The sequence below is a fragment of the Vibrio sp. 1F255 genome (assembly GCF_041439145.1).
In the GTDB taxonomy this organism is placed as follows: domain Bacteria; phylum Pseudomonadota; class Gammaproteobacteria; order Enterobacterales; family Vibrionaceae; genus Vibrio; species Vibrio crassostreae_C.
Genome location: NZ_JBGONQ010000013.1, coordinates 1 through 95,470, shown reverse-complemented (window position 1 = coordinate 95,470; position 95,470 = coordinate 1). Strand labels below are relative to the sequence as shown.

General features: G+C 44.9%; 80 protein-coding genes and 4 pseudogenes. 38 read left to right on the top strand and 46 right to left on the bottom strand.

The annotated features are described in order from the left end of the window. Positions 1–214: 214 nt before the first annotated feature. The 5 genes from dsrO (at position 215) to ACED41_RS09835 (ending at position 7,560) form a co-directional block, all read left to right on the top strand. Complete coding sequence (gene dsrO / locus ACED41_RS09855; protein ID WP_017070609.1) at positions 215–1,051, top strand: sulfate reduction electron transfer complex DsrMKJOP subunit DsrO; 837 nt, start codon at positions 215–217, stop codon at positions 1,049–1,051. Continuing rightward, positions 1,048–2,196, top strand: coding sequence for an NrfD/PsrC family molybdoenzyme membrane anchor subunit (nrfD, locus tag ACED41_RS09850; RefSeq protein ID WP_371724893.1), 1,149 nt, complete (start codon positions 1,048–1,050; stop codon positions 2,194–2,196). Before dsrO ends, nrfD begins: the two co-directional genes overlap by 4 nt. 14 nt (positions 2,197–2,210) lie before the next feature. After that, positions 2,211–5,303 (top strand): tetrathionate reductase subunit A, encoded by a 3,093-nt coding sequence (locus ACED41_RS09845; RefSeq protein WP_371724892.1) that lies wholly within the window; start codon positions 2,211–2,213, stop codon positions 5,301–5,303. A gap of 544 nt (positions 5,304–5,847) precedes the next feature. Further along, on the top strand, positions 5,848–6,489 hold the full coding sequence (locus ACED41_RS09840) for a cytochrome c (RefSeq protein WP_371724891.1): 642 nt from the start codon (positions 5,848–5,850) through the stop codon (positions 6,487–6,489). A 9-nt stretch (positions 6,490–6,498) separates the two neighbouring features. Further along, positions 6,499–7,560: a c-type cytochrome gene (locus ACED41_RS09835; RefSeq protein WP_371724890.1), complete on the top strand. Its 1,062-nt coding sequence runs from the start codon at positions 6,499–6,501 to the stop codon at positions 7,558–7,560. Positions 7,561–7,701: 141 nt separating this feature from the next. Here the strand turns inward: ACED41_RS09835 and ACED41_RS09830 are convergent, their stop codons facing one another. Then, positions 7,702–8,631 (bottom strand): LysR family transcriptional regulator, encoded by a 930-nt coding sequence (locus ACED41_RS09830; protein WP_017070613.1) that lies wholly within the window; start codon positions 8,629–8,631, stop codon positions 7,702–7,704. A 26-nt stretch (positions 8,632–8,657) separates the two neighbouring features. After that, on the bottom strand, positions 8,658–9,098 hold the full coding sequence (locus ACED41_RS09825; RefSeq protein ID WP_009845852.1) for an Lrp/AsnC family transcriptional regulator: 441 nt from the start codon (positions 9,096–9,098) through the stop codon (positions 8,658–8,660). A 140-nt stretch (positions 9,099–9,238) separates the two neighbouring features. On the opposite strand from ACED41_RS09825, the gene ACED41_RS09820 reads away from it, so the two are divergent. Next, a complete protein-coding gene (locus tag ACED41_RS09820) occupies positions 9,239–9,823 on the top strand; it encodes a LysE family translocator (protein WP_371724889.1) in 585 nt (194 codons plus the stop codon). A gap of 55 nt (positions 9,824–9,878) precedes the next feature. On the opposite strand, the gene ACED41_RS09815 is transcribed toward ACED41_RS09820, so the two are convergent. Further along, complete coding sequence (locus ACED41_RS09815; protein ID WP_371724888.1) at positions 9,879–10,268, bottom strand: DUF1294 domain-containing protein; 390 nt, start codon at positions 10,266–10,268, stop codon at positions 9,879–9,881. Positions 10,269–10,424: 156 nt separating this feature from the next. On the opposite strand from ACED41_RS09815, the gene ACED41_RS09810 reads away from it, so the two are divergent. From ACED41_RS09810 to ACED41_RS09800, 3 genes are all read left to right on the top strand, one after another. Beyond that, a complete protein-coding gene (locus ACED41_RS09810) occupies positions 10,425–12,197 on the top strand; it encodes an alpha-amylase family glycosyl hydrolase (RefSeq protein WP_371724887.1) in 1,773 nt (590 codons plus the stop codon). A 353-nt stretch (positions 12,198–12,550) separates the two neighbouring features. Beyond that, entirely contained in the window at positions 12,551–16,249 is a 3,699-nt protein-coding gene (pulA, locus tag ACED41_RS09805) for a pullulanase-type alpha-1,6-glucosidase (protein WP_371724886.1), read from the top strand. 432 nt (positions 16,250–16,681) lie between these two features. After that, positions 16,682–17,011, top strand: coding sequence for a hypothetical protein (locus ACED41_RS09800; protein WP_017058851.1), 330 nt, complete (start codon positions 16,682–16,684; stop codon positions 17,009–17,011). Between the two features lie 102 nt (positions 17,012–17,113). On the opposite strand, the gene ACED41_RS09795 is transcribed toward ACED41_RS09800, so the two are convergent. Next, complete coding sequence (locus ACED41_RS09795) at positions 17,114–17,941, bottom strand: MalM family protein (RefSeq protein WP_017058852.1); 828 nt, start codon at positions 17,939–17,941, stop codon at positions 17,114–17,116. Between the two features lie 165 nt (positions 17,942–18,106). Then, positions 18,107–19,327: a maltoporin LamB gene (gene lamB / locus ACED41_RS09790; protein ID WP_170962457.1), complete on the bottom strand. Its 1,221-nt coding sequence runs from the start codon at positions 19,325–19,327 to the stop codon at positions 18,107–18,109. A 433-nt stretch (positions 19,328–19,760) separates the two neighbouring features. Between lamB and glgX the strand changes: the two genes are divergently transcribed. From glgX to ACED41_RS09775, 3 genes are all read left to right on the top strand, one after another. Continuing rightward, the gene (glgX, locus tag ACED41_RS09785) at positions 19,761–21,755 is read left to right on the top strand and encodes a glycogen debranching protein GlgX (protein ID WP_371724885.1); all 1,995 of its coding nucleotides are present in this window, start codon (positions 19,761–19,763) and stop codon (positions 21,753–21,755) included. Between the two features lie 231 nt (positions 21,756–21,986). Further along, positions 21,987–23,729 carry a diguanylate cyclase gene (locus tag ACED41_RS09780; RefSeq protein ID WP_371724884.1) on the top strand — a complete coding sequence of 581 codons (1,743 nt, stop codon included), beginning with the start codon at positions 21,987–21,989 and terminating at the stop codon, positions 23,727–23,729. 131 nt (positions 23,730–23,860) lie between these two features. Beyond that, the gene (locus ACED41_RS09775; protein WP_017069730.1) at positions 23,861–24,589 is read left to right on the top strand and encodes a tRNA (adenine(22)-N(1))-methyltransferase TrmK; all 729 of its coding nucleotides are present in this window, start codon (positions 23,861–23,863) and stop codon (positions 24,587–24,589) included. 105 nt (positions 24,590–24,694) lie between these two features. Here ACED41_RS09775 and ACED41_RS09770 read toward each other — a convergent pair whose 3' ends face one another. Next, the gene (locus ACED41_RS09770; protein WP_017063993.1) at positions 24,695–25,639 is read right to left on the bottom strand and encodes an acyltransferase; all 945 of its coding nucleotides are present in this window, start codon (positions 25,637–25,639) and stop codon (positions 24,695–24,697) included. A gap of 331 nt (positions 25,640–25,970) precedes the next feature. Here ACED41_RS09770 and ACED41_RS09765 point away from each other — a divergent pair. Then, a pseudogene (locus ACED41_RS09765) lies at positions 25,971–26,769 on the top strand (ferredoxin--NADP reductase). Between the two features lie 612 nt (positions 26,770–27,381). Next, the gene (locus ACED41_RS09760) at positions 27,382–28,374 is read left to right on the top strand and encodes a 2-hydroxyacid dehydrogenase (protein WP_017063995.1); all 993 of its coding nucleotides are present in this window, start codon (positions 27,382–27,384) and stop codon (positions 28,372–28,374) included. Positions 28,375–28,494: 120 nt separating this feature from the next. Here the strand turns inward: ACED41_RS09760 and ACED41_RS09755 are convergent, their stop codons facing one another. The 8 genes and pseudogenes from ACED41_RS09755 to ltnD all read right to left on the bottom strand — a co-directional run bounded on the left by ACED41_RS09755 (position 28,495) and on the right by ltnD (position 37,764). Continuing rightward, positions 28,495–29,367 carry a patatin family protein gene (locus ACED41_RS09755; RefSeq protein WP_065583767.1) on the bottom strand — a complete coding sequence of 291 codons (873 nt, stop codon included), beginning with the start codon at positions 29,365–29,367 and terminating at the stop codon, positions 28,495–28,497. Between the two features lie 217 nt (positions 29,368–29,584). After that, positions 29,585–31,036, bottom strand: coding sequence for a catalase (locus ACED41_RS09750; protein ID WP_371724883.1), 1,452 nt, complete (start codon positions 31,034–31,036; stop codon positions 29,585–29,587). 199 nt (positions 31,037–31,235) lie between these two features. Next, positions 31,236–32,409, bottom strand: a pseudogene (locus ACED41_RS09745) (glycerate kinase). 113 nt (positions 32,410–32,522) lie between these two features. After that, positions 32,523–33,977, bottom strand: coding sequence for a GntP family permease (locus ACED41_RS09740; protein ID WP_010431730.1), 1,455 nt, complete (start codon positions 33,975–33,977; stop codon positions 32,523–32,525). A 178-nt stretch (positions 33,978–34,155) separates the two neighbouring features. Then, complete coding sequence (gene otnI, locus ACED41_RS09735) at positions 34,156–34,932, bottom strand: 2-oxo-tetronate isomerase (protein WP_371724882.1); 777 nt, start codon at positions 34,930–34,932, stop codon at positions 34,156–34,158. After that, entirely contained in the window at positions 34,932–35,579 is a 648-nt protein-coding gene (locus ACED41_RS09730) for an aldolase (protein ID WP_171349682.1), read from the bottom strand. The genes otnI and ACED41_RS09730 overlap by 1 nt, the downstream gene beginning before the upstream one ends. Before the next feature lie 11 nt (positions 35,580–35,590). Next, positions 35,591–36,847: a 3-oxo-tetronate kinase gene (gene otnK, locus ACED41_RS09725; RefSeq protein WP_371724881.1), complete on the bottom strand. Its 1,257-nt coding sequence runs from the start codon at positions 36,845–36,847 to the stop codon at positions 35,591–35,593. A gap of 2 nt (positions 36,848–36,849) precedes the next feature. After that, entirely contained in the window at positions 36,850–37,764 is a 915-nt protein-coding gene (gene ltnD, locus ACED41_RS09720; RefSeq protein WP_371724880.1) for an L-threonate dehydrogenase, read from the bottom strand. Positions 37,765–38,044: 280 nt separating this feature from the next. Between ltnD and ACED41_RS09715 the strand changes: the two genes are divergently transcribed. Both ACED41_RS09715 and ACED41_RS09710 read left to right on the top strand, forming a co-directional pair. Continuing rightward, complete coding sequence (locus ACED41_RS09715; protein ID WP_017072299.1) at positions 38,045–38,803, top strand: DeoR/GlpR family DNA-binding transcription regulator; 759 nt, start codon at positions 38,045–38,047, stop codon at positions 38,801–38,803. Between the two features lie 180 nt (positions 38,804–38,983). Further along, positions 38,984–39,445: a hypothetical protein gene (locus ACED41_RS09710; RefSeq protein ID WP_017069722.1), complete on the top strand. Its 462-nt coding sequence runs from the start codon at positions 38,984–38,986 to the stop codon at positions 39,443–39,445. 43 nt (positions 39,446–39,488) lie between these two features. Here ACED41_RS09710 and ACED41_RS09705 read toward each other — a convergent pair whose 3' ends face one another. The 4 genes from ACED41_RS09705 to ACED41_RS09690 form a co-directional block, all read right to left on the bottom strand. Then, positions 39,489–41,720, bottom strand: a complete 2,232-nt coding sequence (locus ACED41_RS09705) for a hypothetical protein (protein WP_017064008.1) — start codon at positions 41,718–41,720, stop codon at positions 39,489–39,491. A gap of 431 nt (positions 41,721–42,151) precedes the next feature. Next, on the bottom strand, positions 42,152–42,490 hold the full coding sequence (locus tag ACED41_RS09700) for a hypothetical protein (protein ID WP_017060926.1): 339 nt from the start codon (positions 42,488–42,490) through the stop codon (positions 42,152–42,154). Between the two features lie 199 nt (positions 42,491–42,689). After that, positions 42,690–43,664, bottom strand: a complete 975-nt coding sequence (locus tag ACED41_RS09695; protein WP_371724879.1) for a Gfo/Idh/MocA family protein — start codon at positions 43,662–43,664, stop codon at positions 42,690–42,692. Positions 43,665–43,667: 3 nt separating this feature from the next. Continuing rightward, entirely contained in the window at positions 43,668–43,991 is a 324-nt protein-coding gene (locus ACED41_RS09690; RefSeq protein WP_017060928.1) for a putative quinol monooxygenase, read from the bottom strand. Between the two features lie 106 nt (positions 43,992–44,097). On the opposite strand from ACED41_RS09690, the pseudogene ACED41_RS09685 reads away from it, so the two are divergent. After that, positions 44,098–44,954 (top strand): annotated as a pseudogene (locus tag ACED41_RS09685) (LysR substrate-binding domain-containing protein). Between the two features lie 28 nt (positions 44,955–44,982). Here the strand turns inward: ACED41_RS09685 and ACED41_RS09680 are convergent. The 3 genes from ACED41_RS09680 to ACED41_RS09670 all read right to left on the bottom strand — a co-directional run bounded on the left by ACED41_RS09680 (position 44,983) and on the right by ACED41_RS09670 (position 47,851). Further along, entirely contained in the window at positions 44,983–46,191 is a 1,209-nt protein-coding gene (locus tag ACED41_RS09680) for a winged helix-turn-helix domain-containing protein (RefSeq protein WP_371724878.1), read from the bottom strand. Positions 46,192–46,225: 34 nt separating this feature from the next. Further along, positions 46,226–46,873, bottom strand: coding sequence for a DsbA family oxidoreductase (locus tag ACED41_RS09675; RefSeq protein WP_102428459.1), 648 nt, complete (start codon positions 46,871–46,873; stop codon positions 46,226–46,228). Positions 46,874–47,053: 180 nt separating this feature from the next. Then, on the bottom strand, positions 47,054–47,851 hold the full coding sequence (locus ACED41_RS09670; protein ID WP_371724877.1) for a Cof-type HAD-IIB family hydrolase: 798 nt from the start codon (positions 47,849–47,851) through the stop codon (positions 47,054–47,056). 262 nt (positions 47,852–48,113) lie between these two features. Here ACED41_RS09670 and ACED41_RS09665 point away from each other — a divergent pair, with 262 nt between their 5' ends. The 5 genes from ACED41_RS09665 to arsB all read left to right on the top strand — a co-directional run bounded on the left by ACED41_RS09665 (position 48,114) and on the right by arsB (position 52,074). After that, positions 48,114–49,277, top strand: a complete 1,164-nt coding sequence (locus ACED41_RS09665) for a glycosyltransferase family 2 protein (RefSeq protein WP_371724876.1) — start codon at positions 48,114–48,116, stop codon at positions 49,275–49,277. Further along, a complete protein-coding gene (locus ACED41_RS09660) occupies positions 49,274–49,936 on the top strand; it encodes an START domain-containing protein (protein ID WP_371724875.1) in 663 nt (220 codons plus the stop codon). Before ACED41_RS09665 ends, ACED41_RS09660 begins: the two co-directional genes overlap by 4 nt. A 31-nt stretch (positions 49,937–49,967) precedes the next feature. Then, complete coding sequence (locus ACED41_RS09655) at positions 49,968–50,375, top strand: glycine zipper family protein (RefSeq protein ID WP_029235181.1); 408 nt, start codon at positions 49,968–49,970, stop codon at positions 50,373–50,375. Positions 50,376–50,567: 192 nt separating this feature from the next. Continuing rightward, positions 50,568–50,909: a helix-turn-helix transcriptional regulator gene (locus tag ACED41_RS09650; RefSeq protein WP_017064015.1), complete on the top strand. Its 342-nt coding sequence runs from the start codon at positions 50,568–50,570 to the stop codon at positions 50,907–50,909. A gap of 109 nt (positions 50,910–51,018) precedes the next feature. Then, positions 51,019–52,074: an ACR3 family arsenite efflux transporter gene (arsB, locus tag ACED41_RS09645; protein WP_017065681.1), complete on the top strand. Its 1,056-nt coding sequence runs from the start codon at positions 51,019–51,021 to the stop codon at positions 52,072–52,074. 89 nt (positions 52,075–52,163) lie between these two features. Here the strand turns inward: arsB and ACED41_RS09640 are convergent, their stop codons facing one another. Further along, a complete protein-coding gene (locus tag ACED41_RS09640) occupies positions 52,164–53,054 on the bottom strand; it encodes a LysR family transcriptional regulator (RefSeq protein WP_371724874.1) in 891 nt (296 codons plus the stop codon). Positions 53,055–53,183: 129 nt separating this feature from the next. Between ACED41_RS09640 and ACED41_RS09635 the strand changes: the two genes are divergently transcribed. The 5 genes from ACED41_RS09635 to glpD all read left to right on the top strand — a co-directional run bounded on the left by ACED41_RS09635 (position 53,184) and on the right by glpD (position 59,406). Further along, a complete protein-coding gene (locus ACED41_RS09635) occupies positions 53,184–53,615 on the top strand; it encodes a PACE efflux transporter (protein ID WP_048610473.1) in 432 nt (143 codons plus the stop codon). Positions 53,616–54,063: 448 nt separating this feature from the next. Next, positions 54,064–54,918, top strand: a complete 855-nt coding sequence (locus ACED41_RS09630) for an MIP/aquaporin family protein (protein ID WP_019827050.1) — start codon at positions 54,064–54,066, stop codon at positions 54,916–54,918. Between the two features lie 59 nt (positions 54,919–54,977). Then, positions 54,978–56,498, top strand: coding sequence for a glycerol kinase GlpK (gene glpK / locus ACED41_RS09625; RefSeq protein WP_371724873.1), 1,521 nt, complete (start codon positions 54,978–54,980; stop codon positions 56,496–56,498). Positions 56,499–56,790: 292 nt separating this feature from the next. Continuing rightward, entirely contained in the window at positions 56,791–57,576 is a 786-nt protein-coding gene (locus ACED41_RS09620; RefSeq protein WP_017064020.1) for a DeoR/GlpR family transcriptional regulator, read from the top strand. 270 nt (positions 57,577–57,846) lie between these two features. After that, positions 57,847–59,406 (top strand): glycerol-3-phosphate dehydrogenase, encoded by a 1,560-nt coding sequence (glpD, locus tag ACED41_RS09615; RefSeq protein WP_017064021.1) that lies wholly within the window; start codon positions 57,847–57,849, stop codon positions 59,404–59,406. A 253-nt stretch (positions 59,407–59,659) separates the two neighbouring features. Here glpD and ACED41_RS09610 read toward each other — a convergent pair whose 3' ends face one another. The 5 genes from ACED41_RS09610 to ACED41_RS09590 form a co-directional block, all read right to left on the bottom strand. Further along, positions 59,660–60,556 carry a LysR family transcriptional regulator gene (locus ACED41_RS09610; protein WP_017064022.1) on the bottom strand — a complete coding sequence of 299 codons (897 nt, stop codon included), beginning with the start codon at positions 60,554–60,556 and terminating at the stop codon, positions 59,660–59,662. A 192-nt stretch (positions 60,557–60,748) separates the two neighbouring features. Further along, on the bottom strand, positions 60,749–60,985 hold the full coding sequence (locus ACED41_RS09605; protein WP_065606862.1) for a YdcH family protein: 237 nt from the start codon (positions 60,983–60,985) through the stop codon (positions 60,749–60,751). A 609-nt stretch (positions 60,986–61,594) separates the two neighbouring features. Beyond that, the gene (locus ACED41_RS09600; protein ID WP_065583757.1) at positions 61,595–62,290 is read right to left on the bottom strand and encodes an aspartate/glutamate racemase family protein; all 696 of its coding nucleotides are present in this window, start codon (positions 62,288–62,290) and stop codon (positions 61,595–61,597) included. A 208-nt stretch (positions 62,291–62,498) separates the two neighbouring features. Next, on the bottom strand, positions 62,499–63,482 hold the full coding sequence (locus ACED41_RS09595) for an HAD family phosphatase (protein ID WP_108202399.1): 984 nt from the start codon (positions 63,480–63,482) through the stop codon (positions 62,499–62,501). Between the two features lie 236 nt (positions 63,483–63,718). After that, entirely contained in the window at positions 63,719–64,963 is a 1,245-nt protein-coding gene (locus tag ACED41_RS09590; RefSeq protein ID WP_371724872.1) for an NADH:flavin oxidoreductase/NADH oxidase family protein, read from the bottom strand. A 279-nt stretch (positions 64,964–65,242) separates the two neighbouring features. Here ACED41_RS09590 and nfsA point away from each other — a divergent pair, with 279 nt between their 5' ends. Further along, positions 65,243–65,965 carry an oxygen-insensitive NADPH nitroreductase gene (gene nfsA / locus ACED41_RS09585; protein ID WP_017066969.1) on the top strand — a complete coding sequence of 241 codons (723 nt, stop codon included), beginning with the start codon at positions 65,243–65,245 and terminating at the stop codon, positions 65,963–65,965. Positions 65,966–66,080: 115 nt separating this feature from the next. Here the strand turns inward: nfsA and ACED41_RS09580 are convergent, their stop codons facing one another. Next, entirely contained in the window at positions 66,081–67,613 is a 1,533-nt protein-coding gene (locus ACED41_RS09580; RefSeq protein ID WP_371724871.1) for a phospholipase D family protein, read from the bottom strand. A 444-nt stretch (positions 67,614–68,057) separates the two neighbouring features. Then, the gene (locus ACED41_RS09575) at positions 68,058–68,939 is read right to left on the bottom strand and encodes a LysR family transcriptional regulator (RefSeq protein WP_017064026.1); all 882 of its coding nucleotides are present in this window, start codon (positions 68,937–68,939) and stop codon (positions 68,058–68,060) included. A 281-nt stretch (positions 68,940–69,220) separates the two neighbouring features. Between ACED41_RS09575 and ACED41_RS09570 the strand changes: the two genes are divergently transcribed. Continuing rightward, positions 69,221–70,408, top strand: coding sequence for an MFS transporter (locus ACED41_RS09570; protein ID WP_017062388.1), 1,188 nt, complete (start codon positions 69,221–69,223; stop codon positions 70,406–70,408). Positions 70,409–70,482: 74 nt separating this feature from the next. Here ACED41_RS09570 and ACED41_RS09565 read toward each other — a convergent pair whose 3' ends face one another. From ACED41_RS09565 to ACED41_RS09545, 5 genes are all read right to left on the bottom strand, one after another. After that, complete coding sequence (locus ACED41_RS09565; RefSeq protein WP_017064028.1) at positions 70,483–71,043, bottom strand: sugar O-acetyltransferase; 561 nt, start codon at positions 71,041–71,043, stop codon at positions 70,483–70,485. A gap of 202 nt (positions 71,044–71,245) precedes the next feature. Further along, entirely contained in the window at positions 71,246–72,244 is a 999-nt protein-coding gene (locus tag ACED41_RS09560) for a LacI family DNA-binding transcriptional regulator (protein WP_371724870.1), read from the bottom strand. A gap of 99 nt (positions 72,245–72,343) precedes the next feature. After that, the gene (locus tag ACED41_RS09555; protein WP_371724869.1) at positions 72,344–73,783 is read right to left on the bottom strand and encodes a 6-phospho-beta-glucosidase; all 1,440 of its coding nucleotides are present in this window, start codon (positions 73,781–73,783) and stop codon (positions 72,344–72,346) included. Positions 73,784–73,952: 169 nt separating this feature from the next. After that, positions 73,953–74,477: a hypothetical protein gene (locus tag ACED41_RS09550; RefSeq protein ID WP_029236398.1), complete on the bottom strand. Its 525-nt coding sequence runs from the start codon at positions 74,475–74,477 to the stop codon at positions 73,953–73,955. A gap of 51 nt (positions 74,478–74,528) precedes the next feature. Next, on the bottom strand, positions 74,529–74,918 hold the full coding sequence (locus ACED41_RS09545; protein WP_017064032.1) for a VOC family protein: 390 nt from the start codon (positions 74,916–74,918) through the stop codon (positions 74,529–74,531). Positions 74,919–75,115: 197 nt separating this feature from the next. On the opposite strand from ACED41_RS09545, the gene ACED41_RS09540 reads away from it, so the two are divergent. Beyond that, on the top strand, positions 75,116–76,015 hold the full coding sequence (locus tag ACED41_RS09540; protein WP_017059463.1) for a DMT family transporter: 900 nt from the start codon (positions 75,116–75,118) through the stop codon (positions 76,013–76,015). On the opposite strand, the gene ACED41_RS09535 is transcribed toward ACED41_RS09540, so the two are convergent. Beyond that, a complete protein-coding gene (locus tag ACED41_RS09535; protein ID WP_017059462.1) occupies positions 76,012–76,914 on the bottom strand; it encodes a LysR family transcriptional regulator in 903 nt (300 codons plus the stop codon). The two genes, ACED41_RS09540 and ACED41_RS09535, sit on opposite strands and share 4 nt — an antisense overlap. Before the next feature lie 188 nt (positions 76,915–77,102). On the opposite strand from ACED41_RS09535, the gene ACED41_RS09530 reads away from it, so the two are divergent. Beyond that, entirely contained in the window at positions 77,103–79,175 is a 2,073-nt protein-coding gene (locus tag ACED41_RS09530; RefSeq protein WP_371724868.1) for an alkyl/aryl-sulfatase, read from the top strand. A gap of 149 nt (positions 79,176–79,324) precedes the next feature. Here the strand turns inward: ACED41_RS09530 and ACED41_RS09525 are convergent, their stop codons facing one another. Both ACED41_RS09525 and ACED41_RS09520 read right to left on the bottom strand, forming a co-directional pair. Beyond that, positions 79,325–79,735 (bottom strand): LysR family transcriptional regulator, encoded by a 411-nt coding sequence (locus ACED41_RS09525; RefSeq protein WP_371724867.1) that lies wholly within the window; start codon positions 79,733–79,735, stop codon positions 79,325–79,327. A 9-nt stretch (positions 79,736–79,744) separates the two neighbouring features. Further along, positions 79,745–81,118: an MATE family efflux transporter gene (locus tag ACED41_RS09520; protein ID WP_017064035.1), complete on the bottom strand. Its 1,374-nt coding sequence runs from the start codon at positions 81,116–81,118 to the stop codon at positions 79,745–79,747. 446 nt (positions 81,119–81,564) lie between these two features. Here ACED41_RS09520 and ACED41_RS09515 point away from each other — a divergent pair. The 3 genes and pseudogenes from ACED41_RS09515 to ACED41_RS09505 form a co-directional block, all read left to right on the top strand. Beyond that, positions 81,565–81,723, top strand: a pseudogene (locus tag ACED41_RS09515) (enoyl-CoA hydratase/isomerase family protein); the annotation flags it as partial. A 213-nt stretch (positions 81,724–81,936) separates the two neighbouring features. Next, entirely contained in the window at positions 81,937–82,758 is an 822-nt protein-coding gene (locus ACED41_RS09510) for an SDR family NAD(P)-dependent oxidoreductase (protein ID WP_102320416.1), read from the top strand. A gap of 216 nt (positions 82,759–82,974) precedes the next feature. Beyond that, the gene (locus ACED41_RS09505) at positions 82,975–83,850 is read left to right on the top strand and encodes a radical SAM protein (RefSeq protein WP_371724866.1); all 876 of its coding nucleotides are present in this window, start codon (positions 82,975–82,977) and stop codon (positions 83,848–83,850) included. A 90-nt stretch (positions 83,851–83,940) separates the two neighbouring features. Here ACED41_RS09505 and ACED41_RS09500 read toward each other — a convergent pair whose 3' ends face one another. The 3 genes from ACED41_RS09500 to ascF form a co-directional block, all read right to left on the bottom strand. After that, positions 83,941–84,558 carry a bifunctional 4-hydroxy-2-oxoglutarate aldolase/2-dehydro-3-deoxy-phosphogluconate aldolase gene (locus ACED41_RS09500; protein WP_065583747.1) on the bottom strand — a complete coding sequence of 206 codons (618 nt, stop codon included), beginning with the start codon at positions 84,556–84,558 and terminating at the stop codon, positions 83,941–83,943. A gap of 31 nt (positions 84,559–84,589) precedes the next feature. Beyond that, complete coding sequence (locus ACED41_RS09495; RefSeq protein WP_017067568.1) at positions 84,590–86,020, bottom strand: 6-phospho-beta-glucosidase; 1,431 nt, start codon at positions 86,018–86,020, stop codon at positions 84,590–84,592. Between the two features lie 71 nt (positions 86,021–86,091). Then, the gene (ascF, locus tag ACED41_RS09490) at positions 86,092–87,570 is read right to left on the bottom strand and encodes a PTS cellobiose/arbutin/salicin transporter subunit IIBC (RefSeq protein ID WP_017064040.1); all 1,479 of its coding nucleotides are present in this window, start codon (positions 87,568–87,570) and stop codon (positions 86,092–86,094) included. A 252-nt stretch (positions 87,571–87,822) separates the two neighbouring features. Here ascF and ACED41_RS09485 point away from each other — a divergent pair, with 252 nt between their 5' ends. Then, positions 87,823–88,347, top strand: a complete 525-nt coding sequence (locus ACED41_RS09485; protein WP_017059452.1) for a gluconokinase — start codon at positions 87,823–87,825, stop codon at positions 88,345–88,347. Further along, positions 88,344–90,140: a phosphogluconate dehydratase gene (gene edd / locus ACED41_RS09480; RefSeq protein WP_371724865.1), complete on the top strand. Its 1,797-nt coding sequence runs from the start codon at positions 88,344–88,346 to the stop codon at positions 90,138–90,140. Before ACED41_RS09485 ends, edd begins: the two co-directional genes overlap by 4 nt. Before the next feature lie 73 nt (positions 90,141–90,213). On the opposite strand, the gene ACED41_RS09475 is transcribed toward edd, so the two are convergent. Then, the gene (locus tag ACED41_RS09475) at positions 90,214–91,221 is read right to left on the bottom strand and encodes a LacI family DNA-binding transcriptional regulator (protein ID WP_017059450.1); all 1,008 of its coding nucleotides are present in this window, start codon (positions 91,219–91,221) and stop codon (positions 90,214–90,216) included. Between the two features lie 105 nt (positions 91,222–91,326). Continuing rightward, positions 91,327–92,028 (bottom strand): lipoate--protein ligase A, encoded by a 702-nt coding sequence (locus ACED41_RS09470; RefSeq protein ID WP_017059449.1) that lies wholly within the window; start codon positions 92,026–92,028, stop codon positions 91,327–91,329. Positions 92,029–92,213: 185 nt separating this feature from the next. On the opposite strand from ACED41_RS09470, the gene ACED41_RS09465 reads away from it, so the two are divergent. Both ACED41_RS09465 and ACED41_RS09460 read left to right on the top strand, forming a co-directional pair. Continuing rightward, complete coding sequence (locus ACED41_RS09465) at positions 92,214–92,498, top strand: hypothetical protein (protein ID WP_017059448.1); 285 nt, start codon at positions 92,214–92,216, stop codon at positions 92,496–92,498. After that, a complete protein-coding gene (locus tag ACED41_RS09460; protein ID WP_017064043.1) occupies positions 92,495–92,773 on the top strand; it encodes a type II toxin-antitoxin system mRNA interferase toxin, RelE/StbE family in 279 nt (92 codons plus the stop codon). Before ACED41_RS09465 ends, ACED41_RS09460 begins: the two co-directional genes overlap by 4 nt. 150 nt (positions 92,774–92,923) lie before the next feature. On the opposite strand, the gene ACED41_RS09455 is transcribed toward ACED41_RS09460, so the two are convergent. From ACED41_RS09455 to ACED41_RS09440, 4 genes are all read right to left on the bottom strand, one after another. After that, the gene (locus ACED41_RS09455; protein ID WP_017064044.1) at positions 92,924–93,211 is read right to left on the bottom strand and encodes a type II toxin-antitoxin system RelE/ParE family toxin; all 288 of its coding nucleotides are present in this window, start codon (positions 93,209–93,211) and stop codon (positions 92,924–92,926) included. After that, positions 93,208–93,489 carry a type II toxin-antitoxin system Phd/YefM family antitoxin gene (locus tag ACED41_RS09450; RefSeq protein WP_011080399.1) on the bottom strand — a complete coding sequence of 94 codons (282 nt, stop codon included), beginning with the start codon at positions 93,487–93,489 and terminating at the stop codon, positions 93,208–93,210. The genes ACED41_RS09455 and ACED41_RS09450 overlap by 4 nt, the downstream gene beginning before the upstream one ends. 199 nt (positions 93,490–93,688) lie before the next feature. Next, positions 93,689–94,318: a hypothetical protein gene (locus ACED41_RS09445; protein WP_371724864.1), complete on the bottom strand. Its 630-nt coding sequence runs from the start codon at positions 94,316–94,318 to the stop codon at positions 93,689–93,691. A gap of 134 nt (positions 94,319–94,452) precedes the next feature. Then, positions 94,453–95,400, bottom strand: a complete 948-nt coding sequence (locus ACED41_RS09440; RefSeq protein ID WP_141707911.1) for a hypothetical protein — start codon at positions 95,398–95,400, stop codon at positions 94,453–94,455. Positions 95,401–95,470: the final 70 nt, after the last annotated feature.

Here is a 95,470-nt window from a genome sequence, read left to right as displayed (position 1 = left end):
ACTACTTCTTCTTGAAGATAAAAGCGGCTTTCCCCGGAAAGCCGCGATGAACCTTAAATAAGCCTCTAAAACAAAGCATAACAGCTAGATTGGTAAAACCACATTTGTTCTAGATCAACTTTGATCTGGGTATGTGGAAATCCACAATACCCCGCGTACGCCCAAAATCTGACAATGAGCCTAACAGATCGAATACCCATTTATAGGTACCTCTATGGACTCATTGAAAAGACGGTTTCTCAGCCAATTCGGCAAGGTTTCCGCTGGTGCTGCGCTCATTCCCATTGCCGGAATCAACACCGCAGTCGCAAGCACAGCCATTCGCAATAACAACCAACCTGACCGCAAAGGCAAAATAGGCAAACGCTACGCCATGGCGATTGATTTACGTAAGTGCGTTGGCTGTCAGGCGTGCACTGTTGGCTGTAGCGTTGAAAACCAAGCGCCAATTGGCCAGTTCAGAACCACCGTAAAACAGTATGAAGTCTCCCTTGATGATGGTTCGACGGCTCAACAAGACGTGAAATCATTCATGTTACCTCGCCTATGTAATCACTGTGACAACGCCCCCTGCATCAAGGTTTGTCCTGTTCAAGCGACCTTCCAGCGTGAAGATGGGATAGTGATGGTCGACAACGAACGCTGCGTAGCCTGTGCTTACTGTGTTCAAGCTTGTCCTTACGATGCTCGTTTCATTAATAACGACACCCTTACCGCAGACAAATGTACCTTCTGTGCACACCGCCTTGAAGACGGCTTACTGCCCGCTTGTGTAGAAACTTGTGTTGGTGGCGCGCGTGTCATTGGTGACCTCAAAGATCCAAACAGTGAGATAAACCGCCTACTCAATGAAAATCGAGACGACATCAAGGTGCTTAAGCCAGAGCAGAATACCAACCCCCATGTTTTCTATATCGGCATGAACGAGCGATTCGTTAGCCACATTGAAGGCCAACCTGCGATTTATGATCCAGCCGCCATCGATAACTCATCCTCTAGCAAACAAGAATTGGCAATCGCGACACAAGGCAAACAAGGAGAGACAGCATGAATATCACTGAGGTGTTAGTCCCCGCTCAAGAGATCGCTTGGCTACCGTGGGCGGTTCAATATTTCTTCTACATAGGTTCGGCTTACGCGGCTGCGATTCTGTTTTTGATTGCCCTGATATTTAAAAATTCAACCAGTCATCAATTTCGTGCAGCCCTTGTGCTTGTGATGGCAATCGGCGCGATTGTTGGGCCATTAGCCCTCACTGGAGACTTACACCAACCGGGACGTGCGTGGCACTTCTATGCTCACATCACACCTTGGTCATGGATGTCATTGGGCTCTCTGTTTCTACCTCTGTTCTCTGGTCTGGCTGTCGCGACGGCTTGGGTTTACCTGCGTGATGACATCGCACAGCTCAAAGAGAGTGAAAACCCACTTCTAAAACGTTTGGCTTGGCTGACGCTAGGTCAATGGCAAATATCGTCAAAGCTGATGATTGCGCTCGCTGCTGTGACGGCTATTTCGGGCCTAAGCATCGCGCTTTACACAGGCGCAGAAATTGCGATTTTGGCGAGCCGACCGCTTTGGCATCAACCGGCTTCTCCGCTGCTTTGGTTTACGACAGCGTTCTTTGCTGCAACGGGTTTAACCCTATTGATTTGGGCTCTACTGCCATCCACCAAGCCAAGCTTAAAACCAACAGACCTCGCTCTGGTACAAAGAACGATTACCCTAACCGGTGGCCTTGCCATCATTCTTACGTCGATTTGGGCATCTAATCATGGTCACTTCAGCCTGTATGAGAACGATGCTTGGGGCATCAATTTAGGCATCATGACCACCAGCATTTTGCTGTGCATGATCTTAGTGCTGCCACTACAACGCCTATCGCAAAGCAAGTTAGGAATTATCTGTGTTGCGCTTGCGACCATAGTTTCAGCATGGGCGGTACGTTGGGTCACCATGATGGAAGTTCAAACCATTCCTCGTTTTGATGTGGGTCCATTCCCTTATGAATTACCAATGGGTAGTGCTGGGTTACTTGGCATCGTTGGCATGTGCGGCCTGTGGCTAGCACTTGCGTTGTTCGCCTCTGAAATCGTGTCTGCTGGATCGTCAAGATCAACTGGCTCTGCGACAAAGACAGCATCTAAGCCAAACCAAAACACATCATCACCACTTAACCGCTCACATAGCTTGTAGTCTGAGGAATCATCATGGATAACAAACGTCGTCAATTTTTGAAAACAGGCCTTGCTGCCGGTGGTGTTGGAGCTTTTGCTGCAGGTTATGCGACAACCACAAAGCACATGGTTCACGGTGCTATCGATGGCACCGCAGGTAAGAAAACCAATCACATCCATCACGGTAATTCGTTAGAGACGGAATACAGTGTCGATGAGCAAGGTAAGATTTCGCCGAATCCAAACCAACGCGTTGCACCCTCAATGTGTTTTGGCTGCTGGACACTGTGTGGCTTGCGTGTACGTATCGATAATCGCAATGATGAGATTTTACGTATCTCAGGTAACCCATATCACCCGCTTTCAAGTGATCAGCAGATCCCGTTCAAAACACCGGTAAAAGACGCCTACATTGGCTTGTCTGGTGAGTCAGGCATCAATAACCGCTCGACAGCCTGTGCCCGTGGTAACGGCATGTTGGAGATTCAAAACAGCCCATACCGAATCACTCAACCGCTCAAACGCGTTGGTAAGCGTGGTGGAGGCAAGTGGGAACCAATCAGCTACGAACAACTTATCTCTGAGATCACCGAGGGTGGTGACTTATTCGGTGAAGGTGAAGTTGAGGGCTTACGATCGATTCGTGACATCGAAACACCACTCGATCCAAACAACCCTGAATACGGACCAAAAGCCAACCAACTGCTTGTGACCAATGCCGGTAATGAAGGCCGTGACGACATCTTGAAGCGCTTTGCATTTAACAGCTACGGCACTCGTAACTTTGGTCATCACGGCTCTTACTGTGGCTACGCATTCCGTGCAGGTTCTGGCGCGATCATGAATGACTTAGATAAGTTCTCGCACTTAAAGCCCGACTTCAACAACGCAGAATTCATTCTTTTCATCGGTATGTCTCCGGCTCAAGCGGGTAACCCGTTTAAGCGCCAAGCAAGACAATTGGCTGAAGCTCGTACCAATGGAAAACTGAGCTACACCATAGTGACACCAAGCCTACCTGCCGGGTCTTCAAGCCTTGCGGCGGGCGATCGCAATAACTGGCTGCCGATCAAACCGGGCACCGATTCAGCATTAGTTCTGGGTATGATCCAGTGGATCATCGAAAACCAGCGCTACAATCACGACTTCTTGTCTCGCCCAAGTGCGCAAGCGATGCAAAAAGCCGGCACCACACACTGGTGTAATGCATCTCACCTTGTGATCAGCGACGAGTCGCACCCACAAAATGGGCGTATGCTTCGTGCATCGGATATAAGGTTGCTAGAAACAGGCGAACCGATGTCTGACGATGACGGATTTATCGCACTAGATGTGACAACGTCACTATTGTCATCACATATTCAGGTGAATGAAGCGGCTCTGTTCGTCGATCAAGACGTAGAAGTTGATGGTCAGACTGTTCGTGTTAAGTCTTCTCTGCAAAGATTGAAGGAAGAAGCTTTCAAATATGACCTTGCATACTACAGTGAGCAGTGTGAAATCCCACAAGACCAGATTATTGCGTTGGCAAAACGCTTCACCAGCTATGGTACAAAAGCAGTCGTGGATACTCACGGTGGCAACATGCACACCAACGGCTTCTACAACTCGTTCTCTATTCTGATGCTGAACGCGCTGATCGGTAACATCAACGCGAAAGGTGGCGCGATGGCGAAAGCGGGCGGCTACCCAACTTCGGTTGCAGGTCCACGTTACGACTTTACCAAGTTCAAGGGTAAGACTAAGCCTCAAGGTGTATTCTTGTCCCGCAGCAAGTTCCCGTATCAAAAAACCAGCGAATACAAACGTCGCGTTGCCGCAGGTGAGTCACCTTACCCGACACGCGCTCCGTGGTACCCAATCTCAGCACCGCTTTTAACTGAGCACTTATCAGCTGCGATTGATGGCTACCCTTACCGAGCAAAGGCATGGATCAACCACATGGCGAACCCACTTTATGGTGTTCCGGGTTTAGACAACTTGCTGGGTGAAAAGCTTAAGGATCCAAAACAGCTTGGTTTGATCGTGTCTATCGATGCCTTCATCAATGAGACCACAGCCTTATCGGATTACCTAGTGCCAGACACAGTGACCTACGAAAGCTGGGGCATGGCAACACCTTGGCATGGCGTCGCGACTAAAGCGATAACCGCTCGTTGGCCGATTGTTGAGCCTAAAACTTCCCGCACTCAAGACGGACGTGCCATCAACCTAGAGAACTTCTTTATTGATGTGGCAAAAACACTGGGCTTAGGTGGCTTCGGCGACAACGTAATCAAAGACAATCAAGGCAACTGGCACGGTATTCATAGCGCTGAAGATTTCTACCTGCGCTCGGCTGCTAACTTGGCGTTCGTAAAAGGTGGCGTGCCGAATGTGGATGCGGAAGATATTGTTTGGTCTGGTCTTGAGCGCCTAGTGCCTGTGATGAACAAAACGCTCAAGCCTGAAGAGATGCTCAAAGTAGCGTACATTTTTGCGCGTGGCGGTCGTTTTGAAGACGCAACCAATGCCTACACCAATGAAACCATGAAGTACAAATGGACCAAACCTTTGGCTATCTGGAATGAGAAGCTGGGGACCTCTCGCAACACCATCAGTGGCGAACAGTACATGGGTTGCCCGACATGGTATCCACAGAAGCTGGCAGACGGCACACCTTTAGCAGAGCAGTTCCCGACCAAAGATTGGCCATTTACTCTGACCAACTTTAAATCCAACATTCACAGTGCGGTGTCTAACTTATCACCACGCTTAGAGTCGATCAAAGGAGTGAACCCAGTTTACATTCACCCGCAAGACGCCTCTTTTGCGGGTATCAAAACCGGTGACGTGTTTGCCATTGAAACACCGAGCTCAACCACACATGCTTTGGCGATGGTGATTGATGGCATCAAACCGGGAACATTAGGCTTTGAACACGGCTTTGGTCATAAAGAACTCGGCGAGCGTGCACACTGGATCGGTGACACACAACAACCGGTGAAAATGAAGTCAAACGATGGCGTTAACATCAATGATATTGGCTTGATTGATCCGACGAGAGAAGGAAAAGGCGTGATGTTGGATTGGGTTGTGGGCGCAGCAGCAAGACAAGCGCTTCCGGCTAAGATCTACAAGGTCTAACTTAAACTCAGCAAGCTATAACTTAGGCACAGAGTCAAAACACTTCCTTATCTGATCTGCAGATGAGAACACAACAGGGCAACTTCGTCATTCGAGGTTACCCTGTTTTTTCGTCCCCTTGATCTAGAAAAGCACCCTATTTGGATAAACGTCCAATCTACATAAAGTACCCAATCTACATAAAGTACCCAATCTAGATAAAGCATCCGCTCTAGATAGAGTAATCAACCCAAAGCCATTAGGTAATCTTCATTTCACCACAACTTTTTTAGCCCGCCTCCATAAAGCAGCTATGCTTATACAATCGGTGCCATAAAAGAGCCTTAACAAGCAGTTATACCGAGGCGAACATGGCAGTTCCCTTGCATTTCATAAACGGCAGTTGGATCAACCTATAGAAGTTCACATCAATACCATTATGGTAACTGAGGTTATTAATGTGAGACTCACCTCAAGTTCCAAGTGAATTAATGTGGAAATCCACAATAGCGCGAACATCCAATTATGTCGAAAATGCGTGCATTACAACCAATAGCGACGCCTCATGATTAAGCTGAACATAAAAACTCAAACTCTAACGCTTTGCATCGCTGCTCTGGGAAGCCTTTCTTTATCCGGTTTTGCACAAGCAGCGTCTAATCCAATGCCAGAAGCCGCAGAAACCTGTAGCGGTTGCCACCAAGCCGATGGTAAAGGCATGCCCAACATTGCCCCTATGCTTGCAGGGCTCAATGCTGACTATCTAGAACATCAACTGGTTCTGTTCTCAAGTGGTGAGCGTCAAAGCGCGATCATGAAGGGAATGGCTGACGGTGTATCTGATCCCGCAGTTCGTCGTGAGGTCGCAGAATACTTTGCATCACTACCTTCATACGAATTTACCGATTTAGAGCAGCGCGGCTCACAGGCTGATATCGATAACCCCTATCGTAAACTTGTATTCCAAGGCGATTGGGATAGAAACATTCCAGCCTGTGCAACCTGTCATGGGCCAAGCGGTATGGGCGTAGACAAATTCCCGCGCCTAGCAAGCCAGCATGCCGACTACATTCAGACTCAGCTCAATGCTTGGAAAAACGGCACTCGTAAGGGTGATGATTTAAACATGATGGGCAATATCGCCGGCAAGTTGACCGACGATGAGATCAAAAACCTCTCTTACTATTTCGCATCTTTCCGATACTAAAGGGCTCGCATGAAAACATTATTTCTAATTACCGCAACCCTTGCCTCTGGAATCGCTTATGCCGAAGCTGAGTTGCCCGATCGCCAAACCGAACTGCCAGCCGTTGAGAAGCCTCAAGATAACAAATATCTGGTGCCACGAGACTTGGTTGATATCCCTGCTGGGGAATTTGGCGACAAAGTAAAATTGGGTTATTCGCTGTTTGTCGATTCACAACAGATGCGTGGTACGTTCGTAGGCAATGAACAAAACTGTGTAAACTGTCACATGCAAGCGGGCATGAAGCCTAACGCAGCACCTCTTTGGGGTGCGTACATGGCCTACCCTGCGTATCGTTCCAAGAACGACAAAGTAAACAGCTACGCAGAGCGTATCCAAGGTTGCTTCACCTACTCAATGAATGGTTTGCCACCGGCTGAGGGTTCAAAAGAGATGGTCGCACTAACGGCTTATTCATACTGGCTGGCGATGGGCGGCATCTTAGACAAGAACGGCATGCAAGATACACCCGTTCCTGAGATCAGCGATGCTGACTTACAAGTCGGTGGTAAAGCGGAAAGCTTCCCTCTCCCTGAAGAGCTGTTAAGCAAATACCCAATCGATGACCGCAGTAAGTTGGCAGGGCGTAGCTATCCTAAGATTGATAATCCTGAACAAGAGCCATCGATAGCGCGTGGTGAAAAGGTTTACCAAACCAACTGCCAAACCTGTCATGGTCAAAATGGTGAAGGTATTAAAGGGGCTGACGGACGTTCATACTTTCCACCATTGTGGGGCGAAAACGCGTATAACTGGGGCGCGGGTATGCACCGGGTGAACACCGCTGCCTATTTCATCTATGAAAACATGCCGCTTGGAAAGAGCCAGCAACTTTCGATTCAAGATGCATGGGATGTGGCTGCATTTGTGAATAGTCATGAACGCCCACAAGATCCTCGATACAAGGGTGATGTTGCTAGCAATGCTAAGCGCTACCACAATCACCAAGGTTACTATGGCAAAGAAGTTGATGGTCATGTACTAGGTACCAAAGCTTATCCGAGTGGTAAAGAAGTGATTCATGAGCATTAATAGGTATTAGTGAATATGAGCCGTTCACGCCAGCTATAGCTAAGCTTTACATTGTAAATCAGTGATAGCCGGAACAATTAAAAAGGAGCCAGATCGTGTGACGATCTGGCTCCTTTTTAGTTTGAACTATTAGAAACACAACTAACCTTGCTGCATCTTCTCCCAAATCGTCGGAGAGCCAATATAGTCTTGAACCGTAGTGATGAATTCTTTGACTAGTTTGGTTTGCTTACGGTGCGGATAGACAGCGTAGATTGCGGTATCAATCGTAGAGATCGGATAATCCGGCAGTAAAGTGACCAAGCCAAGTTCTTTCATTGAGGCATACAGGTTTGATTGATCAAGGAAGCCATAACCTAGACCATCTTTCACACAAGACACCATAGTACGAACATCACTCACCTTATAGTTGCCACGAATCGTTAGGCTCTGGAAGGTATTACCTCCCGGCTCTTCACTAATGCGCAGATGGTCGACCGTCATATCACCATTGGTATAAATCACCGCAGGTAGAGCGAGTAGATCTTGTGGCGTTTTCGGTTCACCGTGCTGCTTCACAAAATCGTTTGACGCGACCAACATGAAATTACTGTCGGCAATCTTCTTCGCAATCAAATTCGATTCAACAAGCTTACTGAAGCGAAACGCGATATCAAACTGCCCTGCAATGATATTGGCGATCTTATCGTCTAGTGAAAGTACGATCTGAACATCTGGGTACTTTCTCATGAACTGAGTGATGATAGGTTGCAAATATTGCTGCCCAAAATAGATCGGTGAAGTAATTCGTAGCACACCTTTGGGTTCAGACTGGTATGAATCTGCAATTCCTTGGATCTGATTGATAGTGTCTTTCAGCACATAGGTTTGTGCGAGAATATCTTCCCCGGCCGACGTCAACGAAAACGAGCGTGTAGAGCGGTTAAGCAGCTGAACACCTAAATCTTGCTCGAGCTTTTTGATCTGTTTAGAGAGTGATGAGTTGTCCATATCGTGCAAGGTTGCCGCTTTGGTAAACGACCCTTGTTGAACCACATCTAAGAACAATAACAACTGATTGGTATTTGGCACTGCGCCTCTCCTGAAATAAAACTCGACTAGCGTTCGTCTTTAGGGGTATCCATCACAACCATAGTCGTAATAGATTGCACCTGAGCACATTCCCCAAGCACATCGGCATGAAACTTCTTATAGCCCGGTAGATCTTTGGTTTCTACCCTTAGCAAGTACTCGTTAGCACCGGTAATGTTGTGGCACTCCACTACCTCTTTTTCCATACTGACGTGTTGTTCAAACTCCAGCTGAGCCGCTTTGCTGTGGCTTGATAAACCAATCGAAACATAAGCAATAAAACCGACCCCCATCAGCCCATTATCCAGAACCGCACGGTAACCTTGAATTATTCCTTTACGCTCAAGATCCTGGACGCGTCTTAAGGTCGCAGAAGCCGACAAACCAATTCGTTCTGACAGCTCAATGTTGGAGATTCTGCCGTCCAATTTAAGCTCTTGCAATATCCTTTCGTCAAATCTATCCATAACTACTTATTATTGTGCATTTAGTGATAATAGAGGAAATAAAAGCACATAATTGCCTCACTTTCCACCTACTATGTTTCTCAACACGTGAAAGTCATGACCGGTCAGTCACTTCGTTCATTTTTTGCTGGAGAACCATAATGCCTTTAGAGCAACTTAGCGCACTAGCCTTGTTTGCGTTCGTCTCGACCTTCACACCAGGTCCAAATAACATCATGCTCATGACATCAGGAGCAAATTTTGGCTTTGCCCGTACTATTCCGCACATGCTTGGCATTGCTCTAGGGTTTGCAGCCATGTTGCTGCTAGTTGGCTTCGGTTTAATGGGCATTTTCAACGCTTATCCGGTTACTCACCAAATCTTGAAATACCTAAGCCTTGCTTACCTCGTGTACCTTGCAATTAAGATAGCATTGAGCGGCAAAGCCAAAAGCACCGAGGCTTATAAGCCAATGACCTTCATCGGCGCGGCAAGTTTTCAGTGGGTGAACCCGAAAGGTTGGTCGATGGCGCTGACGGCAATTTCAGTCTATAGCAGCGGCAGTTCATGGTGGGAGCTTGCGATCATCGCAGGTATCTTCACGCTCGCCAACTTACCATCCGTGACATTCTGGACAGCGGCAGGTAAACAACTGCAACACTGGTTAACCACACCCGTCCGTATCAAAAGCTTCAACTACGGTATGGCAGGCTTGCTTCTAGCATCGACCATTCCGATGCTCTAGTCGAATAACTTCTGTATTTTAACGGTTGGTACTCCTGTGCTAACCGTTATTCTCTTTATAAATAACCCACAAGTTCACTAAGCCAACGACCAAACATCGCCTGCCCGCTCGGGGTTAGTGTCCACACAAACGCCGCAACATTCACTGCCACTGTCACCCAATATATGGCTCTGAACGGCTGCTTCTGCGTTTTATGACGCAGCTTATCTTGAGCAATCAACGCCCCTAGCCAGCCACCAGCAACAGAAAAAATATGCAGAGTTTTCTCTGGCACACGCCAATTGCCATTGATCGCTGCTCGCTTGTCCTTCGCGTACACAAAAAACGTCACGAAACCGATAACCAAATACCACACCAACAGCGCTTTAGAACTTTCCGCAAACAACACAGACACCGCCACCAGAACCAAATAAGTGATAACGATTTGAATAGATGAAGACAACATGACTCCTTTTGAGCAACAGCTCACATACTGTAGCAATTACGCCCTGTAGATTTTGATAAGGATGAGCAAGGCATATTGTAATTCGGTTAGCCTGCAAAGAATAAACAAGCCCTTTCATCCCTACATAACATGATGGAAGTTAAAGGAATTATAAATATGTACAACCAAAAGTACGCCATCTACCAAGTTTTTACGCGTTTATTTGGCAATAAAAACACCCAACATGTTCCATGGGGCACAATCGAGCAAAATGGCGTCGGTAAGTTCAGTGATTTTACCGACAAAGCGCTGTCTGAAATCCGCAAACTCGGTATGACTCATATTTGGTATACCGGAGTGCCACATCACGCCATCATCAATGATTACAAACACATCGGGATTTCAGACGATCACCCGAGCGTGGTAAAAGGCCGTGCAGGATCACCTTATGCGGTAAAAGATTACTACTCAGTCAATCCAGACCTCGCTGAGAATCCTGATCGCCGTTTGGAAGAGTTCGAGGCACTCATCAAAAGAAGTCACGACAATGGTTTAAAAGTGATTATCGATATCGTACCGAATCACGTTGCGCGTCATTATAAAGGCTTAAACAACCCAGAAGGTGTCAGTGACTTCGGCGCTCAAGATGACACAACGCTGGAATACCACAAAGACAATAACTTCTACTACATTCCCAACAGCACCTTTGAATTGCCAGACATAGAGCCCGCCTTTACGCCGCTAGGTGGTGAACAGCATCCCAACCTAAACTCCCCGTTTATAGAGACGCCCGCCAAATGGACAGGTAACGGCTCACGTTTAGCCAAGCCTAGTTTCGATGATTGGTATGAAACGGTGAAAATCAATTATGGCATGCGACCAGACGGTTCAAAAGACTTCCCTGAACTACCGAGTGACTATGCTCAACGCAATTACATGGATCATTTCCGTTTCTGGGAATCTGTTTATGTGCCTAACTCTTGGGCTAAATTCCGAGATATCGCCTTGTTTTGGTTGAATAAAGGTGTTGATGGGTTTCGCTACGATATGGCTGAGATGGTTCCAGTCGAATTTTGGAGCTACCTCAACTCATCAATAAAGATGAAAAACCAAGATGCCTTTTTAATGGCTGAGGTGTACCAACGTCATTTGTACCGCGACTATATTCACCTAGGAAAAATGGACTACCTGTACGATAAGGTTGATCTTTATGACGGTCTAAAAGACATCATGCAAGGCAAGGCTTCAACGGCTATCATCCCCGAAATCCAACATCAGATGATGGATATTGAACATCACATGCTGCACTTCTTGGATAATCACGATGAGCAACGCATCGCTTCTCCAGAGTTTGTTGGCAATCCACATATCGCAAAGCCTGCGATGCTCGTCAGCACGTTATTGAGTAGTTCTCCAACCATGATCTACTTTGGGCAAGAAGTCGGCGAACCCGGTGAGGAGAATGCAGGCTTTGGACAGCCCTCACGAACTTCCATATTTGACTACATTGGCGTCCCACAACACCAAAAGTGGATGAATAATGGTGCGTTCGATGGTGAGTTACTAAACAATAACGAAAAGCAACTGCGTCACTTCTATCAAAAGGTAATGAACTTTTCGCTAGAGCACTCGTCGATGACAGGTGATTACCAAGACTTACACCAGTGCTGTAACTTAAGTGATTCAGTCTACGCATTTCTGCGCTCTGACCACCAAGAGCTAACCATTGTTGCAGCTAATTTCAGCCAACATACCACTGAAAATATTCACTTAAAGATTCCAAGTGATGTAATCCAAAAACTCAAATTAGTTGATGGTCGTTACATACTCAATGAATATATTGAAGGCATAGCGCAACAAGTGCTCGACATTGAGAACAGTGTTGGCAGTTTTAATATTGAATTGAAACCGCTGGCGTCTTTGGCTTGGGTGTTATCCTTAAATGGATGATATACCTATCAATATAAATTACCGAACAGCTCGCTTTTAGCTAATTGATAAATAACTTAATTTCCACATTAAATTAACACTCTCTCAATTCGATATATTACTCACAATAATAAGGATGAGCTCTCATCCTTATTAACTACGCCTAGCCTCTACGCCTTACATTATTGATATTATGCAAATGAGTCATTGATCCAATTAATTTAACAATAACCAAATACAAAGCGTGATATTGACACTAGGTTTCCTATATTTACGAATTTAAAATAACTTTATACATTGCCATCACAAATAGTTGACCTTGGTTAAAGCTAGGATATTCATCTTCATAAAAAGTGAAATATGGATATCAAAACGTGAACAACATAAATATTAATAAAATTATCTCTCTACGAAATACCTTCAACAATACCAAAAAGAAGAGCTTCAAACGCTCTACATTGGCCAAAGCAATGTTACCGCTCTTCACCGCTACTTTGATCGCGGGTTGTGGTAGTGATAATGATAGCGACAACGGTACAGCCCCTGGCAACAGTGGTTTATACCCTGCAGCTGAAAACGAAGTCGTTATTTACTACAAACGCGATGTTGCCGCTGCCAGCTCATCTGGCTCAACTTACGACGGTTGGGGGCTTCACCTTTGGAATGGTGAAGGCTGTACCAGCACAGACTTAGTCGGCATGGGGTTGAGTGAAACCGGAACCGATTGGAACAGCCCTTACGAATACGATGGTATCAGCGATACTTACGGTGCCTATTATGTGTTGAAAGTTGACCCAGATGCCTCTGACCCACACAAATGCATGAACTTCATCTTGCACAATGGTGATGAGAAAGCATTTGGCAGTGCGAACTCAAAAGTCGAGTTAACTAAGCTTGGCGATTCACAAGGCGTATTTGGTTTCCATGGCAGCAGCGAGTTGTACTACGACCCTATTTCAGAGCGACCAGTCAATATTGATGGTCAAAAAGCACACTGGCTAGATGCAACCACAATTGGTTGGGAAGCGGCTAGCAATGCAGACTCTGTGAAGCTTTTCTATGCACTAGACAACAGCATCACAATGAACGATGACAAAGAGATTGTCGGTGGAACTGCAATTGAACTAAGCAAAGACGGAGAACTATCTTCTGAATTGAAAGAGCGTTTCCGACACCTTGCAAGCTTACCTGCCCTAGCTATCGATGTTGACGACAGCACACTTCGCACTATTTTAAAATCTCAGATAATTTTTGTTGCCTACAATGCCAATGGCGATGTTATCTCTTCAACTGAGGTTCAAAAACCTGGTGTGCTTGATGCGGTATTTGCTAGCGAAGATGCTGGTAATGCAATGGCTGAAGAACTAGGCGCAATTGTTGAAGGCAGTGTGGCGACCTTCAAGCTTTGGGCACCAACCGCGCAAGATGTAGAACTCGTTCTATACAGTGAAGATCTGCTAAGTTCACAAGTAATCCCGATGACGGAAAACACTGAGACAGGCATTTGGGCGACTGATGCCGTGTCTAATGCAGTGAACAGTTATTACCGTTACCAAGTGAAGGTTTATCACCCAACCACAGGCAATATCGAAACTCGCCTTGTGACAGACCCATACTCTCTCAGTTTGTCAAAGAACTCAGCATACTCTCAAGTGATTGACCTGAATGATTCAACCTTGAAACCAGCGAACTGGGACAACTACCAACGACCAACCGTAGAGAAAGACGAAGACCACGTACTTTACGAATCACACCTACGTGACTTTAGTTTCAGCGATAAGCTCGGCACAGCTAGCCTAAATGGCAAGTACCTCGCTCTTACAGAAGCCGATCGTGAGTCGGTCAAACACCTACAAGCTCTCCAAGAAGCAGGTTTAACTACGCTGCATATCTTACCAGCATTTGATATCGCTACCGTCGATGAAGATGCCGCGAGCCGTGTTGATATCACCGACACCGTAGGAAAACTGTGTGATGTAAAACCGACAGCTACCTTATGTGGAAGCGAAGACGAAAACAAAGTCATCGAAGACGTACTCGATGGTTATGACCCTTCAACGGGTGACGCACAAGCATTAATGAATGACCTTCGTATGCTTGATAGCTTCAACTGGGGCTACGACCCATTCCATTACACAGTTCCTGAGGGAAGTTACGCGACCGATCCTAATGGTTCTCAGCGTATTCTCGAATTCCGTCAGATGGTCAAAGCTACGCACGACATGGATCTTAAGCTGATCATGGACGTGGTATACAACCACACCAATGCGTCTGGTGTGAACGATAAGTCGGTACTGGATAAGATTGTCCCTGGGTACTACCACCGTCTTAACGTCAACACTGGTGGCGTAGAAAACTCGACTTGTTGTGACAACACTGCGACCGAAAACCTGATGATGGGTAAATTGATGGTCGACTCACTTAAGGTGTGGGCTGACGACTACAAAGTGGATGGTTTCCGTTTTGACTTGATGGGCCACCAGCCAAAAGATGTAATGGTCGAAGCATTGGAAGAAGTGCGCAAAATCGACCCGAATACTCTGTTCTACGGGGAAGGCTGGGACTTTGGTGAAGTCGCCAACAACGCCCGCTTCGATCAAGCAAACCAAATCAACATGGCAGGTACAGAAATCGGTACCTTCTCAGACCGTTTGCGTGACGCCGTTCGTGGTGGTAGCCCATTCGATGGTGGTGTCGACTCAGAAGGGAACCACCCACTTCGCTTTAACCAAGGCTTTGGTAACGCAGCGATTGCCAACGAAGAAACCAAAGTTGATCAAGATTCGATCAATGGTCGTTTACATAACCAAGACCTTGTTCGTTTGGGGATGGCAGGTAACCTCGCAGAATACGTACTGATTGATTACAAAGGCGATACCAAACTGGGTAAAAACGTTGATTACAACGGCGCGCCAGCTGGTTACACCAAGATGCCTTCCGAGAACATCTCTTACGTTTCCAAACACGATAACCAAACACTTTGGGATAACAACGCTTACAAGATCGCCACTGGTACTAGCTCTGCAGAGCGTGCGCGTATGCAGTCTGTATCGCTTTCTACCGTGATGCTAGGCCAAGGCATACCATTCATCCATATGGGTTCTGAACTGCTACGATCTAAGTCTATGCAGCGCGATTCTTACGATTCTGGTGACTGGTACAACCGCGTCATGTTTGATGGGACGGACAACAACTGGAATGTTGGCTTACCTCGTGAAGATAAAGATGGTGCAAACTGGGATCTGATCAAAACAATCATTGCTGACAGCGCGGCTAAACCAGACTCAGACGACATTGAGCTGACTAAGCAGCAATTCCTAGAGCTATTAAAGATCCGTAGCTCAAGCGAACTGTTCCGCTTAGATACAGCTGACGAAGTTATGAAGCGTGTCGACTTCCGTAACGTTGGCGAAGATCAAGTCGAAGGCCTGATTGTCATGTCGATCGATGATGGCGTGTCTGCGGGCGACGATCTTGACCCTGCAAATGATGCGATTGTGGCAGTTGTAAACTCAACTAATAAATCTCAATCATTCAAAATCACAGGAGCAACCGGCTTTACACTTCATGACGTTCAACAAAACTCGGCTGACGACACAGTGAAAGGCGCAAGCTTTGCCGCTGAAACCTTCACAGTCCCTGCGCTAACTACCGCTGTATTTGTACAAGCTCAAGGTGATGCACAAGGTGCTGGCCTGCCAGTTGATAACTCTGGCAAGGATGTATCGAGCATTCCGCCATACGGCCAAACAACCGTGTATGTTCGTGGGGATATGAATGGTTGGAACCCTGTTGATGATTGGGCGATGAGCTTTGTTGCTAATGGGGTTTATTCTGTAACAGGCAATTTGGAAGCAGGTAACTATGGCTTCAAGTTTGCAGATGCTGATTGGAAAACACCTAACTTTGGTTGCGATTCTGTAGAGCTTGCAAGCGGGTCAATCGATATTGGCACAGGTGGCAATTGCCAATTGAGCGTAACGGAAGCGGGCAGCTACACCTTCACCTTGAATGCCATTCACGAGCTTGACGACAATGTAGACAAAGCTGTGATATCTGTCACTAAGAATTAAGCTCCAAGCTTAGGTTCAAGTAACAGATAATAAAACAAGCGAAAGCTAGCCTTTGGGAGACGTCAGTCTCCCTTTTTTACAACTATTGAACCCAGCAGATTTAAGCAAATAATAAACAACTGCATCGCCCATTAAAATTCGGGGCATTTCCAACCATACTTTATAGCCCCTACATTCGATTACATGGCTGAAAACTTAGAACTAAAGGGAAAGGATATTCCTTAGAACCGTTAAAACCAAATCTTAACGATATATCATAGTAGGAATGCCGCTCTCCCTTAAGTGAACAGAATTAATCCTGGCAGCCTTTTTTGAAGGGTTACGCCCTACAATTACGATTAAAATACATTCAATTCTCGATGTAATATTCTATCAACAGAAAAACACCGCAGTTGTTTGCGGTGTCGTTAAATTTTGATTAGGAAAACTTCCATGAACCGTAAACATATCATCAAAACCATCCAAATGGGCATCGTGACTACAGCATTGATGGGCGGGATGGCTTTGGCTAATACCACTGATCTTGTAGAATCTACCGACGCTGCTCGCGCCCTGGCACATACTCCTAGCACTGCAACAACGCAACAAATACAAGCTGAAAATGCCGCGCACAAACAGGCACTGCAAACACTTGAAAGCAACGGTAATGTTGATCAATATATGGAAACGGATAAAGCAGGGGAAACGACTACTGGTCACGTATCAAAATGCGAAAATACAGAAGTCCCTTTAGGCGAGAAAGTTGCTGAACATTGCAAATAAAAAGCATATACATTAAAGCGGTATTCGATAGGGTTCCTTAGAAGATGCTAACCGATGCTTAACTTACAAGCATTGCACTTTTAAAGGAACCCTTTATCTATATTACTTGGCGTTGACGGCTCGCACAAAGGCTTCTTGTGCACCTTCAATACCAAGGGCTTTTGCTTCATCTAATAAGCTAAGTGCTTTGGGAATATTGTCTGCGTCTACTGCTGCTTGAATGGCATTATGGTAGTAAGTTTGTGTTTCTGGTTGAATAGTCTCAACCTTAGCTGCTGCCGCTGGTTTAGCGTTAGATTCACTGCTAGAGCCAAATGAGAAGAAGCCCACTCTATCAATAGTCACTTCAATCTTACCGACATTCGCGTTTGGAACGGGGATGTCTTCTACTTCTGGCAGGTAGTTACCGCGGCCTTCCGCATCTAAACGTGCAGGGTGAATGACATCAGTAAAACCACCAAGATCTTCTTGCTCTGTATAGATAACTAAGTAAACAGATTCAGCAGTTGTCGGTGGGTAAAAATCATTTTCTGCAACAAGACGGTTGCCCAAATGCAACCTAGGCTTCGCGTATTCGAAGCTCTCTTTGCCATAACGCTCTAACTCGCGACCGTTTTTATCGTAAATCACGGCATTCGGCACAAATGCTGTATCACCGATCATGCTGGTGATCTTAATAGAGTATTCACCGCGATCCGCTGGTAGCTCGATCGCTACTACAGGGCTGTTTATACCCTGATAGTTTAAAATTTGACTGTCTGGTGTTACATCGAAAATTGCCGAGCTTGGAAGCTTCATCGGGGCAAATTGAAGACCAGCAATAGAGTTAACTTGTTCAGCCTGTGCCACTTGCACTTGCTCGACTACTTGTGCAGATTGACAACCGGCCAACGCAACACAACCACTCAACATTAGAGCTTTAAAATACATAACCCTTCCTTCTTGTTATTTTTTTAAGAAATTTACTAACTTTAATTACCACAAAGAGAACTATTCACCTAGGGAACGATCAACTTAATCGTACATTCCTTAAAAAAATAGCCGACGCGAGCCGGCTATGAATTAGGACAGTTTAGGATTTGTTAAGCTAAGTGTTTACCACCAAGCTTCAGCTTGAATACCGAACACGTACTCAGTATCGTCGCCGTTGAATGCATCTTTGTTTTCAGTATCTAGGATGTAAGAACCGTAAACACGAATTTCAGGACGAGCCCAGAAGCTGTCACCCATAGCCCAAGCTTGAGCTACTGTGAACTTAGCGTTACCGAAATCTTCTTTAGCTAAACCGCTGTCTGAAATTTTCTCACCAGCATTGTAACCTGCTTCGAAGATAGTACGCATAGTGTCGTTCCACTTGAACATTGGACGAGCAACTACAGAGTACTGGTCGATATCAAAGTTTTTGTTTGTGTAAACGCCTCCAGCTTGACCACCGATGTCGCTACCAGATAGGTATGCTAGTTGGTGACCCATTTCCCAAGATTCGCCTAGGTTCATTACACCCCAGTTGATCAAACGGAAACCAGATGCATCGTTGAATGCTTCAGTACCACGAGCGTAGTATGTACCTGAACCCCAGAAGTTAGCCGCCTGAACACCGTAACCGTTAGTACCGTATTGAAGGATAGTTTGGTGGAAACCGTTATCCATACCTTGGTGAATGATCGCAGAAGCTAGTAGGCCATCATCCGCTTCTTCACTCTTATCATCAGAGTCAGTTGCAAAGTTGTACGCTAATGCTAGCTCTAGAGATGCATCTTGCCATAGGCCAATGTTCGCTAGACGAGCATCAAAAATGTAACCTGTAGACTCGTCGTGGTCACCGTCTTGAATCAGCGCAACAGAAAGCTTCTGGTCACCAATAGATAAGTTTTCAATACCACCACCGGTACCTGACGTGTTTAGGAAGTAAAAGTCAGTGATGTGGATATCTTTACGTTGGTAGTATGTTTTACCAGCCCAAAGCGTTGCTTCTTTGTCTGAAGCGATCACGCCTTTAGCTTTAACAGCAAATTGTGCAACGTTGAAATCACCGTCTTCCCAACCATTAGAACCGTTGTTGCCTTGAGCAATCATAGATTCTACGCGCCACGTTTGCTCGCCAGTTTTTAGTTCTTCAGCTAGACCAAACTCGTAGTAGTTGTCATTTTCGTTACCTAGACGACCAATACCGTTTTTATTTACTGATACGTCGCCGTTACCGTTACCGCTAATACCAGTACCAGCACGCATGTAGCCATTAAAATCTACAGCGAACGCAGAGCCAGCAGCTAATGTAGTTGCCACTGCAACAGCAATCAAACTTACTTTTTTCATTCTTAACTCCATTAAGGACGATTTATTTTAGGTTTTTATATTTTTGCTCTCTTGCGGCAACCAAAGGCAGTAATGGTAGTCGTAAGATAGAGAGGTTTAGGGTTTCCCCTGATTCGTTTCAACGGGGTCAATATTAAGAGGGGATGACAAGTTTGACTTCCTCCGCCCCTAAGTTAATTAAGGGGGACTAGAGGGGAGTAGAAAATATACAGAATGGTGTTTTAAAGAGGTAGATCACTTAATATAGGAGGAGTAGACAGCACACAGATCTAATTATTCAACATAAGTGAGATCTAGCTCAAATATATAATTTGAACTTCATCGATGAATTATTTTTTTACCGTAATTAATCTGTGAAGTTGCTTGACCTTACTGTGACAAAGCCTTTTACTAATAGTTCACTGATGTTGATAAACGAACAAGAAATCAAGCAATGACTAGAACGCTCGCTCGCCCTTATCCGCTAGGCGCAACGCCAGGTAACACTGGCTGCAACTTCTCTATTTATTCTCCTGACTGTAAATCTCTTTCACTCGCTCTTTTTGACGAGAACGACGAATTCACCACTTATAAATTGGAAAATGAATACGCTGATATCAGATATGTCTTTATTGATGGTATTAAAGCGGGGCAAAAATACGGCTTCATTGCCGAAACGGACAATGGCCCTATCCTGCTTTCAGACCCGTATGCCAAAGCAATAAGCGAACCGCTCGATTACGTCACGCCATATACCAATGAAAAAAGCTTTGCTATGGCGAAATGTGTCGTTGTTGATGACACCTTCGATTGGCAAGATGTAGAAAAGCCACGCATTAGCCGCGAAGATACCGTTCTTTTTGAAACGCATGTAAAAGGTCTATCTCAACTGCACCCAGAAGTGGCTGCCAATACTAAAGGACGCTACTTAGGGTTAGTGAGCCCTGAAATGCTTGCGTTCTACAAACAGCAAAATATCAACTCTCTACAGCTTTTGCCCATTGCCGCATGCATGCATGAACCACACCTATTAGACATGGGTAAAGTGAACTATTGGGGTTACAACCCATACTTGTTTATGGTGCCTGACCCTCGCTACGCAGAGAAAGATGCCGTAAACGAGTTAAAGACTGCGATTCGCGAACTGCACCGCAATGGCATCGAAGTCATTCTAGATGTCGTGTACAACCACACAGCAGAAGGTGGGGAAGGCGGAACCACCTTCAACCTAAAAGCACTCGATAGCCGCTACTACATTAAACATGGCTGCCATTATGCGAATTTCACGGGTTGTGGAAACACAGTAGATCTCACCCACCAGCCCGCACTCAACTTAGTGATGGATACGCTTCGTTACTGGGTGAGTGAATTCAAAGTCGACGGCTTCCGTTTTGATTTGGCCGCGACGCTGGGACGTGAAGGCGATAATTACAACCCTGAAGCTGCTTTTTTCAAAGCCGTTGCTCAAGATCCTGTGCTCAAAGAGACCAAGTTGATTGCAGAACCGTGGGATATTGGCCCTAACGGTTATCAAGTAGGTAACTTTCCACTAGGCTGGAATGAATGTAACGACAAACTGCGTGATATCACACGTAGCTTCTGGCGCGGTGATCAAGGCTATCTAAAAGAGTTTGCGACGCGCTTAATGGGATCTCGCGATATCTACAGCGCAGCACACTGGCCATACAGACTAACCGTAAACTACATCACGTATCACGACGGCTTCACAATGCAAGATCTTGTCTCTTACAAACACAAGCACAATGAAGATAACGGCGAGAACAACCGAGATGGACACGGTGATAACCGCTCTGATAACTACGGTGTTGAAGGGGAAACCGAAAACCTATTGGTTGTTGCCACACGCGAAAAACAGAAACGTAACTTCATGGCGAGTCTGTTGTTTGCCTTTGGCATTCCACATATTCTGACAGCTGATGTGTTATCTCACACTCAAAAAGGCAACAACAACGCTTACTGTCAAGATAGTGTAACTAGCTGGATTAACTGGGAAGATTCTGAGCGAAAAACTTATTTCAAGACTTGGTTAGCTGAAATGATCTCTGCACGTCAACAATATATGGTGCCTTTTATTAAGGCGTTCAGCGGAGAAAAACGCAACTCGAACCGCATCTTCTGGAGCCGTGTCGATGGCACACTCATGGAGCATGATGATTGGAATCGTTTAAGCTCTGTTGCGCTGCACTTAGGTATTGGCAAAGACGGTGACGAATTGATTTATTTGATAAACCAAACCAACGCACCCGCTCGATTCTCGTTACCGACTGATCGCGACCAAAACTGGGTCACCATTTGTGATACCAACTTACGAAATGTAAAACCAGGTCATGCAGAAGGTGAAATGCTGCTATCGCCGACTTCGATGGCAATTTTGCACTACTCGCCAGATAACACTGATTTGATTGAAGTAAAAGCTAAGCTAGCTTAATAAAACGCCAAAAAACCATAAAAGCCAGTTATATTTATAGCTGGTTTTTTTATTAGCTGAATATCACATAAATCATTCTTTTATATGGAATCATTTGCATTGATGTGATGGATGAAACTGTTTAGTATTGCCGTACTATAAAAATGAATCTATAACGTCTTGGATATCATGGCTTTACCTAAAACACTTATTCGGCTTTTCAAACCATACATACTCTTACTAACCGGAGGAATGCTTTATTTAGCTATCGCTCAACTAGAGAAAGTTGAAACTACAGCAACTAACCAATCATCATCAAATATTCGTATCGCTAGTTCCACTATTCGCTCAAATATCGAAGCCGTTTTCGGCAAGCTTTACTTTCTTGAGACCAGTTTAGGCTTACCTAAGGCATCCAGCTTTGATGACAAAAAATTTCGCGAAATCAGTGATAATATCCTAAAAAGAACACCCAATTTCTCAGATATCGTTCGATACAAACCGCAATCTCAAAATTATATTTCCACTCGAGGTCTTCCACTTTCGAGCGAACAAATCGCCGTAATACAATGGCATTCAATAGACAACGTCGTTGAGGATTTCTACATTTCTTCCGTTTATCAAAAGCCTGATGGGCGTTGGGTATTTGCGGTAAAACACACGGTAGAAAGATTGAACGAGGAAATATGGATTGAATTTGACTTGTTTCACACCACGCAGGGTTTAAGAGATTTAAAAACGCTTAATAATGGCTATGTATTTGTTGTAGACAGAGCAACAGAGCGACTGGTATTCCACCCGGATCCACAGCGTATCGGTTCTAAATCCATCAGCTTCCATGCAGGGATCAGCCACCAACTCTCACAAGGTGAAACCGTTGGTAAGCACGAATATTACTATCAAGATAACTTCAAAATATCGGTATTTGACGCAGACAACAGCTTAAATTGGGTGTTCATTGCGGGCACTGACCGCCATGACATCTTAACCAGCTCACATCAATTTACGTTGACGGGCTTAGTACTGGGCTCACTCCTGCTATTGTGGATTGGTGCCAACTATCTGGCTTATCGTTTGAACGTGTCCTTGTCGCAACTGAATAAAGTCGATGACCTTGTAAGCTTTAAGCGAGAGTTAAAATCCATACTGGATAGTTTCACCTACCAAAAAGGCATTCAATTCTGTCTCTATCAGCTTGAGAACCACGCATTCAGTACCATCGACTATCACGGAAACAAATCCACGGTACATTGTGACAAAGCCCTTGCAGAGCGATTTACACCGGACACTATGGCTTACCGAAGTGGTAAGTACGCCGATCCACTGGCGTGTAAACTCAAAATACACCAACGTCATTACTGTATTCCTTTGCACTCTCGTCAGCAGTTGATCGCAGTGTTGTACGTAAACGTAAACTTACCGATCAGCCAGAGTATTCTACGAATGATCCGTGATTACACTGAAGTCTCTTTGTCTAACTTACTGCTTCAACATCAATTGAGCAGCAAAGATCTGATGACGCAGTTAGACAATATGAGCAGTTTCAGCATCGCCATCGAAAACTACGTGAGCGAGCCCGATACCTATGTCGCTCTGCTTGATATCGATAACTTCGACCACGTAAACCGAGCCTACGGTGAAGCGGTGGGCGACAAGATGATCAAGCTGACTGCAGAATCGATACGCAGTTACTTCCCCAAGCCAAAGGGACTTTGCTTGGCTCGTGTTGGAGGAAAGGAGTTCGCAGTATTATTCAAAGCCAATGATGTGAAAGATGCCAAATTCCAGCTAGACCAGTGCAGAGTCGCAATCGCGGAGAAAACCATCGTCACTCCAGATATCACCTTATCGCTAGGGGTTAGCGTGGGATACTCGCAAATAGAGGGTGAAACAGACTCAGCTTTAGCGCTGGCGGAACAAGCGAAACTTATCGCGCAACAACTTGGTAAGAACCGAGTGGAAGGCCATATCAGAGCCGTTGCCAAAGCATCGTAAACCTATACTTACATTTCTGTAGCCACTACAAAGCACCTAGGATTCACACCCTAGGTGCTTTTGTTTTTCTAGAAAGTCATTACAATGCGCCTTCGATAAGACAACATCCCTTTTCTAACGACACGAGCCTTATGAAGCTAAGTAACCGACTGCAAACTCTCCATTCCCTTGTCAGCAATGACTACCAACATATTTGGGACTGTTGTTGTGATCACGGCTTCTTGGGTGTTCAACTGTTGTCGGATAACAAAGCACCTCAGCTTCACTTTGTCGATATTGTCCCGTCTCTTATGAGCGATTTGGAAAGCAAACTTACGCGTTACTTTCCGCAAGGTGCAATAGCAGAACAGAAAGTGACTAGCCAATGGCAAGTCTACTGTATGGATGTCGCCGCTATCCCGCTTGAGAAACATACTGGCAAACACCTGGTGATTATTGCGGGCGTCGGTGGCGATCTTACTCAAAAGCTCGTCGATGATATTCATCGTCAACACCCAGACAAAGCGATCGATTTCTTGCTTTGTCCGGTGCATCAGCAATTCGAGTTGAGAAGCCATTTAAAGGCGATCCATTTTGGTCTTATTGATGAAGTGTTGATTGAAGAGAACCGTCGTTACTACGAGATTTTATTGGTGAGTAATAGTCGCGGTGATTCAGAAAAGAGCCAAACCGTTAGCGAGATATCAAACGTCGGTGACAAGATCTGGACACCAAGTTGTGATGAACAAGTGAAGGTATCACAGCAATACAAAGCCAAAACATTGCAGCACTACTTACGTATCCATCAAGGACAAGAGAAGCAAGGCAAACCTAGCCAAGTAAAGCATATTATTGATGCTTACCAGGCGGTTAAGCCATAGTAAGTACTAACTTAATGGTTTGAATATTAAGAAAGTCAAATTAATAAAAAAGCCGATAGTTCAATGAGCTATCGGCTTTATTAATGCTATCGATTCAGTTTTAGCTTACTGTTCTTGTTTCTTATAAGCCACATCAGGCTCGTCAACTGTCTCTACCTCAGAAGGCTTATCAACCCCATAAACCGTATCAAGGTAGACGTCTTTCTCTTTCCACGTGCTGTTCAACCAATTGTGGAAGCGACGTTTAAAAGCCTTATCTTCAAAGTAATTACCGTTCACGTTCTCATCCATTGGATGCAATTTAATACGCACAACGACCTTAGTCATTTTGCCCTTCAGCATATCTTCAAACGGAGAGGTTTGGTTTTCAGGGTAAGCTAAGGTCACATCCACGATGCCATCCAAAATTGGGCCCATTGCAGATAAAGCAAATGCCACGCCCCCAGTTTTCGGCTTCAATAAGTGGCGATAAGGGGTCTTTGCTGACGCCAGTTTCTCGTGGTTTGCACGAGTCCCTTCAACAAAATTAACCAATGTTGTCGGTGCTAATTTGAACTTAGTACACGCTTTATTGATTGCATTAAAATCATCATTACGGCGTTCTGGGTTGCGTAATAGGAACTCACGAGAGTGGCGTCTCATGAATGGCATATCTAAGCCCCAGCAGGCCAAGCCAACAAATGGTACGTACAACAATTCATGTTTCAAGAAGTACTTCGTCATCGGCATTTTGTCTTTTAGGATTGAAGACAAAATCACAATATCTGCCCAGCTTAGGTGGTTAGACATCATCAAATACCACTGCTTGGTCGAAATATCTTCCCCCCCTTCCACTTGCCATTCGATATCGTTATTGGCGTTCAACATCCATAAATTAAGAGAAGCCCAACACCAGAATGTGAAGTTAGCTAAGCGAGTGCATGATTTTTGAACGACAGAAATTGGCAAAATAAGTTTGATTAGGGCAAACAGGCTCACAGCCAATGCGGTGAATGCAGTATTAATGGTCACGAACAATACGTTCAAGGCCATACGAAGATTATCAAGCATAAAACACAGTTATATTGAGAACGAAAGCCGCCATTATACGCATCTATAAATTATTCTCTTCAGTAATTGATTGAATATCCTAGGGGTCAAACCACTCAACCTATGTTTACGATGTTCAACCAGCTAAAGTCTATTAAAACGAAACCAAAACACATGCACGAGTCATTTGGACTCAAATAGTATATTGTCTTTTTGACAACATTCGACCCAATAATTAACCTTTAATCAGTATTGATAAGCATTCTCATTATTGGCGTGGTACATGCAACTCTAAAGTGTAAATAGTTGAGTATCCTTAATGAGATAACTTCTCTTCTTAAAGGTGGATGATATGACAGATATTCCTCATGGTTTAGTTACAGGCAAAGTCCTAAACAAAACAGAATGGACAGATCAATTGTTCTCACTCCAGGTTAGTGCACCTGTCTCTTCTTATCAGGCAGGTCAGTTCACGAAACTTGGCTTACTTAACAGTGAGGATGAGTTCGTAAGACGCGCCTATTCGATGGTGAACGCGCCAGAGCACGAACAAGGTCATCAACATGGAATTTTTGATTATTAAGGATCAGAACGGTCAGCTTTCACCTCAACTTAATGAGTTGAAGATGGGCGATGACATCTTTGTCGGCAAAGACCCAAGTGGCTTTATGACCTTAGATGAGATCCCAGAGATCGCCGACGATCTATGGATGCTTTCAACCGGAACCGCGGTAGGCCCATTTATCTCAATACTTGAGAGCATGCAGATACAGCAAAATGAGTTGACTTCAGACAAAGCCTCTTCATTCAAGAATCTGGTTCTAGTGCATGCTGTAAGAACAGAGCAAGACCTGACTTATCGAGATCGTATCACTCAACTCGTTAATCACTTTCAAGGGAGACTTAAATATGTGCCAATTATTTCTAGAGAATCAGTTACCGGAACTTTGCGCGGACGAATCCCAAATTTGTTACTTGGAGGCGACCTCGAGCAAGCCGCGTCTGTCGCTTTCAATCAAACCCGCAGTTTTTTCTACCTTTGCGGCAATCCGCAAATGGTTCGTGACACAAGCGAAGCGCTAACTAGCTTAGGTTTCGAAAAGCGCTTACGCAGAAAACCCGGTCAATTCAGCAGTGAGAACTACTGGTAAATAACAACCGCCACTCGTTAGACAGAAGCACAACTTTCAAAGAACAGTTAGAGAAGAGGTTTTATATGAGTCATTTACGTATTCCGTCACACTGGAAAATTCAACGTTCCACACCCGAAAGTAAGATTCATTCAATATTGATGAACTTATAAGCAAGCAACCTCGTAATTTGATTTTTAATGTTCAATAAGTGAAGACAAAAGATCAAATAACCATAGCAATTACAATGACTAATGGTGATAGACAAGAGAAAAAAACTCTAGCACACTGAACAGAGTTGTAGGGCATGTTGACCTATCGAGCTGATTTTTGCAGCCGTTTGTGGGTTATTTATACAAGGCAGAGAATTCGACGTGTAGCTCGCCTACATGAGAATTCGATAACGCTGTAGAAAGGAACCACAAACACTGCCCGAAGGGTTCGGCTAAAATCGTTTTACTCTTTGTTGAGAGGGTTTTGCTTAGAATGACTAGGCGGCAAACCTCTCGTCGCGATTAAAACGATTTTATCTCGAACAAAACTTAACCGCGAAAGGTCAACATGCCCTTGTTTTAATCCCGTTTCAGAGAATGAATCAGTGGGTTATTTATATTTTAGGTAAGAGAGGAAGCCATGCTCAACATTGCTTTTTTTAGCTCAAAATCATACGACGAAAAATCATTCGAACTGGCAAAAGGCGAACTCAACGCTGAGTTTCATTTTCACGATTTTCGACTCACCACAACAACAGCAAAAATGGCGCACGACAACGAAGTGGTTTGTGCGTTTGTAAACGATGACCTATCACGAGACGTGTTAGAGATTCTTGCTCAAGGCGGCACCAAGTTAATCGCGATGCGCTGTGCGGGCTTTGACAAGGTCGACCTAGACGCAGCCAAAGAGTTTGGTCTGCAAGTGGTTCGCGTTCCTGCTTATTCACCAGAGTCAGTAGCAGAACATACGGTCGGCATGATGATGTGTTTAAACCGCAAGCTGCACAAAGCGTATCAGCGTACTCGTGATGCAAACTTCTCTCTTGAGGGCTTGGTAGGCTTCAACTTCCACGGTAAAACTGTAGGTGTGATAGGCTCTGGAAAAATTGGCCTAGCGACCATGCGTATTCTGAAAGGTTTAGGCATGAACATCCTATGCTACGACCCATATCCGAATCCGTTGGCTGTCGAACTTGGGGCTAAATATGTTGAACTCGACGAACTTTACCAAGAGTCTGATGTGATTTCTCTACACTGCCCAATGAGTAAAGAGAACTACCACCTATTAGATGCGACTGCGTTTGAGAAGATGAAAGACGGCGTGATGATTGTCAACACCAGCCGTGGTGAACTACTGGATTCCACAGCTGCTATCGAAGCGCTTAAACAGAGTAAGATTGGCGCACTTGGTCTTGATGTGTATGACAACGAGAAAGAGCTGTTCTTCCAAGACAAATCAAATGACGTGATTGTCGATGATGTGTTCCGCCGTCTATCTGCTTGTCACAACGTGCTGTTCACAGGTCACCAAGCTTTCTTAACCAAAGATGCTCTGTTCAATATCGCGAACACAACACTCACCAGTGTTGATGCTTTCTTTGCTGGCAACACCAGCGGCAACGAACTCGTTTAATAACAGATTGAGTTAACAGCAGGCTGAGTTAAAAACAAACTAGGTCTACAGATACAAAGCCACGCTATTCTGAAGTGAACAGCGTGGCTTCGTCGTTTATTCAGTATTCTAAAACCGTTCCTAGACGCAGAAATGACAATCTTCAGTGTCTAAACCATAAACGCCTTTTCTAATAGCAAGGTGCTCTTCACCGGCTTTGACGCCCATCTCGTAACCTGTATTAAGAGTACTTTGATCCATAGTTAAACGCTTAACCGCGAAGGCTTCAGGTGGCGCTATCACTTTAATAGTCGCATCTTTGGGTGGGTTACGAATGAACTCCAGAGACTGGTTGTAGTTTTCAGCACGTACCGCCATCGACTCAGCAATATTCGGGAATTTCTTTAATAGTTTCTTCAGCATCCATTGGTGCTTTTGAGGCTTCATTCGGTAGCTCAATGGGTGAGACAGAATCACGGTAATATCGCGTGCGCCACGGCGATATGCTTCACGAACCGGAATCGAATCGGCTACACCGCCATCGGTATAACAGCCACCAGAGAAACACGGAGTTTCACGGTAAGCGATAGGTAAAGCCGTTGTTGCTTCAACAACATTAGAAAGGTTTTCTGGCTTAATATGGTAGTAGTCTGCACTGCCCGTATCGACATTTGTGACAGCAGCAATGAGTGGGATACTTGAAAACAACTCACCACAATCGAGCGGATAACGTTGATTGGATTCGTTCCATAACCATTTAACATCTACCAAGTTACCGCCTTTGGCAAAGCGAGCAGGATTAAAGAAAGTTTTATCCGTCGCCATCGTGGTGATCACATCATAACTGCGTTTTGGTGCATGAGATAAGTAGCCAACCAGATTCGACACACCTGCAGATACGCCGATGGCAAAATCATAAGGACGGAAATCGTCTTGCATGAAGGCGTCTAAAACTCCAGCAGCAAAAATACCTCTCATTGCTCCACCTTCAACGATTAATGCGCTCTTATTCATCTCAAACTCTTCTACTTTATAAACTGATAGTCGTAGAATAATCCCATCACTCTTACAAAGATAATGGGATAGATTTATCAATTCGATAGGTAAAAACTATCAATGTGGATTATTAAATTTTTCAATGATTTAGGGTTGCTTAATAAACAGCGAGATCAAAAAAGGCCGTTGAGTGATTCACTCAACGGCCTTTCAATTAACGAATCAAGATGATTGATTACGACTTAAATTCGCTCACGTCGATTTCAAGCAGTTTACCAATGCCTTCACCGTATGCAGGGTCAGCTTTGTAACAGTGTCTTAGGTGACGCAATTGAATCTCTTTTGGCACGCCGCCTAGGTTGCGAGCAGTGTTATCAAAAAGAATCGCTTGCTTCTCTGGTGTCATTAGGCGGAACAAGTCACCCGGTTGCGAGAAGTAATCTTCATCTTCGCGGTGATCCCAGTGTGCTGCTGCGCCATCTAGGTTCAGTGCTGGTTCAGCGAAATCTGGTTGCTCAGCCCATTGACCTTCGTTGTTTGGCTCATAACCTAATGTGCCACCGAAGTTACCATCGACACGCATCGCGCCATCACGGTGGTAGCTGTGTACTGGGCAACGAGGCGCATTCACTGGAATGTGCTGATGGTTTACACCCAAACGGTAACGTTGTGCATCACCGTAAGCAAACAGACGACCTTGCAGCATCTTGTCTGGCGAGAAGCTGATACCTGGAACTACGTTCGCTGGGTTGAATGCTGACTGCTCTACTTCTGCGAAGAAGTTTTGCGGGTTACGATTTAGCTCAAATTCGCCCACTTCGATCAACGGGTAATCTGCATGAGGCCAGATCTTAGTCAAATCGAACGGGTTGTATGGAACCTTCGCTGCATCCGCTTCTGGCATCACTTGTACTTTCAACGTCCATTTCGGGAAATCTTGGTTATCGATGCTGTCTAGCAAATCACGTTGGTGGCTTTCGCGATCATCACCGATCACTTGTGCCGCTTCTGCATCAGAAAGGTTCTTAATACCTTGCTGAGATTTGAAGTGGAATTTCACCCAGAAACGTTCGTTATCAGCGTTGATGAAGCTGAACGTGTGGCTACCAAAGCCGTGCATGTGACGGTAAGTCGCAGGGATACCACGGTCACTCATTACGATAGTAATTTGGTGCAGAGCTTCCGGCAAAGAAGTCCAGAAATCCCAGTTGTTTTTCGCGCTACGCATGTTGGTGCGTGGGTCACGTTTCACCGCGTGGTTTAAGTCAGGGAACTTAAGAGGATCACGAAGGAAGAATACTGGCGTGTTGTTGCCCACCATATCCCAGTTGCCTTCTTCAGTATAAAACTTCAATGCAAAGCCACGAATATCACGTTCAGCATCGGCAGCACCGCGCTCACCCGCAACTGTTGTGAAACGTGCAAACAAGTCGGTTTTTTTACCTATTTTAGAGAACAATTTTGCCTTGGTGTATTTTGTGATGTCGTGTGTAACGGTAAATGTGCCGTAAGCACCTGAGCCTTTCGCGTGCATACGACGCTCTGGAATCACTTCACGATCAAAATGGGCCAATTTCTCCAAAAACCAAACGTCTTGAAGAAGTTGTGGACCACGTTTGCCCGCCGTTTGAACATTCTGGTTATGAGCGACAGGACAACCCGCAGCTGTGGTCAGTTTTTTACTCATGGTCTATTCCTTAAGGTTAAAGATATCGCATCGTTGCCACATCTTAGATTTAAGTGGATTCAATACTTTAAAAACCACTAAAACAATATGGATAAAGAATAGACCTGAGTTGGCAGAAAATATAATCGTTTATATTTATCGTTGTTATCTATGAAACCTATTGAACTTCACTGCGAATAAGCCTATGTATAACTTCGGTTTATTTAAAAATGGCATGGCCTAACCTCAGAGTTGAGGCAATGTTCCTCGCCGTTCTGGTTAGGTTCAATTCAGCTTCTCGCAGTACTTGCTCGAGTGACTGAGGAGAGCGCACTGTACCAAACAAGCTGTTCATTTCACCATATAAGGCTTCGACTTCTGTACCTAAAGAACCTGCAATCCCTATGGTCGGAATGCCTTGTAAGCTCGCACGTTTGGCAATGCCATAAGGCGTCTTTCCTTGCAGAGTTTGATTGTCCATTTGCCCTTCACCGGTAATCACAAGATCTGCGCCTTTCAATACTTCATCGGCTTGCAAAACATCAAGCACCATCTCAATACCCGGTTTAATCTGCATGTTAAACAACAAACCAAGCCCCATTGGATCACCACCAGCCGCGCCATAACCAGTACGCTTGTGAACGGGATCATCCCCACGAACACAACCTTGCGATTCAACTACTTGATTGAGCAAAATTCTCAAGCGCCTTATCAAGCATCACAACTTGTTCTGGGCTTGCGCCTTTTTGTGGGCCGAATATATGGCTAGCACCGTTATCACCACACAACGGATTATCGACATCGCACGCCACAATTAACTCGATATCAGCATAGCGTGAATCTAAACCAGTAAGATCAATCGATGATAAATCAGCTAGTGCAACGCCACCTCGGTTAAGCTCTTGCCCTGCATTATCTAACAGTGTCCCACCTAATGCTTGAACAATACCTGCACCGCCATCATTAGTTGCACTGCCACCCAATCCAAGAATAATCGTTTGAGCGCCCTGCTCTATCGCCTCCAAAATCAATTGCCCCGTTCCGAATGAAGAAGCAATCAATGGATCACGCTGCTCTGGTTTCAACAAGTCCAAACCCGATGCAGCAGCAATTTCAACCAGTGCCGTTTTGTTCGGGTTGCTATTGGATGACTCAAGCATCGCCCATTCAGCATTAACTTGTTGCCCTAACGGCCCTTCGACTTGCCTATGTCGCTTTTCACCAACAAGCCCTTGGAGCAATACATCCACAGTCCCTTCACCACCATCAGCCAAAGGCAATGTTACGTATTCAGCGTCTGGGAAGATTTCACGAAAGCCCTTTTCAATACACGCCGCCACAGATACAGCCGATAGAGATTCTTTAAACGAGTCTGGTGCAATAACAATTTTCATACTGAGAGATCCAAAAGATTAGTAATTTTGATGAGTGCCCGATCCAAAAATGCCCCTATTGAAGATCAGCAAGCTAATCACTTAATAGGGGCAGTATATAAAGCTATGCAATATTAGTTAGTAACGGCTGTCTTTACTTGTGATTTCTCTTTACTTTTTAGCCACACAAACAGAGCACCTAACACAGCAATTGGTATCAGTGGATCAATCCACGTACCGCCTTTACCAAATACCAGGTTGAGAACCATGATGATGCTTGCACCAATCGCCCATGCGATAGTTGAAGACACAGACCAGATCTTGATTTGGTCTGCAAGTTCAGTAATACCTAACGTACGGTTAATGATATGAAAGTATGAATCGTTCAAGTGAGAGAAGCCTACAGGACCTACTGCACAAGCAAGGGCCACGAACACAGGATCCAAACCTAACGTTTCAACAAGAGGTAATGTCATTGTCGCCGCAACCATCATGGACGCCGTTGCTGAACCTTGGATTAAGCGAAGCATAGATGCAATTGCTAATGGTACTAATAATGGTGGAATGCCACTGCTCGCGATCGCTTCTGCAACTTGAGGCCCAGCACCTGATGCTTTAAGTACAGCCCCCATTGCACCACCACAACCAGTCACTACTAATATTAGACCTGTAGTCGATAGCGCATCATCCATAGAGCTAACCATGTCTTTACGTTCGATGTGGCGAGTAAGACCGTATAGCGCCATAAGAACACCGATACCTACAGCAACCACTGGGTTACCAATCAACGAAATAACGTTGTGCATTGCAGTATCACCTTGACCAACAAGCGTATTGATTAGAATGAATGCGATTGGCAACAAAATTGGACCGAATGATAAAAAGTTACTTGGTAGCTCTCTGTCATCTGTTTCTTTTACTTTTTCAAGGTTTGCCCAATCAGCTTGGTTCGTAATCCATGTTTCACCGTTTGGTACGCGGTAGTACTCGTTACCTACTCGGCGAATATAAATCATAGAAAGAAGCATCATAGGGATAGAAACCATCAAACCCCACAACATGTACTCACCTAGATCTACACCTAGAATTCCAGCCACAGCAACTGGGCCCGGTGTTGGTGGCACAAGTGCGTGAGTGATAAGCAAGCCAAGTGCTAGAGTCACACCTAAGCCAACCGCTGATTTACCTGTGTCACGTGAAATTGCGCGAACAAGAGAGTGTAAAATAATGTACGCAGAGTCACAGAAAACTGGGATAGCGACAAGTACACCTGTAAAACCTAGTGCTAAGTCTTCACGACCTTTACCACACAGCTTTACAAACGTTTTTGCCATTCTAACAGCCGCACCAGAACGCTCGAAACACGCGCCCATGATAACGCCGAACGCGATAATCAAACCAATACCACCAAGCACGCCACCAAAGCCGGCTTTAATTGCGTTGATCAGCTCTGTTGGTGCCATACCAGCGAATAGCCCCATGATGATACTTGCAATAATCATCGCAAGCGCCACTGGGATTCTTGTTTTAATGATCATGCCCATCATGGCTAAAATGCCAATTACGATGCCTATCAGTGCTCCATCCATTTTTATATTCCTTTTGTCTCTTTCTTCATTTTTAGAAAATTTGTAGGGTGGTGCATATGGGTGATACCGGGTCACCCATTGCACTTTATCGTTATGTGTTGGCTTACCTGTAAGCCGTGTTATCTAAATCAGTTTTTACTTTTATGATTCGTTACATATAAACGCCATTCACACCGCGCTATAAATAACTTTTTACCCAGCTAAGCCCCTCTTCTGTCGTGCTTCTTGGGTTATATTCACAGCCAATCCAACCTTGGTAACCTGAATCATCCAAAACACTAAATAAATGTGGGTAGTTCAGTTCGCCTTCCGATGGTTCATGCCTCTCTGGTACAGAAGCAATTTGGATATGACCGGTATAAGCAGCAACTTCACGAATCAAAGTACTTAAATCACCATCCATGATTTGCGCGTGATAAAGGTCGAGTTGAAGTTTCACATTTGGTCTATCGACCAACTTAATCAGTTCGACAGCTTCACGTTGATGCGCCACAAAATAGTTCGGAACATCACGGCTATTAAGAGGTTCAATCATCAATTCGATGCCTTGCTCAGCAAACTTATCAGCCGCAAAACGAATGTTTGAGATGAAGGTTTCAACGTGTTGTTGCTTAGTAAAGTTCTCATTCAATATGCCTGACATTGCATGGACTTTTTTACAGCCCAGAGCTGTCGCGTACATAAGCGCCGTATCAACACTAGCTTTAAATTCCTCTTCACGATCTGGAATAGCGGCAAAACCACGCTCACCCGCATCCCAATTACCTGGAGGCATGTTAAAAAGCGCCTGCTCAAAACCAAATCTCTGCATTTTTGCTGCAAGCTCTTCGGCCTCAAATGCATAAGGGAATAGGTATTCAACAGCTTTGAAACCGGCTTGGTGTGCTTTTTCAAAACGCTCTAGAAATGGTACTTCTGTGAATAACATCGTTAAGTTTGCTGCGAACTTAGCCATTATTTGCCTCTCCCTTTTAAATCCATCACTTCTTCGTCCGTTAGGTAACGGATATCATTCCCTTTCAATAAGAATGCTAATTTGGCGGTCTCTTCTAGCTCTTCAGCGTTATCAACGGCATCAACAAAGTCAGTGCCTGTTACTACTGGGCCGTGGTTTGCTAACAAAAATGCTCGATAATCACCTGCTCGTTTTGCCAACTCTTCAGCGATTTGTGGGTCACCCGGACGTAGGTAAGGAATCACTGGTAACTCACCAATTCGCATCACGAAATACGGTGTGAAAGCCTTAATCGCGTTATTACGATCCAACCCTTCAAGGCAAGACAACGCGGTAAGGTAAGTAGAATGCAAATGAACAATCGCATTGCATTCTGCATTATTTCTATAAATCGCTAAGTGGAATGCCGCTTCTTTAGAAGGCTTCTTACCTGAGATGTGGTTGCCATCGATATCAACAACCGACAATTCCTCAGCGACAAGGCGACCAAATGAAGAGCCTGTTGGTGTTGCTAGAAAATGCCCATTAGGTAATTTGATAGACAGGTTACCTGCACCACCAGTGGCGTAACCTCGTTCGAACATTGAACGAGCGAGCGTGACCATTTGCTCTCTTAACTGCTGCTCGTTCATCAAAACTTTACTCATTTGAATCTCGCTTATGAAAAGAATGATTGAGCTTTAGCGAAGAAGTTTTTATCACCAAAATTGCCCGATTTTAGCGCTAGTGATAGCTCACCTTCGACCGATTTAACCCAAGGCACACCTGGTGCGATTTGAGGGCCAATATGAAAACCTTTCACGGCTAGACTTTGCGTCACTACGCCTGATGTTTCACCACCAGCAACAATGAAGTTTTTCACACCATGTTGGTGCAGTTTGATAGCGAGTTGACTAAAAAACTGTTCAACGACGTGGCTTGAAGCTTGTGCGCCGTATTCTTCTTGAATGGCTTTCAGTGCGGCGGCATCTGCGGTTGCATAAACCAAAGGAGCAAACTCGCCTTGGTTATTGGTCATCACCCAATCGAACACATCATTGGCGTATTGATCATTGGTTAAGCAAGCCTTCACATCGATAGCAAAGTGAGGAGCAAGCTGCTTGTATACCGCAACTTGTTGGTTAGTCATCACTGAACAAGAACCAGAGAACACAACGGTTGGTGCTTTGACTGGGCTGCCGGCATGTTTTGCATCACTTTGGTCAGCAAGATGTCCTGTCCAATTTTTAGCGATACCAGCAGCTAGGCCTGAGCCACCTGTGATTAGTTTCATAGATTTAGCCGCTTGACCTAACGTCACCAAGTGCTCTGCATTAAATGCGTCTACCACGGCGTAGCGACTACCTTGAGCTTTGAGTTCGTTAAAACGAGCGGTAACCGCATCAGCGCCCTGTTCAATCGTTTGAAAGTTAACTAAACCGGAAACACCTTCTGATTGTGCGTCCATCATTCGAACCACACTTGAATCCGTCATTGGTGTAACAGGGTGATTACGCATACCTGAATCACTGAGCAACTCACCAAAAACAAACAAGTGACCGTTGTAAACCGTGCGACCATTTACTGGCAATGCAGGGCAAACCATAGTGAAAGATTCTCCAAGTTCCGCCAAAAGTGCATCTGTTACGGGACCAATATTGCCCTCAGCGGTACTGTCGAACGTTGAGCAGTATTTAAAGTAAAACTGTTGGCAACCTTGAGATTGAAGCCATTTAAGCGCAGTAACCGAATCCGTCACCGCTTGGTCAACTGGGCAAGAGCGAGATTTAAGGCTGATCACCACAGCATCTGCTGATGTGTCAAACTCTCCCGTTGGAATCCCATTCAGTTGAACAGTGCGCATACCGTTTTCAACCAAGAAACCAGCAATGTCTGTTGCACCTGTAAAGTCGTCTGCAATAACACCTAATAACATGATTATTTCTCCGCCTTTGACGTGTTTACACCTGGCAGGTCAATACCTTGGAAGACTTTTATCACTGCACTGTCGTCTTCTTGACCAAATCCAGCATTACTCGCGCTAACGAACATGTTCAGTGCAGCACTTGATAATGGGAGTGGGAATTTCAGGTTTTGAGCGGTATCTGATACCAAGTTCAAATCCTTCACAAAGATATCAACCATAGATTTTGGAGAGTAATCACCATCGACTACGTGCTTCATGCGGTTCTCGAACATCCAAGAGTTGCCCGCTGCATTCGTAACAACGTCGTACATCAAATCAAGCGGAATGTTTGCGCGTGCGGCTAGTGCCATCGCTTCAGCGCCCGCAGCAATATGAACACCTGCTAGTAACTGGTGGATAATCTTAACGGTCGCACCAAGGCCAATGGTCTCGCCGATGTTGTAGACTTTAGCTGCAGTTGCATCAAGTACCGGAGCCAGTGCTTCAAATGTGGTCACCGCACCTGAAGCCATAATCGTCATTTCACCCGCTTCTGCTTTTACTGCACCGCCGGACACTGGCGCATCCAGCATCACAAGATCATGTTCAGCAAGCTGAGCTTCGATTTGTTTCGCGTCTTCTGCTGAGATCGTTGCCGAGACCATAACTGGCGTGTTAGGTCTCAGTGCCGCCGCAAGACCAGTCTTAAACAGTACCGTGTTAACTTGAGCTGCATTCACAACCAATACCAAAACTGAATCAAGTTTGTCGGCAAACTCAACCGCGCTTGTAGAGACCGCTTTTGCGCCATATTCACCCAAGTTTTCAATCGCTTGCGGATTCAAATCGAAACCATATACATCAAGGCCTGCACGCACGCATGACTTCGCTGCGCCCATGCCCATAGAACCTAAACCGATAACACCAACAGATTGAACTTCTTTCATAGCAAGATGCCTTTCACGTAATTATTGAATTCTAGATTTGTTAATTCTTGTTTATGTTTGTGATTATATGTGAAGCAATCGAATGCGACTTAGTGACAAGTCACACATTTAACAAAAATTAACATTAATGAGTAATTTAACCCTTTAGAGGCATTAGATAAGGGTAATTTCGGCAGCAATCACAGTTCTAATTGCTATTTCACAACAGATATTCACAGATATTCACAAAACAACCAAAGATTGATAGGATGATGAAAAATAAGAACATAGAAGAAGAATCATGATTCCAGCGGAACGTCAGAGAACCATTTTGTCACTATTATCACACCAAGAAGTGATCAGTATTTCTGAGCTTGTTGAGCACTTAGAGGTGTCTCATATGACTATTCGTCGAGATATCGTAAAGCTAGAGACATCAGGGAAAGTGATTTCAGTTTCGGGTGGCGTTCAGCTGACTAAAGCACTTCACAGCGAATTGTCACACGACATCAAGGTAGAGCAGCAAGCAAGCGAAAAAGCTCAAATAGGTCAACTAGCTGCTCAATTGGTTCCTGAGTATTCGACTATCTACTTAGACGCTGGAACAACCTCTTTGGAGATCGCTCACCAACTTGCAGGGCGAGATGATCTGCTTATCATCACCAATGACTTCGCGATTGCCGCATACCTAATGAACAGCACACAATCTGAGATTTACCATACTGGTGGCAAGATTGACCGTGAAAATCAATCGAGTATTGGGGGAAAAGTAGCTGAGTTCTTGGCAGGGATGAATATTGATATTGCGTTTATCTCTTCTTCATCTTGGAATCTAAAAGGGCTCTCGACACCTTGTGAAAATAAGGTATTAGTCAAACAAGCCATTGTTCAAGCAGCTCATTCAAACTATCTGATTTCAGACTCAACCAAATACGGACGTATCGCTACTTTCCACGCCTTAGATTTAAGTGCGCTTGATGGCGTGATCACCGACATTGATCTTTCGAGTAGTGTGATTGATGAGCTTCAAGACAAAGGCATCAAGGTCATTAATTCGTAACGGAGCCCTCATCAAATTTCAGGCTCACCAACCAAACATTCAGAGCCTGAATACCACAACTCCAAAATCATCTATTTATCCACTCGATAAAAATAATTCTTACAATTAAGCGTTTATATTCATTAATAATATTGGCGGCGGGCGGCATAATAGCCGCGAATCCTTCTAACGAGTTTGGTTATGTTCTACAAGCGTCTTTTGGTATTGGCTTTACCGCTTACTTTTGTGTTTTCCACCCATGCTGAAACGTTTGGTGAACGAATGGCGCGCATCGAACAAGAGAATGTACTGGCGAAAACCATGAGTGAAGAACAAGTTGAATTGATACAAAAAGTCGTACAGACCAACCACTGCGCTAAAGTGGCGTTAACCCATCACCAACGCATTTTGGGCCAATATAAGGTTGAGACATCTTCTTCTGAGTTATTCGTAAAATGGCGTCAACTCGGTAAGCAGTTAGACGCTCAATACGAGATGGATTACCCCGGCTACCCTAAGCACGCTTTTCAAGAATATCCTGCGGCTTCAGGCAAAGTCGATGGCTACCTTTTTGCTCTAATCGACAATGGTTTAAACGAGCAATCGTGGATCGCCAAAGAATTTAAGCAGTGTAAAAAGAATAAACTCATATCCCGAACCTAAGCTCAAGTCTGCTCTGGTTCGAGAGTACTCACTCACATTGGTTCTAATAAAGTAAGAACAGCCCTTCATAACCGCCAATTTCGATTTCACTCACATAGTCACCAACGTTACCGTTGGCATCAACAGGTTTCATTGGAACATCCAGCGCGATGGTGAGTTTTGCCGCGTCATAAAAGCTCGGATTCTTACCGTGGAAATCCGTGCGATACAACACACGACCATTGCTGAACTCTCTCGCTAACACCATGTCCTCAGGGCCACCAGCAACCACCTGATTTTCAGATTGATACATAAAGTACGTGAACGTCGGTAGAACGTGAGTGATACCATTGGGCAGATCAGCATGCACCATTTCGTTCATCGAGGAATCGCCAACGATGGTGTAGTCAGCAGGCTGAGGTGTCGTTGTCGAAAGCATCAAAGGAATCGGCGCAAAGCCATGTGGGATTTGATGACTCGGCTCTCCCAAGTCAACGGCCAATAACGAACTGGGTTGGTAGGCGATGTTTTTAGGGACACCACTTTGCCAGAAAGTGTCAGCCGTCGTATTGCCACTTCCATAGACGTAACCATTGTTCCACTGATTAAAGTAGCTATGTTGAGCGTGTCGATTGAGGTGGTAGATCGCTAGGGTCGAGTATTGGTCTTGCTTCCAATTATCTTCACTATTTCCAAGATACTGAACTCGCCCATAACGCGTTGTCGCCTGAAAAATAACACTTTGCCCATTGTAGGCGAGCGCAGAATTATCCCAGAATTTTGAGATCCCCGAGTAACCACTAAACCCAGTAGACGGAAAAATGTAGTGCTCGCGTAAATACAGAGAGCCCGCCTCGCTAAGATGAGACTGTCCATTTCGACCCAGTAAGTTCGCGGTTCCGATATTCAACCCAATCGACGCATCACTTTCTAAAGCAGAAAGATTTTTGAGAAACGCTGAAAATTGTTGCTTGTAGAGATCATCCGCTTGATTCGAACCCGCAACAGCTCCTAATTCTTGAACATGCCCGCCAGAGTGAACATAGAACTGGTTCGAGCCAATGAGTTTATTTGTGTCGTCGTTGTACGCACCATTCAAACCTTGTCTTGCCCAGCTTTGCTTGTAGTAGCGATGAATAGCAGATAGATAATCCGCGTTTGCGACGTTCGTTAGCGACCAAGATGAGTTAGCGCTCCACATTCGACCAAATGGCACCACTCTTGATTCCCAACGAAAACGTGCTGTCGCGTTCTTATTGGTTCGATTTCGATACTCGCTTGGCGACAAGTAGTTATCACCATCTAGATCTGCAGACACATCAAAACCACGGATTTTTCGCCATTGGCTGATAGCATTGCCGTCCGGGGTTGAAGTCGGAGCATCGGTTAACTTGACGGTTGGAAAACTGTTTTTGAGTTTTACTTCTTTTAAACGCGGCCTGTCGTCGGCATTCTCACTTTGCCAACGAACTCTCACAACGTATAAGCGCCCACCATCTCTCAAAAAGGTTGAACCAAAATACTGGCCGCCGCCATAACTCGCACCGCTCCCATCATGAGTTGTGGCTCTTAACCAGTTATCCGGAAGGTTCCAGATCACCGATTGGTTTTTGGTCATATTGAGCGTTTTGTCTTTCTTTACATCAAGCCTTTCCCATTGTGAAACCCTACCCTGAGAATCAATAGCAGTTGGGTATTCAATCCAAAATTCACCGCTGCCAGCAAACTGTGAGAACTTAAAGGTCAGCCGTTCGAACTGTTCAGCATGATAGACATACAAAGCCCCACCCTGTTCGAAATTCTCAAACACATCGGCATCCCACGGAGGCTCTTGATACAACCAAAAACCAGCATGGTCTTCACTGGCTGTATAACCCAAGATCATAGGTTTTCGGTTTAAAAGGGTCTTTTCGCCATGAGTTTTATCAACTTCGGCAATGACAGTATCTTCAGAAAAGTGCAGGAAATAGTCTTCGAAATTGAGGCCTTCTAACTCAGCTTGGTTACGGAGATCGTTCTCCAACCAACCCGAGTTCATCGCCATGACTTGGTTGTACATATAACCAATTGTCGTGGCCCGCTCATTGTCGGCTTTGTCGGCATAAGCTCCGAACACAATATCACTGTTGGAAATTTCCCAATCAATGACGGCATTCGTAGATAGTGGGGAGCCCAAAAGATCAACACCAACTTCATGTTGCCCTGGCAGCACAACCGCTGTACCAACAGCAAAAGCGTAACCAGCGATTAAACATGACGGTATGAGTGCGAGCAGCCCAGAAATGTAGGTTTTCATGATTCAAATTTCCTAATCGATACTGTCATGCCTTAAATCACAAAACGAAAAGTCAGCCAACTTACGTGTCAATTTAGGAATCAAAATACGAAAAAAGTATCGACTACATGGCTCTATTGTTCAAGTGCTCGTCTGTCTTGTTTCATCGGTGGCAAGTAAAACGAGCAAATGCCGATTCAAAATCAATGCATTAAGGAAAATATAAGTTTTTGTGATTTTAATTTTATTTGGAAACCAAGTATCTCCGGCTAACGAGAAATCAGCTCAGATTTTCTCAAAATGAGAATAATACGGTTTGGAAGATGAGAAGTTATCAGAGCCTAGAACTCAGAATAGGACTTGGATTTGCTGTATCGAATCTCAGTTTGAGCGCCACACTATTGAAACTCAATTTGGATAGGCTGTCTAAACAAGAACGATGACAACGCTCCTTAAAGCCTCTTGTTCCACTTCCCTTGATGGTCGCGATCGCAATTTTCTTGCGTATCGTAGCTAACATGCTTATCGATATTCTTCAGTTGAATTCCAACTTGATTGAACGCTTGTTGAATAGCCCCTGAGACACTCTGTTGACCTTCGCCACTTAAGAAGTTCGTTCTATCCTGATTGGTATCGAATACACAGACAATTTTCAAACTTTGCGGAAAAGATGAGAAGTTGACCGAGTGAGTCACCCATAAAAAACCATCGAAGCCTTTCAGCGTGTCTTCACAAACGTCAGTTAACACGTCTCTGATTTGATTCTCGATTTTCTTATCTGATTTACGCATGCGGCAAAGGTCCTATTTAACACCTTAAAAAATAAGGTTTTTCGGTCAGTTTCGTACTACCTGATATTGGACACTGTGGCGGTTTCAAATGCAAAGTATTTATTGGGGAGAGTCGACTGGAAGATATAGAGGAAACGCCTCATGTTTGATAGCTTACGAGGCGATCAAACATGAGACGAGTATAGAATTTACTAAAACATTAGCTCGCCGCTTGTTCCCAATCAGTTAATAACTTCATGATTACGCGAGAGTCTTGGTGGGTTGCCATTGGCGCAGCAAGTTGTGTATCACCTTGCTCAACCGCTTGGCGGATATTGCGCACTTGATAATGGAAACCATCACCTTGCGCTTCGACTTTCACTTCACGTGTCGACGTTTCATAGATCTCTACCGTAAACGTGTTTTCTGCCGTCGGTAGCCATGGATTAGTATCTAGCGTGATACAGCCTTTGCTGCCTAGGATCGTAAAACCATGCTTTAAACCGTGGTCTTCAGCAGTGTGGATTTGTGCGGTAAAACGGTCGTTGAAATGCATCATCGCCGACGATTCACAGATATTGCCATCTTCGTCTCGTCGACCGATTGCTGAGATCTGCACGTCATCGAACACGCTCTCACCAAATTGCTGCTGCGCAACAGAGTGAATCAGCGACATTGGGTAACAGCCAAGGTTATATAGCGCGCCTTTGCTCGCAGGATTCACGAACTGATCAATCGCCGCAACGTAGGAACCTTGAATTGAACGCACTTCGCCAATCTCACCAGTTGCCAGTTCTTGATGAAGCTTGGTGATAAGTGGATGGTTTAAATACATCAAACCTTCAGCAAAGAATACGCCCGCTTCTTTCACGGCTAGTAAAGCTTGCTCGGTTTTTTCCATATCTACCGACAAAGACTTCTCACACAAGATCACTTTGCCTTTTTGAGCCGCTTTAATCACATACTCATGATGAACGTGGTTTGGTAGAGCAATGTAGATAATGTCGACCGACTCATCTTCAAGCAAGGCTTCATAGTTGTTGAAGGTTCGTGTTGGCTGGTATTGGGCAGCAAACTCATTGAGTGTTTTCTCTGTGCGTCCAGCAACAGCATACAGCTCACTTTGAGCATCGCCTTTAATCGCATCCGCCATTACGCCTGAGATAAAGCTGGTTCCTAGGATTCCCCATTTCATGTCTTAGATCTCCTGCTCTTGTGCTTTGATAGGCCCACGTTGCGTTTCGAATGCTTGAACCAACTCGGTAATATCACGCTCAATAAACGCTTGGGTATGAGGCATCACAAAGTGCTGATTGATCGCCTCGCGGTTTACGTATTGCTCAAGCAAGATCACACGATCGCTTTGGCTTTGATCATAGGTTGCAATTGCTTGTAGGCAGCCCCGTTCGCTTTGCATGTCTAAACAAAACTGTTCGATAGCTTCGAGCGCAGCTGCTCGTTCTATGTTGGTTTTGATCTTAAGTTCGGCAGTAACAAAGATAGTTTCATTCGTTTGAGGCATTGCACGCTCTTATTTTAGTTAATTATCGGTTTGCCATTAATATAATTAACCCCTAATAATTGATAAACTCACGTTTTGTTTATTGTTTATCAACCAAGAATGTTCAATGGATAAGTTAACCAGCATGAAAGTCTTCGTCTATGTGGTGGAACAAGGTAGCTTTCGCAGCGCCGCAAACCACTTCAACCTGTCGGCGACCATGATCAGTAAGCATGTCCATTCATTAGAAACCAGTCTGAACTCTCAGCTGATCCACCGCACCACGCGTAAGCAATCGTTAACCGATTCAGGACAGCTTTACTATCGTGAGTGTAAGCGAATTCTCGAAGACATCAGCAATGCAGAGAACCTGATTCAAACCTTAGAAAATCAACCGCAAGGCACGGTAAAAATTAACTGCCCAGTTACCTATGGAAACAAGGTGCTCGCCCCTATCGTGGCCAAATTTCTCGCACATCACCCAACCATCAACGTTGAGCTGATGTTGAATAATGACCTTGTCGACCCTTATTCATCCGACATTGACCTGATTGTGCGAATTGGCGACCTGTCCGATTCAAGCTTGGTCGCAAGGTATTTAGGGGATTATGAGATGTGTTATTGCGCGGCGCCGAATACCTTAACCAACATGCTCAGATCAGAGTATTAGAAGACTTGGCACAACACCCATCGCTTGGATTCAGTTACAGCAGCCAAGCTCCTCACGCCACACCGAATAAAGAACGTGTGCGCTTGATGTCGAATAATGGTGATGTGTTGCGGTATGCCGCCCTGCAGGGTGTGGGCGTGTTGTTGCAACCGACTATCTTAGTCGCAGAAGAGATTGATCGTGGAGCGCTGTTGGAAATCCTACCCGGCATGGCGCCGTTACCAAAGCCGATTCACTTGCTCTACAAAACCAAGCAACTGTCGTTGAAGAACAGAACCTTTGTCGAGTTCTTGTTAGCTGCGTTTGCTGAGTAACTAAGCGCTTTCTAAACAACAAAGACCGCTAGACTGTTTGCCATTGGCTCATCAAGCGCTTGCCAAGATCAGAGGGCGTGGTGTTATGGACGATCATCTCATCACATTGGTTGAACACCATGAAGTGTTTTAGTTCATCGCATAAAGCATGAACCAACGACTCATGGTTTTTAATTCGCTCTTCCACAACCAAGTTACGGATATTGAGCAAACCACTCTTCCTGTCGACCTTGCAATCCATTCGTGCCACCAGCTCACCTTGCCACAGAATCGGTAAGCTAAAATAACCAAACTGACGCTTGGCCTCTGGAACATAGCATTCTAGGAGGTAATCAAAGTTGAACAATGATTGCATTCGCTTTCGTTGAATCAGCAGGTTATCAAACGGAGACAGTATCTTAAGCTTGGTTCTGGAAAGAGGTTGATTCAGCAGTTCAAAAGCACCTGGCAGGACATAGTAATCAGAGCCTTGAATATCTACTTTCAGAACCTGCTTATCTTCAAGCATCTGTTGGAGTGCTCTCTGAATCAAAGGCTTTGTGTTCTTGAGTAGGTAGCTCATTTCCGACGCTATTCCAACTCCGTTAGCCTCTAAGTAACGCTTTATGAGATGCTCGATGTACTCTTGTTCTGTCGGCTCAGAGGTATCAATTCCGCTCGGTAAAACTCGCTCGGTTAGGTCATACACCTTATGAAAGTTAACTCGGCTTGGCACCATTAAGTCGCCTTGCATGAACAATGTTTCTAATGCTTGCTTGGCCGGTTTACCGCCCCAACCGCCGGGGTTTGGCCTATCCCCTTCAAAATCTTTCGCCATCAACGGCCCTTCATTCTCAATACGTTTGAGAACATGAGCCATCAGTGCGTCATCCTTTTTATACCAATGCTTGAGCTTACCGCTCGCAAAGCCATTCTTGCGGTGTAGGCTGAACCGGAAGTCACGCATGGGTAAATACGCGGCGGCATGCGACCAATACTCAAATACTTCTCGACGCTCTAACAGCTTATCAAGATGGTTCAGTTGGTAATCTTGATTGCGATTCCAAAGCGTGTGGTGGTGAGCTCGCTGAATCACAGAGATGGTATCAATTTGCACATAGCCAAGGTTTTTAATCGCAGACAACGTGTTCGCCAAAGCGCCCCCATTGCGTTGCTTTTTAGGTGGCAACTTCTTAGGCGGCAGCTTTTGCGAAAGCAATACCAGTTTTTGCGCTTGAGCGAGTGACAGTGATTCCATGAAATTCAGACTCTAATTGATAGCAATGATCCGTTTATGATTCAGCAATAAGCTCTTGAAGAATCTGCTTGTAGGTTTCTACCGTCTGCGCGCCCGTTACTGCACTCTTACGGTTGAACACCACAGCAGGAACCGCAGAGATCCCCATGCGTTGCCATTCAAACTCTTGCGCTTCAATTTGCTTCAAGTTGTCGGTGTTCTTTAGGCGCTTCAGTGCCTTCGTTGAGTCTAAGCCAACCGCTTCAAGCTCTTGTGCAATGACTTCAAGATCGGACAGGTCTTTTTGCTCTGTGAAGTGAGCAGCAAAGAAGCGTAGCTTTAACTCAGTCTGTTTGCCGTGCGCTAGTGCAAAATCGAGAAGTACATGTAGATGACGTGAATTGACCATTCTCATACTGTCATAGAAATTGAAATCGAAACCAACCGCTTGGCCGCGAGCCGAAAGCTGTTCTCGTGAACGTTGGCTCTCTTCTGCGCTAGAACCGTATTTTCTCATGATATGGGCACGCAGGTTTTCTCCCTCTTGCGGCATGTCAGGGTTAAGCTCAAACGGCTGCCATTCAAGTTCAATCTGGTCTTCTAAACCAAGTTCCGCAACGGCTAGCTCTAAGTTTTTGTAACCGACTACGCACCACGGGCACATTACGTCAGAAATAATATCAAGTTGAAGTTTCTTGCTCATAATCATTCCAAATATCGTTACTAAGGCGTATCCAATTCAAAGTGAATACCCATCTTTCTGGTTAGACTACAACAAGCTGAACACTCGTTCAAATTTAACTCAATACAACAGCAGCCAACAAAAAAGCCAACTCATTTTCACGAGTTGGCTTTGATAAAAATCGAATCTAGCTTAAGAGCGTTACGCTAGCAACTTCTCAAGTACTTGGAACACACCCGCGTCAACGTTACTTGGCGCGCCAAAACGCGCGATCTCTTTTAACTTTGGATGCGCGTTTTCCATCGCGTAAGAGTGGTAGCTCTCTTTAAGCATTTCCAAGTCATTTAGGTAATCACCAAAGCTCATGGTCTGCTCGTAAGTGAAACCTAATGTGTTCTGTAGATGTTTAATCGCCGCACCTTTTGACGCTTCAGCGTTCATCACATCTAACCAAATTTTTGCGCTTACAACCACTTGGTAGTTCTCACCGAATTTGGTATCAATAGTTGGGTTCACTTTCTCTTGTGAACCGTCGAAGTGACAGATAGCCACCTTGATGAAATCGTCTTCTACCGCCAGTAAGTCTTCTACTTGCTCACGGCGATGGTAGTACTTAGAGATCTCCGCCAGAGCACGCTCATCTTTGGTTTCGATGTATGCCGATTTCTTACCGCATAGCACCACATGCGCGCCTTCAATAGCTCGAGCTTCTTTAATGATCTCTTTAATGGCATCGGTATCAAGCAAGCAGCTGTAAAGTTCTTGGCCTTTGTGCATCACTAATGTGCCGTTTTCAGCAATAAACATCATGCGATCTTTAAGCGGGGAAAATGTTTCTAGCAAGCTGTAATACTGGCGGCCAGACGCGGCAGCAAAAATAATATCTTGCGCTTCTAAGCGCTCATAAAGATTGAAAAACTCAGGGTCGAGCTTTCCATGCTCATCGAGTAAGGTGCCATCCATATCAGTCGCGATAAATTTGATGTTTTGTTGGGGCATGTCGGGCGTACCTATTATTGGATTATGATCATTCGTTATCTTGAGTAACGGTTCTGGGTTCGATTATATCGCTAGAGTCGCTGGTGAATACAATGCTTATTTTACCGCCTGTCAGTCACTGTTTCACATCTTTCCAAGGCAAACGCTAACAGAAGCGCATTCCAGTTTGAAGGGTTAAGTCCTACATACAAGATGTGCGTTAGGTCACACTCCACTATATTCTTTCCTGTCTATCCATCACTTTATTCCGACCACAGTCATTATGATTTTAGCTATTATTACGACCTTGCTTTGCATCGTTACCGTCAAGTTTCTAATCACACTTGCGAACTTAGAGCGTCATCGTATTCACATTGAACCTAAAATATCGTTCAAAAGAACTGAGTGGCCGACTGTTTCCGTCATTATTCCTGCGCGAAATGAAGAAGACAATATTGAAATCAGCCTTGGCTCTCTATTGAAGCAGAGCTACCCAAAAGACAAGTTTGAAGTCATTGTTGTTGATGACTTTTCTACTGACTCAACCCGTGCAAAAGTAGAAGCATTGATCAGTAAGTTCGACGTTAACGCGCGCTGTATTTCAGGTAGAACGTTACCGACCGGATGGCTTGGTAAGAGCAATGCATGTATGGCTGGCGCACTCAACGCGAGCGGTGAATATGTGTATTTCATTGATGCAGATACCGATTCAGCACCCGCGATGCTACAGAGCGTTATCGACTTTGCTATCCAACAAAAAACTGATCTCTTATCGTTTAATCCAAAACAAACTTTTGCGTCTGTGGCAGAAAAAGCGACCTTGCCGGGCATCTTTCTATCGATCGCATCTTATATGAACTTTAAAAACTCGAACGACATGACTAAGGAAGAAGCGATTGCTAACGGTCAGGCGATGTTGTTTACCCGAAAATCCTACGACGCAGTCGGTGGACACGCCGCAGTAGCAAACGCGATATCGGAAGACATCGCCTTTGCAAAAGTCATGAAGGTCAATGGATTTAAGATTTTCTGGGCATTTGCAGACAAACTAATGAGTACGCACATGTATTCAGACTTCAACTCAATCTGGGCTGGCTTTTCCAAAAACATGAATCTTATTGTGAATTGTCAATCGCAAGCACAAGCTTTAAAAGTCTTCATCAAAGCCAACATCATCGCATGGGCGGGACCGCTTTTGATGCTGGTATCGGCGAACGCCTTCATCAGTGACATGTCTGCCATTCATGCTTATTCGCTCATTGTCAGCTCTGTGATGCTCTTGGTGTCGATCGTCACCTACTTCATTTTGGTTAAGGAACTGTTTGTTCCCGCAAAATTTGCGTTAACCGTACCCTTCGGTATTTTTGTTCAAAGCCTACTCGTGCTGAACAGTTACCGCTTATCTAAAACCAATAAAATCAGCTGGAAAGGGCGCTCATTAACATGATGAATAAGATTATTACTTTGCTTCTTCTTGCTTGTTCAGTTTCGGTGTTTGCATCAGACACCGATGGCTGGTCACTGGCACGCGATAAAAAAGGCATCGAGGTTTATAACCGTAAAATTGAAGGCAGTCACTTTAAAGAATTTCGAGCAGAAGGCGACATCAACGCGTCCCTCACTTCTATTATCGCACTCTTTATCGATACCTCTGTTGGCACGCAATGGGTAGAAAACATCGATGACATGGAAGAAATAGAGCATTTTAGTGCGGCGCACACGATCACCAAAACCTATACCAAGGCACCTTGGCCAGTTGCCGATCGTGAAGCTATCGTAGAGAACGTCATCACTCAAGATCCAGAGACGATGGTTGTCACCATTGATCAGCATGGTAGGCCTGATTACCTGCCAAACAATAATAAAAAAGTCATCAGAGTGGCTGAATTAGAGGCGAGTTGGATCCTGACACCAATCGACGAAAACACCACCCATATCTCTTATCGAGTATTGAGTGATCCAGGTGGCGATATTCCGTATTGGCTCATTAACATGGTGGCCGTTTCTCAGCCTTACAACACGCTTCGCGGGTTATCTAAGATGTTGGATTCTGGTGAGTACACCGATCGTCGCCTTGATTTCATCGAGAACTACACGTCACTTTAACAATGCAATGAATACTCTAGAGGTCTATATTGTGAAATTTCCATTCTCTCCAATCGCAGCGATATTGCTTGTAGCATCAAGTTCAGTATTTGCTAATCAAATCATTGTCGATACTAAAGGTGTTGATGAAACACAGTATCACGCCGATCTGTATGAATGTGAGCAATACGCTCAACAAGTGAAGCCTGAAGAGGTCGATTCTCTTGGCAGCGATATTGTCGGTTCAACCGCTAAGGGTGCAGCGCTGGGTGCGGTTGGTGGAGCCGTCTCTGGCGGGAGTGGTCATGATGGTGCAAAAATTGGTGCTGGCATCGGTATTATCAGCGGCGCTTTAAAGCACGGTGCTCAAAAAAGACAATCCGCCGAGCTATCTGAGCAGCAGAAGTTTCAAGTGAATCGTAACTGTATGATCAACCGAGGCTATACCGTTCTTAACTAACGGATAACCGAGCAAAATGGCGTTTAATCGATGTTCACGCCATTTTGCGTAGCTGAGTCAAAGCAGAGTTCAACCATAGTCCCTGAATCGCCACCTTAAAGTTCGTTCAAATAGACAGTGAGCATTGACCCCTATTTAAAATAGGCTTATCATTAATCGTCTTTTAACGATTAATGAAAGTGAGACGTCAATATGAACTCAACTTGCTCGACATCTGGTGGCTGTTCTCTGCCCATCGAACACGGTGATGCTAAAGCAGAAAAGCAAATGGCCGCACTGGCGAAAGCACTCGCTCACCCAGCAAGAATACGTATATTGAGTATCCTTTCCACGTTAGAAAAATCGGGCGGCTGCTTGAACAGTGATCTGGTGAGTGAATTGGGTTTAGCTCAATCAACGGTATCAGAGCACTTAAGAATATTGAAAGCCTCAGGTTTTATTACGGCTGAGTCGATTCCGCCGAAGATGTGTTACCGCATCGACCGCGACAATATTCAACGCTTCGAATCGATATTTAACAGCATTTTAAAATAGAAGTTCACGCTTGAATGATCGGCTTTGATAGCCTTTACTTTTAAGCGTGTTTTTTTGCCACAACCAATCGTTTTTCGACGATTTACGATATCAACTAAGAGAGATTATCATGAAACCAAAGTTAGGTTTTCTAGATCGCTACTTAACACTGTGGATTTTTATTGCCATGGGCCTTGGTGTACTACTCGGCACCCTATTCCCACAGATCGAACAGTGGAACGATTCAATGTCTGTTGGCACCACTAACATTCCGCTTGCGATTGGCCTTATCTTAATGATGTACCCACCTCTGGCTAAGGTTAACTACAACCTGCTAGGCACTGTGGTAAAAGATAAGAAAGCCATTAAGCTCTCTTTGATCATGAACTGGATCGTTGGTCCAATTCTGATGTTTGTATTGGCACTAACTTTCTTGGGAGACCACCCAGGTTACATGGTTGGGGTGATTCTGATTGGTCTTGCTCGTTGTGTGGCGATGGTTCTGGTTTGGAACGACATCGGCGGCGGTAACAAAGAGTACGGCGCGGCATTGGTTGCTCTAAACAGTGCATTCCAAGTGGTGAGCTACAGCTTTATGGCGTGGTTGTTCATCAGCGTTCTTCCACCAGTATTTGGTTACGAAGGCATGTTGGTTGATATCTCGATGATCGACATTGCACACAGTGTACTTATCTACCTAGGTATCCCATTCCTAGCGGGCTTCCTAAGCCGTAAGATCCTTGTGTCGATGAAAGGCGAGCAGTGGTACAACGATGTGTTTATTCCACGTATCTCTCCAATCACACTGATTGCACTACTGGCAACCATCGTTCTGATGTTCAGCCTGAAAGGTGAAATGATTGTTGAACTGCCAATGGACGTTCTATTAATTGCGGTTCCACTGACTATCTACTTCACTGCGATGTTCTTCATCAGTTTCTTCATCGGTAAAAAGATGGGCATCGAGTACGACAAGAACGCATCAATTGCATTTACAGCAACAGGTAACAACTTCGAGCTAGCGATTGCCGTGGCTATCTCAGTATTCGGTATCAACTCAGACCAAGCGTTTGCAGGCGTTATCGGTCCACTGATTGAAGTCCCTGTGCTGATTTACCTTGTGAACGTGGCGCTTAAGATGAAAGACAAGTACTACAACGGTCAGACGGTTAAACCTAGCGTATAGCATCTACGTCTACACCTAGAACTAGAACTAACAAAAAGCAGCATCACTTTGAACAGAAAGGCTCACACGTTAAACGGTGAGCCTTTTCTTTATTCAGTTTCGTCTAATAGGCCTTTCAATGCTTGTTCAAGCCAAAGTAATGCAGGACCTTTTGAGCGTGTTTTAGACAGAACAAGATCAACCGGAGGCGACCAAGTTTTATGGTCAAATGACACATTCACCTCTACCAAGCGCTGTTTAATAAGCTCTTCTTCAACAAGGTGTTTCGGTAAGTATGCCCAACCGATATCGCTACCAAGAATCATCTCTTTAATGACGATAAAGCTGTTTGACCACCATACCTTTCCGGCAATCAGCGGAAACTGATCCATCACCTTACCTTTGTCTCCCCTCAACATTAACTGACGATGCGGGAGTAAGTCAGAGAGTTTCGCCACACCTGTTTTTGCGAGCGCATGACTTGGATGACACACAGCAATAAACGGTAAGTGACCGATAAAGCAAGGCTCAGAGCCGACATCAAAAGCCAAGTTGGTAAACATCAATCCAATGTCGGCCCTCTCTTCGATAATCAACGGATTGACCTCTGTCGTGGTACACGCAACCAGTTCAACTTCGGTCGCAGGGAATTGTTGACTGAACTGACTAAGGATCTTAGATAGGTTCGGAACCAGCAATGAATCATCTAATGCAATTTTGATGAGCCCCTCTTCACCGCTACCCATCGCGTTAACCGTCACATTCAGATCTTCAACCTGAAGCACGATTGCTTTCACCTGTTTAAATAACTGCTCACCCGCTTTGGTTAGTGAAGGCTTTCGAGTCGAACGATCAAAAAGCTCAACATTAAAATCGATTTCAAGATTACTGATGCCTTGGCTCACCGCCGACTGTACCTTACCCAAATGACGAGCACTGGCAGAAAATGACCCTAATTCAACGGCATACACAAACATTTTCAGTTGTTCAATGTTGTACATTCGGTTTCCCCCAAACTTACTATCACTATATGTGATACTAACTATCTTTATATTATCACTTAAGTAGATATTATCTAGCCAAGTCATTAGCCCATCGGCGGCTATTTAATCGTAAAGAGAGTTAGAAAAATGTCACATAAAGAACGCATGTTGCACATGGTGCTATTTGAATTGGTTGCTTTGGTTCTAATGGCAGGGCTTGCAACCTATGTTACAGGAAATGGCGCAGGTGAAATGGCAGGCTTAGCGCTTGCAATATCATTGATAGCGATGGCTTGGAACTACGTTTACAACTATGGCTACGACAAAATTTACGGAACAGACCGAAGCAAAAGAACCACGAAAACACGTATCCTGCACGGATTAGGTTTTGAGCTTGGCTTAATGACAGTGACTCTACCTGTCTTGATGTGGGTTCTACAACTCGACTTCCTAACCGTACTGATCATGGACATCGGCCTAGTTATTTTCTTCGTACTTTACGCGATTGCGTTCAACTGGGCGTATGACTCGGTTCGAGATCAATTGGTAGCGAAAGGGAAAGTGGCAGCTTTGGTTTAGAGCGGTAAGTTCGTATCGTATAACAAGAACATACACCCAAATGAAAACTGCCAAACTACAACATAGTTGGCAGTTTATTCATTTATGCATATAAGCTCATTTGTTAACGCCCTTGTTACATAGCAAAAACATCACACAGCCCTCCCTAATTAAGTCTAATAATCCACCACTCACGAAGTAGCATCACAAATCCAAACATAAACTCCTCGTACCAGTTGCGCATTCATTTACATATAGGTAGTTTGAGCGGCTTCGCAACCTATCAATTCGAGCAATGACGTTCATGCGAGCATCTTTTTCGAGCAAAAGTGTTCGGATTAACATTTCAAGTGACTTTAATTAACAATTTTATGCTCAAACGCTCACTTTTGATGTTCGTTTATTTTCGAGTTCGCAAATATATGCACAATACACGTGCTAGATAAGCAAAACTAAAAAGGACTCGAACATGACAACAAACAAACACCCTTCTTTATTTGGGCAATGCTTGGCTGAATTTATCGGTACAGGATTACTCATATTCTTTGGCGTTGGCTGTGTGGCCGCTCTGGTATTAACCGGTGCGACATTCGGACAATGGGAAATCAGCATCATCTGGGGCTTCGGTGTTGCGATTGCAATTTACTGTACTGCCGGCGTTTCAGGCGCACACATCAACCCAGCCGTAACGATTGCACTGGCCATGTTCCATGGTTTTGATAAAGCGAAAGTGGTGCCTTACATCATTTCGCAACTGCTTGGCGCTTTCTGCTCTGCAGCATTGGTTTACAGCCTGTACAGCAACCTATTTACTGACTACGAAATCGCACATAACTTCGTTCGTAGCAGCCAAGACGCACTATCAACTGCTGGTATCTTCTCGACTTACCCACATGCTTCACTTTCTTTCTTCGGCGCTTTTGCTGTGGAATTCGTGATTACTGCAGTGTTGATGTTTGCCATTTTAGCGTTAGGTGATGAGAACAATGGCGCATCTCGCGGCGCAATGAACCCTCTACTGATCGGTATTCTTATCGCGGTTATCGGTGGTTCTTTAGGTCCACTGACTGGCTTTGCAATGAACCCTGCTCGTGACTTCGGACCAAAACTTTTTGCTTACTTTGCAGGTTGGGATTTCGCACTAAGCGGTGCTCGTGATATTCCTTACTTCATCGTTCCAATTCTTGCTCCAATTGCTGGTGCGTGTTTTGGTGGTTGGTTGTACCCACGTGTTATCGGTGCTTACCTACCAGTTGAAGGCCAAGGCTGCACAATTCCAAACCAATGTGAAACAGAACAAGAAGCTGAACAAGCTCAAGCTTAATCACTAAGCGCCCCTACATTTACTAAAATATAAATAACAAAAGAAAAAGGATTCTTACCATGACCGAGCAAAAATACATTGTTGCCCTAGACCAAGGCACCACAAGCTCTCGCGCTGTAATCCTCGACCACGATGCAAACATCGTTAGTTCTTCTCAACGTGAATTTACTCAAATCTACCCGAAAGCGGGTTGGGTTGAGCATGATCCAATGGAAATCTGGGCAACGCAAAGCTCTACATTGGTTGAAGCTTTGGCTAAAGCAGGCATCCGCAGCGATGAGCTAGCGGGCATTGGTATCACTAACCAACGTGAAACCACCATTGTTTGGAACAAAGAGACAGGTAAGCCGGTTTATAACGCCATCGTATGGCAGTGTCGCCGTACAGCAGACATCTGTGAAGACCTTAAAGCGCGTGGCCTAGAAGACTACGTACGTGACAATACTGGCTTAGTCCTTGACCCGTATTTCTCAGGTACCAAAGTAAAATGGATTCTAGACAACGTTGAAGGCGCTCGCGAAGACGCTGAAGCAGGTAAGCTACTGTTCGGTACGGTTGATACTTGGTTGGTTTGGAAGATGACTCAAGGCCGTGTTCACGTTACGGATTACACTAACGCATCACGCACTATGTTGTTTAACATCAACGACCTATGCTGGGACAGCAAGCTACTAGACGAGATGGGTATTCCAGCATCAATGATGCCTGAAGTGAAACGCTCTTCTGAAGTTTACGGCCAAACGAACCTTGGTGGTAAAGGCGGTACTCGTATTCCAATCGCTGGTATTGCGGGTGACCAACAAGCAGCGCTTTACGGTCAAATGTGTGTTGAAGCTGGTCAAGCGAAAAACACATACGGCACGGGCTGTTTCCTACTGATGAACACAGGCCAAGAGAAAGTAACATCGAAGAACGGCCTATTAACGACATTAGCATGTGGTCCTACAGGCGAACCAGCTTATGCACTTGAAGGTGCGGTATTCATGGGTGGCGCATCTATCCAATGGTTACGTGATGAAATGAAGCTACTGGCTGGCGCAGAAGACTCTGAGTACTTCGCAACCAAAGTAGATTCTTCAAACGGCGTTTACGTAGTCCCTGCGTTTACTGGTTTAGGCGCACCATACTGGGATGCTTACGCTCGCGGTACGATTGTTGGCCTGACTCGTGGTGTTAACTCTAACCACATCATTCGTGCAACACTGGAAGGTATTGCTTACCAAACTCGTGACGTATTGGATGCGATGCAAGCGGACTCTGGCATCAAGCTAGCAAACCTACGTGTTGATGGCGGCGCAGTAGCGAACAACTTCCTAATGCAATTCCAATCAGACGTGCTAGATACAGAAGTTCACCGTCCTGAAGTAACTGAAGTTACCGCTCTGGGAGCAGCATACCTTGCTGGCCTAGCGGTTGGTTTCTGGGACAGCATTGACGAGCTTCAAGACAAAGCCGTTCTTAACCGCACCTTCATGCCGCACCACGACGAAGAGAAACGTAACCGCCGTTACAAAGGCTGGAAGCGTGCAATCAAGTGTGCACAGGTTTGGTCTGAACTGCACGATGACGACGAAGAGTAATACTGAGTATTCAGCTCATCGTTAATCATTAATCGTTGACCTAGGAACTCGAGCAGCCTCATCGATTAGATTGCTCGAACCTCAGCAAACGAAACTAAAAAGAGCACTATTTTGTGCTCTTTTTTGCGTTTCAGGCTCAAATTCCACTTTTTGACCAGCGTTTTTGCGGTTTAGACATGATTCCTTACCATCATTACTTCTCTCTTTTCATCAATTCGAGCACAATAGCGTGAGTTTATATTTTCGATTTTGACGCGCTAGAGCCCTTTGCGCGCAGGGAGTGGTAAGTTAAGTGAAGCAGATACCAAGACACCAGCAGATTGTAGATCTGGTAAAAACACAAGGATATGTGAGCACCGAAGAGCTCGTTGAAAAGTTCGATGTCAGCCCACAAACCATCAGACGAGACCTCAATGAACTTGCCGATAGAAACAAAATTCGTCGCTATCATGGTGGTGCAACCATTCCTTTAAGCTCGGAAAACACCTCTTATAACACGCGTAAAGCGCTTAACTTCAACGAAAAAGACGTGATCGCCGACGAACTGGTTAAGCACATCCCAGATGGTGCAACCCTGTTCGTTGATATCGGCACCACGCCAGAATCAGTGGCACGTGCACTCAATAAAAATCACAAACAGCTAAGAGTCGTCACCAACAACATTAACGTTGCCAGCATCCTTCTTCCGAACCCAGAGATCAAGGTTATCTTGGCGGGCGGTGAAGTACGTAACCGCGATGGCGGTATTGTTGGCGAAGCGACACTCGACTTTGTAAAGCAGTTCCGCCTCGATTTCGGCATCTTAGGCATCAGCGGCATCGACTTTGATGGCTCACTGCTCGATTTTGATTACCACGAAGTTCGTGTAAAACAAGCCATCATCGAAAACAGTCGCAGCATCTTCTTAGCCGTCGACCACACTAAGTTTGGTCGTAACGCGATGGTTAAGCTCGGCAATATCTCTCAGGCCCACATGGTGTTTACTAATAAGCAGCCACCGGAAGAGATTCTCAACATCCTTAAAGATTCGGCAATACCATTAGAAGTGATCGATACCGCTCGTCCTATGAGCGAATAACTAAACATAAGAGCTCAGTGACGCCACTTTCTTAAATGAATCACCATTCTTTATAGAAAAGTTAATAAAGTAAAACTTGCTCGCTGTCACTGTCGCTTCTATGCTCGAATTAGTCTTATTTGAACCTCTGCTTTCATAAGCAGAGGTTTTTTTATGCCCAAATCACATAAAACGCGCATAAACGAAAATAATAAATGACCGCAAACGAAAGTTCATATAGGATTCAATTATGTTCTAAAATGCTCGTTCGCTCAGAAAGAGGTCAAAACCATGAGTGCTCAACAAAATAATTCAAACAACAGTACATCTTCCACTTTAGACTTGATCGTGATTGGCGGCGGCATCAATGGTGCAGGCATCGCGGCAGATGCAGCAGGTCGTGGTCTAAACGTTGGCTTATACGAAGCAAATGATTTCGCGTCTGCGACGTCTTCTGCTAGCTCAAAGCTTATCCACGGTGGCCTACGCTACCTTGAACATTACGAATTTCGTTTGGTTTCGGAAGCACTCGCTGAACGTGAAGTCTTGTTAAGAAAAGCGCCTCACGTTGCTCAGCCAATGCGTTTCCGTTTACCTCATCGACCATTTTTACGCCCAGCTTGGATGATTCGCTGTGGCCTATTCCTTTACGATAACTTGGGTAAGCGCACCACTCTTCCTGGAAGTAAGACAGTCAACCTAGCAAAATCAGGGCTACTGAAACCAGAAATGAAGACAGGCTTCGAATACTCAGATTGCTGGGTTGATGATGCTCGTATGGTATTGCTCAACGTGTTGGCAGCAAAAGAAAATAACGCAGAAGTACGTAACTACTGCCGTGTTGAAAAAGCGCACCGCGAAGGTGGTATTTGGCATGTAACGATCCTTGATGTGATGACAAACCAACGCTTTGAACGTAAAGCGAAAGCGCTGGTTAACGCTGCTGGCCCTTGGGTTAAGCAGTTCTTTGATGATGGATTAGAGCAGGCTTCGCCTCGTAATATTCGTCTGATCAAAGGCTCGCACATTGTTGTGCCACGCATTCACGACGAACCACAAGCGTACATTCTGCAAAACAAAGACAATCGCATTGTGTTCATGATCCCTTACCTAGATAAATTCTCGATCATCGGTACTACCGACCTTGAATACAAAGGCGACCCACGCAACGTCGCAATTGATGATGTCGAAGTGGATTACTTGATTGATATTGTTAACCAACACTTTGTTAAACAGCTGGGTCGTGAAGATGTGGTTTGGACATACAGTGGCGTAAGACCGCTTTGTGACGATGAATCTGATTCACCGCAAGCGATCACTCGTGACTACACGCTCGAATTAGACGCAGAACTTGATCAAGCACCACTGCTTTCGATCTTCGGTGGCAAGTTGACCACTTATCGTAAGCTAGGCGAAGCAGCACTTAAGAAGTTAGAACCACACCTAACCAATATGGGTGCGCCTTGGACAGCCAACAACACGCTTCCAGGCGGTAACTTCAGCTGCAGCAGAGAACAGCTCGCTAAGATGATCCACACCAAGTACCCTTGGATATCAGAAGCACTGTTACTACGTTATGTGACTCAATTTGGTACTTACACTTGGAAGCTGCTGGAAGGTGCAACGAGCGAAGCTGATCTTGGTACCCAATTCTCAAGCGAAGCACACGGCGTTTATCAAGCTGAGATCGATTACTTGATCAATGAAGAGATGGCGATGACTGACGAAGACATCTTGTGGCGCAGAACCAAGCTTGGCCTGTACTTAAGTGAAACAGAGCAGCATGCAGTTTCTAGCTACTTAAAAGAGAATCTTGAAAGCACTGTGGTGAACTTTTCTCAAGTCGGTTAGTTCTTCTAGCAAAACCATCCGCTCCTGAATATAAATAATGACAAAGCTTAGCGCTCCCCACGCTAAGCTTTTTTATTGTCTACTATTCCGCTCAGCCTGAGACTTTATTCACACCTCTATTTTCAACAAAAACTAAATAGTGTTTTATTAATCCGGTTGATTATCAACTTCACAAAAGGTTGCTATTCTTTATCTCAACGAAACAACACATTTAAAAACGCTCACCATGTCAGCGCTTTAATAACGTTTGTCTCTATGTTTTCTCCCAATACGGCGGATTACCATAATATTCAGAGAAGTAGTCAATGAAGGCTCTCACCTTTGGTGCAAGTAACCTTGTACTTGGGTACACAGCCCAAATTGCAGGCTCTGATGTTAATGGGTAATCTTCTAATATTTGAACCAGCTGACCGCTTTTCAGTTGTTCATAGGCACACCAATTCGATGTCACCGTGATCCCCATACCACCTGAGGCTGCGTCACGCAGTGCTTCCCCGTTATCTGCCCTGAACGACCCAGATGCCTTAATCGTCTTAGGCCCGCTTTCAGCATTGAAGGTCCAGTTTTCTAAACCAATTAAGCTAATACATTGATGATCGTTAAGATCTCGAGGTGTGGTTGGCTTACCATATTTGATTAAGTAATCAGGCGATGCACACACAATACGCTTGTCTGTCGCAAGTTTTCGGGCAATCAGAGTCGAGTCTTTCAGCTCCGAGATACGAATCGCGATATCAAAGCCACCCTCAACAACATCCACCATCGAATCTGATAGCCTGAGATCGACTTTTAACCCAGAGTAGCGCTCTAAGAATCCAGGTAAGGCAGGAACAAGATGCAAACGTCCAAAAGACGCAGATGCGGTAACTCGCAACGTTCCGGTTGGAGAATCACAACCCACACCGACCGCCGATTTGGCAGCATCCACGCTCGATAACACTTCTTCAGCATGAGGTAAGAATGCTTCCCCCTCTTCGGTTAAAGAGACCTTACGAGTGGTTCGGTGGACCAAGCGAACGCCTAAATTGTCTTCCAGTTTACTGATGTGCGAGCTTGCAACAGCAGGAGACAAACCAAGCTCTTGCCCAGCCATGCTGATGTTATGTGTGGAAGCTAAACGAACAAACAATTTGAGGTGTTCAATATTCATGAGATTACCAATAAAATCTTAAAAATCGTGTACCAGTAACCCTCATTATGCGTCATTAACATAACAATACAACGTATTAACTCAGTTGAATTGTGAAGAAGTGATTGAGCCAAAACGAAAAAAAACTCCCGAAGGAGTTTTTGTCTAAGTCTGTAATTCGCCATTTAGCTAGTCAGCAAAATTGCCAACTCACTAGCCAGTTAAACGAGCATGCAGTGAATCTTTAAGCTCAGAACGATCATGTTTCAATTGGTGCATCGAGCCGTCATCAATGGGTGAATCTTTCAGCTCTAGTTTACGAATCTCTTTATCAAGGTTGTCGTATGTCTTCATATCTTCTGCAAAGCCATCGTCAGTTTTAGCAAGCTCAGCAATTTTGTCTTTCATTTCAGGAAATTCGTGAACAAGAGAGTGATTTTCACCTAGCATAGAAACCTCTTAAGTTGAGTAAAGTGATTGGTAGTACACATTCATTATTTACCTTAGCAAGGGACTCAAATAACAAATGAGATCCAGTACACAGCCTAGAATATAGACAGTTCAGATTCACAAATTTACAACATCCACCTAAAAAAATAAGATGCTTTACATAGAAGAAAGCCTTGTAAGAACACAAGGCTTTATAAGGTAGATCTATATACAAGTAGAGTTAACAATCGTTATCGAAGCAGCTGAAAAATGTTTCTACAAAGAGATTAGCTACTGCACCCGCTTGTATCTACTTTATTCATTTGATCATGTGAAGATGTTTCAGAGCCTGTTGATTGGCATCCTGCCACGAATAACAGCGTTACAGATAAGATAAGCCATTTCATAATAAATCCTCTTTCGGTCATGACTAAAGCATAGTGTTTAAAAGCGCGGATACCTCAGTCATTAACTAAAACCTTACCTACCGATAAGGCCTTGGTTAATGAACAAAGCATCGCTTCTTTAACTAACGACCTGCTTTTGTACAAAAAACTTTCACTTCAACGAATGAAAATCGTACAAGAGCGAAAATAGGACAGCTATGGAACTAAGAATAAGAACTAGAAGTTAGTCACTCGTCGCCAAACGTACAGCCGCTTCTGCATGAATGGCTGTGGTATCAAACAAGGGAACATCAGTGTGTTGCTGCTGAATCAGGAGGGCGATTTCAGTACAGCCCAGAATAACGGCTTCTGCACCTTGTTGGCCTAGCTTCTCAATGATTTGACGGTATACATCTCGAGATTCTTCTTTTACTTGGCCTCGACACAGCTCTTGATAAATGATGTTGTGGACTTTCTCTCGGTCACTCTCATCAGGAATCACCACATCGATACCGAATTTGTTAGTCAGGCGGCCTTTATAGAAATCTTGTTCCATCGTGAAAGCCGTGCCGAGTAATCCGACTTTCTTCACTCCTTGTTCCAGCAACTTCTGCGCTGTGGTATCAGCGATGTGCAAGATAGGAATCGTGATCTTCTCTTCGATCTCAGGAACGACCTTATGCATGGTATTGGTACAGATCAGGATGAAGTCCGCTCCGGCTTTCTCTACCGATAAAGCCGCGTCCGATAAGATATCCGCCGTCTCAGCCCAGCGACCTTGATGTTGAAGCTTTTCTATCTCATCGAAGTTCACGCTGTACATACAAACCTTTGCAGAATTGAGCCCGCCGAGTGTGGCTTTAACGCCCTCGTTGATGGATTTGTAGTAGCTCACTGTCGACTCCCAACTCATACCGCCGAGCAAACCGATCGTTTTCATTTTGCTATTCCTTTAATTTCCGACTAACTCGATTAAACCGTCATGCATTGAAAATTTATAGTACGTTCTTGCTTAAAGCGAACCCATAACACCTTATTCCTTTCAAACGATTGCTTTCAAACCGTTCATTCCCAAAACCTCCGCTCACAAAAAAGGCTCGAATTTAAAATCCGAGCCTTTGAAGTTTTGACCAAGGGTATACTTGGCGTTAGTACACCTCACACCAATCTGATTTCATGTCGATCAGTGTCCAATCCTCTCTGGAATTCGCCTCATCTAGCGCTTTATCAAGCTTGCCAACGTGAGACTCACGATCGTACTGCCACTCGCGCTCAGCATCAGTGTGATGAACAATCATCGCCATTGAGTTGGGTTGGCTCGTAGCCCATTGCATCATCGCTTGGTCACCGTCTGAGTTGCCGACCGCTAGAATAGGTTTCTTGCCGATAATATGCTGAATGTTAGTGACCTTTCCGGCTTTGTCATCAATGGTCAAAATGGACGAGTCTTTAGTAACGGTTGGCTTACCATCGTTGTAGCTGTAGTTGTATTTAAGCGCGCTACCGATGATTTGCTCTGTAGGAATATTATAAGCTTGTGGAGCCCACGCTCTCATGAAATCAACGCCTCCGCCCGACACAATATAAGTCTTAAAGTCATGCTCTTGCAGGTAAGTCAGCATCTCTTTCATTGGCTGATAAGTAAGGTCTGTGTAGGCTTTGTTGAAACGTTTATCTTTTGCTACCGTCAGCCATTGCTCAACGTCTTGCTGGTATTGCTCAACAGTCATACCAGAATGTGTCGCCATGATGATTTTCAATAGCCCTTCTTCACCGCTGCCCAGAACGCTCTCAATATCATCTTCGAGTACAAACTTAAACGGTGCTTCGGTTTTCCATTCAGGGTGATCAGGCGCCATCTCTTTTACACGATCTAGTGCAAAGGCTAATTGGAAGTAATAAGGCTTTTCCGACCAAAGCGTACCGTCGTTATCGAACACGGCAATGCGATCTTCAATTGCCACGAACGTATCAGACTCAGCTTTAGTGGCTTGCCCAACAAAGTCGACGATAGCGGATTTACTCTCGCTGTCCTTCCAAGAAGGCAGCAAGTTGGGATCACAATCTTTAGCAAAAGATGAGAAAGAGAGACTGGATAAGATCGCGACAGATAAGAGGGTTATTTTCTTCATAGCAACTACCATGTTGTTGAATTAATTGTAGGGTTTAATTCAATTCATCCTAGTTGGTCTACTCTGATTTGCCACTTATGAACACTATAACCAATGCTCATGTTGGTATTAGATTAGTACCACAGCTAAGCTGGCTGAGGGTGCTCTGCGATGTATTTATCGAGAACTTAAAAGGAGACAAACAAAAAAGCAGAACTTCAATTCCTCAAAGTTCTGCTTTATCAATCCATGACTGCTTACACTCTGCGCTTTTTGAAAGCGTGCCAGCCAGCGCTGAGAATTGTTTTTACCACCACGCTTAATGCGCTAAGTTTAGGGTCAGCATTCTTGCCAGAGGCAATGCGCCACATTTGATGTTCATACCAAACCAGCCCGACCATCGCCACTTTGTCTAATGCGGGTTTTCCTGTGGTTGGCACCGTTAATGGCATGCCGTGGCTAGGGTTTTCAATTAACTTGTTAGGGAAATCAGGATCAACCGCCATTGTTCGCGCAATACCAATAAAATCGGTCGCCGAGGTGTTTAATGCTTCATTCATTGCTTGCGCGGTTCGAAAACCACCCGTGACCACCAGCGGTGTACTCACGAGTTTTCTCGCCTTAACCATGTAATCCATAAAATACGCTTCACGTTTTACTGTGCTGGACTTGATTGATTCAGCTTTGCTCTTTGAACCCATCATTGATGGACTTTCATAGGTGCCGCCAGAGATCTCAATCAGGTCGATACCGTTATCACTCAGAGTTTGTACAACCTGCATTGACTCTTCTTCAGTGAAGCCACCTTTCATGAAGTCGGCGCTGTTAAGCTTAATTCCGACAGGGAAATCTTCACCGACCTCTTTTCGAATCGCGCGATAAACCTCAAGCACAAAACGAAGTCTGTTTTCGAGTGAGCCACCCCATTTGTCTTGGCGTTGATTATGTCTTGAAGACAAAAACTGACTCACGAGATAACCATGAGCACCGTGGATCTGCACACCGGTAAAACCCGCTTGTTTTGATAGCTTTGCACTCAGCGCAAATTTATCAATGATTGCGATTATTTCCGTCTCAGTCAGAGCTCGTGGCGTATTGAAGCCTTTCTCTAATCCACGCTCTAAAGAGATAGCCGAAGGAGCAACCGGGCTATCACATAAGAATTTAGGGATTTGCTTTCCTGGGTGGTTCAATTGCATCCATATCTGCGAACCATTTTGTGCTCCAGCCTTCGCCCACTCACGAAATACGCTTAAGTCACTTTGTTCATCCAACACAACGTTTTTAGGTTCACCAAGCGCGCCTCTATCGACCATCACGTTACCCGTTATGGATAGACCAATTCCTCCTTGAGCCCAACGCTGATAGAGCGTGACTAAACCTTGCTTAGGGTTATGCTGTTTATCACCTAGCTGTTCACTCATTGCCGATTTGAACAGGCGATTTTTGATCACTTGGCCATTAGGAAGAAAAAAAGGGTCGTTGAGGCAGATTGGATTCATGCGCGTGGTTACTTTCTTGGGTTTATATATTGAGTCCAGTATGCCCTATTTTATCCGACCGTTCTGAGCATTTGGTGCCTATTTCGAAGCAAGTTTCACTCAATAATAAAATGCCAGCGGCATAGCAGCTGGCATTAATCGATTATAAATAGAATCTCAAAAACTGGGCTGACGCTGCTGAAATATGTCAACCAGAAAGGCTCTAATGCCCTTTACGCTCATGGTAATTGTCGTTATTGTGATTCTCTACGCCATCATCACAAGGACTGTCTGAGAGTTATGAACAGCACGATTGAAACTATTCTGGGGCACCGCTCCATTCGTCAATATACAAATCAACCGATTGAAAAAGCACAACTTGATGTGATTATTCAGGCTGGTCTCGCGGCTTCGTCATCGAGCTTACTGCAGGCTGTTTCTATCGTGAGAGTGACAAACAAAGAGAAGCGTAAACTGCTAGCCGAATACGCAGGCAATCAAGCTTACGTGGAGAACGCGGCTGAGTTTTTGGTGTTCTGTATCGACTATCAACGCCACGCTCAAATCAACCCTGAAGTGAAAACCGACTTTACTGAACTGACCCTGATTGGCGCTGTCGATTCTGGCATCATGGCGCAAAACTGCATGTTGGCTGCTGAGTCTCTAGGTTTAGGTGGCGTGTACATTGGCGGGCTGCGTAACAGCGCACAACAAGTCGATGAACTGTTAGAACTACCACAACATACCGCCGTGTTGTTTGGGATGTGCTTAGGTCATCCGGCACAGCAACCAGAGGTCAAGCCTCGCCTTCCAGCTCACGTGGTGATGCACGAAAACCAATACCAACCGCTGAGCCTAGATGACATTGCCAGCTACGATGATTCGATGCAAAGCTACTACGCAAGCCGTTCAAGCAACCAAAAACAGAGCAGTTGGTCACAGCAGATCACGCAAAAGCTGTCTGGCGAATCTCGCCCGCATATCCTGCCTTACTTGAACAGCAAGCAGCTGACCAAGCGTTAAGCCGTTAAGCCGTTAAGCCGTTAAGAGCTTGCAACAAACCACAGCAAACAGCAGTACAAACAAAAATGTCAGCGTAATATACGCTGACATTTTTATTTATCCGGAGGCGGCTAGCTTACAGATATTTCTCAATCGGTAACAACTGTAGGAAGCCTGACTGCATTCGTTCCCATTGACCAGTGTCAGGTTCGCTGTCCCAACGTTGATCGCCTGAATACCAATACACATCACCGTCTTCCAATTCCAAGCGCCAGCTATTATCTTCACTCATTGCTTGCTCAATAGTGTCTGCTAACGTTTCAGCAATCTCTTTATTTTCGATGATCAAAACCGATTCAGTATTGAGGTAGGTAGAGCGCAAGTTGAAGTTAAATGAGCCGATGCTCGCGATGCTGCGGTCGAATACGACTGATTTAGCGTGCAAGCCATAGGCTGTCTCAGGCGCACATTTAGACGCGTCTTGAGTCGATGCTTCACACAACTTAGATTCTGGTTTTAGCTCAAACAGATCGATGCCATGCTCCAACATATCGTAACGTCTGCCCGCATAAGCAGAATGATTAGTCACCAGATCATTAGAGGCCATAGAGTTAGTTAGCGCTTTTATCTCAACGCCCTTATTGTTCAACACTTGCCACTCTTCAAGCTGACCATCATCGAATACAAGGTAAGCCGATTCCAATAAGATCTCTTGTTTCGATTCACTCGCTAACTTACCTAGAAGAATCGCGGTCGCTTTCGGTTCATCGGTATTGTCTGAATCATCAGGAACAGGCTGATCGTAAACAAAACGCGCATTCACCCATGCCATCTCACCAATCACCTCTTTCAGCAAACTATCAGCAGCCTTACGATCTAGTGGCAATTCCGGGTAATTTTGATAATGCGGAACGACAATATTATCTATCTTCGAGAGATCAGGTTGCTCGTCATCACCCAGCATATCGACAGGGTAAGACCAACGGCTGTTCCAGTATTCAACAAAACTGGTTTGGATGGTGTTAACTACCGAGCCCATGACTAATACATCGCGGTCTCGGAAATTGATTTCATCAGAAAGGTCGAAGTATTCATCACCAATATTACGTCCACCCACCACAGACAAAGTACCATCGACGGTAAACGACTTATTGTGCATACGGCGATTTAAACGAGAAAAGTCGCCGACAAAGCTCAGCCATTTACTGAAACCGCGGCGTGTTGGTGTTGGGTTGAAGATACGAATCTCGACGTTCGGGTGTGCATCCAGTGCCGACAGCAACCCTTCACGTTCGTTGAGGTTGATATCATCCAGCATTACGCGAACCTTCACACCGCGCTCGGCCGCTGCTAATAAACGGCTAGCGAGATAGCTGCCCGATTCGTCAGAGTTCCAGATGTAATATTGAATGTCGATGGTGTGCTCGGCACTTTCGACCAGCGCTAATCGCTGTGCCAAGGCATCCCAACCAGACTCTTGCAGACGAACCGCAGTGGTGCCTTGCTCTAAAGCTTCAGGCTGAAATTCATTGGTTAGAACCGATAAAGAACTAGGTGCAGGAGAGGTTGGCGGTTCTGTTGGATGATCGATGCCTTCAGGAAGTGAAGAACACCCACCTAAAACGGCGATTAAGATTAACGTTAAACTGATGCGTTGGAGCACAGGCATGTATCTGACTTCCTTTTCACGATGCGTCTTTAGAAACTTTCCGTACAGCTTTTCAATGAACAAGCTATTCCGATCTATTCATTGATTATTACTGCTAAAGCCTGAAATTTATAGGTAATTATCCAGTATAAATTTAAAGGTCGGTAAATTGGCCTACAGATCACTTAAGTTGAGTGAGCGCCAAACAGTATAAACTCAGCGGCTTTTCGACCATTTCAATGGTGAGTTCAGTTCGGTCTGGGTGATGCTTCACCATTGTTTAGAGATCTAGTTTCACCGCTTGATTTCACACTAACAGGCGTGTCGACTTACTTATATGAGATTGTGCAAACGCATTACTTACGTAAGCGCTAAAGCTGTTGTTCATCTAAGGGGCATGTAAGGATCAACACCGAAAACATTGTTCACGCTACATAACGTTTATCGTCCCTACACAAGCCTTCCCTACAAGCTCAAACGGGGCTGAATAAAGTCGATAAACGCCGAGATACGTTTAGAGACCGATGACGACTTGTAGTAAACCGCATTCACTCGCTCTCGGTCTGTGTTGGCAAGTTTGTCTTGTTCCAGAATAGGGATTAGGCGACCTGCTGCCATATCTTCCTGCACCATAAACCCCGATAAACAAGCAATCCCATTTCCAGCTAAGACTAGTTGACGCACGGTTTCACCATTACTGGCTGTCACAGTAGGCGCGACATCACTTTGGTTTGGTAAAGGCCAATGGTTAAGCACTTTGTTACCCGCAAACCCCACAATTTGATGCGAACTCAAATCTTCAGGTTTGGTGGGCAGCCCACGCTTAGCGAGATAATCAGGTGACGCCACAATATGGAGTAAACTTTTTCCTAACGGGCGAGCGTGCAGTGTTGAATCGGACAACTTACCGATTCGAATCGCAACATCAGTTCTCTTTTCGAGAAGATCAACGAAGCCTTCGTTGGAAGTGAGTTCCAACTCAATGTCTGGGTAAGCCTCTTTGAATGACTGCACCAACGGCACTAGCTGATGGAATACGAATGGACTGGCGGCATCGACTCTTAAACGACCTTTTGGCAACTCTCCGCGCGACACGATTTCTTCTTCCGCGCTCTGAATCATCTGTAATCCCACCCTGACTGAATCGACAAACTGCCGTCCTTCCTCCGTCAATTCCACGCGTCTCGTTGTTCGGTTGAATATTGAGACGCCGAGTTGCGACTCAACCTTACTCACCGAACGAGATACCTTGGCGACCTGCACATCCAGCGCCTCTGCCGCCGCAGAAAAACCACCAGCATCGACAACGGTGAGTACCATTTCTAAATCATCTGAACGGGTTAACATAAGGCTCCTTCGCTATCTTCATTTTGTTTAATGTCATCTCGCTTGTGCTCATCACAGCTCAAATCATCTGTGTCTTTTCGATCTCATCAGCTTAATCCAATGATCGGTTAACTCTCCAATTATTGCAAATAACACAAAGGTTATTTGTTAATAGCGTCATTTATCACAAATATATATTGCTAGATAATCCTCGCCATCAAACGAAGCGCTCCTATTGCAGTCACAAGCTGCCCCATTTTATCGCGCTCGGTATTTAACAAAGAACAGTAAGAGAGATGATTATGCCATTAGCATTACTTGCATTGACGCTCAGCGCCTTTGCCATCGGAACCACAGAATTTGTCATCGTAGGCTTGATTCCTACCATGGCGAGCGACTTGAATGTATCTCTGCCATCGGCAGGCCTATTAGTCAGTTTATACGCGCTTGGCGTTGCCATTGGCGCACCAGTATTAACGGCATTAACCGGCAAATGGAATCGTAAGGCGGTGTTGCTGACCGTGATGGCATTGTTTGTCATTGGTAACTTATTGGCGTGGCAAGCTCCGGGTTATAACACGCTGATCGCCGCACGAATTTTGACTGGCCTTGCCCATGGCGTGTTCTTCTCGATTGGATCGACCATCGCGACAGGTTTGGTTTCAAAAGATAAAGCAGCCAGTGCCATTGCGATCATGTTTACAGGTTTAACGGTTGCATTGGTAACCGGCGTACCACTGGGCACTTATATCGGGCAAACCTTTGGCTGGCAAGCGACCTTCTTGATCGTGGCTCTGCTTGGTCTTATTGCTCTTATCGGTAGCGCTATCTTGGTTCCAAGCAACCTTAAGCAACCACCAGCGGCGAAGATTTCGGCACAACTAAAGGTTCTAACTCAACCACGCTTACTGTTGGTTTACGCTATCACAGCACTAGGTTATGGCGGCACATTCACAGCGTTTACGTTCCTTGCTCCAATACTGGAAAATGTATCAGGATTTGATTCGAGCTCAATCAGCTTAATCATGTTGGTTTACGGTGTGTCAGTGGCGGTCGGTAACATCTGGGGCGGAAAAATGGCCGACAAGATGGGCCCAATTAAAGCACTGACCGTTATCTTCTCTGGTTTAGCCGCAGTACTGGTGGTATTCAACTTTACCGCAGTAAACCCTTACGCAGCTGTTGCTACCATTTTGGTTTGGGGTGCATTCGCATTCGGTAACGTTCCGGGGCTACAAGTGTATGTTGTGAAACTGGCTGAGAAATACACACCAGACGCAGTCGATGTCGCTTCTGGGTTGAACATTGCCGCCTTCAACGTCGGTATTGCATTGGGCTCATGGGGCGGTGGTTTGATTGTCGCGAAATCTGGATTAATGAACACCCCTTGGGTAGGTGCTGTGATCGTTCTGATCGCTCTTGTTCTGACTCGATTCAGTGGTGCGTTAGATAAGAAGCAAGCACAACAAGCTGTTCCATCTAGCATCTAGCATCTAGCATCTAGCAAGAATAGAAAAAATAAAGCCCGAACCTAGGTTCGGGCTTTATCAATTCAATCTGATTATTACTCGTTATCGATCGCTTTCAGCACTTTACATGGATTACCGACTGCAACCACATTGGCTGGGATGTCTTTGGTTACGACACTGCCCGCGCCAATCACGCTGTTTTCGCCAATGGTGACACCGGGGCAGATAATTACACCACCGCCAAGCCAAACATTGTTGCCAACATTAATCGGTGTGCCAAACTCAACGCCTTCTTCTACACGGCCTTTCACATCGAGTGGGTGACCTGCAGTCAGGATTTGAACGTTCGGACCAAGCAGCACATTATCGCCAATAGTCACTTCAGCCACATCCAAAATCACGCAGTTAAAGTTAGCGTAGAAGTTCTTGCCTAGCTTGATGTTCGAGCCGTAGTCACAACGAAATGGAGGTTCTAAATGTGCATTTTCACAGTCCGGAATGAGCTCTTGCGTTGCTGCTTCCCATTCAGATGTGCCAGGAATACTGTTATTGAGTTTTTGAAGCACCTTGCGACATTCGATACGAGCTGCATAAAGCTCTTTATCCCAAGCCTGATAAGGTTCACCTGCTAGCATTTTTTGTTTTTCTGTTTTCACGTTACTTACCTGTTCTCACATCAATTAGCTATTTTCATATTACTTATCTAGCTTCACATTACTTAACTAATGGTGGTCAATTCATCGACCAAAAACGCAATATCGCACATCTAAATAACAGTGAATAAGGAGTGTTTGAGCTTGGTTTAAGAGATGCGCAGCTCGTCACTTTTTGTAGGTAAAATATGAAATTCGAACAGTGCTAATTTAGCTTCGCTATCGAATCACGTAACACCAAACTACCAGTGGTATTGATGGTGGTCGCTTGCTCTGTTTCACCGACAATTTGCAGGATCGCCTTTTGCGTCATTTGCTCTAATGGTACACTCACAGACGTTAAGCTTGGCGTTAAAAACGCCCCCACTTTGCTGTTATCAAAGCCGACGATCGAAACATCTTGAGGCAATGAGTACCCAAGTTCGGTTAACGCCTTAATCGCACCAATCGCCATATCATCGTTTTCAGACAAGATAGCAGTGAATGTGGTTCTGCTTTTTGCCAAAGCCTGAGCCGCGTGATAACCGCTCTCCATCGTCCAATCACCTTGAACAACTTTGGACTCATCTAATGCAATATCCTGCTTAGTTAACACATCTTGATAGGCTTGGTAACGCAACTCATCGGTCGAAGAACCGGCTTTACCACGAATCACAGCAATATCGGTATGACCCTGCTCGATGATGTGTTCAACCATCAAACAAGCGCTCTGATAGTGGTCGGTGGTAATGGCATGATTAGGCTTCGACGGCATTTCCCGGTTGAGTACCAGAATCGGTGTGTCAGTGCTTTCGATGATCTTTGCAATCTCACTTTCGGTTAAGCACTGTGGGTAGATGATGATGCCCGCGCACTTCATATCCAGCAGGAAGTTGATCGCCTTTATTTCGTCTTCAGCGCTGTGTTTGCCATCGGTGATCACCAGTTGGTGATTCGACTTTTCGCTATAAGAAGCCGCGTGATACATCAAGGAAGAAAAGTAAGGGCCATTGAACAACTCATTGGTGATTACAAAGCCGATGAAATTGGTCCTCTTGGTCGCCAATTGCTGAGCCAACAAGTTCGGTCGATAACCTGTTTCTTGAATCGCATCAAATACCTTTTTCACCACATCTGGGCGCACGATGTTCTTGCCATTTAAGACACGAGAAACGGTCGATTTAGATACGCCTGCGCGGTTCGCGACATCAAGCATGGTTACCATTGGCTTCTCTTCCTTTATAAAAAATTAGCCGACATAGGCCGACTAATTCATTGCAAAATGACAGCTCACAGTTCACATAACTGCGCTGGGAAATGCATTCTAAATAGTGGCACCGTTAGATGCAATCACGCCTTTATACCACTCAAACGACTTTTTTCGCTTGCGTTCTAGTGAGCCAGATTGATCGTTATGCTTATCTACGTAAATGAATCCGTAACGTTTTTTCATCTCGCCGGTGGTGAACGACACTAAATCGATACAGCCCCAAGGGGTATAACCCATCAAATCAACACCATCAATCGCAACGGCTTTTTTCATCTCTTTGATGTGGTCGCCAAGGTAAGCGATACGGTAGTCGTCATTAATGCTGCCATCTTCTGCAATGGTATCAACCGCGCCAAAACCGTTCTCAACGATGAACAATGGCACTTCATAACGTTCATACAGAGACGCTAAACAGAAACGCAAACCTGTTGGGTCAATTGGCCAGCCCCAATCGCTAGACTGGATAAACGGGTTATCGACCGAGTTTTCATGACCGCCGTCCATCGCTTCTTCAGTCGATTGGTGAGAAGAAGAATCCAAGGTATTCGACATGTAGTAGCTAAAGCCAAGGTAATCCGCTTTACCTTCTTTCAAGATTTGCTCATCTTCAGGCTGCATTTCAATGTTGAAGCCTTTGATTGCCCAGTCACACTTGGCGTAATTTGGGTAGTGACCACGCACCATCACATCCGAGAAGAAGTAACGATCACGCATCGCTTGCTGTGCCACCATGATGTCTTCTGGCTTTGAAGAACGAGGGTAGAAAGGCACCATCGCACACATTGCACCGATTTGAAGATCTGGGTTAATTTCGTGACCTTTCTTAACCACTAAAGCACTTGCCACAAACTGGTGGTGAACCGCTTGATACATCGCCTCTTGCGGCTTTTCACATTGTGGGAACTTCACGCCAGAGCATAACCAACCGAAGATGTCTGCCGAAGTATTCATCTGGTTATTTATCTCATTGAACGTCATCCAGTACTTCACCTTGTGCTGGTAGCGTTCCATCACCGTAGTTGAGTACTTAACGAAGAAGTCGATCACTTTACGGTTCATCCAACCGCCGTATTCTTTGGCTAAGTGGTAAGGCATTTCAAAATGGCTCAGCGTTACCACAGGCTGAATGTCGTATTTCAACAGCTCATCAAACAAGTCATCGTAAAACGCTAAACCCGCTTCACACGGCTCGGCTTCATCGCCATTTGGGAAAATACGCGTCCAAGCGATACTGGTTCTAAAGCACTTAAAGCCCATCTCAGCGAATAGCTTAATGTCCTCTTTATAGCGATGGTAGAAATCCACTGCGACTTGGTTGGGGTAGTTTTCGCCATCAATCACACCATCGGTAATTCGACGTTGTACACCATGAGCACCCGCTGTTAATACGTCGACGACACTCACACCCTTGCCATTCGCATCCCAGCCGCCTTCTAGTTGATGTGCTGCTACTGCACCGCCCCATAAAAAATCGTTCGAAAATTCGTTGTTCATACCATTACTCACTACAAGTTATTCGTGAAAAAGATCAGAATTTGAGCTGCAATTACAACTCTGAAATCGATTTCAATAAAAGCAAAGATACAGATTGAAACCGGTTTCAGCAACAGTTAAAAGATCTTTTTTGATCGATCTAAAGACTAATCAACAGTCAGCATTACGATCAATGCTGTTCAAAATACTGATCATGCAGTGATTTGCCAGATTGGTCTTGAGTGCCAGGGTAGAACTGAACGAGTGTCTGATCGGCTAGTGTGAGGTGAATCCAACCCTCTTTGACTTTCAGCCAATTGGTACCGTTGGTCTCATAGACGGCAGGAAACTTGCCCCAGCCAGACTCTGATACCTGCAGCTCTTGAAATAGGTTAATCGGGGCTAGCTTATTGCTGTCGAAGTTTGCGTCGGCATAGACAGATAAAGGCTCGATGGCATCGTTTGGCTTAAACGTATAACAGCTCACAGAGGCTGAAGTGCGATCAAACCACTGGTAAGGTTGTGCACCGATTAAATCGTAGACCGTGCAATCATTGAATTGAATCGCCCACTCTTGGTGAGCTTTAAAACCGAGGTAACCTATGGGTTGTGATGGTTCAAGCTTTGAGTCCGCCTCCTGCTCATACACCGGTTCTGAGGTAGCACATCCCATAAGCCCAAGACTAAAAAGGAAAGTCACAGCAAGCTTCATCATTGTCATACCTCAGTTCCGTTAGTAGATGAGTAACTCAATTAAGTCTCTACATTAAACGGTAAGTTCCAAACGATTACCATCCGGATCGAGTACACAGCTCTCATAATAGCCATCGCCTGTTCTTCTTGGGCCATCTAAGCGCTCATAGCCGTCTTCGACCAAGTGTTGAGTCAGTTGATCGACCGCCTGTTCCGAACCTAATGATATCGCCATGTGAATGAAGCCTGTGAACTGGTCATAGATGTCGTCTTTCGATTCAGGGACAGAGTCCATTTCCATAATCTCTAAACGACTTCCCGTATCAAACGAGAGGAAGTATGAAGAAAACCCTTTAGTTGGGTTGTGATATTTTGAGTTCAATGTCGCGCCGAAATAATCTTCATAAAATCGCTTCAGTACTTCGAGTTGTTTGGTCCAAATTGCGATGTGTTCAATCTTCATTTTGTTTGCCTAAGTTTGATGTCTAACACTAGATTACTCATCAAATAAGGAACAATAAACAGAACGAAATTCATCGAAATTGTTCCTGATTAACGGGCTCGATTTTATGTCCATAACTGCACAGTATTGGCATCTATGTTTGTGTAATAGTTATCTTTCCTCCATAGTCAGGTTTTACACAATCTGAGATTCAAACTGTGAGCTTTTTAAAACTGATACTACTTGCGGCTATATGGGGAGGCTCGTTTCTTTTCATGAGAATGGCCGCCAATCCATTAGGGCCCGCAGTCTTAATTGAAGCGCGAGTTCTGTTTGCAGCACTTACTCTGCTTTTAGTTTCTTTCTATTTAAAAAAGAAGCTCTCTTTTCATGATCACGCAAAACACTTCTTCATTCTCGGCCTGTTTAACACCACACTTCCTTTTTTGCTTTTCGCTTATGCCGCGCAGACACTTAACGCCTCGACACTCGCCATCTTGAACTCTACCGCGCCAATATGGGCGGCAATCATTGGTGCAATATGGACCAAAACAGCACTCGAGGCGAAAGTTCTATTGGGACTTGGGATTGGGGTAACAGGAGTTGGCGTGTTAGTCGGTTGGGATGCGATGAACATTGGCCGTGAGGCTATGCTTCCTATCTTTGCAGCAGTGATGGCGGCCTTTAGCTACGGAATAGCGTCAAACTATACCAAACAAGCCCCTAAAGTTGAGGCATTCAACAATGCTCATGGCAGCATGTGGGCTGCGGTATTGCTGGTTTTGCCGTTTGTATTCTTTATTCCGATGAGAGAAACACCCGACGTTACGATCACTACATCGGTTGTCTTATTAGGCGCGGTATGTACTGGGTTAGCGTATCTACTTTACTTCAATCTCGTCTCTGAACTCGGCGCACCTTCAGCCCTGTCCGTGACCTTCATCATTCCGGTATTTGGTATTCTATGGGGTAACTTATTCTTAGATGAAGCAATTGGCATCAATACGATTGTTGGTTCAATTCTGGTTATCACCGGCACCATGTTGGTGACAGGAATGACGCCTTCTAAGATGATAGAGAGCGCCAAACAGAAACGAGCAGCAAGAGCGGCTCGTTAATCAGCCATATATTGCTGAATCTTGTTTCTCAGCCACTGATGAGCAGGGTTCAAATCGGTTCTTTTATGCCAAATCATGTATTGCTGCATAGGTAAGATTTCAAACGGCTGATCAAGGACTTGAAGCTGGAAGGATTCGGAAAATTGATTGGCAAAATCACGCGATGTACTGCCGACACAATCTGAGCCCGATACCAGCACACACATGGTCATCAGCGAGTCACACTCGGCACTCACTTTTCTCTGTTTCAGTGGCGACTTGGTAAAATAATCTGCCGTGTATAAACGGGTTCGACGCATTCTAAAAGTAACATGCTTTTCGTTGTAATATTGCTCTTGCGTCACAGAGCCATTGATTCTCGGATGCCCCTTTCGAGCTATCAGCACCAACTCATCTTCAATCATCGGCTGCTTCATGTAGCCGTTAACTTGCGGGTAATGGATATCAATCGCTAAATCAGCTTGTTGCATGCTCAAGCCTTGCAATAATTCTTCTTCGTTGTTCGGCACCATATTGAATTCAATCGAGATATTGCCCAACGTCTCATCTTGCTCGACGAGAGGTTGAAGCTTGGTTAATCCAATCTCATTCACCAGGATACGAAACACATGATGCTGCTGATTATCAAATGTCTTTAAAGTGCTTACTGCGCTGCTTATCCCTTCTAGAGCAGGCTCTACTCGGTCTGCCAATTGCACCGCAGCGTTAGTCGGAATAATCCCACGCCCTTCACGAATAAACAGGTCGGTATCAAGCTGAGATTGCAATCGCTTCAATGCCCCGCTAACCCCAGGCTGAGTCATACCAAGCGATTCTGATGCAAGCGTGATCGACTTTAATCGATACACTTCTAAGAACACGCTCAATAGATTTAAATCCAACTTTTCCACGTCGCTCACCGTTACTCTCCCTGTCAATGTGGTCTTAATCAATCATAGGTCAGGATTCGCCTTCGTTCCCCAACCATTGCATGACTCAATACATAGCCAATCGTGATGTATTAAATAAAGCTTACTTTATTTTTTGCTATATGTCTTATTCCTATAATCGCCTCAACGAAACAAAATTCTGAAATGAAGAGGCTCTTATGACGACTTCACGCACGTTCAAAAATGCATCACTGTTCCTAGCTATCTCGCTCGCATTCCCTGCAGTTGCAGCTAACCATGACCACGCACACTTCAGCGAAATTGGCGACCAAGGTGGCAAAAGCGCAACCGAGATGACGACTAAGGCAAACCAAGAGTTCGCAAAAACACTTAACTTTGCCGACACTCGCGCTTTCGACAATAACAACAAGGGTCTTATTGCTAGCTTCGACCAAGAGACGGGCGACATCATTCGCAATAGCTTTAACTTTATCGACCCAAGTGTGACGAATGCAGACCAAGCACCAGATTCAGTAAACCCTTCACTGTGGCGCCAAGCGGTATTGAACCAAGCAGCAGAAGGCTTATATGAAGTTGTTCCGGGTAAAGTTTACCAAGTTCGAGGTGCTGACTTAGCGTCTATCTCTTTCATTCGTAGTGACAACGGTTGGATCGCTTACGACGTTCTTCTTACCAAAGAAGCGGCCGCTAAATCACTCAAATTCTTCAAGAGCAATGTGCCTGATGGCGGCGAACTGCCCGTCGTTGCTATGATTTACTCTCACTCGCACGCTGATCACTTTGGTGGCGCAAGAGCAATCAAAGACGCATACCCAGATGTAAAAGTGTACGGTTCGAAAAACATTACTAAAGAGATCGTCGACGAAAACGTATTGGCGGGTAATGCAATGTCTCGTCGTACCGCTTATCAGTATGGTGCAACCCTGAACCGACACGAGCACGGTATTGTTGATGCTGCACTGTCGAAAGGCCTATCAACCGGTAGCATTACTTACGTACTGCCAGACTACGAGCTGAACCATAACGAAGAGATTGAAACTCTGGTTATTGACGGCCTAGAAATGCAATTCATGGATGCTTCAGGTACCGAAGCGGCCTCTGAAATGGTGACGTATATTCCAAGCATGAAAGCACTTTGGACTGGCGAACTGACCTACCAAGGCATGCACAACCTGTACACGCTGCGTGGCGCTAAAGTACGTGACGGCTTGAAATGGTCTAAGAAGATCAACGAGATGTTAATCACTTGGGGTGAAGAAACAGAGGTGTTGTTTGCGTCTCACTCATCGCCAATCTGGGGCGAACAAGAGATCTCTGATTACCTAAAAATGCAGCGTGACGCTTACGGTTTTACTCATAACCAAACGCTTCGCTTAGCCAATAACGGCGTGGTTCTGCAAGACATCGGTGACGAGATTTACAAGGTCATGCCAGACAGCATCCAACAGTCTTGGCACACCAACGGTTACCACGGTACTTACTCTCACAATGCTCGCGCTGTGTACAACATGTATCTTGGTTACTTCGACATGAACCCAGCTAACCTAAACCCACTACCAATCAAGCCAGAGTCAGTGAAGTTTGTTGAGTACATGGGCGGCAGCGACGCTGTGATTGAAAAAGCGCAGCAAGATTTCCAAGAAGGTGAATACCGCTTCATTGCAACAGCACTGAATAAGGTGATTCAAGCTGAGCCAGAGAACAAAGTTGCACGTGGCTTATTGGCAGATACATACGAGCAGTTGGGTTATCAATCAGAAGGTGCAGGTTGGAGAAACATCTACCTAACCGGCGCTCAAGAGCTTCGTATTGGCACACAACCGGGCGCACCGAAAACTGCATCTCCGGATGTGTTAGCGAACATGACGATTGAAAACCTACTCGATTACTTAGCCGTAAAAGTGGATTCGCTAAAAGCACAAGAAACACCATTTACATTGAATATTCAGTTGCCTGATGTAAAAGAGTTCTACTACGTTGAGATGTCTAACGGCAACCTGAACAACATCCAAGTATCAGAGCTGCAAGACGCCGATACAACACTGATCATCAATAAGTCTGACGTGTCTGACATCGTGCTTAAGAAAACAAGCCTTGGAAAACTGTTAGAAGACGGACAAGCAGGCGTGAAAGGTGATAAGACATCACTTAACAAACTGCTGTCTTCACTGACAGAAGCTGACACCTCTTTTGAGATTGTACCGCGTCCAAACAAAGGCGAAGAAGTTGATGCAGAGCTATACCAAGATTCAGCGGTACACGCTCATTAAACGCCAGATACACTAAATAAAAACAACAGCAGTTAGCTAGAAAAACGTTCTATAAAGAACATAAAAACAAGCCCCTACCTTTTGGTCGGGGCTTTCTTATTTGTTATCAATGAGTGCTTCTTGAACGCTACTCTTACTGAAGCTGATAGCTACTCAGCTTGACCGTTTACGTCGCAATCCCAATAAGAAGGTGAACCATAATATTGAACAAAGTAATCGATAAATACGCGCACCTTTGGTGCAAGTAACTGAGCACTCGGGTATACCGCCCAGATAGCCGCCTCATCCTTTAAAGGGTAATCCGGCAACACCTCAACCAGCGAACCTTCCGCGAGCTGCTTGTATGCTATCCAACTCGCGCACATGGCAATGCCCAAGCCATCGACACATACATCCCTTACCGCTTCACCGTGATCGACGCGGATAGCACCTAGGCTCTCTTCGAGTTTTCCGATATGAATACTGGCTACCGGAGGTGACAACCCAAGCTCTTGTCCTGCTTGACCTATATTGTGCGTAGACGCGAGTCGCACAAACAATTTTAGATGTTCAATGTTCATCAATAATGGCTAGCCTGCGCTGAGTACACGCTGCTTATTGGCCGCAGCGGCACGGGGAATAATGTGAGTTTTAATATAGGCATTAAGCTTAAACCATGCAAAAGCGCCCGCTAAAACATTGGCGACTGTCGCAGCAATAACCGCATTGACCATGTCTCCGGTTATCGAGCCGATCCATAAAGCGGGAATGTAGAAAACAAACAAGCGTAGGAAAGAGACATTCAAAGCTTTACGCGGCACACCCAAGGCATTAAAGACCGACGCAACCAACATGCAAAGCCCAAGCGGCCCATAGCTGAACGGTATAAATAACAAGGTCACTTCAAACCAGCTGCGTATGCTTTGTTCTTCCGAGATAACAGGAATAATCCAGCCACTAAACAGCGCCAACAATGTTGCCATCACGGTGTGGAAAACCAATAAGAACTTCGCTGTTGTATTCAATAGCTCAGGGATTTTGCATCGCTGCTGCGCCCCTAGGTAACGACCAATCATAGGCGGGATAGACATCGTCAGAGCAAGAGAAAACACCAGCATAAAACTTTCAACACGGGCGAGTAAGCTCCAAAAAGCCATCTCATCGGTTCCGATTCTCGCAATCAATAGCATTGAGAAGAACGCGCTGACCGCAGGTAATATCTGATTCGCAGTGGTTGGCATTACCGTCTTGAATAACTCAAAACTGTAGCCTTTGATTCGGTTACTGCACGCGCCATTGAAGCCAAACCAACCTTTGCCGCGAGACTTGATTAGCATGTAGATTGCGCCGAAAGCGTAGCCAATGCTCGATGCGATCGCCGCCCCTGCGATGCCCATATCCAATCCAAAGATCAGAATAGGGTCGAGAATTAGGTTAATCACGCTAGCAGCCAAGAACATGCTTCCGGTTGTTTTGGTATCGCCATTGGCACGATAAACGCAGGTGGCCAGATAAAGCACCGCCACCATCAATGCACTGAACAACCACAGTGGCCAGTACACATTAAAAATAGACAGCATGGATTGGTATTGAGCGTCAGAGACATCATTCACAAACGACGCAAAAACAGAATCGCTAAAAACAATCAGCCCTATGCAGATCAAAGCAATCACCAACACTCCAAATCCAACCGACAGCGTCGCAATTGAAGTAGATTTACGTTGTTCTTTTGCCCCTACCGCTTGAGAAATAATGGACGTTGCCGCCACACCGATGCCCACTTGAACCCCGGTAAACGCTGCTTGAAATGGCAAGGTGATACCGTGAACCGCCAATTCATTCACCCCTAGCTGACCAATAAAGATCGAATCGACCAATTGAACCATCATGATCGCAAACACACCCAGCGTCAGTGGCAGCGTTTTCTCAATAATGGTTTTCAAAGTCGCGGATCTCATCTGCATAAGTCGGTTCACTCTTGTCTGTACCTTGGGGCTAATTACCTAGTTGAGCAGTATACGAAGCTAAATGAAAAGGATAAGAGCGCCAGACAAGGAATGAGTTTTTAGATTTCGTTGACAATCGAATTAGCAAGATACCTTCAACGCTAGAACAAGAAGCTAAGATATTGAATAAAATGAAATTACTAAACTCATCAACACTCTTAATAATTCGTTAATAGTGTTTCGTTTAATGGTTAATTGTTGGTTCGAACATTCCTCGTTAGCCTGAATTTAGGTCGCATTCACACTGAATAGGCTGAAATGAAATCTCTCAGAAGGAATATGGAAATGGTATATCAAGGTTATACAACGTTTAAAGCTCAAGCCGAGGATGGAATTCTTACCGTCACTTTTGACTTCGGTACTGTGAATGTTCAAGGGCAAGAGACTTTGATGCTGACGAAGCCGAAGCACTCAAAGCGGAAGCTTATTGGTTGTATCAAGCTACGAGCAAAACCCCTGCGGTTAAGCGCTACCAAATTGCCGATGAGCAAGGCCTAGAGCACGATATGGAAAACCAACGTAGCTGGGAAACTCTGGTTATGAACGTTCAAGACATCAAATAACTCGGTCACTTCTCTTAATTTGGGTCAGTCACAAACTGACCCATTGTCTTACTTAATCGTTAAACGCCAACGGTTAACCACCAAGTGTTAAAATGGTCATTATTTGCCCCATAGACTCACATTTGAGTCTTCAGCTTGTGAGCCAAATGCAACTATGTGTCATTAATCTTTGTTATAACAACGTTGTTCAAACTATTTTTTGAAGGACGGAATATGCAAAAAATAATTCTGATCACAGGTGCCACGGATGGCATTGGTTTAGAGACCGCAAAAGCACTAACGCAGCAAGGGCACCATGTTCTAATTCATGGCCGCAACCCAGCTAAGGTCAATAAAGTCGTGACCGCTCTGTCTCGCCTGTCTAAGAATGCAATCATCGAAAGCTACATCGCAGACCTATCGACGCTCTCTGAAGTTGAGGCGCTCGCAACCCAAATCAAAAGCGATCACAAACGACTCGATATACTCATTAACAACGCAGGTGTGTATAAAGTGTCGGACATCACCACTCCAGACAATCTTGATGTGCGTTTTGTCGTAAACACCATTGCGCCGTATCTACTGACACAAAAGCTGCTTCCTCTTTTTGATGCGACAGGTCGTATCGTCAACCTATCTTCAGCAGCCCAAGCACCCGTAGATCTAGATGCATTAATCAGTCCGAATGCGGGCGAACTTGATGGTCCGGTTTACGCGCAAAGTAAGCTGGCGCTAACGATGTGGTCCATCGAATTAGCCAATACTCTTTTAGACAAAGGCACCGCAATTATCCCTGTAAACCCAGCTTCTTTCCTTGGTAGTAAATTAGTGAAAGATGCTTATGGCGTTGATGGCAACGACCTTGCGATTGGAGCCGATATTCTTTGTCGTGCTGCGCTCAGTGATGAGTTTGCCAACGCTTCTGGTCAATATTTTGATAATGATTCTGGGTTGTTCAAAGACCCGCACGCCGACGCATTAGACAACACTAAGAACCACAAGCTGGTGACAGTGCTTAATCAATTACTCGAAGAAAAGCTGTGCGTTACGCACTGATCATTCATTAGTAAAAAACGACCACTAACACTCCCCCCCCACCACCACACACAATCCAAGCCGCAGTTCTATCTATACAGACAAAGAACTGCGCGCTCTTTCGATTATTAAGATTTCTTTAATACTGATTCCCCGCTTTGCCCAATTATCACCCAAGATGCAGATTGCTAAACTTGCCCCCGTCGAAACAACACAGGCTACGGCCGAGGAGCATTTATGCGTTTTGAAGGTAAAGTTTATCGTCCTTGGATGGAAGCAGAGAGCGTACTCATCCAGACAACATTGGGGTGCAGTAATAACCAGTGTACCTTCTGCACGATGTTTGATGATAAGCGTTTCAAAGTAAGAGACATCAAAGACATCTTTGAAGATATTGATGCGGCGAGAAAAATCTACCCGCATGTTGAATCTATCTTTTTGGTCGATGGTAATGTGATGGCGATTAGAACCGAGATGCTGATTTCGATTCTGGATTACATCAAGATCACCTTCCCAGAGATCAAGAACATCTCTCTGTATTCAGGGTTCAATGACTTCCGTCGTAAGAGCTTGTCTGAATTAAAAGAGATTAAGTCGGCAGGTTTAAGCATGGCCTATTCAGGCTTGGAGTCCGGTGACCCAATTTTGCTTGAACGCATTCAAAAGCGCATGACGCGTGAGCATGCGATTGAAGGAATGAACCTAGCCCGTGAAGCAGACATCAAGGTACTGGCTTCTTTCATCTTTGGCCTTGGCGGCAAAGAGCGTTCTACAGAGCATGCGATTAATACCACCAGCTTGTTGAACATCATGCAGCCAGATGCGATTGCACCGATGGCTTTAGCCGTTCAACCGGGATCGGTATTGGAAAAAGAAGTAAATCGTGGCGAGTTTGTTTTACCAACGCCATTGCAGATTCTGGAAGAAGAAAAATACTTGCTCGAAAACCTAGAAGATTTCGATTGCTACTACTGGGGTGACCACGGCAATAACATCTCACCAATGCGTGGCATGTTGCCTCAGGCTCGTAAGCCGTTTCTTGATAAGATAAATCAAGACATCGCGCATAACCCAATCACTAAGCAAAACGTCATTAAAACCTTTGCTTGGTAACGAGTAACCTCTACATCGTTTGAAGCAGCCACAAAAAGGGCCAGTGTCAGCTGGCCCTTTCATTTTCTAGCTATGTATCTCTCTATCGAACTATCTGGAGCCGACCGCTCGGACTAATTCTGCGATTCCATCCCAATCACCCTTGTCCATTTTGTCTGTCGGTACCATCCAAGTTCCACCGCAGGCAACGACTGATTTCAGTGCTAAGTAAGACTCAACGTTCGCTGGGCTTACACCGCCTGTAGGCATAAAGTTAACCGGGTAAACAGCCGTCAACGCTTTCAACATTGCGACACCGCCAGATGGCTCGGCAGGGAAGAACTTTAGTGTCTTAAGCCCCATTTCCATTGCTTGTTCAACCAAGCTTGGGTTACTCACTCCAGGAACAATCGTAACCCCTCTTTGCTGACAGTATTTGACTGTGGTTGGATTCAAACCTGGGCTGACAATGAAATCAACACCCGCATTAATGGCAGTATCCACCTGCTCTGTAGTCAGCACAGTACCTGCGCCAATCAGTAACTCAGGGTAAGCTTCACGCATCAAACGAATCGACTCTGCTGCCGCTTCTGTACGAAATGTCACTTCAGCACAAGGCAAGCCATTTTCAACCAGTACTTTCGCAAGCGGCACAGCCTGAGCAACGTCATTAATGGCGATCACCGGAACGATGCGAATATCTCTGAGTCGCTGTTCAATTGTTTTCATTGTTCATTTCTCTCATTATCAAACAGACAAATTAAGCCAAGTCGCTGCCGTTGCTTGCGATCACTTTTTTGTACCAGTGGAATGACTTTTTAGGAATACGATTTAACGTACCATTGCCTAGGTTGTCTCTGTCCACGTAGATAAACCCATAGCGCTTGCTCATCTCTCCGGTCGACGCCGCAACAAGATCGATACAACCCCAAGGTGTGTAACCCATCAATGGTACACCGTCTTCCATTGCTTCATGCATCGCAACAATGTGCTGACGAAGGTAATCAATGCGGTAATCATCGTTCACTTCTCCATTGTCATCCAAGGTATCACGAGCACCTAAGCCATTTTCTACCAAGAAAAGTGGTTTCTGGTAACGGTCATAGAGTGTGTTCATCGTAATTCGAAGACCTGTAGGGTCAATGACCCAGCCCCAATCACTTGCTGGAAGATGAGGGTTTTTGATGGACTTAACGACGTTCGCTGCACTCGTATTTCCTGCATTCATATCAGCGGAAGCACAGCGTGAAGCGTAATAACTGAAAGAAATGAAATCGACGGTGTTCTTTAGAATCTCGAAATCTTCATCTTGTGTTTCAAGCACCACACCTTTGTTATCAAACACTTTTTGAGCATAAGATGGGTAGTAACCACGCGATTGAACATCGATAAAGAACAGGTTCTCGCGGTCTTTTTCCATAGCCATCAGCACATCTTCTGGCTTACATGAATATGGATAGAAGTTACCGCCCGCCAGCATACAACCCACTTGGTTTTGCTCATCAACTTCATGGGCAATCTTGGTTACCAAAGCGCTTGCTACTAGCTCATGGTGAGCTGCTTGGTACTTCACTTGATCGTGATTTTCGCCTTCCTGAAACAACAATCCAGCACCAGAAAACGGGCTCGCTAGTAAAATATTGATTTCGTTGAAAGTTAACCAGTATTTCACCAAGCCTTTGTAGTTTTCGAAACAGGTTCTCGCGTAACGGCTAAAGAACTCAATCATCTTACGATTACGCCACGAACCATACTCGTTGACCAAGTGCATAGGCACATCGAAATGGCACAAGGTAACGAGCGGCTCAATACCGTATTTCTTACACTCTTCAAAAACATCACGGTAAAAATCTAAGCCAGCTTGGTTCGGCTCTAGCTCGTCACCTTTTGGAAAGATTCGGCTCCAAGCGATGGATACGCGGAAGACTTTAAATCCCATCTCTGCCAGCAAGGCGATGTCTTCTTTGTAACGGTGATAAAAGTCTATCGCGTTATGGCTTGGGTAGAACTCGTCTTCGCTGAGCGTCACCTTATCAACCTGACCAAGCTTAATTGGCATGCGGTTCTCACCATAAGGGATCATATCTACGGTTGTTAGGCCTTTACCACCCGCTAAGTGAGCGCCTTCAGACTGGTTTGCAGCAATAGCGCCGCCCCATAAGAAATCTTCGGGAAATTGAATGTTTGACATCGAATACCTCGGAAACAATAAAAGTCACCTTACGCTGAAGTAAGGTGACTGAATAAATTAATCAATTCTAATTAAGACGCGGACACTACTGTCGGCTTGTCTTCTGCCTTACCAGCTTCTTTGTTTGCTGACTCTGAAGTTGCTTTCTCATCGGCATCATCTTCTGGAACATCTTCAAAGCCTAAAACTAGGGTTAGAACAAATGACAGAACAATAGACAATGCGATCAGACCGAACACCCAAACGATACTCATTGGGTCATTCACATCGAAGAACTGAACACTCGTAAACAAGCTTGGTGCTGCCATCGAGTGACTCGCAAGGCCACCCATGCCCGCTAATGCACCTACGATAAAACCAGTAATCATTGTTGCGATAAGTGGACGTTTCAGACGAACAAGCACGCCGTACAATGCAGGCTCAGAGATACCGGCGAAGATAGCTGAAGCACCTGCGGCTAATGATGTCTGCTTTAGTGCGCTGTTTTTGGTTTTGTAAGCAACAGCCAGACACGCACCACCCATACCGAGGTTGGCACCGATTTCTGAAGGCATAACCATACCTTCACGACCCGTCTCAGCAATGGTTTGAATAATCGTTGGAGTAAATACACGGTGCATACCAGTAAGAACAAGTAGAGGCCACAGTGCGCCCATGATAGCAACCGACAACCAACCTAATGTGTCATGAATTGTGTAAACAAGCGCTGAAAGTGCAGTACCAACCCAAATACCAAATGGACCGATAAGTACGATAGCAACCGGAGCTGCAATCAATACGATAAGCATAGGTTTCAGGAAGTTTTTAGTCACAGCAGGGGTAATGCTATCTACCCAACGTTCTATGTAAGAAAGAGCCCAAGTCATCACAAGTACAGGAATAACCGTGTAGGTGTATTTCACTGACGTGATTGGGATACCGAAGAAATCAACGTGCTTGCCTTCTGCTGCTTGCGCCATCAATTCCATAAAGTTCGGGTGGATTAAGACACCGGCAATCGCAATGGAAAGAGACATATTAGTCTTGAATTTGATCGATGCGGAAGCGGCAACCATAACCGGTAGGAAGAAGAAGGCGCCATCGCCAATCGCTTTCAAGATAATCAAGGTAGGTGCATTTGGCTCAACCCAGCCCAGCATCTCAAGTACCATGGCGAGCAGTTTGACCATTGAAGCGCCAATGATTGCTGGGATAAGAGGCGACATGGTACCAACCAGTGCGTCCAACATTTTCGCACCAATTGACTTAGCCGTTAGCTTCTCTTTTTTAGCAGGAACCTCTGACTCAGATACAGTGGATAGCTCACAAAGCGCCATCACTTCTTTGTATGCATACGATACCTCGTTACCAATGATAACTTGTACTTTGTCTCCATTATCAACAACACCCATCACACCTTTCAGTGCTTTTAGCTTGTTAATATCGACGCCATCTTGGCTGTGTAAAACGAATCGTAGTCGAGTCATACAGTGTGTTAGGGCAGCCACATTTGTCTTGCCCCCAAGATGCTCAACAACAGATTTCGCAATTGCGCGGTAATCGTTGGCCATTTTATCCCCCAAAGATCTCTTTCCAGTGATTTTTAAACGCGAATATAGTGAGATGTGACTAATTTTCCGTCAGTAGGATGCAAAAACAATCACAATTGTTGTGAATTGTTGTGAATTGTTGTTTTGTGTCCTTCATCACACTTCCTTAAGTTACCGGTAACATGTTACCGGTAACGCTTATAAGATAAAGCCATATTTACAAGCGATGTTCAAAATTGAGATCACGCGCAAATTTGTTAAGAGGATTGAGTTATGGCTGGTAGTAGTGTCATCGTCATGGGTGTCAGTGCTTGTGGGAAAAGCACGATAGGCGAGCAGTTGGCAAAAAAACTTGGGCGTAAGTTCATTGATGGTGACGACCTTCATCCTCGAGCAAACATTCAAAAAATGGCGTCAGGCCAACCTCTTAATGATGATGATCGCATTCCATGGCTGGAACGCGTTCGTGATGCAGCGTACAGCCTAGAAAGTAAAAATGAGCACGGCATTATTGTGTGTTCTGCGTTGAAGAAGAAGTACCGCGACCAAATTCGCGAAGGGAACAAAAACCTCACCTTTCTCTTTTTAGATGGCAACATTGACCTGATCTTGCATCGAATGCGTCAGCGCCAAGGCCACTTCATGAAAGAGAACATGATTAAAAGCCAGTTCGAAACATTAGAAAGACCCGATCACGAGCCAGATACGGTTGTCATCAGCATTGATGGCGATATTGATGACGTTGTGGACTGTGCTGCGATTGTGCTTTCAATGACTGATGAGGCAGAAACAGCATGACCCTTCCAACCATCCAAGCGGTGACTCAACGATTAATTGAACGAAGCAAAGAGACTCATGAAGCGTTTCTAAACCGAACCCAACACCAAGCCTCTGATGGCAAAGGTGGTAAAGGGCTTTCTTGCGGCAACTTGGCTCATGCTGTCGCAGCTTCTTGCTCCGATGAGAAACGCTCGATTCTTGATCTCACTAAATCCAATGTGGCGTTAATCAGCTCTTACAACGATATGTTAAGCGCTCACCAGCCGTATCAACACTATCCAGATCAGATCAAAAAGGCGTTAGCTAAGTTCGGCCACACCTCTCAAGTAGCGGGCTGTGTTCCCGCGATGTGCGATGGGGTAACTCAAGGCCAACCAGGCATGGATATGTCTTTGTTTTCAAGGGACTTGATTGCTCAATCGACCGCTCTTTCACTGAGTCACAACGTGTTTGATTCAACCCTATTGCTTGGCATTTGCGACAAGATAGCTCCAGGACAACTGATGGGCGCGCTCTCTTTTGCGCATCTACCAACTGCCTTTGTTCCGGCAGGCTTGATGGCAACGGGCATCAGCAATGATGAGAAAGTACACATTCGCCAAGAGTACGCGGCTGGCAAGGTAGGAAAAAGTGCCTTGCTGGACATGGAGTGCAACGCTTATCACTCAGCGGGCACCTGCACTTTTTACGGCACAGCCAATACCAATCAGCTGGTATTTGAAGCGATGGGGCTGATGCTTCCGGGCTCAGCGTTTATTCACCCTGACTCTGAATTGCGCGCATCACTCACTCAGCATGCCGCCATTGAAATTGCTTCAATGACACCACAAGCCGCAAACTTCCGCCCACTTTCTGAAGTCTTTACCGCTAAAAGCTTAATCAATGGCATTGTTGCCCTACTCGCATCAGGTGGCAGTACCAACCACAGCATTCACATGGTCGCGGTAGCACGCGCAGCAGGATTTATTCTGACTTGGCAAGACATCAGCGATCTATCCGATGTGGTGCCTTTACTTGCTCGAGTTTATCCCAACGGCCCAGCAGATATGAATGCGTTCCAAGCGGCAGGAGGAGTTCCCGCGCTGTTACGCCGTTTAGATCAAGCCAACTTACTGCACCGAGATGTCACACCTACCTTTGGCTCGTTTGAAGATCAAATGAGTATTCCAGAACTTGAAAATGGAAAGCTAACGTGGAAAAAGTGCAAACAGTCGGCAGATGCAGAGGTAATTGCAGGCCAAGAACAGGTATTCCAAAGCACAGGCGGAACGCGAGTCCTTTCAGGGAACCTTGGCAACGCAGTGATTAAAGTGTCAGCGGTTGCAGAAGAGCAACGTGTAATAGAAGCACCTGCGGCAGTTTTTGATTGCCAACATAAGGTAGAAGCCGCGTATCAACGAGGTGAACTCAACAAAGATTGCATTGTTGTGGTAATAAACAATGGCCCAGCTGCGAACGGTATGCCTGAACTGCACAAGCTTATGCCGATTCTAGGCAATATACAGAAACAAGGTTTCAAAGTAGCTCTGGTTACCGATGGTCGTCTTTCCGGAGCCTCAGGAAAGATCCCATCCGCGATTCATGTCTCACCAGAGGCTATTCGAGGAGGAACTATTGGGCTTGTTTGCGAAGGCGATATCCTGCGCTTAGATTGCGCGAGTGGCGAACTCAATAACCTCAACGACATGCAGTCTCGCCAAGCGAAGGTGTTTGAGGTAGACGCTAACCAGCAAACCATGGGGCGCAACCTATTTAGCGTGATGCGCCAAAGCGTTTCGAGTGCAGAACAAGGGGCGAGTTTTATCGTCTAACTGTGTCATCGCTTAAATGTAAAAGCAAAAGGGGCATCATTTCGATGCCCCTTTCCGTTTCCACGATACTTGGTTAAACGCTTTCGCCATCCGTGATGCGATAGCCCATATCCACTACCGTTTCCGTGACTGGCTCACCTTTCAATCGGGCAAGCAGTAGCTCGGCACTTTTCTTACCTATTTCATAACGTGGCGTATCCACGCTAGTCAGTTTTGGGCGTATGGTTTGACCAATATCTAACGCGTTATAGCCCACCACAGATAGCTGTTGCGGCACTTGGATTCCACGTTGCTGGGCAATGAGCAAGGTACCTATCGCGATGTCATCATTGGTGCAGAACACGCCATCTAGATCTGGGTAATCCGCAAGAGCGCGATCAAGCAGATCTTCAGCCAAAGAGAAGTTAGAGTGCTGTTCAGTCAACACGTGTTTAGGCTCTAATCCAGCCTCATACATCGCTTTGTCATAGCCTTGCAAACGCAACTTGGTTCGCGCATCCAATCGAGCGCCAAAGTAAGCAATAGAGCGTTTACCAGCTTCAATCATTCGCTTCACGACATGGTAAGAAGCATCAATATGGTCCAAGCCAACAACCATATCGATCGGATTGGTTGGGAGTTCCATCGTTTCAACAACAGAAACACCTGAATTCTTGATCATCTGTAACGTGCGGGGGGTGTGGTGGCTTTCCGTCAATATCAACCCATCAACTTGATACGAAAGCAGCGAAGCAATCTTTTCCTCTTCTTCCACAGCATCATAGCTAAAGTGAGCAAGCAACGTCTCGTAGCCATTCTCTTTAGTAACCGTTTCGATACCTTGAACAAACGCGGCAAAGATTTGGTTTGATAACGAAGGGAGCAAGATACCGATCGCTTTACTCGACGATTTAGAGAGCATAGCTGGCGCTTTGTTTTCGATGTATCCCATCTCTTCAATAACCGCTGCAATTTTAACGCGAGTTTTGGCTGCGACTGAATCGGGATTGCGCATGTAACGAGAGACGGTCATCTTTGTGACCCCCACTTTGTCTGCAACATCTTGAAGTGTGGTTCGAGTTTTCTTCTGCTGTTCTGTCATAACTATTTGAACTCTTTATTATGTTACAAGTAACATTATAAAGTTCTCACCGCCTTAAGTTCAACCCATCCGACAAATTAGCATGGCGTTAACGAAAGGTTGGTATCACGCATGCTTGATGAAAGCTTGGCTTAACTGCTGAAAGAGTGAGTCTACGTTGGGTAGAGTTGTCAGATGTGCGGACAACGGAGTATGAACTTGCGCGTCCACCACGGTTGGATTGCCACAAACTTGATTATAAAAATTTACGGGTGCAACGATGTTCTCTAGGTCGACATCCAACAAGATACAAGCTTGCGAAAGTACGATTTGGCCGCCCCCTTGTTTAAGCAAAACACGCTGCGCCGTGCCCACTATTTTTTGTTTATTGATATTGAGGTTGTAGTCACCATCACAATAAGAACCGGGAGTCGCGTGTACATCCACATCGATGCCCAGTTCTTTAAAAAACAGGGTTAAGACATTGCACAGATGTAGATACGCTTTTTGGATGTTGTAGGCTTCATCACGAGGCCAATGGTAAATGTGCGATAAGTTAATGATCCCCGGCAGTTGGGGAACGGGAGCGCCGCCTGTTTTACGTGAGGTGAGTTGCCAACCTTGTGCCGCGAGTTGTTTTCTAGACTCTACGGTCACAGGCCACTTTTTACCTGCGGGCAAAACAAGTGTCGGCGCTTTTGCTTGCCACAACATTAAGGCTTGCCCAATCTCACCCGCCTGAATTTGCTGCAATAATTCAGCTTCTTTTTCAAACGCACGATCAACATCAATGTGCGGGTAACGTACGAGTTTATTGGTTAACTTCAATGCACTTTCCTCTACAGATTGTGGTGACCTATCATTTAACGTTCTGCAATGGTTGATGAGATATGGGACTATGTGCGATGAAACATAGCACCAAAAGTTAGTTATTGGCGCCATAGTAGCTTGTCAGTTGCCCATCTCAAAGGTGAGTGCTAACATTTGTACACACACCAATAAAGGAATACATCATGGACACTAGAATTCAATTTCGTGTTGATGAAGAAACAAAACGCCTAGCTCAACAGATGGCTGAGAGCCAAGGTCGCACACTGAGTGGTGCTTGCCGTGAGCTTACTGAGCAACTCGCTGAGCAACAAAGACAGACATTATCTCACGATGCATGGCTAACTGAACAAGTAAACCTAGCATTTGAGAAGTTTGACTCAGGAGAATCCGTTTTCGTTGAACACCAAACTGCTAAATCTCGAATGGAAGAACGCAAAGCCAGAATACGTAATCGAGGTAAGCAATGATTTTATGGGAAGAAGAATCACTCAATGATCGTGAAAGGATCTTTGAGTTTATCTATGACTTCAACCCTGATGCGGCAGAAAACGCTGACAACCTCATTGAAACAAAAGTAGAAAACTTGCTTGAGCAGCCTCTAATGGGTGTACAGAGAGACGGCATTCGTGGGCAATTACTTATAATTCCTGAGATTTCAATGATCGTCTCCTATTGGATCGAAGGCGACATTATCCGAATTATGCGCGTACTCCACCAGAAACAAAAGTTCCCAATGGATTGATTACTTCCTCTGGGCAACTAGCCCAATTAAGGGGTGAACAACGCCTCCACCCAAACCTAACGCATTGTGCCATAAACACTTAAGTTGAAGTAGGAGCAAAAGTGCCAAGCGTTGTGAATCCCTCTTAAATTGCTTGTTATAACACAATTGCTACACGTCACTTTCCGTTAGTATCTGACGACAATTTCGTACTGTGAGGACGCGAATTTCATGGCTAAGGCTATATATGATGCGATAGTGACCAAACAAAATTTCACGGTAATTGGTATGAGGCAGCTCAGGAACCATTCGCCCCATGTCAGGCATACTTGAGAGTAAATCAGTTTTATCAAAAACCTCATTAACCCAGTTTTCTGCCGCCACTGGATTATCCAGTGAAATAAACTCGGCTGCATCACCTAACTTTTGTAATGCTAGTGGTGACCAGACTACTTTCATTTCTTAATGCGCCCCAATACTTGAGCACGAGCGTCTTCATTGGAAACACCTAAACCTGAAGCTAATTGTGCTTCAGCAGTACGCATTTCTTCCAGTAACTCGATCTTCTCTTGCATTGCTTCATATTCTGCAACATCAAGGACAACCGCAACACCCTTACCACGTTGTGTGATAACTAGTGGTCTGCGAGTTTCGTTAATCTGTTTAATAAATGACGTCACGCCAGCACGAAATTCAGACAAAGGCTGAATATCTTGATCAAAATGGATGCGGCTCATGTTGAACTCCCTATGGTACAATTTAATGTACAAATAATAGTTCAAATAGCAATTTTGAGCAATAGCCTGATTTTGTGTTATAGCCGCGTTAAGTAGTGAGCAACGCCACCACGAAACCTAACCATACCACCGTAAACACAAAACCCAACGATGGAATAAAAAATGCCATGCGTTGGGAATCTGTCTTAAACAGTTAGCATTATTCTCCAAAGATATCAGAGTGACTTAAAGCTTTATCCCACGGAGCTTTAAATCTAATATCTGAACCAAAAATATTCACCGAACCATCTAAATTACAAGAGCCTTTTTGACGTTCCACGTTGGAGGTTTTAGTAAAGAACAGATCACCATATATAGAGCGGTAACAAAATGATGGCTTTAAGTAGTTAAAGTAACTCGCTGCAAAACCAACACTATCGTTACTCACATGCTTCTCATCAATGGACAACAATACAAACTCTTCTCCAGCAGAAAGGATAATTTTTCCCGTCATACCATAAAACATTACTGGATAATCTTTCGTACTATGACCTGTCGATTTTTCAAACGTTGAAGCTACTTGTTTCCAATTCAGTTCATTTCGTTGAGTTAGCATGTCATCATTAAAATGAAAGTCGATGCCAGTGATAATTGCAGGTCCTAACCCATCATTACGAATAGCTAAGGAAACGCTCCCATCCTCATTCAATTCTGGTTGTTCCACAACAATATACGGAACGACACTTCTACGATTGTGCTCTTCTGAAATATCTGCTTGCCAAAATGTCGCTATCATTGCCATTGCCGCTATAAACAATGAGCAGCCTTCGATTATTGATATTTTCTTCAAGTATTTCTCCAATAATGCAACGCCTGCATAACACGTTTACTACTATGCAATTGTACTTAAAAATTGACACCTTAAAACGAGAAACACCCGACAACCTGAGATGCCGAGTGTAGTAAATCGTGTTGATGCGATTGTTAGGTGCGTGCGAAACATTTCGTTGAAAGCTCTCGTGCTAGCATTGACTCTTCTTTTGTTGCTTCAAATTTCAAGTCAAACCGACCTCCTACATAGTACGGCAACTCTTTTTGAGCGTAATAATTAAGTTTATCTGGTGCATAGAGAAAGTATGAAACAAGGTCATTTTCATATAATCCCGTTAACGCTCTAGGCAAAATTAGTTCCATTTCACGTTCTAGATAACTTATCGCATCGTATAACGCCAAAGCTGAAATGTTCGGAATTTCTTTAAGCTTTTTAATATCTTTGAGATTGTCTCTCGCTATATGGACACAAGCATCCTGTAGCGTTTGCACATCGTAACCGATAACATTTATTTCCCTGTTCTTGATAGCTATGGCTAACGGAGGAGTGAGCGTATAATAAACTGATTTTCCGTTATTCCCACAGGATTCTGTCCTATAACCATTTGCTTTTCTTAGCATTTCAATTATTTCAGAAAATTTCTCTTTTGAAAGGAATCGATTTGCTTCTGTAAAGAAATTCACATCAAAAAACTCACTGTACAGCCAAGCTCTACGTTTTCGGATGTTTGAGATTAATAGATACGCCTGTTTAGCCGACCGAAAGTTCTGCTTTACCTCTGGATACAAATTAAAAACAATATAAAAAATACCTGCTGCATTTATTGATATATACAATGAAACCAAAGGATATTGAAGACTTTCGCTGGACATAAAAACTGTAGGAAACAACGAAAACATGATAAGCCAAAATCTTTTTTTTGTTAGGCATATAACACAAGCAGCAACTTCTTGATTGCGAAAAGTATAGCTATGATGATTTTCGTATAACAACTTACTGTATAAATTCAGAAGCCTATCTATAACAACAGGCTTAAATACTTTATATCTCTCGCACGCCATTTGACTAAATTTATTCATCTTTAATAATAACCACTTCAACTTACAACTACCCCTCATAGACAGAACCTTAAGCACTAAGCTCAGCGTAAATTCCGTCTAACGTAATGTT

Excerpts from the sequence above, each read along its gene's own strand:
- ACED41_RS09780 (WP_371724884.1), top strand. The coding sequence starts at position 21,987 with ATGCTTTATTTAGCTATCGCTCAACTAGAGAAAGTTGAAACTACAGCA.
- ACED41_RS09705 (WP_017064008.1), bottom strand. The coding sequence starts at position 41,720 with ATGAAAACCTACATTTCTGGGCTGCTCGCACTCATACCGTCATGTTTA.
- ACED41_RS09610 (WP_017064022.1), bottom strand. The coding sequence starts at position 60,556 with ATGAATATTGAACACCTCAAATTGTTTGTTCGTTTAGCTTCCACACAT.
- ACED41_RS09740 (WP_010431730.1), bottom strand. The coding sequence starts at position 33,977 with ATGGATGGAGCACTGATAGGCATCGTAATTGGCATTTTAGCCATGATG.
- ACED41_RS09680 (WP_371724878.1), bottom strand. The coding sequence starts at position 46,191 with ATGGAATCACTGTCACTCGCTCAAGCGCAAAAACTGGTATTGCTTTCG.
- ACED41_RS09710 (WP_017069722.1), top strand. The coding sequence starts at position 38,984 with ATGTTCTACAAGCGTCTTTTGGTATTGGCTTTACCGCTTACTTTTGTG.
- ACED41_RS09815 (WP_371724888.1), bottom strand. The coding sequence starts at position 10,268 with ATGTTGTCTTCATCTATTCAAATCGTTATCACTTATTTGGTTCTGGTG.
- ACED41_RS09450 (WP_011080399.1), bottom strand. The coding sequence starts at position 93,489 with ATGAGCCGCATCCATTTTGATCAAGATATTCAGCCTTTGTCTGAATTT.
- ACED41_RS09820 (WP_371724889.1), top strand. The coding sequence starts at position 9,239 with ATGCCTTTAGAGCAACTTAGCGCACTAGCCTTGTTTGCGTTCGTCTCG.
- ACED41_RS09455 (WP_017064044.1), bottom strand. The coding sequence starts at position 93,211 with ATGAAAGTAGTCTGGTCACCACTAGCATTACAAAAGTTAGGTGATGCA.
- nrfD (WP_371724893.1), top strand. The coding sequence starts at position 1,048 with ATGAATATCACTGAGGTGTTAGTCCCCGCTCAAGAGATCGCTTGGCTA.
- ACED41_RS09485 (WP_017059452.1), top strand. The coding sequence starts at position 87,823 with ATGGCTGGTAGTAGTGTCATCGTCATGGGTGTCAGTGCTTGTGGGAAA.
- ACED41_RS09650 (WP_017064015.1), top strand. The coding sequence starts at position 50,568 with ATGAACTCAACTTGCTCGACATCTGGTGGCTGTTCTCTGCCCATCGAA.
- glpK (WP_371724873.1), top strand. The coding sequence starts at position 54,978 with ATGACCGAGCAAAAATACATTGTTGCCCTAGACCAAGGCACCACAAGC.
- ACED41_RS09835 (WP_371724890.1), top strand. The coding sequence starts at position 6,499 with ATGAAAACATTATTTCTAATTACCGCAACCCTTGCCTCTGGAATCGCT.
- ACED41_RS09825 (WP_009845852.1), bottom strand. The coding sequence starts at position 9,098 with ATGGATAGATTTGACGAAAGGATATTGCAAGAGCTTAAATTGGACGGC.
- ascF (WP_017064040.1), bottom strand. The coding sequence starts at position 87,570 with ATGGCCAACGATTACCGCGCAATTGCGAAATCTGTTGTTGAGCATCTT.
- ACED41_RS09605 (WP_065606862.1), bottom strand. The coding sequence starts at position 60,985 with ATGCTAGGTGAAAATCACTCTCTTGTTCACGAATTTCCTGAAATGAAA.
- ACED41_RS09840 (WP_371724891.1), top strand. The coding sequence starts at position 5,848 with ATGATTAAGCTGAACATAAAAACTCAAACTCTAACGCTTTGCATCGCT.
- ACED41_RS09795 (WP_017058852.1), bottom strand. The coding sequence starts at position 17,941 with ATGTATTTTAAAGCTCTAATGTTGAGTGGTTGTGTTGCGTTGGCCGGT.
- ACED41_RS09510 (WP_102320416.1), top strand. The coding sequence starts at position 81,937 with ATGCAAAAAATAATTCTGATCACAGGTGCCACGGATGGCATTGGTTTA.
- ACED41_RS09760 (WP_017063995.1), top strand. The coding sequence starts at position 27,382 with ATGCTCAACATTGCTTTTTTTAGCTCAAAATCATACGACGAAAAATCA.
- ltnD (WP_371724880.1), bottom strand. The coding sequence starts at position 37,764 with ATGAAAGAAGTTCAATCTGTTGGTGTTATCGGTTTAGGTTCTATGGGC.
- ACED41_RS09690 (WP_017060928.1), bottom strand. The coding sequence starts at position 43,991 with ATGCCTCAAACGAATGAAACTATCTTTGTTACTGCCGAACTTAAGATC.
- ACED41_RS09670 (WP_371724877.1), bottom strand. The coding sequence starts at position 47,851 with ATGCCCCAACAAAACATCAAATTTATCGCGACTGATATGGATGGCACC.
- ACED41_RS09845 (WP_371724892.1), top strand. The coding sequence starts at position 2,211 with ATGGATAACAAACGTCGTCAATTTTTGAAAACAGGCCTTGCTGCCGGT.
- ACED41_RS09560 (WP_371724870.1), bottom strand. The coding sequence starts at position 72,244 with ATGGTAACCATGCTTGATGTCGCGAACCGCGCAGGCGTATCTAAATCG.
- ACED41_RS09465 (WP_017059448.1), top strand. The coding sequence starts at position 92,214 with ATGGACACTAGAATTCAATTTCGTGTTGATGAAGAAACAAAACGCCTA.
- ACED41_RS09715 (WP_017072299.1), top strand. The coding sequence starts at position 38,045 with ATGATTCCAGCGGAACGTCAGAGAACCATTTTGTCACTATTATCACAC.
- glpD (WP_017064021.1), top strand. The coding sequence starts at position 57,847 with ATGAGTGCTCAACAAAATAATTCAAACAACAGTACATCTTCCACTTTA.
- ACED41_RS09555 (WP_371724869.1), bottom strand. The coding sequence starts at position 73,783 with ATGAACAACGAATTTTCGAACGATTTTTTATGGGGCGGTGCAGTAGCA.
- ACED41_RS09580 (WP_371724871.1), bottom strand. The coding sequence starts at position 67,613 with ATGCCTGTGCTCCAACGCATCAGTTTAACGTTAATCTTAATCGCCGTT.
- ACED41_RS09530 (WP_371724868.1), top strand. The coding sequence starts at position 77,103 with ATGACGACTTCACGCACGTTCAAAAATGCATCACTGTTCCTAGCTATC.
- ACED41_RS09475 (WP_017059450.1), bottom strand. The coding sequence starts at position 91,221 with ATGACAGAACAGCAGAAGAAAACTCGAACCACACTTCAAGATGTTGCA.
- ACED41_RS09665 (WP_371724876.1), top strand. The coding sequence starts at position 48,114 with ATGATTTTAGCTATTATTACGACCTTGCTTTGCATCGTTACCGTCAAG.
- otnI (WP_371724882.1), bottom strand. The coding sequence starts at position 34,932 with ATGGCTAAGTTCGCAGCAAACTTAACGATGTTATTCACAGAAGTACCA.
- ACED41_RS09810 (WP_371724887.1), top strand. The coding sequence starts at position 10,425 with ATGTACAACCAAAAGTACGCCATCTACCAAGTTTTTACGCGTTTATTT.
- ACED41_RS09675 (WP_102428459.1), bottom strand. The coding sequence starts at position 46,873 with ATGAGCAAGAAACTTCAACTTGATATTATTTCTGACGTAATGTGCCCG.
- ACED41_RS09635 (WP_048610473.1), top strand. The coding sequence starts at position 53,184 with ATGTCACATAAAGAACGCATGTTGCACATGGTGCTATTTGAATTGGTT.
- arsB (WP_017065681.1), top strand. The coding sequence starts at position 51,019 with ATGAAACCAAAGTTAGGTTTTCTAGATCGCTACTTAACACTGTGGATT.
- ACED41_RS09525 (WP_371724867.1), bottom strand. The coding sequence starts at position 79,735 with ATGAACATTGAACATCTAAAATTGTTTGTGCGACTCGCGTCTACGCAC.
- ACED41_RS09595 (WP_108202399.1), bottom strand. The coding sequence starts at position 63,482 with ATGAAGAAAATAACCCTCTTATCTGTCGCGATCTTATCCAGTCTCTCT.
- ACED41_RS09590 (WP_371724872.1), bottom strand. The coding sequence starts at position 64,963 with ATGAATCCAATCTGCCTCAACGACCCTTTTTTTCTTCCTAATGGCCAA.
- ACED41_RS09770 (WP_017063993.1), bottom strand. The coding sequence starts at position 25,639 with ATGCTTGATAATCTTCGTATGGCCTTGAACGTATTGTTCGTGACCATT.
- ACED41_RS09630 (WP_019827050.1), top strand. The coding sequence starts at position 54,064 with ATGACAACAAACAAACACCCTTCTTTATTTGGGCAATGCTTGGCTGAA.
- ACED41_RS09505 (WP_371724866.1), top strand. The coding sequence starts at position 82,975 with ATGCGTTTTGAAGGTAAAGTTTATCGTCCTTGGATGGAAGCAGAGAGC.
- lamB (WP_170962457.1), bottom strand. The coding sequence starts at position 19,327 with ATGAAAAAAGTAAGTTTGATTGCTGTTGCAGTGGCAACTACATTAGCT.
- ACED41_RS09730 (WP_171349682.1), bottom strand. The coding sequence starts at position 35,579 with ATGAGTAAAGTTTTGATGAACGAGCAGCAGTTAAGAGAGCAAATGGTC.
- ACED41_RS09640 (WP_371724874.1), bottom strand. The coding sequence starts at position 53,054 with ATGTACAACATTGAACAACTGAAAATGTTTGTGTATGCCGTTGAATTA.
- edd (WP_371724865.1), top strand. The coding sequence starts at position 88,344 with ATGACCCTTCCAACCATCCAAGCGGTGACTCAACGATTAATTGAACGA.
- ACED41_RS09695 (WP_371724879.1), bottom strand. The coding sequence starts at position 43,664 with ATGAAATGGGGAATCCTAGGAACCAGCTTTATCTCAGGCGTAATGGCG.
- ACED41_RS09575 (WP_017064026.1), bottom strand. The coding sequence starts at position 68,939 with ATGTTAACCCGTTCAGATGATTTAGAAATGGTACTCACCGTTGTCGAT.
- nfsA (WP_017066969.1), top strand. The coding sequence starts at position 65,243 with ATGAACAGCACGATTGAAACTATTCTGGGGCACCGCTCCATTCGTCAA.
- ACED41_RS09800 (WP_017058851.1), top strand. The coding sequence starts at position 16,682 with ATGAACCGTAAACATATCATCAAAACCATCCAAATGGGCATCGTGACT.
- ACED41_RS09570 (WP_017062388.1), top strand. The coding sequence starts at position 69,221 with ATGCCATTAGCATTACTTGCATTGACGCTCAGCGCCTTTGCCATCGGA.
- otnK (WP_371724881.1), bottom strand. The coding sequence starts at position 36,847 with ATGTTATTAGGTGTTATTGCAGACGACTTTACAGGTGCAACAGACATT.
- ACED41_RS09660 (WP_371724875.1), top strand. The coding sequence starts at position 49,274 with ATGATGAATAAGATTATTACTTTGCTTCTTCTTGCTTGTTCAGTTTCG.
- dsrO (WP_017070609.1), top strand. The coding sequence starts at position 215 with ATGGACTCATTGAAAAGACGGTTTCTCAGCCAATTCGGCAAGGTTTCC.
- ACED41_RS09495 (WP_017067568.1), bottom strand. The coding sequence starts at position 86,020 with ATGTCAAACATTCAATTTCCCGAAGATTTCTTATGGGGCGGCGCTATT.
- ACED41_RS09775 (WP_017069730.1), top strand. The coding sequence starts at position 23,861 with ATGAAGCTAAGTAACCGACTGCAAACTCTCCATTCCCTTGTCAGCAAT.
- ACED41_RS09755 (WP_065583767.1), bottom strand. The coding sequence starts at position 29,367 with ATGAATAAGAGCGCATTAATCGTTGAAGGTGGAGCAATGAGAGGTATT.
- ACED41_RS09520 (WP_017064035.1), bottom strand. The coding sequence starts at position 81,118 with ATGCAGATGAGATCCGCGACTTTGAAAACCATTATTGAGAAAACGCTG.
- ACED41_RS09600 (WP_065583757.1), bottom strand. The coding sequence starts at position 62,290 with ATGAAAACGATCGGTTTGCTCGGCGGTATGAGTTGGGAGTCGACAGTG.
- ACED41_RS09460 (WP_017064043.1), top strand. The coding sequence starts at position 92,495 with ATGATTTTATGGGAAGAAGAATCACTCAATGATCGTGAAAGGATCTTT.
- glgX (WP_371724885.1), top strand. The coding sequence starts at position 19,761 with ATGACTAGAACGCTCGCTCGCCCTTATCCGCTAGGCGCAACGCCAGGT.
- ACED41_RS09750 (WP_371724883.1), bottom strand. The coding sequence starts at position 31,036 with ATGAGTAAAAAACTGACCACAGCTGCGGGTTGTCCTGTCGCTCATAAC.
- ACED41_RS09545 (WP_017064032.1), bottom strand. The coding sequence starts at position 74,918 with ATGAAGATTGAACACATCGCAATTTGGACCAAACAACTCGAAGTACTG.
- ACED41_RS09700 (WP_017060926.1), bottom strand. The coding sequence starts at position 42,490 with ATGCGTAAATCAGATAAGAAAATCGAGAATCAAATCAGAGACGTGTTA.
- ACED41_RS09550 (WP_029236398.1), bottom strand. The coding sequence starts at position 74,477 with ATGATGAAGCTTGCTGTGACTTTCCTTTTTAGTCTTGGGCTTATGGGA.
- ACED41_RS09500 (WP_065583747.1), bottom strand. The coding sequence starts at position 84,558 with ATGAAAACAATTGAACAGCGACTCAGAGATATTCGCATCGTTCCGGTG.